The following is a 113,099-nucleotide window of genomic DNA, read 5'->3' as shown; positions in this document are numbered from 1 at the left end:
ACCCGGTGCTGGTCGACCGGTTCCTCGACGACGCCATCGAGATCGACGTGGACGCGCTCTGCGACGCCACCGGCGAGGTCTACCTGGGCGGCGTGATGGAGCACATCGAGGAGGCCGGCATCCACTCCGGCGACTCGGCCTGCTCGCTGCCGCCGATCACCCTGGCCGCCTCGAACCTCACCGAGGTCCGCCGCTACACCGAGGCCCTCGCCCGGGGCATCGGCGTGCGCGGCCTGATGAACGTGCAGTACGCGCTCAAGGACGAGGCCCTCTACGTCCTGGAGGCGAACCCGCGGGCCTCGCGGACCGTCCCGTTCGTCTCGAAGGCGACCGCGGTGCCGCTGGCCAAGGCGGCCGCCCGGATCATGCTGGGCGCCACCATCGCCGAGCTGCGCGCCGAGGGCATGCTGCTGCCCGAGGGCGACGGCGGCACCACGCCGGCCGACGCGCCGATCGCGATCAAGGAAGCGGTGCTGCCGTTTAAGCGGTTCCGTACCCTGTCCGGCAAGAACGTGGACAGCCTGCTCAGCCCGGAGATGAAGTCGACCGGCGAGGTGATGGGCATCGACGCCGGCTTCGGGCAGGCGTTCGCCAAGTCGCAGGCCGCGGCGTACGGCTCGCTGCCGACCAGCGGCAAGGTCTTCGTCTCGGTGGCGAACCGGGACAAGCGCTCGATGATCTTCCCGGTCAAGCGGCTCGCCGACCTGGGCTTCACCATCGTCACGACCGCGGGCACCGGCGAGATCCTGCGCCGGTACGGCATCGACTGCGAGATCGTCCCGAAGCACTACGAGGACCCGAGCAAGAAGAACGCGGTCGAGCTGATCCTGGCCGGCGAGATCTCGCTGATCATCAACACCCCGCAGGGTTCCGGCGCCAGCGCCCGTCGCGACGGGTACGAGATCCGCAGTGCCGCCGTCACCGCGGACGTCCCGAGCATCACCACGGTTCCCGGCGCGGCCGCCGCCGTGATGGGCATCGAGGCGCTGATGCGCGGCGACATGTCCGTCCGCCCGTTGCAGGAGCTCCACGCCGTCCTGCGGCCGGAGCTAGCCAAGTGAACCTGTTCGCGAACGTCGCCCGGCCGGCCCTGTTCCGGCTGGGCGGCGGGGACGCCGAGCACGCCCACGAGTGGACGCTGAAGCGCCTCGCCGCGCTCCCGGCGCCCGCCCTCGCCGCGCTGCGCAGCCGGTACGCGTTCTCCGCCCCGGTCGACGTGTTCGGCGTCCGGTTCCCGAACCGGGTCGGTCTGGCCGCCGGGATGGACAAGAACGGGATCGCGCTGCCCGCCTGGCCCGCCCTCGGGTTCGGGTTCGTCGAGGTGGGCACGGTCACCGCGAAGCCGCAGCCGGGCAACGACCGGCCACGGCTGTTCCGCCTCAAGGAGAGCGGCGCGATCATCAACCGGATGGGCTTCAACAATCTCGGCGCCGCGGCCCTTGCCGAGCGGCTGGCGGCCCTGGGCCCTATCGGGGTGCCGCTCGGCGTCTCGCTCGGCAAGTCCAAGGTGACCCCGCTCGAGGAGGCCGTCGACGACTACCTGACCTCGTACCGGCTGCTGCACCCGTACGCCGACTACATCGCGGTCAACGTCTCCTCGCCGAACACCCCGGGCCTGCGCACCCTGCAGGACAAGGACTCGATGGCGGCCCTGCTGAAGGCGCTGAACGGCCCGGTGCCGGTGCTGGTGAAGATCGCCCCGGACCTGACCGAACCGGCCATCGCCGAGCTCCTGGAGGTCTGCCTGGAGCAGGGCGCGGCCGGCCTCATCGCGACCAACACCACCCTGGCCCGGGACGGGCTCGCCGAGTCCGACCAGCAGCTGGCCGGTGAGGCCGGTGGCCTGTCCGGGAAGCCGCTCACCGAGCGCTCCCGGGCGGTGGTCAAGTTCGTGCACGACGAGACCGGCGGCAAGCTGCCGATCATCGGCGTCGGCGGGATCATGTCGGTCGACGACGCGGCCCGGCTGCTCGACGCCGGCGCCTCGCTGGTGCAGCTCTACAGCGGTTTCATCTACCAGGGGCCGGACCTGGTCCGGGCGGTGGCCCGCGGCGCCCGCCCGATCCGATCACACCGGGCGCGATGAACGAGCGCGAGCTGCTCGCGCTCGACCGTGCACACGTCTGGCACCCGTACGGTCCGATGCCCGGCCGCAGCGACCCCTACCTGGTGGAGAGCGCCGAGGGGGTGCGGCTGCGCCTGGCCGACGGCCGGGAGCTGGTGGACGGCATGTCGTCGTGGTGGGCGGCGATCCACGGCTACCGGCACCCGGTGCTGGACGCCGCCCTCGCCGAGCAGGCCGGCCGGATGAGCCACGTGATGTTCGGCGGGCTCACCCACGAACCGGCGGTCCAGCTCGCCGCCACCCTGGTCGAGCTGACACCGCCGGGCCTGGAACACGTCTTCCTCTGCGACTCCGGCTCGGTCGGCGTCGAGGTGGCGGTCAAGATGGCGCTGCAGGCACAGCGGGCCCTGGGCCGACCGGAACGGCGTCGGCTGGCGACGTGGCGCGGCGGGTACCACGGCGACACGTTCCACCCGATGAGCGTCTGTGACCCGGTCGGCGGGATGCACTCGCTGTGGACCGGGGTGCTGCCCGTGCAGGTCTTCGCGGGGTCGCCGCCGGCCGAGTACGACCCGGCGTACGCGGATTCGCTGCGGGAGCTGATCGAGCGGCACGCCGGCGAGGTGGCCGCGGTCATTGTCGAGCCGATCGTGCAGGGTGCGGGCGGGATGCGGTTCCACCATCCGGAGTACCTGCGGGTGCTGCGGGAGGCGACGGCCGAGCACGGGATCTTCCTGATCTTCGACGAGATCGCCACCGGGTTCGGCCGGACCGGGCGGTTCTTCGGCGCTGATCACGCCGGGGTCAGCCCGGACATCATGTGCCTGGGCAAGGCGCTGACCGGGGGATACCTCACGCTGGCGGCGACCCTGTGCACGGCTGAGGTGGCTGCGGCGATCTCGGCGGGGGAGGGCGGTGGGCTGGCGCACGGGCCGACCTTCATGGGGAACCCGCTCGCCTGTGCCGTGGCCGGGGCGTCACTCGACCTCTTGCGCGACGGTTTGTGGGCGAAACGCGTACAAAAAATCGAAAGCCGGCTGAAAAGCGGCCTGGAACCGCTCCGCAATGCCCGCGGTGTCGCCGACGTGCGCGTGCTAGGGGCGATCGGCGTGGTCCAGCTGGACCACGAGGTGGACGTGCCGAAGGCGACCGCGGCAGCGGTGGCCGAGGGTGTGTGGCTGCGGCCGTTCCGGGATCTGATCTACACCATGCCGCCGTACGTGGCGGATGGCGCCGACGTCGCCCGCATTACCGCGGGAATCACCGCCGCGGTGGCGGCTACCTGACACGGGAGAGGGAATTTGGCCATGGAGACCTTCGGCGAACGGTTGCATGCGGCAGTGGCGGAGCGCGGTCCGCTCTGCGTCGGCATCGATCCCCATGCTTCGCTTCTGGCGCGCTGGGGCCTCTCCGACGACATCGCCGGCCTCGAACGCTTCAGCCGTACGGTGGTCGACGCGGTGGCCGATCGGGTGGCTGTTCTGAAGCCGCAGTCCGCGTTTTTTGAGAGATTTGGGTCACGTGGTGTCGCGATTCTTGAGTCAACTATCCGACAGTCCCGCGAGGCCGGCGCGCTTGTCCTTCTCGATGTGAAACGTGGCGACATCGGCTCGACGATGGCCGCGTACGCGTCCGCCTATCTGGATCCGGCGAGTTCTCTGCGTGCTGACGCGATTACTGTGAGTCCCTATTTGGGAGTCGGCTCATTGCAGCCGGCGTTCGACCTCGCGGCCGCTCACGGCGGCGGAGTCTTCGTCCTCGCGCTGACCTCGAACCCCGAGGGCCCGACCGTCCAGCACGCCGTCACGGCTTCCGGCAAGACCGTCGCGCAGACCGTCATCGACGAGATTTCGCAGGTCAACGAGGGTGCGCGGCCGCTCGGAAGCCTCGGCCTGGTGGTCGGCGCGACGATCGGCGAGACCGGCCACGACCTCTCCGAGATCAACGGTCCGCTGCTCGCGCCGGGCCTCGGAGCACAGGGCGCCACCCCCGCCGACCTGCGCGCGGTCTTCGGCGAGAGCCTGCGGAACGTGTTGCCGTCGTACTCACGCGAGGTTCTCTCCGCGGGCCCGGAAATCGCCGATCTTCGGGCCGCCACGGCACGTGTTCTTGACGACTGTCGCGCCGCCCTCGGGTGAAAGAGCCTGCTTAGCGGCACCGGACCCGGGGTACCCCCACGTTGCCGAAAGCGCCGTTGACCGCTAGTTTTCCGGGCGCCGGGAACCACATGCCCCTTTGGTTCCCTGGCACACCACGTTTCACAGAAGCGCCGGTATTGAACCACCGCCGCGTAAGGGACCTGAGGAGAACTGGTGCCGCTCCCGTCACTGAGCCCCGAACAGCGCCAAGCTGCGCTGGAGAAGGCTGCGGAAGTCCGCAAGGCTCGGGCTGAGCTCAAGGAACAGCTCAAGTCCGGCAAGACCACCCTCGCCGCCGTGCTCGACCGCGCGGAGGCTGACGAGGTCGTCGGCAAGCTGAAGGTCTCGGCCGTGCTTCAGGCGCTGCCGGGCATCGGCAAGATCCGCGCGACCCAGATCATGGAGAAGCTGAAGATCGCCGAGAGCCGCCGGCTCCGGGGTCTCGGCGACCAGCAGCGCAAGGCCCTCCTGGGGGAGTTCGCTGCGAACTGACTCACCGGCTCGTGTAGGAATGAGCCGTGAGCATGGATGACGACGCGCGCCCGGCAGCCCGCCTCACCGTCCTTTCCGGCCCCTCCGGGGTCGGCAAGGACAGTGTGATCGAGCTGATCCGGGCGCGCTCGCCTTGGATCCGGTTGTCGGTGTCGGTCACGACACGCAAGAAACGCGACTACGAGACCGACGGCGAGCACTATCACTTCGTGACCCGGTCCGAGTTCCAGCGCCTGATCGACGGCGACCAGCTGCTGGAGTGGGCGGAATTCGCGGGAAACCTCTACGGCACACCCCGCGCGCAGGTCGAGGGCTGGCTCTCACAGGGCCGGCCCGTTTTGTTGAAGATCGACCTCCAGGGCGCCCGCCAGGTCCGGGCCGCGATGCCGGAGGCCCAGCTGGTCTTCCTGGCCCCACCCAGCGTCGACGAGCTGCAGCGCCGCCTGATCGGCCGGGGCACCGACGACGCCGAGACGATCAAGCGCCGCCTGGCCCATGCGGACGAGGAGCTGGCCGCCGAGGCGGAGTTCGACGTCACCGTGGTCAACGACTTCGTCGAACGTGCTGCTGACGAGCTGGTAAGCTTGCTCGGTTCGTCATATTTGACGCCTGCCCAAGCTCACGAGCATTAAGGATTTCACCACAGTGGGAACCATCGCGAACCCCGAAGGAATCACCAATCCGCCGATCGACGAGCTGCTGGACAAGACCTCGTCGAAGTACTCGCTGGTGATCTTCGCGGCCAAGCGCGCCCGCCAGGTCAACGCCTACTACAGCCAGCTGGGTGAGGGTCTGCTCGAGTACGTCGGCCCGCTCGTCGAGACCACGCCGCAGGAGAAGCCGCTCTCCATCGCGATGCGTGAGATCAACGCGGGTCTGCTGACCGCTGAGGCCACTGACAACCCGTAACCATCGCTTTGCAATCCTGATCCCGTGTCCCAGATCCTGGGCGCGGGATCAATTGTTATCTGAGGTCGTCCCGTGACGGAGGGTGTTCCGGTGGCTGAGGTCGTCCTGGGAGTCTGTGGCGGGATCGCCGCGTACAAGGCGTGCGAACTGCTGCGGCTGTTCACCGAGTCGGGCCACCAGGTCCGGGTCGTGCCGACCGCCTCCGCGCTGAAGTTCGTGGGCGAGCCGACCTGGGCGGCGCTGTCGGGCCGGCCGGTGGCCACCGAGGTCTGGGACGACGCGCACGAGGTGCCGCACGTGCGGATCGGCCGCACCGCCGAGCTGGTCGTGGTCGCCCCGGCGACGGCGGACCTGCTGGCCAAGGCGGCCCACGGAATCGCCGACGACCTGCTCACGAACACGCTGCTCACGGCGACCTGCCCGATTGTGTACGCGCCGGCCATGCACACCGAGATGTGGGAGAACCCGGCGACGCGGGCCAACGTGGCGACGCTGCGGGAGCGCGGGGCGATCGTCATCGAGCCCGCGGTGGGGCGGCTCACCGGGAAGGACACCGGGAAGGGGCGGCTGCCCGATCCGGAGGTGATTTTTGAGTACGCGTTGCGCGTACACCGCAGGGGTGTCGATCTTGATCTTGCGGGTCGTCACGTGGTGGTGACCGCGGGCGGCACCCGTGAGCCGCTCGACCCGGTCCGGTTCCTCGGCAACCGGTCGTCCGGCAAGCAGGGGTACGCGCTGGCCAAGGCTGCTGCGGCGCGCGGCGCACGGGTGACGCTCGTGGCAGCGAACGTGGCTCTGCCCGATCCCGCCGGTATCGATCTGGTTCGGGTGGGCACCACCGAGGAGCTACGCAAGGCCACCGTCGAAGCCGCCGCGTCGGCAGATGTCGTGGTGATGGCGGCCGCGCCGGCCGACTTCCGGCCGGAGACGGTCGCGGTCCAGAAGATCAAGAAGACCGACGACGGTACGCCGGCCCCGATCATCCTCACCACGAATCCGGACATCGCGGCTGAACTGGGCGCTGCCAAACGCGTTGGTCAGATACTTGTCGCATTCGCGGCCGAGACGCATGACGCCCTGGAGCACGCCCGTGCCAAGCTGGTGAAGAAACGTGCAGACCTGATCGTCGTTAACGAGGTGGGCCCGGACCTGGTGTTCGGCCAGGATCGGAACACGGTCACGCTGCTGGGCGCCGACGGTGCCACCGCAGCCCTGGGCGAACTCCCTAAAGACGATGTGGCGGATAGGATTTTCGACCATGTCGTGGACCGCCTGGATGCCCAGGTCCCCGGCACCCGGCGGAGCTGACTACACTTCCGCGTTACGTTGTATTCGACAATTCTGAGGAGCACCGTGGCACGCCGCCTGTTCACCTCCGAGTCGGTCACGGAAGGCCACCCGGACAAGATCGCTGACCAGATCAGCGACGGTATTCTCGACGCCCTGCTGGCGCAGGACCCGCGCAGCCGCGTCGCGGTGGAAACCCTGATCACCACCGGCCAGGTGCACGTCGCGGGTGAGGTCACCACGCAGGCGTACGCCGACATCCCCAAGATCGTGCGCGACACCATCCTGAACATCGGCTACGACTCGTCGAAGAAGGGCTTCGACGGCGCGTCGTGCGGCGTCAGCGTCTCCATCGGCTCCCAGTCGCCCGACATCGCCCAGGGCGTGGACAGCGCCATCGAGCTGCGCGAGGGCGACTCCGACCACGTCCTCGACTCGCAGGGCGCCGGCGACCAGGGCATGATGTTCGGCTTCGCCTGCTCGGAGACCCCCGAGCTGATGCCGCTGCCGATCGCGCTCGCCCACCGCCTGGCCCGCCGGCTCTCCGCCGCGCGCAAGGACGGCACGATCCCCTACCTGCGTCCGGACGGCAAGACCCAGGTCACCATCGAGTACGACGGGCTCCGCCCGGTCCGGCTCGACACGGTCGTCGTCTCCTCGCAGCACGCCGCGGACATCTCCCTCGAGTCGCTGCTGACGCCCGACGTGCGCGAGCACGTCATCGGCCCGGAGCTGGAGGGCCTCGGCCTGGAGACTGAGGGCTACCGGCTGCTGGTCAACCCGACCGGCCGCTTCGAGATCGGCGGCCCGATGGGCGACGCCGGCCTCACCGGCCGCAAGATCATCGTCGACACCTACGGCGGCTACGCCCGGCACGGCGGCGGCGCGTTCTCCGGCAAGGACCCGTCGAAGGTGGACCGCTCCGCGGCGTACGCGATGCGCTGGGTCGCCAAGAACGTGGTGGCCGCCGGCCTCGCCGAGCGCTGCGAGACCCAGGTCGCCTACGCGATCGGCAAGGCTCACCCGGTCTCGCTGTTCGTCGAGACCTTCGGCACCGAGAACGTGCCGGTCGAGCGGATCGAGAAGGCCATCAACCAGGTCTTCGACCTGCGCCCGGCCGCGATCATCCGCGACCTCGACCTGCTGCGCCCGATCTACCAGCAGACCGCGGCGTACGGCCACTTCGGCCGTGAACTGGCGGACCTGCGGTGGGAGAGCACCGACCGGGCTCAGGACCTGAAGAACGCCGCGTCCTGAGTTCCTTGCGGCCGGCGCCGTGATCTAGAACGCCGCGTCCTGAGGTTTCTCGTGGCCGGCGCCGTGATCTTGAACGCCGCGTCCTGAGGTTTTCTCGAGGCCGGCGCCGTGATCTTCACGGCGCCGGCCTTTCGCTTGATCCTTCTCGCTGCGGCCTACGTGTTTGTTCGCATGAGACTCAGCGGCGGTTACCCTTCGGCGATGACGGCTGTCGAGGGCGAGCGGGTGATCATCGTCCGGCACGCGATGCCGGCGGTCGACCCGGAAGTGCCGGCCGATCGCTGGCCGCTGGCATGGGACAGCCGGGTCGCGGCCCGGCTGCTGCGACTGCATGTGAGCCACCCGGCGTACTACGTCGCCAGCACCGAACCCAAAGCCGCCCAAACCATGCAGGAGATCGCCGGCGCCCAGCGCGTGGTGACCGATGCTGATCTGGCCGAGGTCCACCGGCCGCACATCTGGTTCAGCGACGAGGGCTACCACGCGGCGGCCCTCGCCTACGCCGGCGGCGTCTGCCCGGAAGGCTGGGAACCGCAGGCCGAGGTGATCACCCGCTTCGACGCGGCCGTGGTCCGCCATGCGGCAACAGCCGCGGCCCAGGGCCGCACCTTGATCATCGGTACGCATGGACTGGCGCCCACTGTGTGGATGGCCAGCCGCTACGAGCTGGACTGCGACCCGGCGCGGTTCTGGTCGGAGCTGCGCTTCCCGGACGTGGTAGAGATCGACCTGCGCAACTCCCGCGTCAACTGCCTCACCCACTAACGCCCTTTCCTGCTCCGGCTGCCTCTGCTGCGCTGCTTCCTGCTCCGGCTGCCCTCTGCCGCGCCGCTTTGTGTCCCGGCTGCCCTCTGCCGCGCCGCTTTGTGTCCCGGCTGCCCTTTGCCGCGCTGCTTCCTGGCCCGGCTGCCCTCTGCCGCGCTGCTTCCTGACCCGGCTGCCCTATGCCGCGCTGCTTCCTGGCCTGGCTGCCCCTTGCCGCGCCGCGCTTTCTGCTCCGGCCGCGCCGTCTCCCGCGCCCATGCACCTTCCTGTCCGCCGGTCCGTCCTCCGCCGGCCTTACTTCGTCCTCGTTGCCGGCCCTCGGTCTGTGCTTGCTACTGGTCTTCCGCTTGTGCCTGCTGCTGGCCTTCGTCCCCGCGTGCCGTTCCGCCTTAAGCGCTCCTTCTGTCCGCGCCTCCCGCTGGCCCTGCTCGCGCGCATCCTGCGGGTCTTCCCTTCCGCCGCTCCTAGGCTTAGCGCCTGCCTTCCCTCGGGCCTGCCTCCCCGCCCTCGTCCGCGATCTTGGGTGATTGACCACCTCATGGTGTGCCTTGCGGCCCAAGACCTGCCGGGACGCCGGTCGCCGAGCCTTCCGCCCTCGCCTTCTGCGCGATCTTGGGCCTTTGGCCACACCCCGGTGGGGAGTTGGGCTCAAGATCTCTGCTGTGGCGGCTGCCCGGCGGAAAGTGTCAGAGGGGCCGGGCAGAATGTTCGGCGATGGGGACGAAGGGTGCGCGCAGCGAGCGGGAGCCGGCCGAGCGGCTGCCCGTGGCACGGGTCTGCGTCGACATGCCGCTTGCGCATCTTGACCGGCCCTTCGACTATCTCGTCTCGACCGACGACGACGCGGCGGCGCAGCCGGGCGTGCGGGTCAAAGTGCGATTCGCCGGGCAGTTGGTGAGCGGGTTCCTGCTGGCCCGGGCCGAGCGGTCGGAGCACGAGGGCAAACTGGCCTATCTGGACAAGGTGGTCTCGGCCGAGCAGGTGCTCGACCCGGAGGTTGCCCGCCTTGCCCGGGCCGTCGCCGACCGTTATGCGGGCAACCTCGCAGATGTCCTGCGCCTGGCTGTCCCACCCCGGCACGCCCGCGTCGAGGCCCAGGCCGCCCCGCCAGCCCACCTCACCGAATCACCAGCGCCCGCCGTGCCGCCTGTCCCAACCGAGTCTGCCGCGCCGCAAGATTCAGACGAATCCGTGGCGCAGCTTGAGTCAGCGGGATCCGCGGGGCAGCTTGAGTCAGCGGGATCCGCGGGGCAGCTTGAGTCAGCGGGATCCGCGGGGCAGCTTGAGTCAGCGGGATCCGCGGGGCAGCTTGAGTCAGCGGGATCCGCGGGGCAGCTTGAGTCAGCGGGATCCGCGGCGCAGCTTGAGCCAGCGAGATCCATGGCGCCGCCTGAGCCAGCGGGATCCGCGGCGCCGTCGGAGCTGGGCGGATCTGTGGCGGCGGAGCCGGGTGGACCTGCAGAGCCGGCCATCTCGCCGCACCCTGAGGGATCGGCTGCGCCGGCTTCGGTGTCGGATTCAGCCGGGTTAGGTGCGGTCGGCGATGTCGAGGCCGGGCCGCTGGAACAGCTCACTGGTGAGCGCTCACCCGCGGACGCCGTGGCGGATATTGCGGCGCCGGCGGTGGGTGGGTGGGATTCGTACCAGGCGGGGGTCGGGTTTCTGCGGGCCCTAGAGGAAGGCCGACCAGCCCGGGCCGTCTGGTCGGCACTACCTGGGGAGGACTGGGCGCTGCGGATCGCGGAGGCGGCTGCGGCCACCGTGCGGGGTGGGCGCGGCGTGGTCATCGTGGTCGCGGATGCCCGGGATCTCGACCGGGTGGACAAGGCACTCGGCACCGTCCTGGGCGACGGGAAGCACGTCGCTCTCAATGCGGCTCTCGGGCCCGCGGAACGATATCGGCGGTTTCTCAAGGCCAGCCGGCATCAGGTCCCGGTCGTGGTCGGCACCCGGGCCGGGATGTGGGCGCCGGCGCCGAAGCTCGGGCTCGTCGTGATCTGGGACGACGGGGACGATCTGCATGCCGAGCCGCGGGCGCCCTACCCGCACGCGCGGGACGTGCTGCTGACCCGGGCACAGCTGGCCGAGTGTGCGGCGCTGGTGGGCGGGTTCGCGCGTACCGGTGAGGGGCAGTTGCTGCTGGAGACCGGCTGGGCGAAGGAGATCGTGGCGCCGCGGGCGGTGTTGCGGGAGAGGCAGCCGGCGATTTCGCCGACCGGGGACGACTCGCAGCTGGCGCGGGATCCGGGTGCGGTGAGTGCTCGGCTGCCGACGTTGGCCTGGCAGGCGGCCCGGCAGGCGTTGCAGGCCGGTACGCCGGTGCTGGTGCAGGTGCCGCGGCGGGGTTACCTGCCGGCGGTGGCGTGTGCCGAGTGCCGGACTCCGGCGCGGTGTCCGCACTGTTCCGGGCCGCTCGGGCTGGAGGGGGCCCGGGACGTGCCGGTTTGTCATTGGTGTGGGCGGGGCGCGGCGGCGTACCAATGTCCGGTTTGTGAAGGGCGGCGGTTGCGTGCGTCGGTGACCGGCGCGCGGCGCACGGCTGAGGAGCTCGGGCGGGCCTTCGCCGGGGCGGCGGTGCGGACCTCGGGGCGGGACGAGATCTTGACCACGGTGCCGGCCGAGGCCGCTGTGGTGGTGGCCACTCCGGGGGCCGAGCCGGTCGCCGAGGGTGGGTACGGCGCGGTGCTGCTGCTCGACACGTGGGCGCTGCTGAGCCGGTCCGACTTGCGGGCCGCCGAGGAGACGATGCGGCGCTGGCTGAATGCGGCGGCGCTGGCCCGGTCCGGGCCGGACGGTGGGCGGGTGATCGTGGTGGCCGATCAGTCGCTGGCGCCGGTGCAGGCCCTGCTGCGCTGGGACCCGGGTTGGTTCGCCGCCCGTGAGCTGGCCGAACGGCGCGAGTTGGGCTTTCCTCCGGCGGCCCGGATGGCCAGTGTGACGGGGACGGCCGCGGCGGTGAACGAGTTGCTGTCGCTGGCCCGGCTGCCGGACGACGTGGAGGTGCTCGGCCCGGTGCCGGCCGGCGACGACCAGGAGCGGATGCTGTTGCGGGTGTCCCGGTCCCGGGCGGCGGGGCTGGCGCATGCGCTGCACGAGGCGGCGGCGGTGCGCAGCGCGAAGAAGGCGGCGCTGACCGTGCGTGTTCAGGTGGATCCGGCCGACCTGTTCTGAACACCGGCACTCCGTAGACTGGGCGGGTGCTGTTCACCAGAGTCAGGAGTATCGCCGCGTGACCGTCCAGCCCATCCGTCTCTTCGGCGATCCGGTGCTGCGTACGCCGGCCGATCCCGTCGTCGACTTCGACAAGGAACTGCGCAATCTGGTCAAGGACCTGATCGAGACCATGCAGGACGAGGGCGGCGCCGGACTGGCCGCGCCGCAGCTCGGTGTCGGTCTGCGGGTGTTCACGTTCGACGTGGATGACGTGGTCGGGCACATCGTCAACCCGGTGCTCTCCTTCCCGGACGAGGAGGAGCAGGACGGTCCGGAGGGCTGCCTGTCCATCCCGGGGATCTACATCGACACCAAGCGCCGGCAGAACGTCATCGCCGCGGGCTTCAACGAGCACGGTGACCCGATCCAGCTGGTCGGCACCGGCCTGATGGCCCGCTGCGTGCAGCACGAGACCGACCACCTGGACGGGGTGCTGTTCCTGGACCGGCTGGACGCCGCCTCCCGCAAGGACGCGATGAAGCAGATCCGCTCCGCGGAGTGGTACGACGCGGCGAAGCCCCCCACCGTCAAGGAGAGCCCGCACGGCCGGGGCATCTTCGGGCTGGGACGGTGACCCGATGCGCCTGATCTTCGCCGGCACCCCCGAGGTGGCCGTGCCGAGTCTGGACGCGATCGCCGCTTCCGGGCACGAGCTGATCGCCGTGCTCACCCGCCCCGACGCGCCGGCCGGTCGGGGCCGCCGCCTGGTCCGCTCGCCCGCCGGGGCCTGGGCCGACGAGCGGGGCATCGAGGTGCTCACCCCGGAGAAGCCGCGCGACCCCGAGTTCCAGGAGCGGCTCCGCGAGCTGGCGCCCGACTGTGTGCCCGTGGTGGCGTACGGCGCGCTCGTCCCACCGAGCGCCCTGGAGATCCCGAAACACGGCTGGGTGAATCTGCACTTCTCGCTGCTGCCTGCCTGGCGCGGCGCGGCCCCGGTGCAGCACGCCGTCCTGCACGGCGACGAGGTGACCGGCGCGAGCGTCTTCGAGCTGGAGGCGGGGCTGGACACCGGCCCGGTCTACGGCACCCTGACCGACCAGATCCGGTTCAACGACACCTCCGGCATGCTGTTGGAGCGGCTCGCCGTCGAGGGCGCCGGTCTGCTGGTCGCGGTGCTCGACGCGATCGAGGCGGGCACCGCCCGGGCGCATCCGCAGCCTGCCGACGGGGTCAGCTTCGCGCCGAAACTCACCGCCGAGGACGCTCGGGTCCGCTGGGACGATCCGGCGTTCGCGGTGGACCGGCGGATCCGGGCGTGCACCCCGGCGCCGGGCGCGTGGACCACGTTGCGTGACGAGCGGTTGAAGCTGGGCCCGGTCCGGCCGGTCGCGAACGCGCCGCATCTGCAGCCGGGTGAGCTGCTCGTGGAACGCAAGCAGGTGCTGGCCGGCACCGCGACCACCCCGGTGATCCTGGGCGAGGTCCGGGCCGCCGGGAAGAAACCGATGTCCGCCACCGACTGGGCGCGCGGAATGCGGATCGAAGCTGGGGAGAAGCTTTCTTGACTGAGCACAGGGCTTCACGGCCGCATGGTGGACGGCCGAGCCGGCCGTCCGGGCCGGGTCACCCCCGGGACGGGCGCAGTGGGCGGGCTCCGCGGGCCGGTCGCCCGCCGTCCGATCCGGCACGACAGGCGGCGTACGAGGCGATTGCGGCCGTTCATCGCGATGACGCGTACGCGAACCTGGTGCTCGCCGAGATCCTCGGCGGGATGGGCCTGACCGGCCGGGACGCGGCGTTCGCGACCGAGCTGACGTACGGGACGCTGCGCGCTCTCGGCACCCTCGACCTGATCATCGCGGAGGCGGCCGGCCGGGATGTCGCCCGAATCGACCCGCCGGCCCGCGACGCGCTGCGGCTCGGCGCCTATCAGCTGCTCTACACCCGGGTGCCGTCGCACGCCGCCGTGAACCAGACCGTCGACCTGGTCCGCTCGGTGGCGCCCGGGGCGGCCGGGTTCGCCAACGCGGTGATGCGCACGATCTCCGAGACGACGCTGGACGCGTGGCTGGAGCGGGTCGCGCCGGATTACGAGAGCGACCCGATCGCGAATCTCTCGGTGATGCACCACCACCCGCAGTGGATCATCCGGGCGTTCGCCGAGGCGCTCGGCGGTGACCTGGAGGACACCGCCCGGCTGCTGATCGAGGACAACCAGCCGCCGGCCGTGCACCTCTGCGCGCGGCCCGGCCGGGCGGATGCGATCGAGCTCGCCGACGAGGTGGACGGTGTGCCGGGGGCCTTCTCGCCGTACGCGGTGTATCTGAACGGCGGCGCGCCGCGCGACCTGGCCGCGATCCGCCAGGGCCGCGCCCACGTGCAGGACGAGGGCTCCCAGCTGGTGGCCGCGGCGCTGCTGGCCGCCCCGATCGAGGGACAGGACACCCGCTGGCTGGACCTGTGCGCCGGGCCGGGTGGCAAGACCGGCCTGATCGGGGCGATCGCGGCCGGCCGGGGCGCCGAGGTGACCGCGGTCGAGGTGGCCGAGCACCGGGCCCGGCTGGTGGATCAGGCCACCGAGGGCATGCCGGTGACCGTGCTGCCGATGGACGGCCGTTCGGTGGGCCGTGACCCGGACCTGGGCGAGGAGTCGTTCGACCGGGTGCTGGTGGATGCGCCGTGCACCGGCCTCGGCTCGTTGCGCCGGCGGCCCGAGTCGCGGTGGCGCCGGCAGCCGGCCGACCTGCCGCCGCTGACCCGGCTGCAGCGGGAGTTGCTGGTGGCGGCGTTGCGGGCGGTTCGTCCGGGCGGTGTGGTGGCCTATGTGACGTGCTCGCCGCACATGGTGGAAACGCAGGTCACGGTCAGCGAGGGGGCTCGGCGCAGCGGCGTCGAGGTCGACTTCGTGGACGCGCGGCCGCTGCTGCCGCCGGGCATGCCGGGGCTGGGCCCGGGGCCGACGGTCCAGCTGTGGCCGCACAAGCACGGCACCGACGCGATGTTCCTGGCCGTCCTGCGCCGCACCAGCTGAGAGAGCGCCGCATCAGCTGAGAGCGGGGAGCAGCCCGGCCGGGTGACAAAGGCCGGGCCGGGGCCGAGCGAGAGAGCAACGAGCGAGGGAGGCCGGATCGGCCTCCCTCGCGGGTCATAGACTCGCAGCGTGACCCGATCGCCGATCATCGCGCCGAGCATCCTCGCCTCCGACTTCTCCCGGCTGGGGGAGGAGGTTCGCGCCATCGAGGGCGCCGCCGACTGGGTGCACGTGGACGTCATGGACAACCACTTCGTGCCGAACCTGACGCTGGGCCTGCCGATCGTGCAGAGCCTGCGCAAGGCGACCACGATCCCGTTCGACGTGCATCTGATGATCACCGACCCGGAGCGCTGGGCGCCGGGTTACGCGGAGGCGGGCGCCTACAACGTCACGTTCCACGCCGAGGCCTGTGAGGATCCGGTGGCGCTGGCCAAGACGCTGCGGGCGGCCGGCTCGAAGGCGGGCCTGGCGATCGACCGGGACACCCCCGTCGAGCCGTACCTGGAGTTGCTGCCCTACCTGGACACCATCCTGATCATGACGATCAAGGCCGGTTTCGGCGGGCAGGCGTTCATGCCGGAGCTGCTCGGCAAGGTCCGTGACGTGCGCCGCCGCATCGAGGTGAACGATCTGGAGATCCGGGTCGAGGTGGACGGCGGTATCGCGTCCGACACCATCGAGCAGGCGGCCGAGGCGGGCGCCGACGCGTTCGTGGCGGGCACCGCGGTGTACGGCGCCGCCGACCCGGCCGAGGCGGTCCGGAAGCTGCGGGCGCTGGCCGCCGCGAAAATGGGGGTGGCGTGAGCGGCCGTTCCCGGCCCATCATCGAGGTTCATTTCCCCGGCGTGCGCAGGAAGGTGCGATGAGCACGGCTGAGTCGCGACCCGAGATCGACCCCGAGCTCGAGGCGGAGGAGGGCCCCGACCTCATCCTGGTGGTCGACGACGACCAGGACATCGCCAGCTTCGTCGAGTTCAACCTCAAGGTGCAGGGTTTCGAGGTGATCCGGGCCAGGGACGGTCAGGAGGCCCTCGACCTGATGGAGACGCACCGGCCCGACCTGGCGATCGTCGACTGGATGATGCCGCGGATGGACGGGGTCGAGCTGATCCGCCGGCTGCGCGCCGAGCCGCTCACCTCCGCCCTCCCGGTGATCATGCTGACCGCGAAGAGCATGACCGTGGACAAGGTCGTCGGTCTCACCGCGGGCGCCGACGACTACCTGGTCAAGCCGTTCGACAACGCGGAGCTGATCGCCCGGGTCAGCACCACGCTGCGCCGGCACAAGGACGCCCGCGAGGTGTCCCCGCTGACCGGCCTGCCCGGCAACGCCCGGGTCCGCCGGGAGATCTCCGAGCGGATGCGCCTCGGCGGGGAGTACTCGGTGGGTTACATCGACATCGACCGGTTCAAGAGCGTCAACGACGTCTACGGCTTCGACCGGGGTGACGAGTTCATCATCGCGCTGGCCCGGAGTCTGCAGCGGGCCAGCGCGCACACCGGCAAACCGTCGATCTTCCTGGGCCACATCGGCGGCGACGACTTCGTCTTCATCTGCGCGCCGGATCAGGTGCTGCCGCTGACCAAGCGGACCGTCACCGACTTCGAGAAGGTGGCCGACGAGCTCTACGACCAGCCGGACGCGCGCCGCGGGTTCATCGAGGTGCCGGACCGGCGTGGCAACAAGCAGAAGGCGGCCCTGGTGACGCTCTCCATCGGGGTGGCGCAGGCGACCGCCGACGGCCGCCGGTTCGCCGACCCGCGGGTGGTGATCGCGGTGGCCTCGGAGATGAAGAAGGTCGCCAAGTCGCAGCCGGGTTCTTACGTGGCTATCGACCGCCGGCGGAACGACTCGGAGTAGGGGCGTAGGCCGGGACGTACTCCTGGCCGGTGAGCGACTGGATCCGGGCGAGAAGCTCGTCGGTGGTCGCGCGTACCTCGCCGGGGGCGTTGCCCGGCGCGGGCAGGGCGGGGCCGAACGCGACGGAGACCACGCGGCGGCCGGTGTGCCGCGGCTCGGTGCCGCGGATGCCGATCGGTACGAGCGGAACGTCGGCCTGGGCCGCGAGACGTGCCGCCCCGGTGCGCCCCCGGTAGAGCCGCCCGTCCGGCGACCGGGTGCCCTCCGGGAAGACCGCGACCAGGCCACCCGCGCGCAGGATCGGCACCGCCGCGTCGAAGGCGGCCAGCACGGCCCGGCCACCGCCCCGGTCGACCGGGATCGCGCCCATGCCGGCGACCACCCGGCGGGTGAGGGCGCCGCGCAATCCCTTGGCCCGGAAGTACTCCGCCTTGGCCCAGAACGTGACGTGCCGGGGCGCGGTGAGCCCGAGGAAGAGCTGGTCGCCGATCGAGAGGTGGTTGGCGCAGAGGATCGCGCCGGTGTCGGCGGGTACGTGCTCCAGACCGGTCACGGTGGGTCGCCAGACGGCGCGGACCAGGGTGCCGAGGGTGCGGTCGGTCAGGGCATACAACAGCGGGGTACGGGTCACGCGTTCTCTCCCAGGTGGGCGGTGAGGATGGCGTCCAGGAAGGGGGCCGGGTCGGAGGCGCCGGTGGCGAGCTGCATGCTGCCCCAGTTGCGCAGCTCGGCCATGCCGTGCAGGGCCGCCCACAGCGCACCCGCGGCGACCTCGGCTCGCGGCGCCTCCGGCCGGCATTCCGCGACCAGGCCGACCAGGAGGCGGAACAGCGGCAGGCCGGCCTCCCGCAGGCCCAGGTATCCGCTCTGCAGCAGGTCGTGCCGGAACATCAGCTCGAACATCCCGCGTTCGGCCGCGGCGAAGTCGATGTAGACGCGGGCCAGGGCGGCCACCCGGGCGCGTGGTTGCGGCGGCGCCGCGGCGAGCGCGGTGTCGATCCGCCCGGCGAGGTCGGCGAAGCCTTCGCGGGCGATGGCGGAGAGCAACGACAGGTGGGTGGGGAACCAGCGGCGCGGCGCGCCGTGCGAGACCCCGGCCCGGCGGGCGGTCTCGCGCAGTGAGAGGGCAGCGGTGCCCTGCTCACGCAGCAACTCGACACCGGCCCGGACGAGGCGACCGCGCAGTCCCTGGTCAAGGTCCATAGACACTGTCTACCATCGACACGTAGACACTGTCTACGTCTGCGCGTGGCGTGCGAGCGTGGGCAACGTGCGGCAGGGTGGCAGGCATGGACGTTGCCGCGCTCAGGGCGATCACACCGGGTTGCAAGCGCCGGATCCATCTCAACAATGCGGGCGCGGCGCTGATGACTCAGCCGACGCTCGATGCGATGACCGCACACCTGCGGGCAGAGGCCGAGCTGGGCGGATACGAGGCCGCCGATGCGGCGTCCGATCAGATCGCTGAGGCGTACGCCGGACTGGCCGAACTGCTCAACGGCCGCCCCGACGAGATCGCCATGTTCGACAACTCGACCCACGCGTGGCAGGCCGCGTTCTACTCCCTCCCGCTCAGGGCAGGTGACCGGATCCTCACCGGCCGGGCGGAGTACGGCTCCAACGTCTTCGCCTACCTCCAGGTGGCCGAGCGGACCGGCGCCGAGATCGTGGTCGTCCCGAACGACGAGCACGGGCAGCTCGACACCGCCGCGCTGGCCGACCTGATCGACGACCGGACCCGGCTGATCGGGCTCACCCACGTGCCGACCTCCGGTGGCCTGGTGAACCCGGCCGCCGAGGTGGGCCGGATCGCGCGGGCCGCCGGCGTGCCGTACCTGTTGGACGCCACCCAGTCGGTCGGGCAGTTCCCGGTCGACGTCGAGGCGATCGGCTGCGACTTCCTGTGCGGCACCGGCCGCAAGTTCCTGCGCGGCCCGCGTGGCACCGGCTTCCTCTGGGTACGCGAGTCGGCCCTGGACAAGCTCGACCCGCACGTCGCCGAGATCCGGTCGGCGGTGTGGGACGGGGCGCACGGCTTCACCTGGGTGCCGGGCGCCCGGCGGCTGGAGACCTGGGAGAACAGCTACGTCAACATCGCCGGTCTGGGCGCGGCCGTCCGGCAGGCGCTCGACCTGGACATCGAGGTGATCGGCCGGCGGGCGCTGGAGCTCGGCGCCCGGATGCGCGCCCTGCTCGACGACCTCCCGGGCGTGGCCACCCACGACCTCGGCGAGGTGCGCTGCGCCATCGTGACCGCGAAGGTCGACGGGGTACCCGCCGGCGAGGTGGTGTCCCGGCTGGCGGCCTCGGGGGTGAACGTCACGGCGACCGAGGCGGACGACAACCAGTACGACACCCTGGACCGCGGCGTGCACCCGCTGGTCCGGTTCTCGCCGCACTACTACAACACCACGGACGAGCTGGAGCACGTGGCTGCCCTGGTAGGAGCCATGATCGTTAAGGGGATGTGAAGTACCTCGCCCACTGGGTGGCAAATTCGTCTTCCCGTGCAAGACTCGGGGGTAACCCACCACGCGCTGGCGGGACTCGGTGAAATTCCGAACCGGCGGTGATCCGATGCGCCCGCATCGGTAAGCCCGCGACCCGGACGTTCGCACCTGAACGGACGGTGGACCTGGTGAGATTCCGGGGCCGACGGTTGAGCGAGCGGCATGCCGTTCGTTCAGACAGTCCGGATGGGAGACAGCGCGCGGAATCGGATGGGGCGTGCCTTCGACGGCTCGTTCCCGGACGGGGTGCGCGAAGCGTACCCATCTGTCCGATTCCCGGCGTTATCTCCCGACTTTCCTCAGCGCGTGACCGTGCCGCGTGAGAGGAACGTTCATGGTGACCGAGGACGAGGCGATGCGCCGCGCTGTCGCGCTGGCCGCCCGTGGCCTCGGCACGACCAGCCCGAACCCGGTCGTCGGCTGCCTGCTGCTCGGTCCGGACGGCGAGGTCGTCGGGGAGGGTTTCCACGCGTACGCCGGTGGGCCGCACGCGGAGATCGTCGCCCTGGCACAGGCCGGCGAACGGGCCCGCGGCGGCACCTGCGTGGTCACCCTGGAGCCGTGCAACCACACCGGGCGGACCGGCCCGTGCTCGGAAGCGCTGATCGCCGCCGGGGTGCGCCGGGTGGTCATCGCGGTCGACGACCCGACACCGGTCGCGGCCGGTGGGGCGGCCACCCTGCGGGCCGCCGGCATCCAGGTCGCCACCGGGCTGCGCCGTGCCGAGGCGGAGCTGGGCAACGTCGCCTGGCTGACCGCGGTGCGCCGGGGCAGGCCGTACGTGACCTGGAAGTTCGCCGCCACGCTGGACGGCCGCTCGGCCGCCGCCGACGGCACCAGCCAGTGGATCTCCTCGGCCGAGTCCCGCTCCGACGTGCACGTGCTGCGCAGCACGGTGGACGCGATCGTGGTCGGCGTCGGGACGGTGCTGGCCGACGACCCGCAGCTCACCGTCCGGGACCTGCGCGACGGCACGCTGGCGATCAAGCAGCCTCTGCGGGTCGTCGTCGACTCGTTCGGGCGTACCCCGGAAAATGCCCGTGTGCGTGACGCGGCCGCACCCACCTGGATCGTCACCGCGGCTGCCGCCGGCGCCGGGCCGGAGGGCCGCGTCGACCTGAACGCCCTGCTCACCGGGCTGTACGCGCGTGGCGTCCGGAACGTGCTGCTGGAGGGCGGTCCGACGCTGGCCGGAGCTTTCCTGGCGGCCGGGCTGGTCGATCGGGTGATCGGGTACATCGCGCCGAAACTGCTCGGCGACGGGCGCACCGCCCTGGTGGACGCGGGGGTCGGCACCATCGCCGACGCCCTGGAACTGGATTTCCTGGATATCGCGCAGATCGGTGGCGACCTGCGGTTCACCGCGACGTTGCGCCAAAAGCCTTCCGACCGCCCCGCCCACCACCCTGGATCGGAATGAAGCCCTCCAACCGCCCCGCCCACCGCCCTGAATCGGAATGAGGATCTTCTGATGTTCACCGGAATCGTCGAGGAACTGGGCGAGATCGTCCGGCTCACCGAGGGCAGCAGTGACTCGGCAGTCATCGCCGTGCGCGGCCCGCTCGTCACCTCGGATGCTCGGGACGGCGACTCGATCTCGGTCAACGGGGTCTGTCTCACCGTGATCGACAACGTGGACGGCGTCTTCACCGCCGACGTGATGGGCGAGACGCTGCGGCGCTCCTCGCTCGGCGCGCTGCAAGTGGGCAGCAACGTGAACCTGGAGCGGGCCGCCGCGCTCGGCAGCCGCCTCGGCGGTCACCTGGTGCAGGGCCACGTGGACGGCGTCGCGAAGATCATCGCGCGGGAGCCGGCCGACCAGTGGGAGGTCGTGCGCTTCTCGCTGCCGGCCGGCCTGGCGAGATACGTGGTCGAGAAGGGCTCGATCACGGTCGACGGGGTGTCCCTGACGGTCATGAAGGTCACCGACGACACCTTCGAGGTCGGGATGATCCCGGCCACCTCCAAGCACACCGTGCTGGGCAGCAAGGCCATCGGCGATCCGGTCAACCTCGAGGTCGACGTGATCGCGAAGTACGTCGAGAAGATGCTGGGGAGCCGCAATGTTTGAGAGCATCGAGCGCGCGATCAAGGACATCGCCGCCGGCAAGCCGGTGATCGTGGTGGACGACGAGGACCGCGAGAACGAGGGTGACCTCATCTTCGCGGCCGAGCACGCCACGCCGGAGCTGGTCGCGTTCATGGTCCGCTACACGTCCGGCTACATCTGCGTGCCGCTGCCCGAGGACGAGGCCGACCGCCTCGAGCTGCCGCCGATGTACCACACCAACCAGGACGCCCGCGGCACCGCGTACGCGGTGACCGTCGACGCCCGGACCGGCGTCAGCACCGGCATCTCGGCCGCCGACCGCGCGCGGACCATCCGGCTGCTCGCCTCCGCCGAGACCCAGCCGACCGACCTGTCCCGCCCCGGTCACATCGTGCCGCTGCGCGCCAAGTCCGGCGGCGTGCTGCGCCGGCCCGGCCACACCGAGGCCTCGATCGACCTGGCGGAGCTGGCCGGCTGCCGTCCGGCCGGTGTGCTCTGCGAGATGGTCAACGACGACGGCACCATGCAGCGCCGCCCCGACCTGGAGAAGTTCGCCGTCGAGCACGACCTGGCGCTGATCACGATCGCCGACCTGGTGGCCTACCTGCGGGAGCGTCAGGAGCGCACCCAGGTCGAGCGGGTGGTGGAGACCCTGCTGCCGACCGAGCAAGGCGTCTTCACCGCGGTCGGCTACCGCACCGAGGCGGACCACGGCGAGCACGTGGCGCTGGTCTTCGGTGACCTGGGCGACGGCGAGGACGTGCTGGTCCGGGTGCATTCCGAGTGCCTCACCGGCGACGTCTTCAACTCCAAGCGCTGCGACTGCGGCCCGCAGCTGGACGCGGCCCTGGAACGGGTCGCCGAGGCCGGCCGCGGCGTGGTGCTCTACATGCGCGGCCACGAGGGGCGTGGCATCGGCCTGCTGCACAAGCTGCAGGCGTACCAGCTGCAGGACCGCGGTTTCGACACGGTCGACGCGAACCTCGAGCTCGGCCTGCCGGCCGACGCCCGCGACTACGGCACCGGCGCGCAGATCCTGGCCGATCTGGGCGTGCGCTCGATGCGGCTGCTCACCAACAATCCGGCCAAGCGGGCCGGGCTGGAGGGGTACGGGCTGCGCGTCACCGGCCGGGAGTCGCTGCCGGTGCGGCTGCACCCGGAGAACGTGCGGTACCTGCGGACCAAGCGGGACCGGATGGGGCACCTGTTCGAGGCATTGGGCTGATCAGCCCCCGTACCGCGGTAAAGAATGACGAAAAAGGGGGACTTACATGGCCGGCTTCGGTGATCCGCACATGCAGACCGTCGACGCTGCCGGGCTCCGGCTCGGCATCGTCGGCTCCCGCTGGCACAACGACCTGGTCCAGCACATGATCGAGCGGGCGAAGGCCGCCGCCGAGGCGTGCGGTGTGCAGGAGGTCTTCGTCACCCGGGTGGCGGGTTCGGTCGAACTGCCCGTGGTCGCCCAGGCGATGGCCCGCAAGTACGACGCGGTGGTGGCCCTCGGCGTCGTGATCAAGGGCGAGACGCAGCACTTCGAGTACGTGTGCGACGCGGTCACCACCGGCCTCACCCGTGTCGCGCTGGACGAGGGCACTCCGGTGGCGCACGGCGTGCTCACCGTGCAGAGCCTCGGGCAGGCCCGCGACCGGGCCGGCCTGGAGGACTCGATCGAGGACAAGGGCTGGCAGAGCACCGTCGCCGTTCTCGACGCCGCGCTCGCCATCCGCGAGGTCGAGAAGGCCTAGAGCCGTCCGGCTTCGATGATGCGGGCCAGGAACTGACGGGTACGCGCTTCGACGGGGTCGCCGAGCACCTGTGACGGCGGCCCCTGCTCGAGGACGCGGCCGCCGTCCAGGAAGGCCACCCGGTCGGCGACCTGCTTGGCGAAACCCATCTCGTGGGTGGCCAGCACCATGGTCATACCGTCGTCCTTGAGATCGCGGATCATGGTGAGCACCTCGCCGACCAGCTCCGGGTCGAGCGCCGAGGTGACCTCGTCGAGCAGCAGCAGGCGCGGGCTGTTGACCAGCGCCCGGACGATGGCGACGCGCTGCTGCTGGCCACCGGAGAGCCGGTCCGGGTAGGCGCCGGCCTTGCCGGCCAGACCCACCCGCTCCAGCCACTGCATCGCTTGCGCTTTCGCCTCGGTTGGAGACTTCTTGTGTACGCGTACCGGCGCGAGCGTGATGTTGTCCAGCACCGTCATGTGCGGGAACAGGTTGAACGACTGGAAGACCAGCCCGATCCGCTGGCGTACCCGATCGGGGTCTGCTCGTGGGTCGGTGATCTCCTCGTCGTCGAGGTGGATCGTCCCGTCGTCGATCTGTTCGAGCAGGTTGACGCAGCGCAGCAGGGTCGACTTGCCGGATCCGGAGGCGCCGATCAGCGCGACCACCTCGTGCTCGGCCACCTCCAGGCTGAGGTCGTCGAGGATCACGTGGTCGCCGAAGGTCTTGCGGACGTCGCGGCAGGAGAGCACCAAGGTCAGGTCCCCGCGTTCTGACGGCGGGCCGCGCGCAGGGTCACCCAGTCGGTGACCGCGATCAGCGGCAGGGCGAGCAGCATGAACAGGACACCGGCCACCACGTACGGGGTGAAGTTGGCCTCCTGGGCGACCCCGATCTGGGCGGCCCGGATGGCGTCGATCGGCCCGGCCAGCGAGATCAGGCCGACGTCCTTCTGCAGCGCCACGGTGTCGTTGAGCAGCGGCGGGGCGACCCGGCGGACCGCCTGCGGCAGGACCACGTGCCGCATCGCCTGCCGGTAGCTCAACCCGAGCGAGCGGGCCGCCGCGATCTGGCTGGGATGCACCGACTCGATGCCGGCCCGGAACACCTCGGCCAGGTACGCGCCGTACGTGATGATGATCGCCGCGGCGCCCAGGACCAGCACGGACGGGGTGCCCTGCAGCCGCAGTCCGGGGATGCCGAACGCGAACAGGTAGATCACGATGATCAGCGGCAGGCCGCGGAACGAGTACGTGTAGCCGGTGGCGATCGCTCGCACCGGAAACGCGACCGGGCCGCGCAGCGTGCGCAGAACCGCGATCAGCAGGCCCAGGGCCATCGCGACGGTGGCGCAGACCACCAGCAGGCGCAGGTTCAGCCAGAGCCCGTCGAGGATCTCCGGCAGGTACTCGCGGGCCACGTCCCAGTCGAAGAACGACGCCTTGACCCGGTCCCACCCGGGCGCCCCGGTGATCGCGACGGTGAGCAGGGTGCCGACCACGGCGGTGGAGAGCGCGGCGAGAAGCACGGACCGGATCGCTTGCCGGCGACGGTAGGCGATCCGGTCCTGTTGCCGGACGGATGGTGCGTAGGTCACGAGAGCTCGGGTGCCCCGGCGGTGTCGGCCAGCCAGGTCTTCTCCAGCACGGCGAGGGTGCCGTCCTGGCGGAGCTGGTCGACGGCCTTGGTCACGCAGCCGGTCAGCGGCGAGCCCTTGTCCAGCACGATGCCGAACTGCTCGGGCACACCGACCTGCGGCAGCTGTCCGACGATCACGCCGTTGTCCAGCTCGGCCGCGGTCATGTAGAACGCGGTCGGCAGGTCGACCACGATGCCGTCGACGGTGCCGTTCTCCAGAGCCGCCTTGGCGTCGTCGTTGTTGTTGTAGACCGACGGCTTGGCCGCCGGCTTGATCAGCTCAGTGATCGCCTGGTAGCTCGTGGTGCCGACCTGGGCGCCGAGCTTGGCGTTCTTCAGGTCGGCCAGCGACTTGGCGCCGGCGATCTTCGAGCCCTCGGTGCTGATCACCGTCTGCCGCACCAGGTAGTACGGGGACGAGAAGTCCACCGCCGCCTTGCGTTCCTCGGTGATCGAGAACTGGTTGATGTCGATGTCGAACGCCTTCGGGCCGGGCGCGATCGCGTTGTTGAACGTGACCTGGGTCCACACGACGTTGGCGGTCTGGAAGCCGAGCCGGTCGGCCACCTCGTAGGCGACCGCGGCTTCGTACCCCTTGCCGTTGGACGGCTTGTTCTCGCTGAACCACGGCTCGTAGGCCGGGTTGTCGGTGCCGATGGTGAGCTTGCCGGGAGTCTTGGTGGTGAGGCTGCTCGGCGTGCACGCGTCCGCGGCGGCGGACGGCGAACTGCCGGCGGCGGTGGTGTTCTCCTCGACCGGAGAACAGGCGGTGACGGCTGCGAACAGAAGCAGGACACCGCCGAGGGCCACGGGGGAGTGTCGGCTGACCATGCCGGGCAGCTTAGAAGACGTCCCAACCGCTGGGGGCGTTCGTCGTCAAGACGTGATGAGCTGCCACAATCGTTGCTCGTGAAGACGTTCGAAGAACTGTTTGCCGAGTTGCAACGCAAGGCGGCGGAACAGACCCCCGGTTCGGGCACCGTCGAGGCGCTCGAACGCGGAGTCCACTTCATCGGCAAGAAGGTCGTCGAGGAGGCGGCCGAGTCCTGGATGGCTGCCGAGCACGAGGGGCCGGAACGGGCCTCCGAGGAGATCTCGCAGCTGCTCTACCAGGCACAAGTCCTGATGATCGCGACCGGTCTCGAGCTCAAGGACGTGTACCGACATCTGTGACGTGTGTCCGCTGACCCGTCCATAGATCGAAGGAGCACGTCATGCTGCGCATCGCCATCCCGAACAAGGGCACCCTCTCCGGTCCGGCATCACAGATGTTGCGGGACGCCGGTTACCGCCAGCGCACCGATCCCAAAGACCTGATCTGCCGTGACGAAGCCAACAACGTCGAGTTCTTCTACCTGCGGCCGCGTGACATCGCCACGTACGTCGGATCCGGCGACCTCGACCTCGGCATCACCGGCCGGGACCTGCTGGTCGACTCCGGTGTTCCGGCGACCGAACTGCTCGACCTGAACTTCGGCGGCGCCACCTTCCGCTGGGCTGCCCCGGCCGGCTCGCTGACCAGCGCCGACGAGATCGGCGGCCGGCGCATCGCCACCGCCTACCCGGGTGTGGTCAGCCGCTACCTGGCCGAGAACGAGCTCAAGGCGGACGTCGTACGCCTGGACGGCGCGGTGGAGAACGCGGTCCGGCTCGGCGTGGCCGACCTGATCGCCGACGTGGTCGAGACCGGCGCGACGCTGCGCCAGGCCGGACTGGTCACCCTCGGCGAGCCGATCATGCGGTCCTCGGCGATCCTGATCGGCCGCGACGCCGAGACGCCGAACGGCGCCGCCCAGCTGCTGCGGCGCCTGCAGGGTGTCCTGGTCGCCCGCAACTTCGTCATGCTCGCCTACGACGTACGCGCCGACCTGCTGGAACAGGCCACCAGCCTGACCCCCGGCATCGAGTCCCCGACCGTCTCCCCGCTGCACCGCGAGGGCTGGGTCGCCGTGGAGGCGATGGTGCAGCGCAGCAGCGTGCACCGGATCATGGACGAGCTGTACGAGCTGGGTGCCCGTGCCATCCTGGTAACCGACATCGCCAACTGCAGGCTGTGATGACCGCTGTGACGTTCCGACCCAAGAAGATCCGCGTCGTCGCCGTCCCGGGCGCGATCGCCGTCGCCGCCCTGTTCACCGCGATGAGCTTCGGGCTGAGCGGCAATGCCGGCTTCCAGGACTCGCGGATGACCTTCCAGCGCGGCGACCAGATCGCCCTGATCGGGCTGGGCATCCTGCTCGGCCTGGGCATCCTGGCGTTCTGCCGCCCGCGGATCGTCGCCGACGACGAGGGCGTGCACGTGCGCAACCTGGTGGGCGGCTACGACCTGCCGTGGAGTGTGGTCCGCGCGGTCCGGTTCGACCGGAACTCGGCGTGGGCGCATCTGGAGCTGCACGACGACGAGCAGGTGCCGATCCACGCGCTTCAGGCGGTCGACAAGGACTACGCGGTGGACGGAGTTCGTACGCTCCGGGCCTTGCATTCTGCTGCTTCAGCAGCCTGATAGACTTGCCGGCAGTCGACCACGCCTGCGCCTCGCTTTTGATCTTCGGAAAGCGCAGCGCGGGCGCGAAAGAGGAGCCCGCAGGTTCCCACCCGAGTCACTTGATGTGGCTGGGTCCGGTCTCCCCAGCCTCGTGCTGGGCGTGCGTCCTTCAGGACGCCGATGACCGGTCGAGCGGGCCCCGGCATGCGCTGGGGCCTTCTGCTTTCCCGGCGTCCCGCCTCCAGCGGGACACTCGGGGCCGACCGCCATTGGCATCATCTGCAGCGCAAAAGCGTTGTGGGTGAGAGAACAACGTTCTGAGGAGGCCCCATCAGCGTCGAACCACGCGTGAACGAACAGATCCGGGCTCGTGAGGTCCGCCTGGTCGGTCCGGAGGGTGAGCAGGTCGGCATCGTGCCGCTCGAGCGCGCTCTCCAACTGGCTGCGGACGTCGACCTGGACCTGGTCGAGGTTGCTCCGATGGCGCGGCCGCCGGTGTGCAAGCTCATGGACTTCGGCAAGTTCAAGTACGAGAGCGCACTCAAGGCCCGCGAAGCACGGCGCAACCAGCAGCAGACCGTCATCAAGGAAATGAAGCTCCGTCCGAAGATCGACCCGCACGACTACGAGACCAAGAAGGGTCACGTCGTTCGGTTCCTCAAGGCGGGCGACAAGGTCAAGGTGACGATCATGTTCCGTGGTCGTGAGCAGAGCCGCCCCGAGCTGGGTTTCCGGCTCCTGCGCCGGCTCAGCGAGGAGATCTCGGAACTCGGCTTCGTCGAGGCCAGTCCCAAGCAGGACGGCCGGAACATGATCATGGTGCTTGCTCCGCATCGGGCCACGAAGGCCGCGGCGGCAGCGACCATCGCCGCGAACGCGCGCCCGCCGCGGGAACCGCGTGAAGGCGACGTCGCCGAGGCCGCACCGGCTGCTCCGGCCGACACCACAGCCACAGCAGAGTAGACAGTATTTTCCCGTGCCCCCCGGTCACGGGGAAAGATCAGAAAGAGGCGTCAAGTGCCGAAGATGAAGAGCCACACCGGCATGGGTAAGCGGGTGAAGGTCACCGGCAAGGGCAAGATCGTGCGCGAGCAGGCCGGCAAGCGTCACCTGCTGGAGCACAAGAGCTCCCACGTCACCCGTCGGATGACCGGCACGGTCGTTGTGGCCAAGGCCGACACCAAGCGAGTGAAGAAGCTTCTGGGCCGCTGACGCGCGCCTGACCAGTTCCCCTAAGGAGTACTTGAAATGGCACGCGTCAAGCGGGCGGTAAACGCCCAGAAGAAGCGCCGCACTCTGCTCGAGACCGCGAGCGGCTACCGCGGCCAGCGCTCGCGGCTGTACCGCAAGGCCAAGGAGCAGGTGCTGCACTCGATGCAGTACTCGTACCGCGACCGCCGTGACCGCAAGGGCGACTTCCGCCAGCTGTGGATCCAGCGGATCAACGCGGCGTCCCGGGCCAACGGCCTGACCTACAACCGCCTGATCCAGGGTCTCAAGCTGGCGGGCGTCGAGGTCGACCGGAAGATCCTCGCGGACCTCGCGGTCCACGACGAGGCGGCGTTCGCGGCCATCGTCGAGATCGCTCGCGCGGCCGTCGCGGCCGAGGGCACCGGCGGCGCTGCCGCTCAGGCTGCCTGATTTCGCGTAGCACGTTTCGAGACGCCCTCCGGCCCCTGGTCGGGGGGCGTTTCGCTGTCCGCAGCTTCGCTTCAGCTCTTCGCTTCAGCTCTTCGCTTTCAGGTCGGAGCAGATGTACACACCGCGTACTCCCCGCATTGTTGCGGCCCGGCGCCTGCAGCGCCGTAAGGATCGTGACCAGAGTGGCCGGTTCCTGGCCGAAGGGCCGCAGGCGGTCCGCGAGGCGCTCGCCGCCGGCGTCGTGCTGGAGTTGTTCGGGACCGGGTCCGCACTGGACCGGTATCCCGAGCTCGTGGCGCAGGCGCCGGAGGTGTCGCCGGTCACCGACGACGCACTGAACGCGCTCGCCGAGACCGTCCACCCGCAGGGGCTGGTCGCGGTCTGCGAGCAGGTCGACGTACCGATCGGCAAAGCCCTGGTGAAGCAGCCGCGGCTGGTCGCGGTGGTCGCGGAGATCCGCGACCCCGGCAATGCCGGGACCGTCCTGCGCACGGCCGACGCCGCGGGCGCCGATGCGGTGATCTTCGCCGGCGACGCGGTCGACCCTTACAACGGCAAATGTGTACGCGCCTCAGCCGGCTCGCTGTTCCATGTGGACGTCGTCCGCAGCCCGCTGACCATCATCGACCTGCTGCAGGACTCCGGTCTGCAGGTGCTCGCCACCAGCGGCGCCGGGGAGGACGACGTGGACTCGCTGCTCGACGGCGGCCTGCTGGACCGGCCGACCGCGTGGCTGTTCGGGTCGGAGGCGCACGGGCTGCCGGAGGCGATGCTCGCCGCGGCCGACCGCCGGGTGCGCGTACCGATCTATGGCGCCGCGGAGAGTCTGAACCTGGCCGCGGCCGCCGCGGTCTGCCTATATGCGTCGGCCCGCGCGCAGCGCTGAGGGTATGCTGGGCCGCATGTCAGGTCACCTGTTTATGCGGCCCGCTGGTTGCGGGCGCCAGGCCTGACACTCTCCTGCGCGAACTCCGCTGACCGGCGGGCTGCGGCCCAGCCGTGCCTCCGTAGACTGCCCGATGGCTCATCAGGTGTGAGGGAGTTCGCCCGACCATGTCCTACCGCAACGATCCGTACGATCCGAAGCAGGCTGTCCTGCTGGCGCCTGAGTCGCTCGAGGGCGCGGTCGCGGACGCTGAGAAAGCGTTCGCGTCGGCTGTCGACCTCGATGCGCTTCTTTCTTTGAAGCCGGCGCACCTGGGTGACCGTTCCCCGGTGTCGCTGGCCCGCCGGGAGATCGGCTCGCTGCCGCCGGCCGCGAAATCCGACGCCGGCAAGCGCGTCAACGTCGCCCGGCAGGCCGTGCAGGCCGCCTACGACGCCCGGCAGGCCGAGCTGGAGGCCGACCGAGCCGCCCGCGTGCTGGTCGAGGAGCGCGTCGACGTCACCCTGCCGTGGAGCCGCCGCCCGCGCGGCGCCCGGCACCCGCTGACCACGCTCATGGAACACATGGGCGACGTGTTCATCGGGATGGGCTACGACATCGTCGACGGTCCCCAGCTGGAGCTGGAGTGGGCCAACTTCGACGCGCTCAACATCGGCCCGGACAACCCGGTCCGCGGCTCCTCGGACACGTTCTTCGTGGACCTGCCCGGCCTGGTGATGCGTACCCACACATCGCCCGGCCAGGTGCGCACCATGCTGGACCGGCAGCCGCCGATCTACATCGTGAGCCCGGGCCGCGCGTACCGGACCGACGAGCTGGACGCCACGCACAGCCCGGTCTTCCACCAGATCGAGGGCCTGGTCATCGACGAGGGCATCACGATGGCCCACCTGCGCGGCACCCTGGACTACTTCGCCAAGGCGATGTTCGGCCCCGACGCGAAGACCCGCTGGCGGCCGCACTACTTCCCGTTCACCGAGCCGTCCGCCGAGTTCGACGTCTGGTTCGCCCAGCACCGCGACGGCCCGCGCTGGGTCGAATGGGGTGGCTGCGGCATGGTCAACCCGCGGGTGCTCACCGCCTGCGGCATCGACCCCACGCGGTACTCGGGTTTCGCGTTCGGCATGGGTGTCGAGCGGACCCTGATGTTCCGCAACGGCGTCAGCGACATGCGCGACATGGTCGAGGGCGACGTGCGGTTCACCACGAACTTCGGAATGGAGTCCTGAAGCGATGAAGACGTCACTGTCGTGGCTGCGCGAGTACGTCGAGCTGCCCGCGGGGATCACCGCTTCCGAGCTCGACGCCGCGCTGACCAACCTCGGCATGGAGGTCGAGGGGATCGTCGACCAGGCCGCCACGGTCACCGGTGACCTGGTCGTCGGCCGGGTGCTGACGATCGAGGAGCTGACCGGTTTCAAGAAGCCGATCCGGTTCTGCACGGTCGATGTCGGCCGTGACGCGCCGCAGGAGATCGTCTGCGGTGCGCGGAACTTCGCCGAGGGCGACCTGGTGGTGGTCATCCTGCCCGGTGGCGAACTGCCGGGTGGGTTCAAGATCGGTGCGCGGAAGACGTACGGGCGCAACTCCAACGGCATGATCTGCTCGGCGGCGGAGCTGGGCCTGTCCGGCGACCACTCCGGCATCATCGTGCTGCCGCCCGCCGACGGCCTGGTGCCGGGTATCGACGCGCGGCCGGTCGTCGGCCTCGACGAGGTGCTGATCGAGGTCGAGATCACCCCGGACCGGGGATACGAGATGAGCGTCCGCGGCATCGCGCGGGAGCTGGCCGGGTACCTGTCCGTGCCGTTCACCGACCCGGCGTCGGGTTCGGCGCCGGGCGCTACCGCCGATGCCCCGTGGCCCGTCGTCGTCGAGGACACCATCGGCTGTGACCGGTTCGCCGCCCGCGTCGTCCGCGGCATCGACCCGGACGCGCAGTCGCCGGAGTGGATGCAGCGGCGCCTCGTCGCGGCCGGCATCCGGGCCATCTCGCTGCCCGTCGACATCACCAACTACCTGATGCTCGAGTACGGCCAGCCGATGCACGTCTTCGACCTGGACCGGCTCCGCGGCGGGCTGCTGGTGCGCCGCGCCCACCCCGGCGAGAAGCTGACCACCCTGGACGGTGTCGCGCGCGTGCTCGACGCCGAGGACATGGTGATCTGCGACGAGACCGGGCCGATCTCGCTGGCCGCGGTGATGGGTGGCGAGACCAGTGAATGGCAGGAGGGCACGGTCAACGTGCTCCTCGAAGCCGCCCACTGGGACCCGGTGATGGTCGGGCGGACCGCCCGGCGGCACAAGCTGTTCAGCGAGGCGGCCAAGCGGTGGGAGCGGGGCGTCGACCCGCAGCTGCCGCTCGCCGCGCTGCAGCGGGCCGTGGAGATCCTCACCGAGCACGCCGGGGGAACCGTCGACGAGCGGATCCTCGACATCGACCACGTGGTCGCGCCGTCGCCGATCACCCTGCCGGCTTCCCTGCCGACGCAGCTGATCGGCCTGCCCTACTCCGCCTCCCGCGTCGCCGAACTGCTCACCGAGGTCGGCTGCCAGGTCAGCGGCGACGAGCAGCTGACGGTCGTGCCGCCGACCTGGCGTCCCGACCTGCTCGCGCCGATCGACCTGGTCGAGGAGGTGGCGCGGCTCGGCGGGTACAACGACATCCCGAGCGTGCTGCCGCCGGCCGGCAGCAGCAACGGCCTCACCTCGGCGCAGCGGCAGCGGCGTTCGATCGGGCGGGCGCTCGCCGAGAACGGGTACGTCGAAGTGCTGTCCTACCCGTTCGTCGCGCCCGGCACGGCCGACGCGCTCGGACTGGCGGCGGACGATCCCCGGCGCAGTGCGGTGCGGCTCACCAACCCCCTGTCGGAGGAGGAGCCGTTCCTGCGTACGTCACTGTTGGCTCCTCTGCTGGGCACGCTCAAGCGGAACCTGGGCCGCGGACGCCGGGACGTGGCGCTCTTCGAGACCGGCACGGTCTTCCTGCCGCACCTGGCGGCGTCCGCGCCGCCCGTGCTCGGCGTCGACCGGCGTCCCACCGAGGAGGAGTGGACGGCCGCCAACGCGATCGTGCCCGCGCAGCCGTGGCACCTCGCGGTCGTGCTCACCGGCGACCTGGACCCGGCCGGCTGGTGGGGCGAGGGTCGCGCGGCCGGGTGGGCCGACGCCATCGAGGCGGCGCGCGTCGCGGTCTCCGCGGCGGGAATTCCCGCTTCGCGGTTGGCGGTACGCGCAGCCGAGCGCGCCCCGTGGCACCCCGGCCGGTGCGCCGAGATCCTGGTCGACGGCGCGGTGATCGGCTACGCGGGTGAGCTCCACCCGTCCGTGGTCGCCGCCTTCGAGCTGCCGAAGCGCACCTCGGCGGCGGAGATCAACCTGGACGTGCTCCCGGCCGCCCCGGTGATCGACGCCCCGCGGATCTCCACGTTCCCGGCGGCGCTGATCGACGTGGCGCTGGTCCTGGACCGCACCGTCCCGGCCGCCGACGTCCAGGCCGCCCTGGCCGAAGGCGCCGGCACCCTGCTCGAGTCGGTGGCGCTGTTCGACGTCTACGAGTCCTCGCAGCTCGGCGAGGGGAAGCGGTCGCTGGCCTACAAGCTGACGTTCCGCGCCCCGGACCGCACCCTCACCTCCGACGAAACAATCGCCGCCCGCGACGCCGCCGTCGCGCTGACCGCGTCCCGCTTCGGCGCCACCTTGCGCGGCGCCTGACACCCCACGTGGGCGGCCACCCTCCAGTGGCCGCCCACCCCCTCCCCGCAGCGCCCGACCTGCGGATCCCGACCTGGGCGCCCTGACCTGCGCGCCTCGACCTGCGCGCCTCGACCTGCGCGCCTCGACCTGCGCGCCTCGACCTGCGCGCCTCGACCTGCGCGCCTCGACCTGCGCGCCTCGACCTGCGCGCCTCGACCCGCGCGCCTCGATTCTGCGCATCGCTCCCGCCCCGCGAGGCAGCCACTCAACCGAGCTGACCCTGGGCTTCGCTCCCCGCCCTGCGTAACAGCCCTGCTCGTCAGCCGCTGAGGCGGGGCTGACCGTGGGTGTCGTTTCGTTCGCCGGGATGCAGCACTGCAGGTCAGCCGCCACGCCCAGCTGACCGTGAGTGTCGCTTCGTTCGCCGGGATACAGCACTGCAGGTCAGCCGCCGTGCTCGGCTGACCGCTCGTGCTGTTTCGCGCGGCCGGAGGCAGCGCTGCGGGTCAGCCGGATACTGAGCGCGTGGATATCGTCGGTGAAGTCATCGCTGCGGTGGAACGCGACGACCAGGTGGCGCTCGTTCAGCTTCTGCATCCCTATCTGCATTGGACCGAGGGTGGGCGGACCATCCGCAGGCGCAACAAGGTCTTTGCCCGCCTGGCCGATGGGCCGCCGCCGGCTCGGGCGAGTGAGCACGAACTGCGGGACGGCCAGATCTACCGCTGGGTGGCTTCGGCGATTTCGGGCGGCTCGGAAGGATCTTGAGGGCCGCCGCCGGTGACCGACGGGGCGGCGGGGGTCTGGGTTGCGCTGGCCCGTTTCGCCGGTGTGCTGGAGGCGGGCATGCTGGGGAGGGAAGGGTCTCACTCGTCCTGGAGGTGGTCGCGCCGGCGCCAGACCCAGATCAGGTAAGCGGCGCAGACCGCCAGCATGATCACTGCGCAGGCTGTCCAGGACCAGCGGGCGTATGGTTCGTCGGCGCGGGCGGCCTGGAGGAAGCCCAGGAGCGCGAGGATCAGCGGGCCGCCGCCGAAGGTCAAGTCGGACAGGGTCAGGTCGCGGAGGATTCGGCTTAGCATGTCAGTCCCACCAGAAGGTCCAGATCGGCTGGTCCACCAGGTCCTTCGCGTAGTCCGCCAAGGAGCCGGCGCCCTGCCAGATGTTGTCGGGGCAGAAGGCGAAGTGCTCGGCCGCCACCCGCAGCGCGTGCTCGACGTCGGTCGGTGGCGCGGCCACGCTCAGGTAGACGGTGTCGAAACCGAGGCCGATCAAACGAGTGCCGAATCGGTCCTCCCAGCTGCGTAGCAACGCTGAGATCTTTGCGGTGTCCTGCTCGTGGTTGAGCGGGCCGGTCCAGCCGATGTCGGTCGGGGTGTCCGCGCCGCGGGCACCGGGCACCAGGCCGAGCCGGGGCGCGGTCAGCCAGCCGGCGCCGAGCAGGAAGTCAGCGACCTCGGCCGCTCGCTCGGCCGGGGAGACGGCGGCGGGGGAGGCCTGCGGCGCGCTGGGCGAGGTTGGGCTGGGTGGGGCCAGGCCTGGTGAGGCTGGGCTGGGTGGGGCCAGGCCGGGCCAGTCCGCGCTGAATGAGGCTGGGCTGGGTGGGGCCAGGCCGGGCCAGCCTGCGCCGAACGGGGCGGTGATGGCGATGCGGTCGGTGCGGTCCGAGTCGGACTCGTCGTCCTCCTCCTCGGGGACGCAGGATGCCCACGACGCGGCCAGGAGCGCTGCCGGGTCGTGGTCGGCGGGCGCGGAGAGTTTCCGCCATTTCGGAGAGAGCTCGCCGCTCAGCCACGGGCGGTCGGGCTCGCGGTTGGACAGGCCGGACAGCAGCAGCGGCCACAACCCGCTGGAAGGGTGCTGCGCCTGCAGCGCGGCCCACGCACCGGGCCGGGGTGGCGCTGCGCTGATCCAGAGCAGGTCCTGGGCCGGTGTCCAGCCGCCGCCGGTCGGGTCGGGGTTGAGGGCGGGCGCCCCGCTGAGCCGCTTCCGTCGGAACATGAGCACGACGGTAGCGACCCCCTACGACACTTCAGTCGACGATCTCGATCGGCGTTCCGGCGCGCGGGTTGCCGAACAGTTCGGCCGCGTTGCCGCCGCGGGAGAGCAGTTCGTACCAGATGTGGGCGTTCCAGCCGGAGCTGCCGGGCGCGAACGACATCGTGCCGGCGGGGACCTCGAAGACGCCGTCGCTGACTGTGGCTTCGGCTTCGATCTCGCCGATGCGTACCCGTACGGTCGACCCGACCTGCGCCGGCGCCTGGTCCCAGGTGGTCTTGATGTTGCCGTAGCCGTCGATGTAGGCGACCGCGTGCTCGGGCGGCGGCGCGACCGGCAGTTCCGCGCCGAGCAGGCTGTCGTCTCCCTCGGCCAGGGCGGCGAGCGCGGCCGGGAACACGTCGCGGGAGCGGAACTGGGAACCGTCGTCGGCGATCTGGACGGCCCGGACGGCCACGCCCTCGGCGGCCAGGAAGGACAGGCTGGCGCCGGAGGCGACTCCGACGACGAGCACACCGGAGTCGAGCCGGGCTGCGGCCAGCCGTTCGCCGGCGTTGGCGGCGCGTGGCTCGTCCCGGTCCTGGCGGGGCGCGACATTCGCGTACACGATGCGGTCTGATGGTCCCTCGCCGAAGGCGAGCTGAGCCACGCAGAAGCCGGCGGCCACCGTGTCGAAGGCCGGGACGGGCACGGCCGTGACCTCGGCGGACGGGAGCAGCTGGACGATCCGTTGCCGGACCTCGGCGAAGGCGAGGTCCCCGGTTCCGTAGTCGGCGACGACAGTGACGAGCATGCCCGCAGAATATGTCCCGCGGAGCGCTGCTTCAGCGGTTTCGGAGCAGACGTCGGGCGTGTGGTCGTTCGTCCTGGTCGACGCGGGCGCAGCGGGAGGACTCCAACACCCGGTCACCGCTGGTGAGGGACCTCGTCGACCCGGTCCGGCGAAGGGGCCGTCGTGATCGCCGTGCCGGGACCGGGAACAGTGGGCGTAGACCTGCCGCATCGCCGAACGGTAGCCGGGCTGGAAGGATTGCTGCCATGAAGGACGGTTACGACGGGACCGGTCCCGGCGAGTTCACCCCGGACGGTTGCGCAGTCGACCTGTACGCCCGGCTGCCGGTGCGGGACGAGCCGGAGATCATCGCCGCGGCGCAGCCGCCGCCGGCGACGCTTCTCGAGCTGGGCGCCGGCGCGGGCCGGGTGACCAGGGCGTTGACCACCTGGGGGTACGAGGTGACCGCCGTCGACGAGTCCCCCGAGATGCTGGAACACATCACCGACGTTCGGACGGTCTGCTCGAGCATCGAGGACCTCGACCTGCCCGACCGGTACGACGTGGTCCTGCTCTCCTCCTTCCTGGTGCACGCCCCCGACCCCGCGGTCCGCGCCGCCCTGCTCGACACCTGCCGCCGCCATGTGAATCCCGGCGGCGTGGTCCTGATCCAGCGGGAGGGCAGGGACTGGCACGAGCGCGTCCCCCGCGACTCCAAGGCCGGCGACGGCATCGCCCGCGCGCTCTCCTCCGACGACCTGGGCGACGGCACCCGCAGCATCCGGTTCGAGTACGTGTTCCCCGACGCCACCTGGACCCAGGTCTTCCGTTCCCGCCCGCTCACGCCGGAGCAGTTCGAGGAGGCGTTGTCCGGGGCGGGCCTGGTCCTGGACCGTTACCTCACCCCGGACGGCATCTGGGCGTGCTGCCGGGTCGCCGGCTAGTCGATCGTGTGGCCGCCGTTCACGGTGATCCGCTCGCCGGTGACGAACCGCGCCGCGTCGGAGGCCACGAACGCCACCACGTCGGCGATGTCCGCCGGGGTGCCGATCCGGCCGAGCGGCACGTCCGCCACGTAGTCGGCGGGATCAGCATCGCCGTGGCGTTCGACCGGGATCCATCCGGGCGCCACGACGTTGACCGTGATGCCGTAACGGCCCAGTTCCCGCGCCCAGGTCCGGGCCAGCCCGATCTGCGCGCCCTTGGCCGCGTTGTACGCCGAAGCCCCCGGCAGAGCCCGCTCGAACGAGTCCGACCCGATGTGGATGAACCGGCCCCAGCCCAGCTCGCGCATCCCGGGCAGAGCGGCCTGGAGCAGCAGCGTCGGGCTCTTCACGAAGAACACCAGCTGGTCGAGGTGGTCCTGCCAGCTCACCTCCTCGGCCGGGCCGGTCGGCTGCGGGCCGGTGGCGTTGGCGACCACGACCTGCACCGGGCCGAGCTGTTCGGTGGCGGCGGCGACGAGTTCGCGTACCTCCGCCTCGTCGGTCACGTCGGCCCGCAGGGCCGCCGCCTGCCCGCCGGCGGCGATGATCTCGGCGGCGACCTTCTCGGCGCCCGCCGCGTCGGAGCGGTAGTTGATCGCGACCGGCCGTCCGTCGGCGGCGAGCCGGCGCGCGATGTGCGCGCCGAGCCCGCGGGAGGCGCCGGTCACCAGAGCTGTTCCAAGATTTTTCACGACGGTAGAAGTAGCACGTCCGCGATCACTGCGCCGTCGTCGGTCAGGCGGGCGGCCGCCGGGCTGTCGTAGACGATCAGCACCCGGTCGTCGCCGAGCAGGCTCAGGCCCTCGGCGTGGTCGTCGCCCTCGCCGTAGGTGAGCTCGAGTTCGCGGCTGATCAGGTCGTCGCGGACGATCGAGGGCTGGTCCACCCGGCAGGCGCCGTGCCAGCGGTAGATGCGCACCGGGCCGTCCAGGTCCATCGTCGGGCCGGCCAGGATGAGCAGGTCGTCGCCGTGCGGGCAGAGGTCACGCACGCCGAGGCCTTGCAGGTCGAGCACGTGCTTGCGGTACACCCGGCCGTCCTCGAACGGCCGCAGCCGCAGCCGGGTGGGATCGTTCTCGGACACGTACGGCCGCAACTCGAGCACGAAGGCCCAGCCGCGCAGCACCGGCCCGCGCAGCCCGAGGTAGACCCGGTCGCCGCTGACCGCGATGCCCTCGATGTCCAGGCCGTTGTCCTTGCCGGGGATCGGCAGGAACGCCGCCAGGTGCTCGTCGTCGCGCAGCAGCCGGCGCAGGTCGTCGCGGGGGCTGTTGACGGCCGCGCGGTGGGTCACGCCGTCGACCTCGAGTTCGGTGACGGGAGTGGGCACGCCGTCCACCTCGGTGATCGGCAGCCGGACCAGGACCTGGCGGTTGGCCTGGCCCTCCACCCGGGCCAGGCGGCGCAGCGCCTTCTGCCCGGCGTGCCGGTCCTTGATCTGCTTGCGGCGCAGGCTGTGCGAACCGACCGCCCACAGGAAGTTGCCGGTCCGCGCCAGCCCTTCGACGTCGGCCTCCTCGTCGGCGTCGATGCCGGGCAGGTTGACGAAATCGGCCAGCCGGAAGCTCGCCTCCGCGCCGAACTCGGCCGGCCGCTGCGGATCGTCGGCGAGCAGCCGCTCGATGGTGGCCGTCTCGTCGCCGGCGATCCAGAGGGCCCGCCGATCCAGCCGTACCGCGGAGAGGTTGGTGTGCGTGGACGCGGCCTGGGACTTGTCCGAGAACCGCAGCCGCACCGTGTAGTCGACCGTCATGAAGGCCATCGTCGCACCGTGCGGCCACGGTCCCACCGAAGATCAGACGTAGGGCCAGGTGATGCTGGCCGTTCTGGTCAGTCCCGGGAGATGTACAGGCGGCGTCCGGCGGGACGGAAGCCGACCCGCTCGTACACCCGCCAGGAGTCGTCACCGCCGGCTTCCAGCCAGGCGATCTCGACACCCCGGCCGAACATCCGCCGGGCGATCTCAGCGGTGATCGCCCCGCCGAGCCCGCGTCGTCGGAATCGGTCAGCCACGCCGATGCCGCCGATCTCGCTCACGCCGTCCTGCGGCGGCATCGCCTGCCCTCCGCCGACACATCCACCTGCGGCGAGAGCCGCGAGCGCGAGACCGCCGCGGTCCTGGTCACGGCGCAACCGGGCGATGTCCGTCTCGGTCGCCTGCGGCGCCTCGCCGAAGGCCTCATTGAGCGTCACAATCAGGGCGGCCCGGTCCCGGTCGCTGTCCGGTTCCACGAGCAAGATCCCTTCCGGTACGCGCGAAGCACTCGAAGACTGCGGCGTGCAGACCAGATATTCGTGCCGTGCCTCGACGGCGAACCCGGCGTCGAGAAGCAGGTTCTCCAACTCGGGAGAGCTGCTGGTCACGTACTCCAGGCGCGGCTTACGGCCGGCCCCGGCGAACGCCTCGACCAGACCACGGACGTCGGCGGCGGTGACGGCGGCGCCGGGCAGCGGCGTCGCGTAGTTGATGAACGGGCTATCGGTGTCCGGGTCGAAACCGGCCACGAACGGGCCGATCTCCAGAACCTTCGGACGGGTGCGGAGGTAGGACACGACGGAGCGCTGGATGCGCAGATCCATGGTGAGGTTCGAGCTTTCTCGAGAAGAGTGACAGGACGTCTGTGGGCAGGCGGCAGCCAGGGGTCAGCGGCCGCCACGGCGCGCGGGGTTCACAGGCGTCACTCTTTCGAGCAGAGGAGGTGTGGTGCTTTCCCGGGAGATTTTCACGGCCCCCGGGCGAGCGCAAGCGGTTATCCGGGCAGCGGTGCGGCGGCCGGGCTGCGCAGACCGGTACGCCCGACCGCGCGCACGCCGAACAGGACGTTGTCCTTGGAGATGTCGACGGTGACTGTGACGACGTTGCCGACCGGAATGACGTGCTCCCAGTCAGGCGCCGTGGTCTCCCGCCACACCACCTCGTAGCCGGCCAGGTCGGGTTCGGTGCCGGCCTGCCAGCGCAGGGTGGTCTCGTTGGTGAGCTGTGTGGTGTCGATGACGACGCCCTTCGGCGTGCCGGGCGCCTGCGCCAGGGACCACAGCGTGGCGGCGTTCACCCGGGCGACCCGCGCGATGTACCCGAAGTCGCAGAACTCGACGAGGTCGCCGTACTGGACGCCGTTCTCGACGCGGACGTCCTGGTGCTCGTGGGCGAAGTTCTCCCGGGGCTCGGTGAACCGGGCCGCCGGGTAGCCGCGCAGCAGGAACGAGATGTGGTCGCTGCCGCGCAGGTAGCGGTCCCGGCGCCAGATGACCCGGACGTTCATGCCGGTCTGCGGGTTCTCCGCGACCTCCTCGGCGAAGCGGCCGAGCTGCCGCGACGGCCCGTCGTTCTCCCCGCCGGTGCTGCGCCGCACGTTGGCCTGGGCCGCGGTCTCGGAGGTGGGCACACCCTCGACGAAGAGCCGGACGGTGCGCGGGTCGGGTCGCGTGCCGTCGCCCGGGTTGCCCGTCCCGACGATGTCGTTGCTGAACATGGCCTGGATGTCGGCGTTGGCGTCCTTGAACCGCTGGGCCATGTGGTCGGAGCCGTACAGCCCCTGCTCCTCGCCGGCGACGGCGGCGAAGACGATCGTGGCGGCCGGTTTCCGGGTGGCCAGCACCCGGGCCAGCTCCATGATCACGGCGACGCCGGAAGCGTCGTCGTCGGCGCCGGGAGCGTCGCTGGTGGCGTCGAGCACGTCCGAGGCGCGCGAGTCGTAGTGGCCGGTGACCACGTAGATCCGCTCCGGTGTGACGCTGCCGCGCAGGGTGGCGATGACGTTGGTGATCGTGGTCGGCACCGGGATGCGCGGCGAGACGGGCTGGACGAACGACTGGAGTTCGACGGTCAGCCGGCCCTCGGAAGCCTGCGCATAGGACTGGAGTTCCCGGTTGATCCAGTCGCGGGCGGCGCCGATTCCGCGTACCGGATCGGTTTGCGAACTGAGGGTGTGCCGGGTGCCGAAGGCAGCCAGCCTGCGCACGGTCGCCTCGATCCGGTCCGCATCGATCTCCCGGAGGATCGCCCGCAGGTCAGCGCCGGGTGGGCGCTTGCGCGGGCCGGCCGCCTGCGCGGCCGGCGCGGGCGCGGCCAGGGGTGCTGCGGCCGCGGCGGCAGCGGTCACGGACAGGAAGGTACGCCTTCTCGCCATGGATGACACTCTCGTCCAACCGCGACGAGATGTCCATGCTTGTCGATATCAGGCGGCCTCGGTCAGATAGCGCTGGATCGTCGGGCCGAGCCAGGTGACGGCCGCCTCCCGGTCCAGAGCGACCACCGGTGGCAGGCGCAACACGAACCGGGTGACTGCGAAGCCGATCATCTGGGTGGCGACCAGGCCGGCACGTGCGGGCGCCTCGGCCGGATCGGGCGCGACCCGGGCGGCGAGCGGACCGACCTGGCTGGCGAAGACGCTGCGCATCCGCTCGGCGGCGGCCTCGTGGGAGACCGCGGCGCGCAGCAGGGCGACCAGCGTCTCGTCCTCCTCCCAGCGGTTGACGAAGTGGCCGACCAGGGTGGCGCCCAGCTGGTCGCGCGGCGTGCTGGTCAGGTCGGGCAGCCGCAGGTCGAACTCGGCCGCCGCGGCGAAGAGCCGCTCCTTGTTGCCGTAGTAGCGCATCACCATCGACGGGTCGATCTGCGCGTCGGCGGCGATCGCCCGGATGGTGGCCCGCTCGAACCCGTCGGCGGCGAAGCGCTCGCGCGCGGCGGTCAGGATCGCGGCCCTGGTGCGGTCGGAGCGGCGTGGTGCGGTCATGCCGCCAATCTATGCCAACAAGTGTTTGCCAACAAGTGTTGACTCGATCTCGCAGCGATGCCTATCGTTGCCAACAAGCGTTGGCATTCACTTGAAGGAGCACGTCATGCACACCACCGTTGCGATCATCGGAGCCGGCCCGACCGGTCTGCTGCTGGCCGGCGACCTGGCGCAGTCCGGCGTCGAGGTCACCCTCTACGAGCGCCGGTCCGGCACCTCCAACCTCACCCGCGCCTTCGGCGTGCACGCCCGCACGCTGGAGCTTCTCGACGCCCGCGGGCTGGCCGACGAGATCACGGCGAGCGGCGCCCGGGTCGAGCGGCTGCGCCTGTTCGACCGGATCCGGCTCGACCTGACCCGGCTGCCCTCCCGCTTCCCGTACCTTTTGATCACCCCGCAGTACCGGATCGAGCAGGCCCTCGAGGAGCGGGCGGTGAAGGCCGGCGCCAAGATCGTGCGGGGCGCCCGCCTGGCCGGCCTGACCCAGGACGCCGACCGGGTGACGCTGGACTTCGGCGACGAGACAGCCACCGCGGATTACGTGGTCGGCACCGACGGCGTGCACAGCTCCGTCCGGGCCGCGCTCGGGCTGCCCTTCCCGGGCCACGCCGTGCTCACCTCGATCATGCTGGCCGACGTGCGACTGAACGATCCGCCGGAGGACGTGCTGGCGGTCAACACGGTCGGCGACGCGTTCGCCATGGTCGCCCCGTTCGGCGACGGGTGGTACCGGGTCTTCGCCTGGGACCGCCGCCGCCAGGTCACCGACGACACCCCGGTGACGCTCGACGAGATCCGTGAGGTCACCCGGCGCGTGCACGGCACCGACTTCGGGCTGGCCGAGGCACGCTGGCTCTCCCGGTTCCACAGCGACGAGCGGCAGGCGCCGGCCTACCGGGTGGGCCGGGTCTTCCTGGCCGGTGACGCGGCGCACGTGCACTCCCCGGCCGGCGGCCAGGGGATGAACACCGGCCTGCAGGACGCGGCGAACCTGTCCTGGAAGCTCGCCGCCACCGTCGACGGCTGGGCGCCGGCCGGGCTGCTCGACACCTACCAGCAGGAGCGGCACCCGGTCGGCAAACTCGTCCTGCGCAGCAGCGGCATGCTGATCCGGATGGCGATGCTGCGTTCCCGGGCGGCCCGGTGGGCGCGCAACACGGTGGGCTCGGTGCTGCTGGGGCTACCGTCGGTGGCCCGGCGGGCAACCGGCGTGATCTCCGGCGTCGGCATCGGCTACCCGGGCGCCCCGCGCGCCGAGGATGTCACGCTGCGCGGCGGCGAGCGCCTCTACGAGGCACTGCGTGAGGGCAGGCACGTGTTGGTCACGACCGGTTCCTTCCCGGGGTACGCGGACCGCCTGCGAATCGCCGCGCCGGTCACGGACACGGGCGAGTCGCTGCTGATCCGCCCGGACGGCTACGTGGCCTGGCACGGCCCCACCGCCGATGCGGCGAAGGCGCTGCCCCGATTCCTGTCGTAGCGGCTCGCAGCGGCTCATAGCGGCTCGTAACGGCCCGTTGTAGCGGCCGGGATCCGTCTCGGCGGCCGGCGTCAGCTGTCGGCGACGGCGGCGTCCACGCCGGTCTCGCGGCGGCCCAGGAACACCGGATCGCGTCCGGAGAGCACGTCGACCGCGGCCTTCAGCGAGGCGCCGTGTTCGCGGACCTCGCCGCGCAGCCAGTGCGGGCGGTAGATGCGCACCGTCTCGTCACCGACCCCGCTGGCCTCGATGCCGAGCGACCGGCAGAGGGCGACCGCCCGCGGCAGATGGAAGGTCTGGGTCACCACGATCGCCCGGTTCACGCCGAAGATCCGGTGCGCGCGGGCACACGAGTCGTAGGTGTCGAAGCCGGCATGGTCGAGCACCACCTGACTGACCGGCACCCCGCGGGCGACCAGCCAGACCATCATCGCGCCAGGCTCGTCGTAATGCCATTCGGCGTGATCGCCGGAGACCAGCACCGCCTTCACCTTGCCGCTCCGGTACAGCTGGCGGGCGATCTCCAGCCGGGCGGCGAGGAAGGCGGACGGCTGGCCACCCGGATCGACCTGTGCGCCGAGGACCAGGGCCACCGGGGCCCCGGGCACGGACGACACGTCATAGATGTGATCGGATGCGGTCACGCGTACCCAATGATCTGCTCCTGCCACGGCACCGACCGCGAGGGTCGCGCTCAGCGCGGCCACGGTCATCAGCCGGTTGATCACGACGCGCAGGGAGGGAAGCTTCGGCACCGGCCCGAGGATGGCAGATCAGGTCAATGAGGCAGCATGGCCGGATGATCGAACGTGATCCGCTGATTCGCTGGGCGGCGGCTGCCCGGGACGCGAAGGTGTGGAGCAGGCCGGATGCGGTGGCCGTGGCCTGCCCGGATTTGTCGCACTGGGACCGGATTGTGATGGCCGGTGACGCTGATGCGCTGGCCGGGTTGCTGCGCGAGGTGCTGCCGGAGGTGGGCGGGAACTTCCGGCCGTTCGGTCCCGAGGAGCTGGTCATCGCGGTGGCCGAGCGGATGCCCGAACTGGAGGTCAGCGCCCGGTTCGCCTGGATGGAGACCACCGAACCGGTCGGATTCCGGGCCCCCGGCAACCCGGAACCGCACCGGCCGGCGGAGGCGCCACACTGGCTGGCGGTGGACGAACGGCCCGAGGTGACCGCGCTCATCGAGGAATCGTTTCCGGACTCCTACGCGAAGCCGGGCGATGTCGACGTGCGGCGCTGGGCGGGCATCCGGGACGCCGGCGGGCGGCTGATCGCGGTCGCGGCGGAGGCGTGGTCCACCGATGAGATCGGCTTCCTGGCGGGCGTGACCACCCGCCCGGAAGCGCGGGGCCGCGGGCTTGCGGCATGGCTGTGCGGGTTCGCCACCGACGAGCAGCTGGCCGGGCGGGAGCGGGTAGCGCTGCTCGCCGACTACTGGAACACCGCGGCGATCGCCACCTACCGCAAGCTCGGCTTCACCCTCCGCCCGGTGGCCGCCGCCCGCCAGCTCTGACAGCGGGCCACTCCGCGGTCGGCCGCCGCCCGCCGGCTTTGACCGTGCGCCACCCCGCGGTCGGCCGCGCGCCGGCTTTGACAGCGCCACGTCCCCGTCGGCCGCGCGCCGGCTTTGACAGCGCCACGTCCCCGTCGGCCGCCGCCCGGCGTCCCCGGTCAGCCTGCCCGCCGGGCCGTGTAGATCAGGTACTCCCAATCCATCGCCCCGCCACCGACGTCGAACCGCTGTGCCAGCGCGGCCAGCTCAGCATCCAGCGCGGCCGCCCGCTGCGAATCATCGCCGATGTTCTTGTAGACCGCGATCGTCGGCCCGTACCGGCTCTTGAAGTACTCCCGGAACGCCGCGCCGTCCCGGAAGGCCGACACCCGCAACTTCCGCCGTTCCACGGTCACGCCGTCCACTCCCGAGCCGAAGAGCGCGGCCAGGTGCGCCGGGTCACCCCATCGCGGCGGCGGCTGAGCCCCGGGCGGCGGCGGCGCGGCATACGGCTTCATCGTCGCGAACATCTGCCCGATGAACCCTTCCGGAGTCCAGTTGATCAGCCCGATCGTCCCGCCCGGCCGGCAGACCCGCAGCAGCTCCCCGGCCGCGGCCTCGTGATGCGGCGCGAACATGACGCCGATACACGAGATCACCGTGTCGAACTCGCCGGTGCTGAACGGCAGCGCCTCCGCGTCCGCCTCCCGCCAGCTGAGCTTGGCGTCGGTGTACTTCTCGCCCACCGCCAGCAGCTCGGGCGTCAGATCACTCGCGGTCACGGTGGCGCCGGTGAGGGCCGCCGGGATCGCGGCGTTGCCGGTGCCGGCCCCGACGTCGAGGACGGTCTGCCCGGGCCCGATGCCGGCCGCTTCGACCAGGACCGGCCCGAGCGGGGCGACGAGCTCGCTCGCGACCGCCGAGTAGTCTCCCGACGCCCACATGGCGCGGTGCTTTTCCTTCAAGGTGTTCGTCATGCCATCGACGCTAGGAATCCGCACCGGCGCGGCCTAGTACACGATGTGTATCGCGACTGTCCGCAATCGGACCTCGCCCGCCGGCCCGGTGCCGGATTATCGTCGCTGCATGGGCGCGTCCTACGGGCAGTTCTGCCCGGTTGCCAAAGCGATGGAGTTGCTCGACGAGCGGTGGACCATGCTGCTGATCCGGGAGCTGATCGCCGGCAGCCGGCGTTTCAACGACCTGCGCCGTGGCCTGCCGCGCATGTCACCGACGCTGCTCTCCCGCCGCCTGCAGCAGTTGACCGCGGCCGGCCTGATCGAGCGGCAGCAGTTCGGGGCCGAGGTGGAGTACACACTGACCCCCGCCGGCAAGGAACTCGAGCCGATCGTGCGGGCGCTCGGCGTCTGGGGCACCCGCTGGATCCCCGAGCTCGGCGACCGCGACCTCGACCCGAAACTGCTGCTTTGGGACATGCACCGCGAAGTCGATCACGAAGCGGTCCCGCAACGGCGCACGGTGCTCCAGTTCAGCTTCCCGGCCGCACCGCCGCGCGTCCGCGACTGGTGGCTGGTGATCACCCCCGACGACGTCGACATCTGCGATTTCGACCCCGGTCACGACATCGACGTACAGGTCACCGCCGACCTCCGCTGCCTCACCGACGTCTGGCGCGGCGAGCGCACCTGGGCCTCCGCGCTGCGCTCCGGCGAACTCGAACTCGCCGGCCCGGAACCCCTCCGCCGCGCCCTGCCCGGCTGGTTCAAGAAGTCGGCCTTCGCCGCCATCCCACGGCCCTGAAACAGCTTTGAGGTACGAGTTTTCGAACAGTTCCTCGCTACGAAGCGATCACCAGCCCACTCCAGGCCCCAGCGCCCCCGCCGGGCTGATGCGGTGGTCCAGCTGACCCGCAGCGCTGCTTCGCAGCGCGGAAGGGACGATGGCGGTCAGCCGGGGCGGTCGGGCTGACGCTCAGCGCTGCTTCGCAGCGCGGGAAGGGACGCTCGTGGTCAGCCGGGTGGTCTGGCTGACGCTCAGCGCTGCTTCGCAGCGCGGGAAGGGACGTTGGTGGTCAGCTGGGGTGGTCGGGCTGACGCTCAGCGCTGCTTCGCAGCGCGCGAAGCAGCGCTCGTGGTCAGCCGGGTGGTCGGGCTGACGCTCAGCGCTGCTTCGCAGCGCGCGAAGCGGCGCTGGCGGTCAGCTGGGGTGGGGTGGCTGGCTCGCAGGGCTGTTTCGGGGTTTGGGAAACAGCCCTGCGAGCCGGCTGGGGGTTCAGCTGATGCGGAACTTGGCGGACTGGAGGGCGGAGGGGCGGGAGTTCGGGCCGACCAGCAGTTCGAAGTCGCCGGCCTCGACCACGCGGCGGCCGTCGGCGTCGACCAGCGTGCAGACGGCGGCGGGCACCTCGAGCTCGATCGTCACGCTCTCGCCGGGCGGCACGCTGACCTGCCGGTAGGCCTTCAGCTCCCGGGAGGCCCAGGTGAAGCTGGTGACCAGGTCGCTCACGTACACCTGGACGGTTTCCAGCGCGGGCCGCGTACCCGTGTTGGTGAGCCGGACCGTGGCCCGGACCACGCCGTCGGCCGGAACCTCGGGTTCGCCGATGGTCAGGCCGTCGTAGACGACCGTCGTGTAGCTGAGGCCCTCGCCGAAGGCGAACAGCGGGTCCTGGGTGAGGTCGGCGTACCGGGCGCCGTGCTGGCCGCGCAGCTGGTTGTAGTAGATCGGCTGCTGACCGGCGTGCCGGGCCGCGGAGATCGGCATCCGGCCGGTCGGCTCGATCCGGCCGAGGAGCAGCTCGGCGATCGCCTGGCCGCCGCGCATGCCCGGGTTGAAGGCCTGGATGATCGCCTCGGCCGACAGCGCCGACGGCGGCAGCACGTGCGGTTTCGAGTCGATCAGCACGACGATCATCGGGGTGCCGGTGGCCGCGATCGCGTCGAGCAGGGCGATCTGGCCGCCGAGCAGTTCCAGCGTGGCGGTGGACTTGCCCTCGCCGGTCAGTTCGACGGTGTCGCCGACCACGACGATCGCGTAGTCGGCCTGCTCGGCCGCGGCGGTGGCCGCGGTGAGGCGGACCGCGTCGGCCGGGACCGACTGCGCTACCGGCGGTCGAGGCTGCCCGTCCGGGAAGGTCTCGCCGTCCGGGTCCGGCACCAGCCGGACGATCTCCGCACCCGGCTCGTGGACGATCTCCCAGTCCGCCGGGACCGCGGCCAGCAGCCCGTCCAGCACGGTCGAGGTCAGCTCGCGCGGGTGGCCGTCGGGCATCCAGTCGACCTGGCCGGAGTTGCCCGCCCAGTCGCCGAGCTGTGCCGAGACGTCGTGGGCGTTCGGGCCGAGCACGGCGATCCGCTTCGGCTTGCCGGCCGGCAGCGGCAGCACGCCGTCGTTGCGCAGCAGGACCAGGGACCGGCGGGCCACCTCGAGGTTGAGCTCGGTGTGCCCGGGGGCGCCGATGACCGCGCGCTGGCGTTCGGCGTCGGGGGTGCGCGGGTTCTCGAACAGGCCGATCTCGAACTTCAGGCGCAGGATCCGGCGTACCGCTGCATCGATGTCGTTTTCGGTCAGCAGCCCGCGCCGGATCGCCTCCTGGGCGCCTTCGAAGAAGGCGGGGGTGACCATGATGACGTCGTTGCCCGCCTTGACCGCGGTCGCGGCGGCCTCGGCGTAGTCGGGGGAGACCTTCTGTTCCCAGACCATCCGGCCGACGTTGTCCCAGTCGGTGACGAGCGTGCCGGTGAAGCCCCACTCCTCCTTGAGCACGTCGTTGAGCAGCCACTTGTTGGCGGTGATCGGCACCCCGTCCATCGACTGGTAGCCGAGCATGAAGACCTGGCAGCCCTGCTGGGCGGCCCGCTCGAACGGCGGCAGGAACCAGGACCGCAGCTTGCGCCGGCTGATGTCGGCCTCGCTGGCGTCCCGCCCGCCCTGGGTCTCCGAGTAGCCGGCGAAGTGCTTGGCGGTCGCCAGGACGGCCGTCGGGTCGGTGAGGCCACCGCCCTGGTAGCCGCGGATCATCGCGGCGCCGAGCTCACCGATCAGGTACGGATCCTCGCCGAAAGTTTCGTCGACCCGGCCCCAGCGCAGGTCCCGCGCGATGCACAGGACCGGCGAGAAGGTCCAGTGGATGCCGGTGGCCGACGCCTCGATCGCGGTGACCCGGGCGACCCGCTCGATCAGGTCCGGATCCCAGGTGGCGGCCATGGCCAGCTGGGTCGGGAAGACGGTGGCGCCGGGCCAGAAGCCGTGGCCGTGGATGCAGTCCTCCGCGGTGATCAGCGGGATCCGCAACCGGGTACGTGCGACCAGCTCAGCGGCCTCGACGAGCTTCGCCGGTGAGGTGTGCAGGATGGATCCGGCCAGCTTCTCCAGAACGATCTCGCCGATGTCCTGCCGGGCGTCGAGCTGCAGCATCTGCCCGATCTTCTCCGGCAGGGTCATGCGGCCCAGCAGATCCTCCACCCGCTCCGAAACGGGGAGCGAAGAGTCCTGGTAGGGGAAGTCTGTGGGCATGCGGTGCCTCCGGGTTGCTGAACACGAACGGTTGGGAGTCTTCCAGTCCGGAACCGGTTCCGGCACCCCGCCCCGGTTCCGGAACTTTTTGATCTGTCGTCACCTGTTCGGGGAAGCGGATTTCCCCGGATGCCGGTATGGTCCTCACTGGACCGCACGCATCGAGGTTAAGCAATCACCTTGAGTAACCGTGAGGGGGAACATGGGTTCGGCCGACCGGGTCCTGCGACGGACCAGCGAAGCGATCGAACACATCTCCGGAATCTGTTTCAAAACCGGCCCGCCGCAGCGGATCGGCGCCGAACTCGAGTGGACCACGCACCCCGCCGGCGACCCGTCGGCATACCTGCAGGCCGATCAGCTGGCCACCGCGCTGGGTGAGCACGCACCCTGCTCCCTCGGTAATCCCGATCCCGTGCCGCTGCCGTCCGGTGGCACGGTCACCGTCGAACCGGGCGGTCAGGTCGAGATCTCCTCGGCCCCGGCGGATTCCCTGTCCGCCCTGCACACCGCTGTCTCCGCCGATCACGCCACCCTCACCGAGTTGCTGGCCCGTTCCGGGATCGTCCTCGGCGAGCGGGGCCTCGACCCTTATCGGGCGCCTCGGCGAATCCTCGACACCCCACGCTATGCCGCGATGGAGCGCGCCTTCGACGGCGCCGGACGCACGATGATGGGCGCCACCGCCGGGCTCCAGGTCTGTCTGGACAACGGTACGCCGTACCGATGGGCGGTCCTGCACGAATGGGGCCCGGCCCTGATCGCCCTGTTCGCCAACTCCCGTCGCCGGGCCGGCCGGGATTCCGGCTGGGCCTCCGCCCGGATGGCCGCGTGGTTCGGCATCGACCCGCGGCGCACCGACCCGGTGCCGTTCAGCGCCGACCCGGCCGAAGCGTGGGCGGAGTACGCGCTGGACGCCCCGCTGCTCTGCGTGCGGCGCGACGGCGACCGGTGGGACGCTCCGCCCGGCGTCACCTTCGCCGACTGGATCACGGCGGGCGGCCTCGAGCTACCGGAGGCGGCCCGGCTCAGCCCACGCCGGCTCGGGTCCCGTCTGCGCGGATCACAACGAGAAGGCCCACCGACCGTGGCCGACCTCGACTACCACCTGAACACGCTCTTCCCGCCGGTCCGGCCCCGCGGCTATCTCGAGGTCCGCTACCTGGACACCCAGCCGGGCGGCGAGTGGATCGCCCCGGTCGCGGTGCTCAGCGCGCTGCTCGCCGACGACGCCGTCACCGACCGGGCCCGCGGTCTGGCCGCCGGCTCGGTGGACCGGTGGCGCCCGGCCGCCCGGTACGGACTGGCCGACCCCGCCGTGCGGTCCGCCGCGATCGGTCTGGCGGATCTCGCCTGCCGGAACCTGCCCCGCACCGGCCTGCCGGAACGCGTCCGCGACACCGTCGCCGACGTCGTCTCCCGCCGCCTGCACGCCGCTGTCTCCGGACGGCTCATGAAGACCGCCTGACGAAGGGACCCAGCAATGACCCAGGATTTGCGGCTCACCATCGCCGCTGAACTGGAGCGCACCCGGGCCCGCACGGCGCTGCTCACCGACGCCGTCGACGACTCCGACCTGATCCGCCAGCACTCGCCGCTGATGTCGCCGCTGGTCTGGGACCTGGCGCACGTCGGCAATCAGGAGGAGCTCTGGCTGGTCCGGGACGTCGGTGGCCGCGACCCGGTCCGCCAGGACATCGACGAGCTGTACGACGCGTTCAAACACGCCCGCCGGGACCGCCCGGCCCTGCCGCTGCTCGATCCGGCCCAGGCCAGGGCCTACGTCGCGCAGGTCCGCGACAAGGTCTTCGACGTGCTGGACCGGGTGCGTTTCGACGAGGACCGGCGGCTGGTCGACAGCGGGTTCGCGTTCGGGATGATCGTGCAGCACGAGCAGCAACACGACGAGACGATGCTGGCTACACACCAGTTGCGGACCGGCGCGCCGGTGCTCACCGCCCCGCCACCGCCGTCCTCGGCCGCCGCGGTCAACGGCGAAGTCCGCATCTCTGAGGGCCCGTTCGTCATGGGCACCGACACCGACCCGTGGGCGCTGGACAACGAGCGGCCCGCACACACCGTCGACGTCCCGGCCTTCTACATCGACGCCGCACCGGTCACCAACGGGCAGTACCTGGCGTTCCTCGACGCCGGCGGCTACGACGATCCGCGCTGGTGGAGTTCGTCCGGTTGGGATCACCGGCAGCGGGCGGGGCTGACCGCTCCGCTGCACTGGATCCGCGACCGCGACGGGTGGCTGCGCAACAGTTTCGGCCGGGTCGAGCCGGTCCGGGCCGACGAGCCGGTGGTGCATGTCTGCTGGTTCGAGGCGGAGGCGTACGCGGCGTGGGCCGGAAAACGGCTGCCCACCGAGGCCGAGTGGGAGAAGGCGGCCCGCTGGGATCCGGTGACCGGACGGTCCCGCCGTTTCCCGTGGGGTGACGAGTCGCCGGAGGCCGAGCACGCCAACCTGGGTCAGCGGCATCTGGCGCCGGCCCCGGTGGGCGCCTATCCGCAGGGCGCATCCCCGCTCGGCGTGCACCAGCTGATCGGCGACGTGTGGGAGTGGGTGTCGTCCGGGTTCGAGGCCTACCCGGGGTTCGCCGCGTTCCCGTACCGGGAGTACTCCGAGGTGTTCTTCGGCGGCGACTACCGGGTGCTGCGCGGCGGGTCGTTCGGCACCGACCGGGCCGCCTGCCGGGGCACCTTCCGCAACTGGGATCATCCGATCCGGCGGCAGATCTTCAGTGGCTTCCGCTGTGCGCGGGACGCCTGAATGTGCCGCCACCTCGGTTACCTCGGGTCACCCGTACCCCTCAAGAATTTGATCTTGGATCCGTCGCATGCGCTGGTGAAGCAGGCCTGGGCGCCGCGCGACATGCGCGGCGGCGGCACCATCAACGCCGACGGCTTCGGCGTCGGCTGGTATCCGGCCGGCGCCGAGACGCCGGTGCGGTACCGCAGCGCCATGCCGATCTGGACCGACGCCTCGCTGCCCGCGCTCGCGGCCTCCACCTCGGCGGGCGCGGTGCTCGCGGCGGTGCGTTCGGCGACGGTCGGCCTGCCGGTGGTGGAGACCGCGGCGGCGCCGTTCAGCGACGGACGGTGGCTTTTCAGCCACAACGGCGTGGTGCGCGGCTGGCCTTCGGCCCTCGCCGGCCTGGCGGCCGAGATCCCGGTGGAAGATCTGCTCACCCTGGATGCGCCCACCGATTCCGCGGCCTTATGGGCATTGGTACGCGCAAAGCTGCGCTCCGGCGAACCGGCCGCCAAAGCCGTCGCCACCGTGGTCAGTGAGGTGGCTGCCGCCGCCCCCGGCTCCCGGCTGAACCTGCTGCTCACCGACGGCACCCAGCTGATCGCCACCACGGTCGGGCACGCGCTGTCGGTCCGTGCCCGCCCCGGCTCCGTGCTGATCGCCTCCGAACCGCTCGACGCGCATCCCGCCTGGCGCCCGGTTCCGGACGGCCACCTGGTCGTCGCCACCACTTCTTCGCTTCTCATCGAGGAGATTTCGTGATCAAGCTCATCGACGACCGGGATCTGGCCCGGTCGCTCCGCTCCGACGTGCGCACCGGCCTGACCAGCGCACCGAAGCAACTGCCGCCGAAGTGGTTCTACGACTCGCGGGGCAGTGAACTCTTCGAGGAGATCACCCGCCTGCCGGAGTACTACCCGACCCGTACCGAACGGGCGATCCTGACCCTGCGGGCGCCCGAGATCGCCCGGATCACCGAGGCGAAGACGCTGGTCGAGCTGGGTTCCGGCTCCTCGGAGAAGACCCGGCTGCTGCTCGACGCGATGCTCACGCACGGCACGCTCGGCTCGTTCGTGCCGCTCGACGTCTCCGAGGCGGCCCTGGAGTCGGCGGTCGACGCGCTGAACCTCGCCTATCCGGGATTGAGCGTCAGCGGGGTGATCGGTGACTTCGTCCGGCACCTGGGCCACCTGCCCGACGGTGACAACCGGGTGGTGGCGTTCCTCGGCGGCACCATCGGCAACCTGGAACCGGCCGAGCGGGCGAGCTTCCTGACCGGGCTCCGCGCGGTGCTGCACGAGGGGGAGTGGCTGCTGCTCGGCGCCGACCTGGTCAAGGACCCGGCGGTGCTGGTCCCGGCGTACGACGACGCGGCCGGGGTGACCGCCGACTTCAACCGCAACGTGCTCCGGGTGATCAACCGCGAGCTGGCCGCCGACTTCGACCCGGCGGCGTTCGAACACGTCGCCCTCTGGGACTCGGACCGCGAGTGGATCGAAATGCGGCTGCGCTCGAGGGCCGGCCAGCGGGTGCACATCCGGGAACTCGATCTCATCGTGGACTTCGAGGAGGGCGAGGAGCTGCGGACCGAGGTCTCGGCGAAGTTCCGCCGCGACGGCCTGGCCACCGAGCTGGCCAGGGCCGGCTTCGAGCTGCGCCACTGGTGGACCGACCCGCACAACTGGTTCGGCGTCGCCCTCGCCCGAGTCGCCGGTTAGTGGATACCTGGTTGCCGCCGCGGTCTGGGAGTTGATACGGTCTTCTGCATAGTCATGCGGAGGTAAGTATGGGAATCCGGGTCGCGGTAGCAGGGGCAAGTGGGTATGCGGGCGGCGAACTGCTCCGCCTGCTCGCCGGGCATCCCGAGTTCGACCTCGTCGCGGCGACGGCGCACAGTCAGGCCGGTTCGCACGTCAGTGCCGTACATCCGCAGTTGACCGGTCTTGATCTGGTGCTCGGCGCCACCGATGCGGAGACCTTGCGCGGCGCTGACCTGGTCTTTCTTGCGCTGCCGCACGGGCAGTCGGCGGCCGTGGCCGGCCAGCTGGACGCCGGTGTGAAGGTCGTCGATCTGGGTGCCGACTTCCGGCTGGAGAGTGCTGAGCAGTGGACCCGCTACTACGGTGGCGGCCACGCCGGCACCTGGACCTACGGCCTGCCTGAGCTGCCCGGCGCCCGCGAGGCCATCGCCGCTTCCGACCGGGTGGCGAACACCGGCTGCTATGCGGCCACGATCACGCTGGCTCTCGCGCCGCTGATCGCGGCCGGCGTCGCCGACCCGGAGGACGTCGTGGTGGTCGCCTCGTCCGGCACGTCCGGGGCCGGGCGCAACGCCAAGGTGCACCTGCTGGCCAGCGAGATCATGGGTGACCTGTCGCCCTACAAGGTCGGCGCCCACCAGCACGTCGCCGAGATCAAGCAGGCCACCGGCGCGAGCTCGCTGTCGATGACGCCGATCCTGGCGCCGATGCCGCGCGGCATCCTGGCCACCGTGACCGCCCGCCGGCTCAACGGCGGCGACCCGCGCGAGGCGCTGCAGGCGGCGTACGCGGATGACCCGTTCGTGCACGTGCTGCCGGAGGGCAGCTGGCCGCACACCGCCGCGACCGCCGGGTCCAACTCGTGCCACCTGCAGGCCACCGTCGACATCGACTCGGGCCGGATCATCGTGGTGAGCGCGCTGGACAACCTCGGCAAGGGTGCGGCCGGTCAGGCCGTGCAGAACGCCAACATCATGTTCGGTCTGCCCGAGACCACGGGCCTGTCGGTGTTCGGGGTCGCGCCGTGATCGCGCACCTCGACCGGCCGCCGGCCGGCGGCTTCATGTGCCCGAGCCAGGAGGAACTGTGACCGTCACCCATCCGAAGGGCTTCCGGGCCTCGGGCGTCGCTGCCGGGCTCAAGGCCAGCGGCAACCCGGACGTGGCCCTGGTCGTCAACGACGGCCCGGACTACACCGCGGCCGGTGTCTTCACCGGCAACCGGGTCAAGGCCGCGCCGGTCCTCTGGAGCGAGCAGGTGCTCAAGGGCGGTGTGATCCGCGCCGTCGTGCTGAATTCGGGCGGCGCCAACGCCTGCACCGGCACGCAGGGCTTCCGGGACACGCACACCACCGCCGAGCACACCGCCGCGGTCCTGCGCGGCACGACGAAAGCGGGCGCCCTGCCGATGATGATCGGCGCCGGCGACGTGGCGGTCTGCTCGACCGGCCTGATCGGCGAGCTGCTGCCGATGGACAAGCTGCTGCCCGGGGTGAAGGCGGCCGCGAAAGCGCTGGCTGCCGACGGCGGCCCGCAGGCGGCCGAGGCGATCATGACCACCGACACCGTGTCGAAGAACGCGGTGGCCCAGCGCGAGGGCTGGTCGGTCGGCGGGATCGCCAAGGGCGCGGGGATGCTGGCCCCGGCGCTGGCCACCATGCTCGTGGTGATCACCACGGACGCCTCGGCGGACAACGAGACGCTGGACGCGGCACTGCGCGCGGCCACCCGGGTCACCTTCGACCGGATCGACGCGGACGGCTGCATGTCGACCAACGACACCGTGCTGCTGCTGGCCAGCGGCGCCTCGGACAAGCAGCCGACCCTCGAGGAGCTGACCGCCGCGGTCACCGAGGTCTGCCACGACCTGGCCCAGCAGTTGATCGCCGACGCCGAGGGCGCCACCAAGCACATCGCCATCGAGGTGGCCGGCGCGGCCAGCGAGGCGGATGCGGTGCAGGTGGGCCGGACGATCGCGGGCAACAACCTGGTGAAGACGGCGTTCTTCGGCAACGACCCGAACTGGGGGCGGATCCTGGCCGCGGTCGGCACCACCAGCGCGGCCTTCGAGCCGGACCGGATCGACGTGGCCATCAACGGCGTGTGGATCTGCAAGAACGGCGCGGCCGCCGAGGACCGCAGCAAGGTCGACCTCACCGGCCGGGATGTGAAGGTGACGGTGAACCTGCACGAGGGCGAGATGAGCGCGACGATCTGGACGACCGATCTCTCTCATGGGTACGTCCACGAGAACTCGGCGTACTCGTCGTGAAGGCTTGGTGTTCTTCCTCATGAAAGCGCAGAAGAAGGCCGAGATCCTGATCGAGGCGCTGCCCTGGCTGGAGCGTTTCCACGGCAGCACGATCGTGATCAAGTACGGCGGCAACGCCATGATCGACCCGGCGCTGCAGGAGGCGTTCGCGGCCGACATGGTCTTCCTGCGCCTGGTCGGCATCAAGCCGGTCGTGGTGCACGGCGGCGGCCCGCAGATCAGCCGGATGCTGGGCAAGCTCGGCATCGAGAGCGAGTTCCGCGGCGGCCTGCGGGTCACCACCCCGGAGGCCATGGACGTGGTCCGCATGGTGCTGGTCGGCCAGGTCGGCCGCGAGCTGGTCGGTTTGATCAACCAGCACGGTCCGTACGCGGTGGGCCTCTCCGGTGAGGACGCGGGCCTGTTCACCGCGATCCGCCGGCAGGCGGTGATCGACGGTGAGCCGGTCGACATCGGTCAGGTCGGCGACGTCGACCAGGTGAACACCTCGGCGGTGGACGACCTGATCGCCGCCGGCCGGATCCCGGTGATCGCCACCGTGGCGCCGGACGCCGACGGGGTGCTGCACAACGTCAACGCCGACACCGCGGCCTCGGCGCTCGCCGTCGCGCTCGGCGCCCGCAAGCTGGTCGTCCTCACCGACGTGCCCGGCCTCTACACGAACTGGCCGGACCGCGACTCGCTGACCAGCGAGATCGACGCCGACGCCCTGGAGAAGCTGCTCCCGCGGCTGGAGTCCGGGATGGCGCCGAAGATGGAGGCCTGCCTGCGCGCGGTCCGCGGCGGGGTGCCCGGCGCGCACGTCGTCGACGGCCGGGTCGCCCACTCGACTCTGCTCGAAGTCTTCACGGAAGAAGGATTCGGAACCATGGTGGTCCCCTCATGAGCCTGGTCGAACGCTGGCAGCAGTCCATGATGAACAACTACGGCACCCCGTCGATCGGCCTGGTCAAGGGCGACGGCGCGGTGCTGACTGCCGAGGACGGCAAGGAGTACGTCGACTTCCTCGGCGGCATCGCGGTGAACGCGCTGGGTCACGCCCACCCGGCCGTGGTCGCCGCGGTCACCCAGCAGATCCAGCAGCTGGGGCACGTCTCCAACCTCTACATCTCCGAGCCGCCGGTGGCGCTGGCCGATCTGCTGCTGGCCCTGGCCGGCCGGTCCGGGCGGGTGCTGTTCTGCAACTCCGGTGCGGAGGCGAACGAGGCCGCCTTCAAGATCTCGCGGCTCACCGGGCGCACCCATGTCGTCGCGACCGATGGCGCCTTCCACGGCCGCACCATGGGTGCTCTCGCGCTCACCGGCCAGCCGTCGAAAGCGGATCCGTTCCGGCCGCTGCCGGGCGACGTCACCCACGTTCCGTTCGGCGACGTCGAAGCTCTCGAAGCCGCGGTGACGACCGAGACCGCGATGGTGATCCTGGAGCCCATCCAGGGTGAGAACGGCGTGGTCGTTCCGCCACCCGGATATCTGACGGCAGCTCGCTCCATCTGCGACCGCTTCAAAACGTTGCTCGTCCTCGACGAGGTGCAGACCGGCATCGGGCGTACCGGTCACTGGTTCCACCACCAGGGCGAGGGCGTCGAGCCCGACATCGTCACCCTGGCCAAGGGCCTCGGCGGCGGCCTGCCGCTGGGCGCCTGCATCGCCTTCGGCCCGGCCGCCGACCTGCTGACCCCGGGCTCGCACGGCACCACGTTCGGCGGCAACCCGGTCTCCTGCGCGGCCGGGCTCGCGGTGATCCGCACGATCGCGAACGAGGGCCTGCTCGATCACGTGAAGCGGGTCGGTGAGCAGCTGCGCCGCGGGATCGAGGGCCTGAACCACCCGCTGGTCAGCCACGTCCGTGGCGCCGGCCTGCTGCTCGGCGTCGTGCTCACCCAGCCGGTCTCCAAGGAGATCGCGGCGCAGTTGCTCGACGCCGGATTCCTGGTCAACGCCCCCCAGCCGGACATCATCCGGCTCGCACCGCCCCTGATCATCTCCTCCGATCAGGCCGACGCCCTGATCGCTGCCCTGGACGGTATCCGGTGACCCTGCGCCACTTCCTCCACGACGACGACCTGAGCCCCCAGGAGCAGTCGGACGTGCTCGACCTGGCCGCCGAGATGAAGGCCAACCGGTTCGGCTACACGCCGCTGGCCGGCCCGCGTTCGGTCGCGGTCTTCTTCGACAAGGCCAGCCTGCGGACCCGGCTGTCGTTCGAGGCCGGCATCGCCGAGCTCGGCGGGCAGCCGATCATCGTGGACACCCAGAACACCCACTTCGGGCGCGGTGAGAGCCTGGCCGACGCCGGCCGGGTGGTCTCCCGGTACGTGGCCGCGATGGTCTACCGCACCCACGGTGACGAACGGCTGGCCGAGCTGGCGTCCGGCGTGGACGTGCCGGTGATCAACGCGCTCAGCGACGGCTATCACCCCTGTCAGCTGCTGGCCGACCTGCTGACCGTCCGCGAGCGGTTCGGGGGAACGGCCGGGCGGACCCTGGCGTACGTGGGGGACGCCGCCAACAACATGGCCCACTCGTACCTGATCGCCGGTGCGACCGCCGGCATGCACGTCCGCGTCGCCGGCCCGTCCGGTTTCGACCCGGCGCCGGCGGTGGTCGCCCGGGCCGCGGAGATCGCGGCGTGGACCGGCGGCTCGGTCGAGGTGGTGCGCGACCCGAGGGAGGCCGTCGACGGCGCGCACGTCGTGGCCACCGACACCTGGACCTCGATGGGCCAGGAGGACGACGGCAAGGACCGGCTCACCCCGTTCTGGCCGTACCAGGTGAACAAGGAGCTGCTCGCCGCCGCCGCGCCGGACGCGATCGTGCTGCACTGCCTGCCCGCGCACCGCAACGAGGAGATCACCGACGAGGTGATCGACGGGCCGCAGAGCGCCGTCTTCGACCAGGCGGAGAACCGCCTGCACGCGCAGAAGGCCCTGCTCTCCTGGCTCCTGGCGAAGAACGCACAGTGAGTGCTCCGGTGACCCGCGCGGGGCGGCATGCTCGGATCGTGGAGCTGATCCGCAGCCGTACGGTGCGCTCGCAGACCGAACTGGCCGACCTGCTCGCCCACGAGGGTGTGCAGGTCACCCAGGCCACCTTGTCGCGGGACCTGGAGGAGCTGAACGCGGTCAAGGTGAGCGGGGCGTACCTGATCCCGGAGGACGGCAAGCGCCCGCTGCGGGAGACCCAGCAGGGACCGGCGCGGCTGATCCGGCTGCTGAAGGAGCTGCTCACCGGGGTGGATTCGAGCGGCAACATCGCGGTGCTGCGTACCCCGCCGGGGGCCGCGCAGTTCCTGGCCAGCGCGCTGGACCGGTCCGGTCTGTCGGACGTGGTCGGCACCATCGCCGGCGACGACACCATCTTCGTCGTGGCCCGTGACGGCGGGCCCACCTCCGGGGCCGAGCTCGCTGAGAAACTCGGTAAGTGGAGCCGGGCGGATTCCGAGGAGAACCACTCATGATGTTCACGCCCGCGGTGGAGGCGCGCTTCCCCGATTTCGCCGATCACACCGACAAGCTGGTCGGGCACGGCGTGGAGTTCTTCCTCGCCTCCAACGACACGTTGCGCCCGCACCTCAACGAGAACCCGTACGGGCACAAGCTCACCTGGCTGGACTTCACCGACACGACGGAGAAGGACTGGTCGATCCGGGACTTCCTGAACTACTTCAACGTGATCAACGGCATCGCGTTCGGCGACCGGGGCATCCCGATGCCGCAGTGGGTGATGGTCGACCTGATCCTGATGCCGGCCGCCGCGCTGATCGCCGGCCTGCCGCAGGACGAGTTCGCCGCGATGGTGGAGCGGTCCACGTTCCGCTTCGACACCGACGTGAAGCTGCTGCTGCGCAAGGTGCAGCAGGAGATGCGCGACAGCGGCTACCGTGGCCCGGTCCCGGTCGGCGGGTACTGCGCCGCGCCGAGCGCCGAGCACGGCCGCTGGGTCGGCTGGTCGCTGTGGTCGCTGATGCCCGCGGTCGGTCTCGGCAAGGCCGCGAAGGCGCTCGCCCTCTCCGCGTACCGCGCTCAGAAGCTCGACGGCGTCACCCAGTACGACAACAGCGCGCTCAAGGTGCACACCGAGTTCGGCGCGCTGCGGGTGCTGGTCGCCACCGTCCCGTTCCACACCTCGCCGGGGTCGTTCGTCTACCAGAGCGATCTCACCCTGCCCGCCGGGGGAGAGCTGCCCGAGCCGACCTTCCTGCTCGATCCGTTCGACTACGATCGCCAGCGGGCGATGCAGAAGGACATCGAGGCAGGCCGCTGCGTGTTCCATGTCCTGCCGCCCGGCCACGTTCGCCGCGACGGCAAGACGTATGTGCCGATTCTCGAAGGAAAGCCGCAATGACCACCAAGCGCAAGATCGTTCTCGCCTTCTCGGGCGGCCTGGACACCTCGTACGCCCTCGTCGCCTTCCGGGAGGCGGGCTGGGAGGTGGTGACGGCCAACATCGACACCGGCGGCCTGCACAGCGGCGAGGGTGAGGCCGTCAAGGCCCGGGCCGAGGAGCTGGGCGCGGTCGAGCACCACATCGTGGACGCCCGGTCGGAGCTTTATGACCGCGTCATCACGTACGCGATCAAGGCCAACTACCTGCGTAACGGCGCCTACCCGTCGTGCGTCGGCGCGGAGCGGCTGATCCAGGCAGAGAAGGTCGTCGAGGTGGCCCTGAAGGTCGGCGCGGACGCGGTGGCGCACGGCTCGACCGGCGCCGGCGCCGACCACGTCCGCTACGACGCGGTGATCCGCGCCCTGGCGCCGCAGCTGGAGATCGTCACCCCGATCCGCGACGAGCGGCTCACCCGCGAGGAGGAGACCGACTTCCTGCGTGGCCGTGGCTACGAGGTGAGCGAGAAGGTCAAGAAGTACTCGATCAACGAGGGCCTGATCGGCACCTCGATCGGCGGCGAGGAGACGTACGGCTCCTGGGAGTACCTGCCCGAGGACGCCTGGACGTACACGAAGTCGATCGACGCCGCCCCGTCCGAGGGCGTCGAGCTGCAGCTCACCTTCGAGAAGGGCCAGGTCGTCGCGGCGACCACGGCGGACGGCAAGCCGCTGACCGGGGATACCGAGAACTTCGCGATCCTGCAGGCGCTCAACGTGCTCGGCGGCGAGCACGGCATCGGCCGCGGCATCCACATGGGCTCGACCATGGTCGGCAACCTGGCCCGGGTCGGTTTCGAGGCGCCCGGCATGCTGATCCTGATCGCCGCGCACCGCGAGCTGGAGAAGCTGGTTCTCTCCAACCGGCAGCAGGCCACCAAGGCGACGCTCGGCAACACGTACGGCGACATGCTGCACGAGGCGATGTACTTCGACCCGATCATGGACGATTTCCGGGCCTTCCTGGACTCCAGCCAGACCAGGGTCACCGGCACTGTACGGGTGCGGCTGCACAAGGGCAGCATCGTGCTGCTCGGCAGTAAGAGCCCGCACAGCCTGCTCGACGCCGCCACCCGCTCCGGCGTGGTCTACGGCCACGGCTCGTCGCTGTGGACCGGAGAGCAGGCCCGCGCGTTCGCCCACATGTATTCGGTACCGGGTGCGATCGCGCGGGCCGCGGCGGAGCCGGCCGAATAGTCAGCTCAACCAGGTGGTGAGCACGTGCAGGGCCTGGCGGATCTCCGGGACCGGCACGTGCTCGCCGTCGGTGTGGGCCAGCAGCGGATCGCCGGGCCCGTAGTTCACCGCCGGGATGCCCAGCCCGGCGAAGCGGGAGACGTCCGTCCAGCCCAGCTTGGCCTGCGGCTCGCGGCCGACCAGGTCGACGAACTGCTTGGCGGCCGGCCGGTCCAGACCGGGACGGGCGCCCGGAGCGCGGTCGGTCACCTCGAGCTCGAAGCCGGCGAAGACCTCGCGCAGGTGCGCCTCGGCGGCGTCGGGATCCCGGTCCGGGGCGAAGCGGTAGTTCACGAAGACCGTGCACAGGTCGGGGATCACGTTGCCGGCGATACCGCCCTCGATCTTCACCGCGTTCAGCCCCTCGCGGTACTGCAGGCCGTCGACGACCGGGCGGCGCGGCTCGTAGGCGCGCAGCACGTCGAGCACGGCGCCGGCACTGTGGATCGCGTTGCTGCCGCGCCACGACCGGGCGGCGTGCGCGGCCACGCCCGGCACGGTGATCTTCACGCGCATGGTGCCCTGGCAGCCGCCCTCGACCGTGCCGTCGGACGGCTCGCCGAGGACCGCGAAGTCGCCGGCCAGCCACTCGGGGTGGTTGCGCACCAGGCGGCCCAGCCCGTTGAGGCGAGCCGCGACCTCCTCGTGGTCGTAGAACACGTAGGTGACGTCGTGGCGCGGGTTGTCGAGCAGGGCGGCGAGCTGCAGGAAGACGGCGACGCCGGCCTTCATGTCGACGGTGCCGCGGCCGTGCAGGATCTCGCCGTCGAGGACGGTGGGCAGATTGTTCGCGATCGGCACGGTGTCCAGGTGGCCGGCGAGCACGACCCGGGTGTCCCGGCCGAGATTCGTCCGCGCGACCACGGCGTCGGCGTCGCGGAGAACCTCCAGGTGGGGGTAGGCGCGCAGGGCGGTCTCGACAGCGTCGGCGAGAGCTTTCTCGTCGCCGCTGACGCTGGGGATGTCGCAGATGGTCCGGGTGAGATCGACGATGTCGCCGGTGAGATCGAGGCTGGCCATGGCGCAATATTATCATCTTGGTAGTATTTTTATGCAGTGAGGCCTGGCGTCCTGCGTGACGCCCACGGCGATAGGGTCAGGAAGTACTTTCCTGCGAGATTGATCAAGGAGAAGGTGTGCCGGAGAGCGAAGAGCCCACGCGGCTCTGGGGTGCCCGGTTCGCGGGCGGCCCGGCGGAGGCGCTGGCCCGGCTGAGCGTCAGCGTCCAGTTCGACTGGCGTCTCGCGCCGTACGATCTGCTCGCCTCCCGCGCGCACGCCCGGGTGCTGGCGAACGCGGGCCTGCTCGACGCGGACGAGCTCGGCCGGATGCTGGCCGCCCTGGACGACCTGGAGTCGGCGTGCGCGGCCGGTGACTTCCGGCCCACGATCGAGGACGAGGACGTGCACACCGCCCTGGAGCGGGGCCTGCTGGAGCGGCTCGGCACCCTCGGCGGCAAGCTGCGCGCCGGCCGGTCCCGCAACGACCAGGTCGCCACCGACCTGCGGCTGTACCTGCGCGATCACGCCCGTGGGGTGGCCGTCGCGCTGATCGAGCTGGCCGACGCGCTGACCGAGCAGGCGGCTCGCAACGTGGACACCCCGGCGCCCGGCATGACCCATGTGCAGCACGCGCAGCCGGTGAGTTTCGGGCACTGGCTGCTGGCGCACGTGCAGCCGCTGCTGCGCGACCTGGAGCGGCTGCGGGACTGGGACGTGCGGACCGCGATCAGCCCGCTGGGCAGCGGCGCGCTGGCCGGTTCGTCGCTCCCGCTGGACCCGGCCGCGGTCGCCAAGGAGCTGGGCTTCACCGCCCCCGCGCCGAACTCGATGGACGCCGTCGCCGACCGTGACTTCGTCGCCGAGTTCCTCTTCGTCACCGCGCTGATCGGCGTGCACCTGTCCCGCCTCGGCGAGGAGGTGGTGCTCTGGACGTCGACCGAGTTCGGCTGGGTCGAGCTGGACGACGCGTTCGCCACCGGTTCGTCGATCATGCCGCAGAAGAAGAACGCGGACATCGCCGAGCTGGCCCGGGGCAAGAGCGGTCGGCTGGTCGGCGGTCTCGTCGCGGTGCTGACCATGCTCAAGGGGCTGCCGCTGACGTACGACCGGGACATGCAGGAGGACAAAGAGCCCGCGTTCGATGCGGTGGACACTCTGGAACTGCTGCTGCCGGCTCTGGCCGGCATGATCTCCACGATGACCGTACGCGTGGACCGGCTGGCCGCCTCGGCACCGGTGGGCTTCTCGCTCGCCACCGAGGTCGCCGACTGGCTGGTCCGCAAGGGAGTGCCGTTCCGCGACGCCCACGAGATCACCGGCAAGCTGGTGGCGCTCTGCTCGGCCCGCGAGTGCGAGCTCGAGGACGTCACCGACGACGATCTGAAGACGATCAGCGAGCACCTCGACCCGTCGGTGCGCGAGGTCCTGTCGGTCTCCTCGGCGCTGGCCGCCCGGACTACTCCGGGCTCGACCGGCCCCGGCCCGGTCCGCGAGCAGCTGGTCACGGTCCAGCACAAGCTGGACACCTGGCGTCAGTGGGCGGTGGAGAAGGTCGTACCGCGCTGATCTGACACCCGGCGCCCTCTCGAGGCGGTGACAGGCATGGCCTGTCACCGCCTTTTTACTTTGCCCGGCCTGGCCTGCTCCGAACCAGTCAGGACTTTCGGTGCATCGTGAAAGAAGTTGCAGAGCTGTGTTCTCCAGCAGGGTGACGGCGGACACTCGTGCTGGCAAACTATGCAACTGCTTCCATGACGGTTGCGTTGCAGTACGGGGTCGCCCCGTAACGGAAGCGCAGCTAGAAGGCCGAATGCCGCCCGCTTAGTCCGGATCGTGGGCCTTCCACTGAGTCCAGTGTTGCCAGTTGGTTCGCAAGGGGTTTCAAAGCAAGAAACTTCTTGCTACGGTCCGTCCGAACCCAGCAGGTAATCAAGGAGCGCAACATGCGTCGCATAACCAAGGGAATCGCCGCCCTGGCCTCCGTGACTCTCGCCTTCTCCATCGCCGCCTGTGGTGGCGACAAGGAAGAGACGTCGGCCGCGCCCGCCAAGGTCGACCCGGCCTCCCTCTCGGCCGAGCTCACGTGGTGGGACACCTCGGACGCCAAGAACGAGGGTCCGGCGTTCAAGGAACTGATCACGAAGTTCAACCAGACCTATCCGAACGTCAAGATCAACTACCAGTCGGTCCCGTTCGGGGACGCGCAGAACAAGTTCAAGACCGCCGCGGCGGCCAAGACCGGTGCGCCGGACATCCTGCGCGCCGAGGTCGCCTGGGTGCCGGAGTTCGCGTCCCTCGGTTACCTGTACGCGCTGGACGGTTCCGAGCTGCTCGCCGACGAGGCGGACTACCTCGAGGCCCCGCTCGCGTCCAACAAGTTCGACGGCAAGACCTACGGCGTCCCGCAGGTCACCGACAGTCTGGCGCTGCTCTACAACAAGGAGCTGGTCGAGAAGGCCGGCGTGCAGGTGCCGAAGACCTGGGCCGAGCTGAAGACCGCCGCGCAGGACATCAAGAAGAAGACCGGTGTCGACGGCCTGTACGTCAACGCCGCCGGCTACTTCACCCTGCCGTTCATGTACGGCGAGGGCGGTGACGTCGTCGACACGGCGAACAAGAAGATCACCGTCAACTCCGAGCAGAACGTCGCCGGTCTGAAGATCGCCAAGGACCTGATCGACAGCGGCGCGTCGGTCAAGCCGTCGGCCACCGACTCGTACGGCACGATGATGACCCTCTTCAAGGAGAAGAAGGTCGCGTTCATCATCAACGGCCCGTGGGAGGTCAACAACATCAAGACCGCCCCGAGCTTCGGTGGCGTCGAGAACCTCGGCATCGCCGCGGTCCCGGCCGGTTCCGCCAAGGCCGCGGCCCCGATCGGTGGCCACAACTACGTGATCTGGTCCGGTGTCCCGCAGGAGAAGGCCCCGGCTGCCGTCGCCTTCGTGAACTACCTGAACTCGGCCGAGTCGCAGGCGTTCCTCGCCGACAAGCTGGGCGTGCTGCCGACCCGCAAGTCCGCCTACGAGATCGACACGGTCAAGAACAACGCCGTGATCTCCGCGTTCAAGCCGGTCGCCGAGGCCGCCGCGAGCCGCCCGTGGATCCCGGAGGGTGGCCAGTTCTTCGGCCCGCTCGACCAGATGGCGACCGAGGTTCTGATCCAGAACAAGGACCCGAAGGCGTCGCTCGACACCGTTGCTGAGAAGTACAAGGCAGAGGTCGTCCCGGCGTACTCCGCTTCCTGATGCGTCTGCGGGCGCCGGCTCGAGGCCGGCGCCCGCTCCCTTCCCCTGGAGCCCCTCAGATGACCACTGTCACCGCCCCGGCGCCGAGCGGCGCTGGTCTGTCGTCCCGGCTGCGCCGCAGCTGGGACAAGCACTGGTCCGCCTGGGCGATGGTCGTGCCCGTCGTCATTGTGATGGCGGTCCTGATCTTCTACCCCTTGATCAACGGCCTCTGGCTCTCGTTCACCGACCAGACCGAGGCCAACCAGCTCGCCGAGATCTGCACCAAGTCGATCACCGGCGGCGAGGTCTGCAAGGAGAACCCGAACGCCTGGTCGTTCGTCGGCGTCGACAACTACGTCAACGTGCTCACCGGCAAGGTCGGCGAGTTCTGGATGTGGGCCGGCAACACCCTGATCTGGACCGTGACCGGGGTCGCCTTCCACTACGGTCTGGGTCTCGGCCTGGCCGTGATGCTGCACCGCCAGATCCGGTTCCGTGGCCTCTACCGGGTGCTGCTGGTGCTGCCCTGGGCGGTGCCCGCGTTCATCAGCGCCTTCGCCTGGAAGTTCCTCTTCAACGAGCGGCTCGGCCTGGTCAACTCGATGCTCAACGCGATCGGCCTGGACTCGGTCGCCTGGTTCTCGGACCGCTGGTCGGCGCTGTTCGTCGCGATCCTCACGAACATCTGGCTGGGCGTGCCGTTCATGATGGTGGCCATCCTCGGCGGTCTGCAGAGCATCCCGGAGGAGCTCTACGAGTCGGCGGAGATCGACGGCGCCTCGCCGTGGCAGCGGTTCCGCTCGATCACCCTGCCCGGGCTGCGGCCGGTCAGCATGACGGTGATCCTGCTCGGCACCATCTGGACCTTCAACATGTTCCCGATCATCTTCCTGGTGACCGAGGGGCAGCCGGCCGGACAGACCGAGATCCTGGTGACCGGCGCCTTCCGGGCCGCCTTCGAGGGCATCCGGAACTACTCGCTCGCCTCCACGTACGGCGTACTGATCCTGTCGATCCTGCTCATCTTCTCGGTCTTCTACCGGCGGGTGCTGCGCAAGCAAGGCGAGGTGTGGTGACGTGACCCAGATTGCCACGACGCCGGCGGCGGCTCCGGCGGCCGGCGCGGTGCCGGTGACCCCGCCGCCGCTGAACAAGCCGCGCCGCGGGCGGCGCTCGACCGGCATGTCGATCCTGCTGCACGGCACGCTGATCGTCGCCTCGCTGATCGCCGTCGGGCCGATCCTGTGGGTGGTGCTCTCCTCGTTCAAGCCCGGCTACGCCGTGCAGAGCACCGAGATCACCCTGGTCAAGGACCCCACCCTGGCCAATTACGAGTACGTGCTGTTCGAGACTAGCTTCCCGCAGTGGTTCCTGAACTCGGTGATCGTCGCCGCGCTGACCATGCTGATCGGCATCTTCTGCTCGGCCACCACGGGGTACGCGCTGTCCCGCTTCAACTTCCCGGGGCGCCGGCCGCTGATGATGGTCTTCCTGGTCACCCAGATGTTCCCGGTGGCCATCCTGATCGTGCCGATCTACTCGATCATGGCCAACCTCGGGTTGATCAACACGCTGCCGGCGCTGGTGATCGCGTACCTGACCATCGCGGTGCCGTTCTGCGCCTGGATGCTGAAGGGTTACTTCGACTCGATCCCGACCTCGCTGGACGAGGCGGCGTCGCTGGACGGCTGCGGACCGTTCCGCACCTTCTACCGGGTGGTCCTGCCGCTGGCCCGGCCGGCCATCGCGGTGACCGGGTTCTACACCTTCCTCACCGCGTGGGGCGAGGTCGCGTACGCGTCGGCGTTCATGCAGACCGACGACAAATTCACGCTGGCGTACGGTCTGCAGCAGTTCGTGCCGCAGTTCAATCCGCAGTGGGAATACCTGACCGCGGCCGCGGTGCTCGTCACCATCCCGGCCGGAATCGTATTCCTCTTCGCTCAGAAACATCTCGTCTCCGGGCTGACCGCGGGCGGCACCAAGGGCTGATTTCAAGAATTGCTCCGGAATCCGTTCCACAACGGATTCCGGAGCTTTTTCATGCCCTGTTCTCGTGCACAGAGAACGCTCTCACGATGAGCGGCCCGGACTCAGGCCGCCATCGCGAGAGCGTTTCAGGCAGCGGGTGTGGCGACCGGCACGCCGGCGCGTGCCGGGGCGATCGCCGTCGAATTGCGCACCACGAGCTCGGGGTGGAAGAGGTATTCCGAGTGCGGGGCGCCGTGCCCGTTGATCTCGTCGACCAGCGACCGCACCGCGGCCACCGCCATCGAGGTCACCGGCTGGCGCAGCGTGGTCAGCGGCGGGTCGGTGAACGGGATGAGCGCCGAGTCGTCGAAACCGATCACCGAGACGTCCTCGGGAACCCGCAGGCCACGGCGCCGCGCCGCACGGATCGCGCCGAGCGCCATCATGTCGGAGGCGCAGATCAGGCCGGTGGCGCCGCGGGCGAGCAGCCGCTCGGCGGCGACCTCGCCACCCTCCACGCCGAACAGCGTGAGCGAGACCAGCTCGTCCAGCTCGGCCTCGCTCAGGCCCAGCTCGCGGCGCATGGCGGCGCGGTAGCCCTCCAGCTTGCGCTGGGTGTTGATGAACCGGTTGGGGCCGGAGATCAGGCCGATCCGGCGGTGCCCGAGGGCGACCAGGTGGGTGACGGCCAGGTCGCCCGCGAGCCGGTCGTCGCAGGAGACGAAGGGCGCCTCGAGGCCGGCCGCGTAGCCGTTGACCAGCACGATCGGCAACGGCCGGTCGAGCAGCCGCTGATAGCGGGAGCGGTCGGAGGTGGTGTCGGCGGACAGCGAGGAGATGAAGACGATGCCGGAGACCTGACGGTCGAGGAGCATCTCCACGTACTCATCCTCGGTGACGCCGCCGGGTGACTGGGTGCAGAGCACCGGCGTGTAGCCGTGCTGGGCCAGGGTCGACTCGATGACCTGGGCGAAGGCCGGGAAGATCGGGTTGTCCAGCTCCGGGACGACCAGGCCGACGAGGCCGGCGCTGCGCTTGCGCAGCCGCTCGGGCCGCTCGTAGCCGAGAACGTCGAGTGCGGTGAGAACCGCCTGGCGGGTTTCCGCTGAGACGCCGGGGCGGTCATTGATGACACGCGACACCGTCGCCTCACTGACTTGAGCCTGTTTGGCGATGTCGGCCATTCGCGCACGCATGGTTCTCACTCTAGTTGGTCGGTTGTCTGGTCGGCATGGTACTGAAAGGTCTTCCATTCCATGCAAGTACTTGCTAACGTCCCGGCAACAGACACGATACAGCCGATCTTCGATGGGGTGGCCCTCGCTCGGCTTTTATTTCCGGTGTCTTCAAGCCGTAGACATACACCACAATCGATACGCACCGATACCACTGAATCGGAAGGGTGCACCGCTGTGGCACCAGACAGATCGTTACACCGTCGAGGCCGGCTGGGCGCCGCACTGCTCAGCCTTTTCCTGCCCCTGATCGCCGTCCCGGCCGCGTCCGCCCCCGCCGCCGCGGCGCCGGCCGAGCCCAGCGCGGCAGTCATCGCCAAGTGGGGCTCCGACGAGCCCGCCAAGAACGAGCAGTTCTACTTCGTCCTGCCGGACCGGTTCGCCAACGGCGACACCAAGAACGACAAGGGTGGCCTTGCCGGCGACCGGCTGTCCACCGGGTACGACCCCGCTGACAAGGGCTTCTACCACGGTGGCGACCTCAAGGGCGTGATCGACCGGCTGGACTACATCCAGGGGCTCGGCACCACCGCCATCTGGCTCGCCCCGGTCTTCAAGAACCGTCCCGTGCAGGGCACCGGCAGCGACGTCTCGGCCGGGTACCACGGGTACTGGATCACCGACTTCACCCAGGTCGACCCGCACTTCGGCACCAACGCCGACCTGAAGAAGCTGGTCAAGCTCGCGCACCAGCGGGGCCTGAAGATCTACCTCGACATCATCGTCAACCACACCGCGGACGTGATCAAGTACGCGGAGAACGAGTACACCTACGTCGACAAGGCCGACTCGCCGTACACGGACGTCGACGGGCAGCCGTTCGAGGACCGCAACTACGCGACCGGCTTTCCGAAGGTCGATTCGACGTCGTACCCGTACACCCCGGTTTTCGGCAGCAAGGCCGATGCCAGGGTGAAGGTGCCCTCCTGGCTGAACGACGTGAACATGTACCACAACCGCGGTGACTCCACCTTCGCCGGTGAGAACAGCGAGTACGGCGACTTCTACGGCCTCGACGACCTGTGGACCGAGCGTCCCGAGGTGGTCCGGGGCATGACGAAGATCTACGCCGACTGGGTGAAGGACACCGGCATCGACGGGTACCGGCTGGACACCGTCAAACACTCCAACCTGGAGTTCTGGCAGCAGTGGGCACCGGCGATCCAGAAGGCCGGCGGCAAGGACTTCTTCATGTTCGGCGAGGTCTACAGCGCCGACCAGGAGATCCAGTCGACCTACGTACGCGAGGGCAACCTCCCCGCCACCCTGGACTTCTCGTTCCAGGAGGCGGCCCGCGGCTTCGTGACCGGCAACAGCGGCGCGACCGCCCTCGCCGACCTGTACGCCAAGGACGACCTCTACACCGCCCGGGACACCGGCGCCGACCGGCTGCCGACCTTCCTCGGCAACCACGACATGGGCCGGATCGGCTCGTTCATCGCCGCCGCGGCCACCGCCGACACCCAGCTCAAGCGCGACCAGCTCGCCCACGAGCTGATGTTCCTGACCCGTGGCCAGCCGGTCGTCTACTCCGGTGACGAGCAGGGCTTCACCGGGCCGGGCGGCGACAAGGACGCCCGCCAGGACCTGTTCGCCAGCAAGAGTGCGGACTACCTGGACGACGACCTGATCGGCACCGACAGCACGCACGCGGTGGACAACTACAACACGAGCCACCCGCTCTACCGGACCATCGCCGACCTCGCGAAGCTCCGCAAGGCGCACCCGGCGCTGGTCAACGGCGTGCAGACCACCCGGTACTCCGCCGAGGGTCAGGGCGTCTTCGCGGCGTCGCGGGTCGACGTCCGCTCCCGCAAGGAGTACGTCGTCGCGGTCAACAACGCCACCACGGCGCAGACCGTCACGTTCCCGGTCTCGTCGGCCGCTGCCTTCACCGGCATCTACGGCGCCACCGGGGCGGTCACCCCCGAGGGCGGCAAGATCACGATTACCGTTCCGGCGCTGTCGTCCGCGGTCTACCAGGGCGGAGTCGTCCCGGCCGGCGCGGCGGCCCCGACCGTCACGATCAAGGCGCCGGAGAAGCCGGCCACTCGCACCGAGCTGACCGCCGAGGTCACCGGTGACCCGCTGTCCACGGTCACCTTCGCCGCGCAGGTCGAGGGGGGCGAGTGGAAGCTGCTCGGCACCGCCGACAAGGCGCCCTACCGGGTCTACCACGACCTGACCGGGCTGGCCGGCAACGCCGAGGTGCGGTACAAGGCAGTGGTGCGCGACAGCAAGGGACGGCTCGGCTCGTCCACCACGAAGATCAGCGTCGGTACGCCGGAGGCCACCTCCAGCGCCGGCTACGCGGTCGTGCACTACCAGCGGCCCGAGGGCGGCTACGAGGACCAGAACCTCTACGTCTGGGGCGACGTCGACCCGTCGATGACGACCACCTGGCCCGCCGGGCAGCCGTTCGTGGGCGAGGACTCGTACGGGCGGTTTGCGTACGTGAAGCTCAAGCCGGGCGCCAAGAGTGTCGGGTTCATCGTGGTCGACAAGGACGGCAACAAGGACACCGACGCCGACCGGTCGATCAACGTGACCGAGAACCCGGAGATCTGGATCAAGCAGGGCGACGCCAAGGTGTACCCGAGCCGGCAGGCCGCCACCGGTCAGCCCGACCCGGCGCAGGACCCGGACAAGGCGCTCATCCACTGGCGCAAGGCCGACGGGAACTACGACGGCTGGGGACTGCACGTCTGGAACGGCGCGGCGAACCCGACCGACTGGGCCGCCCCGCTGGCGCCGGCCCGGATCGACTCGTACGGCGCGGTGTTCGAGGTGCCGCTCGCCGAGGGCGCGACCTCGCTGAGCTACATCATCCACAGCGGCGACACCAAGGACCTGCCGACCGACCAGTCGCTGGACTTCGGCAAGGCCGGCCGTGAGGTCTGGCTGCTGGCCGGCCAGGAGACCCGCCTGCTGCCGCTGGTGAAGACCGCCGACGGGGCCGGCGAGATCGACGTGGCCAAGTCGCGGGCGGTCTGGATCGACCGTGGCACGGTGGCCTGGAAGACCGGCACCGGCAACTCCCTGGAACCGGTCGGCGCGGGCACCGACGGCAAGGTCTACGACCTGGTGTACGCGCCGAACGGCGGCATCGCTGTCGCGGACGGTGAGCTGACCGGCGCGTACCAGAGCATTCGACTCGATGCCCAGCGCAACGGCCTCACCGAGGCCCAGCGGGAGAAGTTCCCGCACCTGTGGCAGTACGGCGCCTTCAAGCTGTCCGCCAAGAACGTCGGCGACATCCTGCGCGGGCAGGTCGTGGTGACCGAGCGCGACGCCGCCGGCAAGCTGCTCTCCGCGACGGGTGTGCAGACCGCCGGTGTGCTCGACGACGTCTACGAGAAGGCCACCGACGCGACGCTCGGCCCGGTCAAGGGCGGCGTGGCTGTCTGGGCGCCGACCGCGCAGAAGGTCGAGCTGGAGGTTTACGACACCGCCACGTCGGCCACACCGGCGGTCAAAGCCATGAGCCGGGACGACCGGACCGGCGTCTGGTCGGCTCGCGGCGACTGGAAGGGCAAGTTCTACAAGTTCCGGGTCACCGCGTGGCAGCCGGCCACGCAGAAGGTGGTCACGGCGTCGGTCACCGACCCGTACTCGGTGGCGCTGGCCGCCGACTCCACCCGCAGCCAGTTCGTCAGCCTGGAGGACGCGGCGCTCGCGCCGGCCGGCTGGGACAAGCTGCGCAAGCCGGCCGCAACCGCTCCCGCGAAGATCCAGATCTCGGAGCTGTCGGTCCGGGACTTCTCGATCGCCGACGAGTCCGTCCCGGCGGCCGAGCGGGGCACGTTCACCGCCTTCACCCGCCCGAACACGGAAGGCATGCAGCACCTGAAGGAGCTGGCCGGCGCCGGAGTCACCCACCTGCACCTGCTGCCGGCGTTCGACTTCGCCACCATCCCGGAGAAGCGCGCCGACCAGCAGCAACCGCCGTGTGACCTGGCGTCGTTCCCGGCCGACTCGGAGGAGCAGCAGGCCTGCATCGAGAAGGTCGCGGCGACCGACGGCTACAACTGGGGCTACGACCCGCTGCACTACACGGTTCCCGAGGGCGGCTACGCGGTCGACCCGGCGAACCGCACCAAAGAGTTCCGTTCCATGGTCACCGGGGTCAACAACGCCGGGCTGCGCGTGGTGATGGACGTCGTCTACAACCACACGTCGGCTGCCGGCACGGACGCGAAGTCGGTGCTCGACCAGATCGTGCCCGGGTACTACCACCGGCTGCTCGAGGACGGCTCGGTCGCCAACTCGACCTGCTGCGCCAACACCGCGCCGGAGAGCGCGATGATGGGCAAGCTCGTCGTCGACTCGATCGTGACCTGGGCGAAGGCGTACAAGGTCGACGGGTTCCGGTTCGACCTGATGGGCCACCACCCGAAGGAGAACATCCTGGCGGTGCGCGCGGCCCTGGACAGGCTCACGCTTTCCCGGGACGGGGTCGACGGCAAGAACATCTATGTGTACGGCGAGGGCTGGAACTTCGGTGAGGTGGCGAACAACGCCCGCTTCGTCCAGGCGTCCCAGACCGAGCTGGCCGGCACCGGGATCGGCACGTTCAACGACCGGCTCCGGGACGCGGTCCGCGGTGGCGGGCCGTTCGACGAGAACCCGCGGATCCAGGGCTTCGCGTCCGGTCTGGCCGGGGCTCCGAACGGCGACGCGGTGAACGGGACCGCGGCGGAGCAGAAGGCGCGCCTGCTGCACTACCAGGACCTGATCAAAGTCGGTCTGACCGGCAACCTCGCCTCCTACTCCTTCACCGACTCCGCCGGGAACGTCGTGACCGGCTCGGATGTCGACTACAACGGCTCGCCGGCCGGCTACAACGCGGCGCCGGGTGAGGCGATCACGTACGTCGACGCGCACGACAACGAGATCCTGTACGACTCGCTGGCGTTCAAGCTGCCGCAGGCCACCACGGCTGCGGACCGCTCCCGGGCGCAGTCGGTGGCGCTGGCGACGACGGTGCTCGGCCAGGGCATCGGGTTCGTCACCACGGGCAGCGAGCGGCTGCGGTCGAAGTCGCTGGACCGCAACTCGTACAACTCGGGGGACTGGTTCAACGAGATCATCTGGGACTGCGCCGCCGGTAACGGCTTCGGTAGGGGGCTGCCGCCCAAGGCGGACAACGAGCCGAAGTATCCGTACGCCAAGCCGCTCCTCGCCGACAAGGCGCTGGTGCCGGACTGCGCGGCGATCGACGCCTCGAACCAGCGGTACCAGGAGTTCCTCAAGATCCGGAAGTCGTCGCCGGTGTTCGGCCTGGCCACCGCGGCCCAGGTGCAGCAGCGTCTGTCGTTCCCACTCTCCGGGGCGAACGAGACCGGCGGCGTGATCACCATGACGATCGACGGCCGGGGGATCGACCCGAAGTGGAAGTCGGTGACGGTGGTCTTCAACGCCACCCCGGCGGCGGCCACCCAGACGGTGCCCGCGCTCGCCGGCAAGAAGGTCGCGCTGCACCCGATCCAGCAGTCCTCGGCCGACCCGGTCACCCGGACCGCGTCGTTCGCCTCGGCGACCGGCACGCTGACCGTCCCCGCCCGTACCGTCTCGGTGTTCGTCCAGAGCTGAGACCTTGACTGCGGCCACCGCTCACCCGATCAGCCCGGGTGGGCGGTGGCCGCCACCATCTGTCCGGCTGGCAAACCCAGGCTGTCACCCAGTGCTGCTTCCCGGCCCGGGAAGCAGCACTGTCCGTCAGCCGGCGGGTCTGGTGCGGCGCCGGCGGCGGGAGGCCACGGCCGCCGGGTCGACGTCCGGCAGCGACCACTGCTCGGCCTGCCGGATGCTCGTCTCACGGCCGCTGGCCACGTGCTCGTGGGCCAGTTCGGCGGCGCGGGAGGCCTGGCCCGCCGAGATCGCCGCGTACAGCTCCTCGTGCTCCGCGCACTGCTGGGCGGCATCGCGCTGCGCGGTCAGCCGGAACAGCCAGTGCGTCCGCGCCGCCAACGGCCGCATCATGGCGCTGAGCAGCGGATTCGCCGCCATCTCGACCAGGTCGGCGTGGAAGCCCGCGTTGGCGGCGGCGACCCCGTCCTCGTCCCCGGCCGCGGCCGCCGCACGGGCCGCGGCAAGCCGGCCTTTCAAGCGCGCCAGCCCGGCGTCGTCCCGGCGCTCGGCGGTGAGCCGGGCCGCGAGCGCTTCCAGGGACTCGCGGACGTCGAAGAGATCCCGTACGTCCGCCGGCGTGAAGGGCGAGACCAGCGCACCCTTGTGCGGCACCAGCACGACCAGCCCGTCGGCCTCGAGCAGGCGCAGCGCCTCGCGCAGCGGGATCCGGGAGACCTCCAGTTCGGCGGCCAGGTCACGCTCGACCAGCCGCTGTCCGGGGGCCAATTCGGTGCTGACGATCCGGCGGCGCAGTTCCTGGTACGCGCGATCGCGCAGTGATGCCACCGGACCACCTTAGGCAATGTCGTGATCGCCAACGATCGGTAACCGCGGTGAAACAGATCGCCCCGAACTGTCCGCCGTAACGGTATGCCACTAACTCCCGGAGATGTTCCGCCGTGGTTACCACCGTTCCGCTCGCCGGACCGCTGGCGGGGTGCTCGGCATCGCCGACTCGGAGGCCGCCGCGTGACCGCTGACCAGCCTGCCAAGCGTTTGCTTGGTACCGTTCGGCACCCCGATCGTGGCCGCCTGCGCGGGACTGCTGCCCGCCACGGTCCCGGCGGGCCCACGCGAGGTCACCCTGGCCGCGAACGTGCTCTGCACCCTCACCCCGTCGAAGGCGCTGCTGGTGCGGGGTGCCTGGCTCCTGCCCGGCCTACACGTCAACGCGGTCGATCAGCGAGGAAGCGCCCCAGCCGCCGGTCAGGCGTGTTTGCGGGCTTGTGAAGCATGCTTGCTGGGCGGCTGGTGGGCGCGGGCCGCCGGTCAGGCGTGTTTGCGGGCGTGCGAAGCGTGCGTGGTGGGCGGCTGGTGGGCGCGGGCCGCCGGTCAGGCGTGTTCGCGGGCCTGCGAAACGCGCGTGGTGGGCGGCTGGTGGGCGCGGGCCGCCGGTCAGGCATGTCTGCGGCCCTGTGAAGCATGCCTGCTGGGCGGCTGGTGGGCGCGGGCCGCCGGTCAGGCATGTCTGCGGCCCTGTGAAGCATGCCTGCTGGGCGGCTGGTGAGCGCGGGCCGCCGGTCAGGCGTGTCTGCGGCCCTGTGAAGCATGCCTGCTGGGCGGCTGGTGTGCGCGGGCCGCCGGTCGGGCACGTTTGACGGGCGCTGGCAACACTGAGCGCCAGCCCGGCAAGCTCAGCCGGCGCCCAGTGTTGCGGAACGGCCGCGTAAGCAGCGCTCAGCGTCAGCCCGAAGTTCAGGCCTCGACCGTAGGGCGGGTGTCAGCCGCGTCGAGGCGTTCGTAGAGCGTGCCCACCGGCTCAGGCCGGCCCAGGTGGTAGCCCTGGGCGAACTTGCAGCCCATGACCGTGAGCAGCGCCAACTGCTCGGCGTCCTCGACGCCCTCGGCGACCACCCGCAGGCCCAGCGTGTGGCCGAGCTGCATGACCGCGCTGACCAGTTCCTGCTGGCGGCCGTTGCCGACCAGGCCGGTGATGAACGAGCGGTCGATCTTGAGGACGTCGACGGGGATGTCGCGCAGGTAGCCGAGCGAGGAGTACCCCGTGCCGAAGTCGTCGATGGCGATCTTGACACCGAGTTCGCGCAGCTCCTGGAGCCGGGCGGAAGTGACCGCCACGTCGCGCATGAGGATCGTCTCGGTGAGTTCCAGGACCAGGCAGTGCGGCGGCAGTCCGGTGGCGGCCAGGGCGTACGCGACCTGGTCGGTGAGGTCGGACAGTTCCAGGCCGGCGGCGGAGAGGTTGACGCTGACCCAGGCGGGTGCGGTCCGCGGGTTGTAGTCCTGCCACTGCTTGACGGTGTGGCAGGCCTCGCGCAGGATCCACCGGTCGATCTCGATGATCATGCCGGTCTCCTCGGCGAGCGGAATGAACGACCCTGGTTGTTGCAGGCCGCGCGACGGGTCCTGCCAGCGGACCAGGGCCTCGACCCCGTGCATCCGGCCGTCCGCGATGCCGACCACCGGCTGCAGGTGCACCCGCAGCTCACCGCGGTGCACCGCGTCGCGCAGCCGGGCCTCCTGGTCGAGGCGGTTGAGCAGCTGCTCGTGCATCCGGTTCTCGAAGATCATGTAGCGGTTCTTGCCGAGGTCCTTGGCGGCGTACATGGCGACGTCGGCGTTGCGGACCACCTCGTCGGCGTCGGTGTAACGCGCCGAGTCCGGCACCACACCGATGCTCACCGTGACCAGCGCCTCGCGGCCGTGCAGCACGAACGGCCGGGCCAGGGTCACCAGGCACGCCCGGGAGAGCGCCTCGACGACCGGCGGGGAGGCGCCTTCGAGCAGGACGGCGAACTCGTCGCCGCCGAGCCGGGCCACCGTGTCGTGCGGGCGCAGTTCGGCGGTGAGCCGTTCCGCGGCGGTCCGCAGCAGCAGGTCGCCGGCGTTGTGCCCGAGGCTGTCGTTGACCCGCTTGAAGCCGTCCAGGTCGAGATAGAGCAGGGCGATCTGCTCGCCGGAGGCCCGCGAGCGGGTGAGCGCGTGCTCGAGGCGGTCCAGCAGCAGTTTGCGGTTGGGCAGGCCGGTGAGGCCGTCGTGCAGGGCCTGGTGGCGCAGGTCGTACTCGAGGGCGCGCTGGCGGCTGACGTCGCGCAGCACGATCACCGCGCCCTTCTTGTCGATCAGGCTGACCGTGTATTCGACCCGGACCGCGCTGCCGTCCGGCCGTTGCAGCAGCTCCTCGGTGGTGCCGGCGGTGAGTGACCCGAGCAGCAGCGCGGCCTCGCGCCGCAGCAGCCCGTCGACGCCGAGGCCGGTGATCCGGCCGGCGGCCTCGTTCGCGAACTCGATCCGGCCGAAGGCGTCGACGCCGCAGATGCCCTCGCCGGCGTTGGCCAGGATGCTGTCGGTGTACTCCTTGGCCAGGATCTCCCGGGCCGAGCTCTCCAGCTGCTCGGCCATCGCGTTGAAGGCCCGGGCCAGGTTGCCGATCTCGTCGCGTCCGGCCGGCGGGACCCGGTGCGAGTAGTCGCCGGCGCGGATCACCCGGACCGCGGTGGTCAGCGAGGTGATCCGCCGGGTGACCGAGCCGGCCAGCACGAAGCCGAGCACCAACACGATCACCATGGCGATGCTGGCGCTGGTGAGGATGACGGTCTGGGCCTGCCGGGCGCCGGCCATCATCTGGTCGTAGAGCGGCGTGTACTCGAGGATGACCGCGCCGATGGTCACGCCGCCGGTGCTGCGCATCGGCACCACGACCTGCTTGATGCCCTCCGGGTAGTCGACGCTCGTCTCGACGAACACCCGGGCCACGCCGTCGGCGATGGTCTGCGCGACCTCGTCACCGGTGTCGTGGTCGAAGGTCGAGCCGACGTTCTCGTCGATCACGTCGCCGAGGATGTACTTTCCCTGGTCGACCACGACGACGTCGCGGTGCTGGGTGGTGTGCATCCGCCGCAGGTACTCGGCGAGACCCGTCTGGCTGTAGTACAGCGGGGTGACCACCTCGTCACGGGTCGCGGCGGGCAGGCCGTACGCGATGTCCTCGGCGACCCCGCGGGCCAGCTGTTCGGCCTGGGTGGCGGCCGACTGCTCGGCGGAGGTGTTGTCGGCCCGCCAGGCGACCAGCGCGGTGGCCGCCACCATCAGCGCCACCAGCAGGTACCCGCCCAGCAGCTTCTGCCGTACGTTCATCCGACCCTTTCCCGCGTCCCGACCGACATCACATCGGCGGGCCGGGGTCAGGCTTGAGCAGCTACCTCCTCCGGTTCCCTGGCCTCGTCGGCCGGCCGCCGGCGAAACCGGCCGGCCACGCCGATGCCGACCGCGACCAGGGTCGCGACGCCGGCGACCACACCGACCACCAGGGTGGAGAGGTCGAACAGTTTGAGGGCGCTGGCCAGCAGCACGATCACCAGGGCGGCGCGGACCAGCCCGCCGGGGGCACGCGAGGAGATCCGGGAGCCGATCAGTACGCCCGGGATGGAGCCGAGGACCACCGCGCCGGCGATGTCGAGGTGCAGGTCGCCGAAGAAGGCGTGCCCGAGCGCGGCCGCGGTGACCAGCGGGACGGCCTGGATCAGGTCGGTGCCGACCAGGTCGTTGGCGCGCAGCTTCGGATAGAGGGCGAGCAGCGCGACGATGATCAGCGACCCGGAACCGACCGAGGTGAGGCCGACCACGACGCCGCCCATCACGCCGATGAGCACGGTCGGCAGCGGCCGGACGGTGATCGCGGCGGGCGGCCCGTCGCCGTTGCGGCGGCTGGTCCAGGCCTTGAGGAGCATGCCGCCCGCGGCCAGCAGCAGCGCCGCGCCGAGGGCGATCTTGACGGCGTGCTGCACGCTCTCGTCGCTGCCGAACAACCGCAGCAACAGAACCCCGAGGAAGGCGCTGGGCACGCTGCCGGCGCAGAGCCAGAGGACCAGCTTCCAGTTCACCGTGCCCTGCCGGGCGTGCACGTAGCCGCCGAACGGCTTCATGATCGCGCTGGCCGCGAGGTCGCTGGAGATGGCCGCGACCGGGTGTACGCCGAACAGGAGGACCAGGATGGGCGTCATCAGCGCGCCGCCACCCATGCCGGTGAGCCCGACGATGATGCCGACGCCCAGACCGGCAAGCGCCATAATCGGGTCCATGGTCGGGAATTCTGACTAAGTCAGTTGACTTTGTCGAGTTTCCCGCATCGTGAGCAGCAGTTCGACGTCGGAGACCGGCAGCGGGCGGGCGAAGTGATAGCCCTGCGCGAACCGGTAACCCGCCTGGTGCAGCCGTTCGGCCTGCTCGGCGGTTTCCACGCCCTCGGCGACGGCCTGCATCCGCAGACCGTGGGTGATCCCGATCAGGCTGTCCACGATCACCGCCTGCGGGCTCTCCGTGGTCACCCCGTCGACGAACGACTTGTCCACCTTCAGCCACGTCACCGGGCAGTCCACGAGCAGGCTGAGCGACGACTGGCCGGTGCCGAAGTCGTCCAGCGCGATGCTCAGGCCCATGTCGTGCAGCCGGCGGACCACGTCCAGGGCGACCCCGGTGCCGAGCACCGCGGTCTCGGTCATCTCGACCACCAGGTGGGCCGGGTCCAGGCCGGCCGCGGAGAGCAGCGCCGCCATCTCAGCCGGGAAGCCCGGCTCGTTGAGCTGGCGTGCTGAGACGTTCACGCTGACCTTGGCGGGCGCGTCCGGGCCGTACTCGCGCTGCCAGCGCGCGGCCTGCTGGATCACCTGCTCGAGCACCCACCGGCCGAGTTCCACGATCTGGCCGTTGCGTTCGGCGAGTGGGATGAACACCGCCGGGGAGACCATGCCGTGCTCCGGGTGACGCCAGCGGACCAGCGCCTCCACTCCGGTGAGCCGGCCGTGCGGGAGCTCGACGATCGGCTGGTAGACCAGGAACAGCTCGTCGCGGGTGATCGCCTGGCGCAGGTCGTTGCCGAGCCGGGCGTCGCTGTCGGCGAGCTGGTCCATGATCGGGTCGAACCAGGTCCACCGGCCGCCGCCGTCCTTCTTGGCGGCGTACATCGCGACGTCGGCGCGGCGCAGCAGCTCGCCGGCGGTGTCGCCGGGCCCGCTGGCGGTGACGCCGACGCTGATCCGCGGCACCATCTCGTGCCCGTCGACCAGCACCGGGCACTGCACCTCGGCGAGCAGGGCGCGCAGCAGCTCCTCGGTGTCGTGCTCGCCCAGGCCGGGCAGCAGCAGGGTGAACTCGTCGCCGCCGAGGCGGGCCACGGTGTCCTGCGGGCGCAGCCGCTCCCGCAGGCGCCGGCTGATCGTCTGGAGCAGGGTGTCGCCGGTGTTGTGCCCGTACCGGTCGTTGATCACCTTGAAGTCGTCGAGGTCGAGCAGGGCCACCACGAACGGTTCGCCGCCGGCCAGCCGGGCGGAGATCTCGTCGGCGTACGCGGACCGGTTGCCGATCCCGGTGAGCGCGTCGTGCGTCACCTGGTGGTCGAGTTGCGCCTGGTACTCGCGCAGCTGGGCCAGGTTGGCGTCGACGGTGTCCAGCAGCCGGGCGTTGTCCCGCAGCGTGGTGAGCTGGCGCAGCACGACCAGCACGGTCAGCCCGGTGACCGACAGCGCCATCAGCGACTCCTCGCCCCCGCGCGGCAGCTCGACCTCGAGCAGCACCGCGTAGAGGACGGCGATCGCCAGGTACGGGGCCACGCTGAACCGCCGCCCGGACCGTTCCGGCGACTGCGGAGTGCCGCTGCCCAGCCGCTGCCGGCGGGCCGCGAACATCGCGCTCATCTGGGACATCGGGAACGCCAGCATGCTCGTCGACAGGTACGGCTTGTCGACGATGAGCGGTGCCACCACCGCGGTGGAGGCGGCCAGGGCGACGCCGGTCGAGAGCATGTGCAGGGCGCGGCGGTCGAGCCCGCCGGCTCCCGCGAACGCCACCTTGACGAAGGTGATCAGCGAGATGGTGGACACCGTCAGGATCACCACGAAGTGGCGGGGGCTGGCGTTCGGCGCGTTCGAGAAGTCGATCCGGCTGACCCAGAAGTGCCAGGCCAGCACCCCGACGGTGAGCAGGATGATGCCGGTGTCCAGGCCGAACCGCAGCCAGTCGCCGCGGGTGCGCTGCCAGGTCGGCAGCCGCAGCAGCGCCCAGAGCACCACGACCAGCGAGACCCCGAAGATCATTTGGGTACGTACGGTGAGCTGCTGGCTGAGGACCGGCCCGCCGAACGCGTCGTACATGGCGCTCAGCGTGCTCGGGAGCAGGATCGCGCAGGCCACTGCCAGGCTGCGCCAGAAACTGCGGGTGGCCGGGTCGAGATGGGTGCTGCGGGCGGTCCGCGCACACTCGTAGACGGTGAGCACCGACAGCATCGGCAGCGGCAACCAGCCAATCACCGGGTACTGCCAGACGTGGAACAGACCTACGCCGAACCAGACGAGCAGGAACGCGAACAGGCTGAGAGCCAGGACGACCGGTACGTCGAGCCGGCGCCGGGACCGGTCGAGGCTCAGCAGAGGCATGGTCCGCTGATCGGCGGCCGGCCGGCCCCGCTGAGGAATTGAGCGGGTAGTCACCCCGGCTCCGGGGTAAGGGCCGTGGCATGGAGCATCTGGAGTGGCTCGCGGTCGTCCGGCACGGATTGAGCACCGGCAACGTCACGGCTGAACAGGCCGAGACCGGTGGGGCCGAGGCGATCGACATCCCGGAACGGGACGCGGACGTGCCGTTGACCGATCTCGGCCGGGAACAGGCCGAGGCCGTGGGCCGTCTGCTGGCCAAGCACGAGCCCCGTCTGGCGGTGGTCTCGCCGTACCTGCGGACCCGGCAGACCGCGGAGACCGCCCTGAAGGGCTCCGGGATCGAGATGATCGTCGACGAGCGGCTGCGCGACCGGGAGCTCGGCATCCTCGACCTGCTCACCGGGCGCGGTGTGCAGGCCCGGCTGCCGGACGAGGCGCGGCGGCGGGCCCGGCTGGGCAAGTTCTACTACCGGCCGCCGGGCGGCGAGTCCTGGGCCGACGTGCTGCTGCGGCTGCGGGCGCTGCTGCGCGAGATCCGTGCCGACTACCCGGGTGAGCGGGTGGTGCTGTTCGCGCACGAGGCGACCGTGCTGATGGTGCGCTATCTGGCCGAGGGGCTGAGCGAGCCGGAGCTGATGGCGCTCGCCAAGCAGACCACCATCGCGAACTGCTCGGTCAGCAGCTGGCGGCGCTCCGGCGACCGGATGGAGCCGGAGCTGTTCAACTCGGTCGAGCACCTGCACCGCGAGGACACCCCGCCGACCAAGCAGGAGGACGTCAATGCCGAGCCGGTCTGAGGAACGGGTGGTCACCCCGGCGCTGCTGCGCGAGTGGGCCCTGCCGGATCCGCAGGGCAGCAAGGAGGCACGCGGCACCGTGCTGGTGGTCGGCGGCGCCCGGTGCACGCCCGGCGCGGTCCTGCTGGCCGGGGTTGCCGCGTTGCGGGCCGGGGCGGGCCGGCTGCAGCTGGCGGTCGCTGCGGAGTCGGCGGTGCCGCTGAGCATCGCGGTTCCGGAGGCGAAGGTGGTCGGCCTGACCTCGGACGGCGACACCCCGGACGAGGTGCTGCGGCTGGCCGAGGACGCGGACGTGATCGCGCTCGGGCCGGGTCTGGACGACATCGACCACACCACCAGGTTGATGAAAGCGGTGCTCGGCGCGGCCGGCCCGGAGACGGCGGTGGTGCTGGACGCGTACGCCCTCGGTGCGCTCAGCAAGGATCCCGGCCTGCTCCGGCAGCCCCGTGCCGTGCTGACCCCCAATCTGGCCGAGGCCGGGCATCTGCTCGGCCGTGCTCCCGGCGACGATCTCGCGGCCGCCGCCCGGGAGCTGGCGGAGCGGCACCGGGCAGTGGTCTCCCTGTACGGCCACATCGCCGACCCCGGTGGCGGCGCCTGGCGGGAGGAGAGCGGAGACGCCGGTCTCGGCACGTCCGGCAGCGGCGATGTGCGGGCCGGCATAGTCGCCGGTCTGCTGGGCCGCGGCGCCGATCCGGCACAGGCCGCCTGCTGGGCCGCCTACGTGCATGCGATGAGCGGACGCCGGCTGGCCCCGGGATACGGGCGGACCGGGTTCCTGGCCCGCGAACTCGTCGACGAGGTGGCCGCGACGATTGCAACGGTCTGACGCGGGTACGTCCAGTGACGACACTGTGACATCTATGGAAGGGAGTCACCCCTCATGACGACCGCCCGCGAGATCATGAGCCGGGACGTCACCTGCGTCGGCGAGAAGGAGTCCCTCGCGGAGGCCGCCCGGAAGATGTCCGAGCTCAACGTGGGCTCGCTGCCCATCTGTGGTGAGGACAACCGGTTGCACGGCATGCTGACCGACCGGGACATCGTGGTGAAGGCCCTGGCGAAGGGCCGCAACCCGGCCGACGTGCCCGCCTCGGAGCTGGCCTCCGGCAAGCCGATCACCATCGGCGCCGACGACGACGCCGCCGAGATCCTGCGCACGATGAGCCAGTACAAGGTTCGCCGCCTGCCGGTCATCGACGGTCACCAGCTGGTCGGCATCGTCGCGGTCGCCGATGTGGCCCGCGCGTTGCCGGACCGTCCGGTCGGCGATCTGATCGACGCGATCAGCGAGTAATCCCCCGATGTGCTGATGCCGGGTGCGTTCGCATCCGGCATCAACCCGCTCCGCGGGCCGAGGTCAGGATCCGCACGTCGCCCTGTTCGTCGACGTGCCCGACCCGGCCCTTGCCGGCGGCTTTCGCGGCGTACATCGCGGAGTCCGCGTCGTGCAGCAACGCGTCGATGTCGGCGTGCTCACGCCACACCGCGACGCCGACACTGGCCGCCGGCGCCAGGTCGATGCCGCTGAGCGTGAGCGGCTCCTGGATCGAGGCGAGCAGCCGCTCGGCGACCAGCACCGCGTCCCTCGGCGAGTCCATGCCGTCGAGCAGGACGGCGAACTCGTCGCCGCCGAGCCGGGCCGCGGTGTCCGCGCCACGGACCGCGTCGCGCAGCCGCTGCGCCACGGCGACCAGCAGCTGGTCACCGGTCGCATGGCCGTACGTGTCGTTGACCTTCTTGAATCCGTCCAGGTCGATCAGCAGGACCGCGACCGGGCTGCCCCGCCGGGCGCGGGCCAGCGCCTGGGTCAGGTGGTCGCGCAGCAGCGGGCGGTTCGCCAGGCCGGTGAGGCTGTCGTGGAACGCCTGGTGCCGCAGGTCCTCGGCGCGCTCGGCGTTGCACAGGCCGAGGACGGTCTGCGCGGCCAGGGCGTCCAGCGAGGGGCGGACGTCGGCCGGGATCGGCACGTCGGCGCCGATCAGCAGGCTGCCATAGCAGAACTTCTCGCTCTGCAGGGCGAGCTGCGCGCGTACGCCCAACGGCTGCGAACCCGGCGCCGAACCGATCAGGTCCGGCGGAACCGGCCCGGCGCCGACGCCGACGCGTTCCCCTTGCGGGGTCTTCAGGGCGATCGCGGCCCATCCGCCCGGCAGCCCGCCGAGCAGCTCCCGCGCCGCCTCGACCGAGTGCCGGCAGATGGTGTCCCGGTGGGACGTGGTCACCAGCGTCGAGCCGAGCCGGGCGAAGACCCGCTCCCGGGCGGCGGCCTGCTCCTGCCGGCGGGTGCTCTCGGCGACCGCCGCGGTGAACAGCGCCAGCGGAACGACCCCGGCGGTCTGCTGCAGGAACGTGCCGATCAGGTGGGGTTGGGTGAGCGCGATCGCGGCGGACGACCCGGCGAACAGCGAGACGGTCAGCACCAGCGCGTGCTTCCAGGAGCCGTAGAGACCGCGGAACGACACGGTGACGAAGAGCAGGCCGAGAGTGATCAGCCAGTCGTGCGAGCCGTACCCGATCACGCCGAGGGCTACGCCTTCGAGCGGGGCAGCCGCGACCGGGAAGCCACCGCGCCGATAGCCGCGCAGGAACCAGCAGCCGAGCACGGCCACCGCGGCCACCGCGGCGATCCGCCAGGTCAGCGGCGCGAGGTCGCTGCCGAGCGCCCGCGGGACGGTGATGATCAGGTTGAACAGGATCAGGATGAGGAACAGCCAGCGGATCCGGGCGCCGAGTTGCCGCGGCGGCGCCATGCTGCGAAGCCAGGTCGGTGCCCACGTCATGCCCCTAGATCGGTCGCCGGCCATGGCCGCATGATGCTTTTCAGCCGTCGAAGCGCTCCCAGTCCAGGCCCAGCTTGCGGAACCGGCGCAGCAGCGAGCGGTGCCGGGCGCCGATGTACACCTCGTACCAGTCGGTGTTGTCGGCGCCGACGAGCACCACGATGCCCGGGCCGGCGTAGAACCGGGACCGCGCGCACGGCCAGCGCATCGGCCGCAGCGGGACCCGCCGCAGCGGGGCGATGATCCGCTTGGCCTGGGGGCGGTCGACGAAGGCCATGCCGCCGGGCGAGGCATCCATCGCGGCGCCGGCCAGGGCAACCATCATCAGGTACGCGCTGAGCCGCTCGCGTTCGCGCAGCGGCTGGTCACTGAGCCCCTGGTAGTAGACCGGCGGATCGTCCTGCGAGCTGCGCCCGGTGGAGAGTGTGAAGACGCCGTCGCCATCACGCCCGAAGCCGGTGGGCGCCGGTTCCGGGAAGATGTGCAGGGCGGTGCCGTACACCTCGGGGCGGCCGGCGGCGAGCCGGTGGAAGGCCCGCAGCGGTCCGGGTTGCCCGGCGGGCGGTTCCGGTGTGCCGAGCACGGGTGGGACGTCGGCGTACCAGCCGGTGATGAACTGTTCCAGCGCGGTGGCCGGGTCGGCCGGCAGCAGGTCGAGCCAGTCCAGGTCCGGCTGGTCCGGGGGTGGGCCGGTGGGGCGTACCCGGTCCAGCAGGTCGTAGGGGAGCGGCGCGTCCAGGACCAGCCCGAGGTCCTGCAGGGCGCCGCGGCGGCGGCCGAGGCGCACCGCGCGGGCGGCGCCCAGCGCGAGACAGCCTTCGGCGAGGCGGGCGAAGGCGAGCAGGGTGGGCGGTTTGGCGCCGGCCAGCAGGCCGGCGATCCGGGCCGGGAAGGGCCCGGCCAAAGCAAGATCCTCAGCGGTACGCACCGCGCCCTCGGCCACCACGACGAGGGTGTCCGGCCCGACTGCCAGCACGACGTCCGGCCCGTGGTGCAGCTCCGCCCCGGGGCCGGCCGCCGCGAGGGCCTCGGGCTCGGCGACGACCGACCAGAGCCGGATCTCAGCCGAGGGCACGGGCGGCTTCCTCGATCAGGGTCCGGGAGGCGGCCGGCCGCAGGGCCCGCGCGCTGATCGCGTCGAAGAACTCGGCGTACCGGGCGACGTCCTGCTCGTTCTCGATGAACGCGTCGCCGGCGCTGCTCTCCAGGTAGACGACCGGCCGGTCGAACGGCGTCGCGAAATCCATCAGCACGAAGTTGCCGATCATGGCCGGGTACTCCCCGGTGCTGAACGGCATGACCTGCACGGTGATGCCCGGCTCCCGGGAGGCCGTCGCCAGGTGCTCCAGCTGGGCCCGCATCACCGCCGGCCCACCGACCACCCGCCGGATCGCGGCCTCGTCGAGGACCGCGCGGAACCGCATCGGCGCGGACCGGTGCAGGACGTCCTGGCGGTGCAGGCGGACCTGCACGCGGCGCTCGATCTCCTCGGGCGGCCAGCCGCTCACCGACCGGGTGATCGCCCGCGCGTACTCCTCGGTCTGCAGCAGGCCGGGCACCAGCATCGACTCGTAGACCCGCAGGCTCTCGGCCTCGGCCTCGAGCTTGACGAAGAGCATCATCACGTCCGGCAGGTACACCTCGTAGCGGTGGAACCAGAGCGGTTGACCGTCTCCCGGCTCCTTCAGCCAGTCCAGCAGGGTGGCCCGCCGGTCGGGGTCGGTCACCCCGTAGAGGTCCAGCAGCGTGAGGACCGTACGCCGCTGGGGTTTGTTCATCGCCCTTTCGATCCGGTAGATCGAGGAGGCGTCCAGCCCGGTGCGCTCGGCGACGTGCTCCTGTTTCAGGTGCGCGGCGACCCGGAGCCGCTTGAGCTCCCCGGCCAGGCGCCGTTGCCGGATGCTCGGTGCCTTGCGTGGTGCCAACGCGCGTCCTCCCCCCGTCGGATCTCGGTCAGTCTGCCCGCGGGAAGTGCCGAACACCAGGGCTTCGCCGGGCTTTGCGGGATGTGAATTTGCAAGCCTTGCATTCTGGACGCAAGGCCACTCACGCTGGGGTAATGCTCCAGTTGCGTACCGAACACCGTTACGCCCGGCCGTCGTGGGACTGCCGGCGGTGCGGGCGGCCGTGGCCGTGCGCACGGGCCCGGGCCGACCTTGTCGAGCAGTTCGACCCGGCGGAGATCGCCCTCACCGCCTACCTCAGCGCCGTGCTGTTCGAGGCGCTCAACGACCACGTCGTGCGCTCCGTCCCGGTGCCGTCCGATCTGCACGACCGGATCCTCGGCTGGATCCGGCAGGTCCAGCCGTGACAACTTCGATGAACGTCGGTCGAATATCCGTCTGACCGAGGCCGGGACCGGTGGGTGCGCTGATACATAGAGACGCATGACTCTCCTCGATCGCCGTACCGTTCTGCTGGCCGGGCTGACCGCCGGGGCCGGCGCAGTCGCGACGACCGCCCTTCCCGGGGCCGCCACCGCGGCTGAGGGCGTCTTCCGGCACGGTGTCGCCTCGGGTGACCCCCTGCCCGGCGGCATCCTGCTGTGGACCCGGGTCACCCCGACGCCCGAGTCGTTGCCCGGCTCCGGTGTGGGCCCGCAGGTCAGCGTCGACTGGCAGATCGCCACCGACGCCGGGTTCACCGCCGTGGCCGCCGCGGGCACGTTCGCCACCGGCCCGGAGCGCGACCACACCGTCAAGATCGACGTCGACGGGCTGGCGCCGGCCACCACGTACTGGTACCGCTTCGGCTACGCCGGGACCTGGTCGCCGACCGGCCGCACGATGACCGCCCCGGCCGCCGCCGACGCCGTCGCCCGGCTCCGCGCCGGCGTGGTGAGCTGCGCCAACTGGGAGGCCGGGCACTTCGCGGCCTACCGGCACCTGGCCGAGCGCGGCGATCTCAACCTGGTCGTGCACCTCGGCGACTACCTCTACGAGTACGGCACCGGCGCCTTCACCGCGGGCGGCAGCGTGGTCCGGCGTACCGAGCCGGCGCACGAGACGCTGAGCCTGGCCGACTACCGGATCCGGCACGCGCAGTACAAGACCGACCCGGACCTGCGGGCCCTGCACGCCTCGGTGCCGTGGATCATCACGTGGGACGATCACGAGGTCGCCAACGACATGTGGAGCGACGGCGCGGAGAACCACACCCCGGGCAGCGAGGGCGACTTCCGCGCCCGGGTGGCGGCCTCCCGGCAGGCGTACGCGGAGTGGATGCCGGTCCGGCTCGCCGGTGCCGGTCACATCTACCGGCGTCTGCGCTACGGCGATCTGTTCGAGCTGTCGATGCTGGACCTGCGGACGTACCGTTCGGAGCAGGAGGGCGGCACCGCGGCCGACGACCCGGACCGGACGATCGCCGGAGCGGCCCAGATGTCCTGGCTCACCGAGGGCCTGACCTCCTCGACCGCGATCTGGAAGCTGGTCGGCAACCCGGTGATGATCTCCCGGCTCGACGTCGGCACGCTGCCGGCCTGGCTGGTGCCGCCGCTGGCCAAGCTGATCGGCGTCCCGCAGAACGGGGTGGTGCTCAACGTCGACCAGTGGGACGGCTACAACGCCGACCGCGAGCGCCTGGTCGACACGTTGCGCGCCCACGGCACCCAGGACGTCGTCTTCCTGACCGGCGACATCCACACGTCGTGGGCGAACGAGCTGACCACGAAGGACACCGGCCCGTCCCGGCCGGCCGCCGCGGAGTTCGTGGTGCCGTCGGTGACCAGCGACAACCTCAACGACTTCCTGAAGACCCGGGCCGGCGGGCCGCTGAGCGTGCTGGCCGGCTCGCTGATCCGGGCGACCAACCCGCACGTGCGCTGGGTGGAGACCGACGGGCACGGCTTCGGGGTGCTCGAGGTGACCCGGTCGCGCTGCCGGATGGACTGGTACCACCTGGCCGACCGCACCAAGCGGGACTCCACGGCCCGCTGGGCGCAGGGCTGGTCGGTCGGCCGCGGCTCGGCCAAGCTGCGCCGGGAGACCTCGGACCCGCTCAGCTGACCGCGGCCCGGCCTCACTCCGCTCAGCTGACCGCGGCCCGGCCTCACTCCGGTCAGCTCGCCGCGGCCCGAATCCACTCCGGTCAGCTCGCCGCGGCCCGGAACGCGGCGAGCGTACGCTCGATGTCCTCCCCGCTGGTGCGCCAGTTGCTCACCGAGAGCCGGATGGCGCGCCGCCCGCCCACCGCGGTGCCGCTGAGCCAGGCCTCGCCGCTGTCCACCACCGCGCGCAGCACCCGCGTGGTGGTCTCGTCGTCGGCGAAGCGGAACAGCACCTGATTGACCACCACCTCGCCGACGACCTGGCTGCCCGGCACCGTGGCCAGGCCGTCGGCGAACCGGCGAGCGAGCGCGCAACAGCGGTCCACCAGGTCCGCGACGCCCTGGCGGCCGAGCGAGCGCAGCGCCGCGTAGACCGGGAAGCCGCAGGCCCGGCGGGAGAACCCGGGAGTCCAGTCGATGGCGTCGCGCGGGGAGCCGTCGCCGCCCTGCACCAGGTAGTCGGCGGTGGTGCTGAGCGCCGCCCGGTGCGGTTCCGGGTGGGCGCAGAAGGCGATGCCGCTGTCGTACGGCACGTTGAGCCACTTGTGCGCGTCGAACGCCCACGAGTCGGCCCGGTGCGCCCCGGCCGCCAGGTGCCGCAGCGCCGGGCTGGCCAGCACCCACAGCCCGAACGCGCCGTCCACGTGCAGCCAGGCCCCGGCCGGCGCGCAGGCGTCGGCGATCGCGTCCAGGTCGTCGAAGGCGCCGGTGTTCACCTCGCCGGCCTGCGCGCAGACGATGGTCGGCTGCGGGGGACCGGCGAGCACGGCCCGCAGCGCGGCGACGTCCATCCGGCCGGCGTCGTCGGCGGGCACCACGGTCAGCCCGGCGGTGCCGAAGCCGAGCAGGCGCAGCGCCCGGTCGATGGTGATGTGCCGCCGGGTGCTCGCCACGATCCGGACCGCCGGAGCGCCGTTCAGCCCGCCCTCCTCGACGTTCCAGCCGGCCTGCCGCAGCACGTGGTGGCGGGCCGCGGCGAGGCAGGTGAGGTGGGCGGTCTGGCAGCCGGGGACGAACGCGTACGACGAGCCGGCCGGCAACCCGAACAGCTCACGCAGCCACTCGCCGGCCACCTCCTCGACGACCGCGGCGGCCGGGCCACAGGCGTACAGCCCGGCGTTCTGGTCCCAGACGGTGGTGAGCCAGTCGGCGGCGACCGCGGCCGGCAGTCCCGCGCCGATCACGAACCCGAAGTAGCGCCCGGACGGGATCGCCACCAGCCCCGGTTCGGTCGCGGCCGCCAATTCCTGCACGACCTGCACCGGCGGCATCGGCCCGGCGGGCAGCGGACCGCCGAGCCGCTCGCGCAGCTCGTCCAGGGTCGCGGTCTCGCCGACCGGGCGCTGTTCCAGAGTGCTCAGCCAGTCGGTGGCGATCCGGGCGGTACGGGCCAGCACCTCGTCGAAGTCCTTCTCCACCGCCTCACGGTAGGCCGGTTCGCCCGCGCCTGTCACTCCTCGTGATCGGTGGCTCGCGCGGCGCAGAGGAAACAGCCGCCGACGGCGAAGGCGCCCAGCACGGCGAGCGAGACCTGCTGTTCGTGGTCGAGTTGCCGCTCGTAGGTCGCCCGGCTCACCTCGACGACCCGGTCGTGGTCCTGCAGGACGTACCGGCCGTCCTCGATCGACGGGCTGCCGTCGAGAGCGGCGAAGGCGAGCACGATCGTCAGCCAGAAGCCGAAGAAGACGACCGCGGCGACCACTGCCGCCCAGTGCGGCACGTGCGGCGGCACCCAGGAGGCGAGACTCCACAGCCGGCGGGGCGCCCGGGTGCGGTAGCCGCGGCGGTTGTTGAGGATGCCGGCGGCGAAGCCGGGCACGGTGAGCAGGGCGGCGACGCCGACGGCGACCGCGGAGTGGACGGGTCGCGCGCCCAGAGTGAGGGCCACGATGAGCCCGGCCGACCACAGCACGGCGACCCCGCAGAGCAGGCTGAGCCCCAGAAGTCCACGGTTCGAGATCATCAGGGGGAACGCTAGTGTTCCGCCCGCTGCCGCGTGGCGATTTCGGGTGCTATCGTAGGCAGTTGCGCCTGTCTGATTTCGAAAAAAGCCTGCACACCCACTATCAGATTAAGCCCTGGGAGGGGTCTTGTCAAGTCTGTCAAGTGTTCCGGCGGCAGATTTCACCGAGGAGCAGCACCACCTCACCGACCTGTACCGCCACCTGGACGAACTCCGCGACCGCACCGAGCGGCGGCTCGCCCAGGCCCGGCTCGAGGGCGGCGGCACCCCGCACGCCCGGTCACACCGCGATGCGGTCACCGCCCAGTACGCCGAACGCCTCGCCCAGCTCGCCGCGGTCGAGGACGGGCTCTGCTTCGGCCGCCTGGACCGGCACGACGACGAACCACTGCGGATCGGCCGGATCGGGCTCACCGACACCGACCGTCAGCTGCTGGTCGACTGGCGGGCGCCGGCCGCCCGCCCGTTCTACGTCGCCACCGCCGTCACCCCGCACGGCGTGACCCGTCGCCGGCACATCCGTACCCGGGCCCGGTCCGTGATCGCGCTCGACGACGAGATCCTCGACGCCGGCCGGGCCACCGACACGACCCCGCTGACCGGCGAGGCCGCGCTGCTCGCCGCCCTCACCGCCAACCGCACCGGGCGGATGCGCGACATCGTCGAGACCATCCAGGCCGAACAGGACCGGGTGATCCGCTCCGACCTCGGCGGCGTGCTGGTCGTCCAGGGTGGGCCGGGCACCGGCAAGACGGCGGTCGCGCTGCACCGGGCCGCGTATCTGCTGTACACCTACCGTGAGCAGCTCAGCGCGCGCGGCGTACTGATCGTCGGCCCGAACGCCACCTTCCTGCGCTACATCTCGCACGTGCTGCCGTCGCTGGCCGAGACCGGCGTGCTGCTGGCCACGCAGGGTGACCTCTTCCCGGGCGTGACGGCCCGGCGGCCGGAGCCGCCGGCCACCGCCGAGCTGAAGGGTCGCGCCGCCATGGTGGAGATCCTGCAAGCGGCGGTACGCGTCAGACAGCGCGTTCCCGACGAGACGATCGAGGTCGTGGCCGACCGGCACGTGCTGCGCCTCGACCCGCCGACCGTGGACGCGGCCCGGGAGCGGGCCCGCCGGTCCGGACGGCTGCACAACCTGGCCCGGCCCCTCTTCGACCGCGCGGTCCTCGACGAGCTGGCCGCCCAGGTCGCCGACAAGATCGGCTACGACCCGTTCTGGAACGATCCGCTCGGCGAGGACGACGCGCTGACCTCGTCGAACGTGCTGGAGGAGGCGGACCTGGCGGATATCCGCGCTGACCTGGCCGGCGATCCCGCAGTCCAGGCGGTGCTCGACGAGCTGTGGCCGGTGCTCACCCCGGAGCAGCTGCTCACCGGCCTGTACGCCGACCCGGCCGCGGTCCCGCAACTCAGCGCGGACGAGTGCGAGCTGCTGCGGCGCGAACCGGACGGCGGGTGGACACCGGCCGACGTGCCGCTGCTCGACGAGGCCGCCGAACTGCTCGGCGAGGACGACCGGGCCGCCCGGGAGCGGGCCGTCCGGCAGTGGCGGCGGGAGCTGGCGTACGCGCAGGGCGTCCTCGACGTCACGGCCGGCTCGAAGTCGTACGAGCTGGAGGACGACTTCGAAGCGGCGATCCCGAACGCGGCCGACGTGATGCAGGCCGACATGCTGGCCGAACGGTACGAGCACCGGGAGTGGCGCTCGGCGGCGGAACGGGCTGCGGCGGACCGGAAGTGGGCGTACGGGCACGTGATCGTCGACGAGGCGCAGGAGCTGTCCCCGATGGCCTGGCGGCTGCTGATGCGGCGCTGCCCGAGCCGGTCGATGACGATCGTCGGCGACCTCGCCCAAGCCGGCACGATGGGCGCCCCGGGTGGCTGGGGTGAGGTGCTCCACCCGTACGTCGCAGATCGCTGGCGTCTCGCCGAACTCACCGTGAGTTACCGCACCCCGGCCGAAATTCTGGCCTACACCCGGCGGGTGCTGGCCGCGGCCGGCGCGCCGATCGAACCGCCGCGCCCGGTCCGGCACTCCGGCATCGAACCCTGGGAGGAGACCGGCCCGCTCAGCCGGCTCGCCGAGCTGGTGGGCCGCGAGCGCGAGGGCCGGCTCGCGGTGCTCACCCCGGCCGGCCGGCGCGACGAACTGGCAGCTCTGCTGCCGGTCGGCACCGACCTGGAGGAGGATGCCGTGCTGCTGACCGTGACCGAGGCGAAGGGCCTGGAGTTCGACGAGGTGGTGGTGGTCGACCCGGCCGGCATCCTGGCCGAGTCGCCGCGCGGCGCCAACGACCTCTACGTGGCGCTGACCCGGCCCACCCGCAGCCTCGGCGTCTTCACGCCAGCGTGAGCGTCTCCCCGCGGCCGATCGCCTGGACGCCGGTCAGCGAGCGGCCCTGACACTCGGTGAGGTAGTCGCTGAGCGGCGACTTCATCACCTTGTAGTCGTCGTAGTGGATCGGCAGGGTCAGCCGGGGCCGGATCAGCCCGGTCAGCTCGGCGCCCTGCCGGCCGTCCATGGTCAGGGTGAGGCCCAGCAGTTTCGTGCCGCCCAGATGGATCAGCATCACGTCCGGTTCGCCGCAGCGGTCCCGGATCTCGCCGAGGAACGGCCGGTACAGCGTGTCACCGGTGATGTAGAGCCGCAGCCGCCGCTCGCCGTCCACCTCCCAGTCGATCAGCGAGCCCATCACGTCCGGCAGCAGATGGTCGACCAGGCCCGGACCGTGCCGGCCGGGCAGCGCGGTCACCCGCAACGTCTGCCCGTCGCGGCGCCACTCCTCGGCCTCCCAGGTGGGCAGACCCTGTACGGCCGAGTAGTGCCGTTTGCGCAACCGCCGCTGTGCCTGCGTAGTGGTGACGATCGGCAGATCGCGGGGCAGCAGCCGCCGGGCGGTGCGGTCGAAGTGATCGCCGTGCAGGTGTGACAACAGGACGGCATCGGGGGTCGGCAGCTCCTCGTACGTCTTCGCCGGATCCCGAAGCCTGCGCGTCCACGCGCCGTAGCCGAGGTAGACCCGGCTGCCGGCCGGGCTGAAGGCCGGATCGGTGAGCAGCGTGAAGGTGCCCAGCCGCAGCAGCGTCGTGGCGTTACCGACGAAGGTCACACTGGCGTTCGGGGTCATCCGGCGCGGCTACCCGCCGGGTCGCTGTCGAAACCATGCCAGGATGGCGGCCATGTCAACGCGTACCACCCCGGCCCCGGTCGACACCGCCGCCGCCGCGCAGTTCTGGGCGTCGTACGCGGCCGCCCGCCCCGACGCGGTCCGCGTCGCCCCGGACTACACAGTCGAGCGGTTCGGCGACTCCGCCGAGCTCGCCGACGAGTTGCTGGAGCTGGTGGCCGCCGGCGCCAAGCGGGCCACGTCCTCGCTGATGGCCGACTTCGACACGGAGTCCAACCCGCTGCCGCGAATCGGCTGCCACTGGATCGTCTGCGACAGCACCGGCGCGCCCCGGCTCGTGCTGCGCACCACCGAACTGCGGATCGGCGCCTTCCACAGCGTCGAGGAGTCCTTCGCCCACGCCGAAGGGGAGGACGACCGCACGCGCGAAAGCTGGATGGCCAACCACCGCCACTACTGGCAACGGCGCTGCGCCACTCTCGGCCGCCCGTGGGACGAGCACTCCGAGGAGATCCTCTTCGAACGCTTCACCGTCGTCTTCCCCCTGAACTTGGCCGACTAGCCCCGTCCACCGGCTGACCCTCACCGTCGTCCCCGCTCCCGGAACCAGCCGCGAGCGCCAGCCGCCCCGCTCAGCTGGCGCTCACTGTCGTTTCGCGCTTGCGGAAGCAGCCGTGAGGGCCAGCCGGCCCTGCTTGGCTGGCGCCCAGTGTTGTTTCGCGCTTGCGGAAGCAGCCGTGAGGGCCAGCCGGCCCTGCTTGGCTGGCGCTCAGTGTCGTTTCCCGCTTCCGGAAGCAGCCGTGAGCGCCAGCCGCCCCGCTTGGCTGGCGCTCAGTGTTGTTTCGCGCTTGCGGAAACAGCCGTGAGAGCCAGCCGCTTGGCGCGACGTTTCGACCGGGTGTGGATCATCAGGACAGCCGTAACTCCCAGCCGGGTGATCCACAAGGCCGGTTCCCGGGAGCCGGCTGGGAGCTGTTGCTGCCTCCGCCGGCAGGAAGGGTGCGCAGTTCCCAGCCGGATGATCAAAAAGTCCGAAATATTGGGCCCGGCTGTGCCTTACGGCTGTCGCCCCACCCGAGACCCTCTTCGCCGCGCCGCTCAACCAGCAAGCCAGCCGCAGCCCCGCCGCAGCTCGAGCCAGCGAGGCGGCCAGACGGCGGTGGCGGGGAGGTGAGGCGGCGAGTTTGGGTTTAACCGTTGGAGGGGCGGCGCCGGGCCCGGGGCGTGTGCCGGCGGTAGACGCTGACTGTCGGGTCGCCGGCGATCCAGAAGCGCCACGGCACGTCGTGGGCCGAGGTCACCCCGACCCGTGGCCCGGCCGCGATGGTGCCGACCGGCCCGGTGGGTGGGGTGAGCGTCGCCGGACCGCTGCCGTCGAGCACTGATGTGTCGTTGGCGCCCTTGTCCAGCGCCAGCACCTGCATCAGCTTCGCCGGCCCGGCCGCCAGGTCACTGTCGCGCCGTGCGGCCGGCCGCCGCTGCCGGGCGAGCGCCAGCCCGTCCACCACTTCACCGGCCCGCAGCAGCACCGCCGCCGCTTTCCCGGACTCGCCGCAGACGATGTTGGCGCAGAAGTGCATGCCGTAGATCTGGTAGACGTAGAGCCGCCCGGCCGGGCCGAACATCACCGCGTTGCGGTTGGTGACCCCGCGATGCGCGTGGCTGGCCGGGTCGGCGCCCAGCCCGCTGTAAGCCTCGACCTCGGTCAGCCGCACGCTCACCCCGTTGGCGGTGAGCCGCCAGCCGAGCAGCAGCCGGGCCGCCTCGTCCACCGCCTCCGCGGGCAGGTCCTGCCAGCTCGTCGTCACGGGTACCACCCAATCACGGCAACGTCTGGAACGACCGCTTGGAGAACCCGATCATGTATCCCTCGATCATGGTGCGCACCGGACGGTCGGGCCGGTCGGCGGCGCCCAGCGTGACGAACAGTGGCGTGAAGTGGTCCGGCGTCGGGTGCGCGAACGGCATCCCCGGCGCCCGGTGCTGGTAGGCCGCGAGCTCGTCCACGTCACCACGGCCCAGCGCTTCGGCCGCCCACGCGTCGAACTCCGACGACCACGCCGGGACCGCGCCGCTCAGCATGTCGCGGGTGAGGAACGGCAAGCCGTGCACCATGAAGCCGGACCCGATCACCAGCACACCCTCGGCACGCAGCTCCCGCAGCCGCTCGCCGATGGCGAGCAGCCGGGCCGGGTCCTGCGTCGGCATGCTGAGCTGCAGCACCGGCACGTCGGCCAGCGGGTACATGGCCATCAGCGGCACCCAGGCCCCGTGGTCGAGGCCGCGGCTGGCGTGCTGATGAACCGGTTCGCCCATCATCCCGGCGATCCGGCGGGCGAGCGCCGAGGCGTCCGGAGTCGCGTACCGCATCGCGTAGTAGCGCGGGTGGAAGCCGCCGAAGTCGTAGACGAGCGGGGTGTGCGCGGCCGGCGCGGAGAGCGCCAGCGGCGCGGTCTCCCAGTGCGCCGAGACGATCAGGATGCCCGCCGGTTTCGGCATGGACTGCGCCCAGTCGAAGAGTTCCCGCAGCCAGGGGCCGTCGTCGAAGAGCGGCGGCGCGCCGTGGCTGAGATAGAGGGCGGGCAGCGGCCCGTCCGCGGCGTTCCAGGCCCGCTGCGCGCGGGCACGGGGCAGGGCTTCGATCAGGAAGCGATCGTACGCACCCGCGGGCACCACCGGATCAAGGATCGGGCTCATCGGTTCTCCGTGGTCGCAGGGTGGACGGTTCCGCAGGTGTCGTCGGGGTCGACCGCGTGCATGATGCGCCGGCAGATCTCCCGCAACTGGCCGACCTGTGCCTTGGTGAGCGGGTCGAAGACCAGCGTGCGGGCGGCCTCGACGTGCCCGGGCGCGGTGGCGACGACCTTGTCCCACCCGTCGTCGGTGAGCTCGGCGAGGGTGTAGCGCCCGTCGGCCGGGTCGGGGCGGCGGCGCACCCAGCCACGTTTCTCGAGCCGGCTGACGGCCTGCGAGAGGCGGGCCAGCGATCCCTCGGCGAACCGCGCGAGCGTGCTCATCCGCAGCGTGCGGTCGGGGGACTCGGACAGGCCGGCGAGGATCCCGTACTCGAAGTGGCTGATTCCGGCGTCGCGCTGCAACTGGGTGTCGAGCGCGGCGGGCAGGCGCATGAAGACGCTGGTGAGTGCCATCCAGGCGGTGCGTTCGTCGCTGGTCAGCCAGCGTGGCTCTGCTGGGTCCATGTGCCCCATGCTAGCCGATCACTTGCCTGCTTAAGTCATCGCGACTAACTTTCACTCAACTGTTGAAGTCACTGAGTCAGGTGGAAAATCATGGTCGTCGTTCTGTGGGTGGTCACCATCCTGCTCGCTGCCGCATTCCTCGGCGCCGGGCTGATGAAGCTGACCCAGCCGAAGGAGAAGCTGGCCGAGTCGGGTCTGACCTGGGTCGAGGACTTCAGCGCGGGTGCGGTCAAGGCGATCGGCGCGGCGGAGTTGCTGGCCGCGATCGGCCTGATCCTGCCCGCGGTGCTGGACATCGCGACGGTTCTGGTCCCGCTGGCGGCGCTCGGCCTGGTGCTGATGATGGCCGGCGCGGTGATCGTGCACCTGCGCCGCAAGGAGGCGCCGAAGGCGGTCCCGGCCGTGGTGCTGCTGATCCTGGCGGCCTTCGTGGCCTGGGGACGTTTCGGACCGTACGCGTTCTGACGACCGACGGTACACAGCAGCGCTCGTCGTCGATATAGTTCGTCGCGACCTGGAGGCTGGGAGCGACGGATGCAGCAGGTGGACGAGGCGGGCGCTGCTGGGCGTACGTCCCGAAGGCGCACCCTGGTCTGGACCTCGGCGCTCGCGCTGCTGCTGGTGGGCTGTCTCGGCGCCGCGGCCTATTTCTTCGTGCAGCTGATCAACCTGCCGCCGTCGGCGGCGAAGCCGGCCGGGCCGCCGCCGTCGTTCCCGGTGGAGGGCGCCCTGGCCGGCCCGCGCGCGGCCACCGAGCCGGCGCGCACCACCGACGACCTGGAGTTGGTCTGCCAGGACTGGTTCTACCCGGATGCGCCGAAGTACCGGGGTGCGGCGCCGCACCCGATCCTGATCAGCGTCCGTGACCAGATGGACGTCACCTACCGCTCGACGCGGACCCTGAACGAGACGGCGTACGCGGGCACGGCCGCCGAACGCAAGGCCTGGGCCCCGAAACCGGGGCAGGTCCAGCTGGTGGCCTGTCTGGATCTGATCGGCGCCGGGCCGAAGCTGCGGGACTGCAAGGTGGAGGATCCGGATCCGCAGACCATGCCGTTGCGGCAGGGCCGTTACCGGTTGACGGTGTACGAGGTGGCCACTCACAAGAAGGTCGGCGAGGTGAACCTGACCGGTAAGGACAAGTCCTGCCCGTGGGTGCCGATGGCCGGCCCGGACCGCACGCTGTACAGCGCGGTGCAGGACGACCAGCTCTACCGCGCGCTGCGCAAGCGGGTGGAGGACTGAGCCGGCGTCAGGCCCAGCCGAGGAACCGTTCGTAGAGGTCGGCCGGTGGTCCGCCGGCCCCGGCCGCCCAGTCGTCGATCGCCTCGACCAGGCATGAGCCGAGGTAGACGGAGAGCCCGTGCGGGAACTTCTGGTACTGCTCGACGAGCTCGACCTTCGCGGTGGCACACGGCCACGGCAGGCCGCAGACCCGGCAGTCCCACGACGGACGGTCCCCGACGTGTTCGGTCCGCGGCACCAGCATTCCCGGCCTCACTTTGAGCGATTCGGCGGCTACACATCGAAGACTTCCGTGGCCTACCCTGCACCTCAAGGCGGTTTGGCGAGAATCCCAGAAATGGATTCTCGCTGTCTCGCCCGGGGCGATGCGATCGTCTCGTTCGATACACCGGCGGATGGTGGGGAGCGAAAGCGGATGACCGAGACGGGCTCGACCGTGCCGCGGCGGCAGGTGGGACGGCTCCTGCGGCAGCTGCGGGAGCAGGCCGGCATCTCGCTGATGGCGGCGGCACAGGAGCTGGAGTTCTCCCGCGCCCGGATGTATCGGATCGAGAACGGTGAGGTGCCGGTCCGCAAGCACGACGTGATCGCGATGTGCTCGGTCTACACGGCGCCCGGCCACATGACCGAGGTGCTGATCGGGCTGGCCCAGGAGTCGAAGGCGAAGGGCTGGTGGCATGCGTACGGCGATGTCGTCCCGGCCTGGTTCGAGCTCTATGTCGGCATGGAGCAGGCGGCGAGCCGGCTGCGCTCGTTCGCCCCGAGCGTGATCCCCGGCCTGCTGCAGAGCCGGGAGTACGCGGAATGCGTCTTCCGCCGCTGGCACGGTGACGACGAGGCCGCGGTGGAGAACGCGGTGGCGGTCCGGCTCGAGCGGCAGTCGCTGCTGAGCCGTCGCCGCCCGCAGGCCCCACAGCTCGACGTGATCATCGACGAGGGGGTGCTGCACCGCGCGATCCCGGACACACTGGGCATGCAGAAGCAGTTGGCGCACCTGGTGAACGTGTCGACCCGGCCCAACGTCAGCGTCCGGGTGATCCCGTTCGGGGCCGGCCCGCACGCCGCGGCCAGTTCCGGCCAGTTCACTGTGCTGGAGTTCCCGGCGGTCGGGACGGCGTCGCCGGAGCCCACGACGATCTACTGCGAGAATCTCACCGGCGCGCTCTACCTGGATAAGCTCAAGGAGGTGGAGACGTACGAGTCGATCTGGGCAGAGCTGGAGGCGACCGCGCTCAGCCAGGCCGATTCCGACGATCTCATCGCCGCGATCATCGAACGCAGCGACGGCGCTTGAGGAGAGAGCGATGGCTGACCTGACCGGTGCCGTCTGGCACAAGAGCACTCGCAGCGGCGGCAACGGGGGCGACTGCGTCGAGGTGGCGATCAACCTTCCCGGCATCGTGGCGGTCCGCGACACCAAGGACCCGGACGGCGCGGCGCTGGTCTTCACCCACTCGGAGTGGGTCGCTTTCCTCGCCGGCGTCCGGGACGGCGAGTTCGACCTCGGTTAATCCGGGCTGTCCTTCGGCGTACCCCGATCTTGGAGCAACGGTGTGGCGCGGCTCCACCGCGGCCCGTCGCCGTCCTTGCGCCGCCGGGCCATCCCGGAGAGCGCTTCGAGGACCACCCGATTGCCCAGCATCGCGGTGATGTCGGCGTGGTCGAACGGCGGCGACACCTCGACGATGTCCATGCCGACCACCGGCAGCTCGTGGCAGATCCGCGAGACGCTGTCCAGCAGTTGCCGGGCGGAGAACCCGCCGGGCTCGGGGGTGCCGGTGCCGGGCGCGTGCCCGGGATCGCAGACGTCGATGTCGACCGACAGGAAGACGCCGTCGCAGCCGTCCAGGGCGATCTCGAAGGCGCTGTCCAGGACCGCGTCCAGCCCGCGCTCGACGATCTCGCTCATGTGGAACGAGTTCATCCGCTGGTCGGCCATCCAGTCCAGCACGTCCGGCCCGGGCCAGTACCCGCGCAGGCCGAGCTGCAGGAACCGGTCGCCGCGGACCGCGCCCGACTCGATCAGCCGGCGCATCGGCTGGCCGTGGCCGTAGAGCGAGCCGAACTCGATGTCCCCGGTGTCGGCATGCGCGTCGAAGTGGATGACCGCGACTCTGCCCTTGCCGTGGGTTCGCGACACCCCGGTGCAGTCCGGCCAGGTGATGGTGTGGTCGCCGCCGAGGATCAACGGGATCGCGCCGTGGCCGGAGACGAACGCCACCGCGTCCTCGATGGTCCGGCAGCTGCGCTCGATCTCGCCGCTGAACACCTCCAGGTCGCCGGCGTCCAGCACGGTCAGATCGTCGGTGAGCGCGTTGACCCGCATCGCCATGTGCGGGCGCGAGCCGTCGTGCGCGAGGTAGTCGGTGCCGCGGATCACCTGCGGGCCGAACCGGGCGCCGGGGCGGTGCGAGGTGCCGCCGTCGAACGGGGCGCCGAGGATCACGACGTCGGCGTCGGCGTAGGTGCGCGGCTCCTGCCAGTCACAGGCCGGCACACCGAGGAAGGTGTAGTCCGGTCCGAACATCGGTCCGTATCGGGTCATGCTGGTCATCCTTCCCCGCCGAGGCGGGGCGTGCAGCGGAACCGGCTGTAGGGTGCGGCGGTGCTCGAAATCTTGAAGACGTTCTTCCGGCGCCTGGCGGGCGCGCCGGACCGGCAGCCGGTGTACGAGCAGGACGTCGAGGTCCCGCGCGAAACCGTGCCGGCACAACCCGCGACTCCGGCGCGACCGCCCCGGCAGGTGCCCCGGCCGCGGGCGGGACGGCATCTGGCGTATGCGCCCGATCTGGACGGTGACGCCGATCCCGGGGAGATCGTCTGGACCTGGGTGCCGTACGAGGACGATCCGGCTCAGGGCAAGGATCGTCCGGTGCTGGTGGTCGGGCGCGACGGGCGTACGCTGCTCGGCCTGATGCTCTCCAGCCAGAGCGACCGCGACGGCCAGCGGCACTGGCTCGCGCTCGGCCCCGGCGACTGGGACCGGACCGCGCGGCCGAGCTGGGTCCGGCTCGACCGGGTGCTGGAGGTGGAGGAGGACGGCATCCGCCGCGAGGGCGCGGTGCTGGACCGGACCCGCTTCGACCGGGTCGCGGCGATCCTGCGCCGCAACTACGGATGGCCGTGACGCGCGTCTCCCGCGCGCCCGGCGAATGGGCGTAACCGGACAGTATCGGGCGTACGCCGGATAGCGTTGCGGACATGGATACCGACGTCATGACCGGATTCGGCGGCAAGCAGGCCTGGCTCGCCGTCGCCGGTGGCGAGCCGGGCGCCGTCCTGGCGGCCCTCGGCCTGCGCGACCTCGGCCCGGTGTCCTGGCGGGACGGCCTCGATCTGGCCCATCTCACCGACGACCGGGTGGCGGTCACCCCGTTGCTGCCCGGCGCCCGGGACACCCGCTGGGTGCTCGCCGTCGGCCGCCGTCTCATGCAGACCCCGCCGGACGTGGTCGCGCTCTCCGCGGAGCTCGGCGCCGAGGTGCAATACTTCGCCACACATCGAGTCACCGAGCTGCATCGATGGCAGCGGGCGGCGCACGGTGATCTGATCCGCGCTTTCGGGTATGTGGGGCAGACCGGCGAGGTCACGTCGTGGTTCGGCGAGCCGGACCCGGCGGAACGCGACGCCGGGCTGCCCGGCGACTTCGACCCGGAGGAGACCACGGTGCTGGTCGCCGAGCGCGACGTGTTCCAGGTGGCCGGCGCGTGGAGCATCGACCCGACCACGTTGACCGGACTGCCGCCCGGCCCGTTGCGGATCGGCGCGGCCGACCAGCCGTAGGAGGCCACATGCGCAAGTACGTGATCATGGGCGTGCAGGGCAGCGGCAAGGGCACCCAGAGCAAGATCCTGGCCCAGGAGTTCGACCTGGTGCACATCAGCGTGGGTGACGTCTTCCGCTGGCACGTGCGCAACCACACGAAGATCGGCGCCCAGGTCAAGCGGCTGATGGCCGCCGGTGAGCTGGTCGGCGACGACCTCGTCGAGGACGTGGTGCGCCGCCGCATGGGCATCCATGACTGGAACTACGGCTTCATCATCGACGGCTTCCCGCGTAACGGCCGGCAGGCCGAGTTCTTCATGGAGAGCTACGACATCGACGCCGTGATCCACCTCGAGCTGTCCGACGAGGAGGTGCGGCGCCGGGTGCTCAGCCGCCGGCTCTGCCCGAATTGCGGCATGGACTACAACCTGATCGCCGACCGGCCCGAGCAGGAGGGCCGCTGCGACATCTGCGGCCACGAGCTGGTCACCCGCGCCGACGACACTCCCGAGGCGCTCGAGGCCCGGCTGCGCGACTACCACGAGAAGACCCGGCCGGTGCTGGAGCTGTTCCGGCGCAAGGAGGTCGTGCACGACGTGGACGGCCGCCCGCCGCTCGACGAGGTGCAGCAGGCCATCCGTAAGACGCTCGGCCTGCCGCCGTACAGCGCTGCCGGTGCGACTCGCCGCTAAACCCACATAAACGGGCAACTTCCGAATACTTCCGTTTTGGCTGGACATGGGGTTCCGGATCTTCGCGTAAGGAGATCGAAATCTCTTTGACATATTGCGTTCGGGCAGAAGCGGGCGTAAACAAAGACAAAGCCAAAACGAAGTCGGGCGGTGAGCCACAGATGTACGCCGAGGAACGCCAGCAGGAGATAGTGCGGCGCGCCCGCGCCGAAGGCCGGGTGGACGTGGTCGCGCTGGCGGACAGCTTCGCCGTGACGGCCGAGACGATCCGCCGCGACCTGACCGTGCTGGAGCGGGCCGGCGTGCTTCGCCGGGTGCACGGTGGCGCCATCCCGGTGGAGCGGCTCGGCTTCGAGCCGGCCCTCGCCACCCGGGACGCCGTCCTGATCAGCGAGAAGGAGCGGATCGCCAAGGCGGCGCTCGCCGAGGTGCCGGAGGACGGGGCGATCATCCTGGACGCCGGGACCACCACCGCCCGTCTCGCCCACCTGCTGCCGGCCGATCGCGAACTCACCGTGGTGGTGAACTCGCCGGTGCTGGCCGCGGCCCTCGGCGTCAAGCCCAACCTCACCGTCCTGTTGCTCGGCGGCCGGGTCCGGGGCAAGACCCTGGCCACCGTGGACGACTGGGCGTTGCGGCCGCTGGCCGAGATGTACGTCGACGTCGCGTTCATGGGCACCAACGGCTGCACCGTCGAACGCGGCATGACCACACCGGACCCGGCCGAGGCAGCGGTCAAGCGGGCGATGATCGCCGCGTCCCGCCGGGTCGTCCTGCTCGCCGACCACACCAAGATCGGCAACGACTACCTGGCCCGGTTCGGCGGTCTCGCCGAGCTGGACCTGCTGATCACCGACAACGGGCTCGACGAGGAGCTCGCCGGTGACGTCGAGGCGGCCGGCGTCCGGCTGGTCCGGGCATGATCCTCACCGTCACCCTCAACCCCAGCGTCGACCGGGCCCTCGAGGTCGACGCGCTGGTCCGCGGCGAGGTGCTGCGGGCCGGTGACTCGCACATCGATCCCGGCGGCAAGGGCGTCAACGTCTCGCGGGCGCTGCTGGCCAACGGGATCCGCTCCACCGCGGTGGTGCCGACCGGCGGGGCGGAGGGGGATCAGCTGGTCGACCTGCTCAAGGGCGAGGGGGTCGACATGCTGGCGGTCCCGATCGCCGGACGGACCCGTTCCAACATCACCCTGGCCGAGCCGGACGGCACGGTCACGAAGATCAACGAGGTCGGCCCGGTGCTTTCCGGGGCCGAGTTCGCACAGGTGAGCGAGGCGGTCCTGAACGCTGCGGGGGCCGCCGACTGGGTGGTCATCTGCGGGAGCCTGCCGCCCGGGCCGAGCACCGCGGCCTTCACCGATCTGTGCGAGCGGCTGGTCACGGGCGGCACCCGGCTGGCGGTGGACAGCAGCGGTCCGGCGCTGCTGGCCGGCGTCGCGGCGGGCGCGGCCCTGGTCAAGCCGAACCGTGAGGAGCTGGCCGAGGCGGTCGGCGCCGAACTGTGCACACTCGGCGACGTGGTCGAGGCCTGCCAGCGGCTGCGCAAGGCCGGCGCCGGCTCGGTGCTGGCCAGCCTCGGCGCGGGCGGCGCGGTGCTGGTCGACGAGGCCGGCGTGCTGACCGGCGTCTCCCCGGTGAGCGTCCCGCGCAGCACGGTCGGCGCGGGCGACGCCCTGCTGGCCGGGTTCCTCTCGGCCGGCGCGCGCGGCGAGGCCGCACTGATCGAGGGCCTGGCGTGGGGCGCGGCCGCGGTGAGCCTGCCGGGCAGCCGGATGCCCGGGCCGGCCGACCTGGACCGTACGCGTATCGCGCTCGACCCCGCCCCTGACCTGAACCGACCGTTACGCAGCGACTGAGCGCCCCGCCCAGTCGCCCAGTCCTTCCCCCGCCCCCCGGAGCAGAACCGTTCCGGCTCGGGAGCAGCCATCCGAATACCGCGCCACCTCGTCCCGTCGTGCACCACCCCGCAACGCCGCGGTGCGTCCGGACGAGCGATCCACCGCACCCTGAGAAAGCACGAAATAGCGCGACTTACCCGTACAGATCGGGAATTGCGGCCGCAAGCCGCTGCGGACCCGAGCCCATGAAATGGAGATCCCCTGATGGCTTCTTCATATACCCCCACGGTCACCGGAACCGGCTTCAAGGCGCGGGTCCAGAAGATCGGCGGCTACCTGGCCGGCATGGTGATGCCCAACATCGGCGCGCTGATCGCCTGGGGCCTGATCACCGCCCTGTTCATCCCGGTCGGCTGGACCCCGAACGAGAATCTGGCCCAGCTCGTCGACCCGATGATCAAGTACCTGCTGCCGGTCCTGATCGGTTACACCGGCGGCCGGATGGTGCACGGCCAGCGCGGCGCCGTCGTCGGCGCGGTCGCCACCTTCGGCGTGATCGTCGGCGCCGAGGTGCCGATGTTCCTGGGCGCGATGATCATCGGCCCGCTCGCCGCCTATGTCATCAAGCTGTTCGACAACGCGATCGAGGGCAAGGTCCGGCCCGGCTTCGAGATGCTGATCGACAACTTCTCGGCCGGCATCGTCGGCGGCGCCTTCGCGATTCTCGGCAAGCTGGCCATCGGCCCGATCGTCGAGGGGCTGACCAGGGCGGCCGGCAACGGTGTCGACTGGCTGCTCGACCACAACCTGATGCCGCTGGTGTCGGTGCTGGTGGAGCCGGCGAAGGTGCTGTTCATGAACAACGCCATCAACCACGGCGTGTTCAGCCCGCTCGGTGTGCAGCAGGTGCAGGAGCAGGGCAAGTCGATCCTGTTCATGATCGAGTCGAACCCCGGCCCGGGTCTGGGGCTGCTCGCGGCGTACCTCTTCTTCGGCCCGAAGTCGCTGCGCCCCTCCGCCCCGGCCTCGATGATCATCCACTTCTTCGGCGGCATCCACGAGATCTACTTCCCGTACGTGCTGATGAAGCCGCGCCTGATCCTCGCGATGATCGCGGGCGGCATGGCCGGCGTCGCCACCTTCATGATCACCGGTACCGGCACCGTCGCGTCCCCCGCCCCGGGCAGCATCTTCGCCTTCGCCGCCGTCACCGCGAAGGGCGGCTACTTCGGCATGATCCTCGGCGTCGTCATCGCCGCCCTGGTCACCTTCGGTGTCGCCGCCCTGCTGCTCGGCTTCGGCAAGCTGAAGTCCGACCAGGAGCTGGACCCGGCCGAGGAGGAGGTGGCCACCGAGGCGGAGATCCCGCACCAGCGGGCCGCCACCACCTCCTCGGCGGACGACAGCGAGACCACCACCGACAGCCGCAAGGAAAACGCCTAGATCAGGAGAGCGTCATGGCAACCCTCAACGGCAAGGACATCCAGAAGCTCGTCGTCGCCTGCGACGCCGGCATGGGCAGCAGCGTGATGCTCGCCAGCACCCTGCGCAAGCAGCTCAGCAAGAGCGGTGTCACGGTCGAGCACACCCCGGTGAACTCGATCCCCGCCGACGCCGACGTGGTGGTCTGCCACAACGGGCTGGCCGCGCGGGCCCGCTCGGTCGCGCCGGACAAGCCGATCGTGCCGTTCCAGGTCTTCCTCGGCGACCCCGCGGTCGCCAAGGTGGTCAAGGCCATCCAGCAGGGCACCGACTTCAATGTCTGAGCTGCTGGACCGCCGGGCGATCCGGCTGGACGAGAAGGCCGCGGACCGGGACGAGGCGGTACGCCGCTGCGGCGAGGTGCTGGTCGAGATCGGCGCCGTGGAACCGGGCTACGTGGACACCATGCTGGCCCGGGAACGGTCCATCTCGACCTACGTCGGTGAGGGTGTCGCCATTCCGCACGGCACCCTCGGCGGCAAGGAGCTGGTGAAGCGGGACGCCCTCGCGGTGCTGCGCTTCCCCGAGGGTGTCGACTGGGGTGGCGAGCCGGTGGCGCTCTGCGTCGGCATCGCCGCCGCCGGCGACGGGCACGTCGAACTGCTCGCCGCCCTCGCCGAGATCCTGCTCGACGAGGACCAGGCTCGTGAACTGCGCGAGGCCACCGATCCCGGCACCGTGATCCGGCTGCTCGGGAAGATCCAGGAGGACAGTGAATGAAGGTCGTACGTTTCCACGCTCCCGGCGACGTCCGGTTCGAGGACATGCCGGAGCCGTCCGCCGGCCCGGGTGAGGTGAAGATCCGGGTCCGGAACTGCTCCACCTGCGGCACCGACGTCAAGATCTCCAAGTTCGGTCACCACCACATCCACCCGCCACGGGTGATGGGGCACGAGATCGCCGGTGAGATCGTCGAGGTGGGCGAGGGCGTCGAGGGCTGGGGGACCGGCGACCGGGTTCAGGTGATCGCGGCCATCCCGTGCGGGGTGTGCGCCGAGTGCCGGCGCGGCCGGATGACGGTCTGCCCGAACCAGGTGTCGATGGGCTACCACTTCGAGGGCGGCTTCGCCCAGTACATGGTGGTTCCCAAGGAGGTCCTGAAGGTGAACGGCCTCAACCGGATCCCGGAGGGCGTCTCGTTCGCCGAGGCGTCGGTGGCCGAGCCGCTGGCCTGTGCGCTCAACGCGCAGAACCTGGCGCGGGTCGGCGAGGGCGACGACGTCGTGGTGATCGGTTCCGGTCCGATCGGGTGTCTGCACGTACGTCTGGCCCGGTCCCGCGGCGCCGCCCGGGTCTTCCTGGTCGAGCTCAGCCGGCAGCGTCTCGACATGGCCGCCGAGCTGGTCAAGCCGGACGCCGCCATCTGCGCGGCCGAGGTCGACCCGATCGAGGCGGTCCGCGAGCTCACCGGCGGCCGCGGCGCGGACGTCATCATCACCGCGGCCGCCTCCGGCAAGGCGCAGGAGCAGGCCATCGAGATGGCCGCCCGGCAGGGCCGGATCAGCTTCTTCGGCGGCCTGCCCAAGGACAACCCGACGATCACCTGCGACTCGAACCTGGTGCACTACCGGGAGCTGATGATCGTGGGCGCCAACGGGTCCAGCCCGGCGCACAACGCCGAGGCGCTCAACCTGGTCGCCACCGGCGCGGTGCCGGTCGCCGACCTGATCACCCACCGCCTGCCGCTGGACCAGGCCATCGAGGCCTTCGGGATCGTCGCCCGTGGCGAGGCCATCAAGGTCACCATCGAGCCCTAGGGGGTCTCTCATGCCCACGCGCACAGTTGCTGTCGGCTCCGCCAGCGGCCTGCACGCCCGGCCGGCCAAGCTCTTCGTGGAGGCCGCCGCGGCGGCGCCGGTCAAGGTCACCATCCGGGTCGGCGAGCGTAAGCCGGTGCCGGCCAAGAGCATGCTGTCGGTGCTGGCGCTCGGCGCCAAGCAGGGCACCGAGGTGGTCCTCGAGGCCGACGGCGACGGCGCCGACGAGGCCCTGGACGGCCTCGCCGCGCTGCTGGCCCGCGACCTCGACGCCGAAGAGCCCAGCGATGCCTGAGTCGTTCACCGGCATCGGCGTCTGCGCCGGGATCGCCGCCGGCCCGCTGTTGCGGATCGCGGCGGTCCCGGCCCTGCCGCCGCCCATCCCGGTCGAGGACGCCGCCGCCGAGATCGAGCGGGCCAACGCCGCCCTCGCCGAGGTGGTCGCCGACCTGGAACGCCGGGCCGACCGCGCCTCGGACGCCACGGTCGAGGAGGTGCTGCGGGCCGAGGCGATGATGGCCGACGACGAGATGCTGCGCGAGGGCGTCCGCGAGCACGTCGAGGCCGGTCAGGACGCGCCGCACGCGATCGACGCCGCGTTCGGCGCGTTCCGGGAGGCGTTCGAGGCGGCCGGCGGTTATCTCGCGGAACGCGTCGCCGACCTGGACGATCTCCGGGATCGGGCGGTCGCGGTCCTGCTCGGGCTGCCGATGCCGGGCGTGCCGCAGCCGGGTCACCCCTACGTGCTGGCGGCCCGCGACCTGGCGCCGGCGGACACCGCCGACCTCGATCCTGAGCAGGTGGTCGCGCTGGTCACCGAGGTGGGCGGCCCGACCAGCCACACCGCGATCCTGGCCCGGGCTCTCGGTCTGCCCGCCGTGGTCGCCTGCCCGGGGGTGCTGGGCATCGCGGAGGGCACGCTGGTGCTGGTCGACGGCGCCGCGGGGCGCGTCGACGCCGGGATCGACGAGGGCGCGGCAGAGGCCGCGAGGCAGGGTGCGGCACAGGCGGCGGCCGCGGTGTCCGGTCTGACCGGTCCGGGCAGGACCGCTGATGGGTACGGGGTGAAGCTCCTCGCCAACGTCGGATCGGTGAAGAATGTGGCCGCCGCCGACGAGGTCCACGCCGAGGGGGTGGGACTGTTCCGTACCGAACTGCTCTTCCTCGACCGGGCCCAGGAGCCGACGCTGGCCGAGCAGGTCACCGCGTACCGGGAGGTGTTCACCGCGATGGCCGGCCGGCGGGTGGTGATCCGGACGCTGGACGCCGGCGCCGACAAGCCGCTGCCGTTCCTGAACCAGGAGGGCGAGCCGAACCCGGCGCTGGGCGTACGCGGTCTACGTGTTGCCCGCCAGCGCCCGGAGGTGCTGGCCACCCAACTGGCCGCGATCGCCGAGGCCCGGTCCGGCACCGATGCGGACGTCTGGGTGATGGCGCCGATGGTGTCCACCCTCGCGGAGGCCACCGCGTTCGCCGACGCGGTCCGCGAGGCCGGCCTGCCGAAGGCGGGCGTGATGATCGAGGTGCCGGCCGCCGCGCTGCGTGCCGCCGACCTGCTGCGGGTGGTCGACTTCCTGAGCATCGGCACGAACGATCTGAGCCAGTACACGTTCGCCGCCGACCGGATGTGCGGTGACCTGGCCGACCTGCTGGATGCGTGGCAGCCGGCCCTGCTGCAGCTGATCGGGGTGTGCGGGCAGGCGGGCCGGGAGGCGGGCAAGCCGGTCGGCGTGTGCGGGGAGGCGGCGGCCGACCCGGCGCTGGCGCCGATCCTGGTCGGTCTCGGAGTGACCAGCCTGTCGATGTCGCCGCGGGCCGTGCCGGCGGTACGGGCGTCGCTGACCGGCTACACCGAGGCCGAGTGCCGGCGGCTGGCCGAGCTCGCAGTGGCGGCGACGGACCCGGTGCAGGCGCGCAAACTGACCCTGTGAGCGGTGGGTTCGGGCGCGGACGGCGCCCGAACCCTCACACCTCGGTCGGCCCCGGGTGATCGGCGGCGTGCAGGTCGAAACCGCGCTTGGTCAGCTTGGTCTCCAGCACATGGCAGACGTGCTCCACCACGGCGAACCGCGCGTACTGCTTGTCGTCGCCGGCGATCACGTGCCAGCGCGCCCGCGGCCGGTCGGTCTTCTCGATCATCTCCTCGATCGCGGCCTCGTAGTCCGCCCGCTTTCCCCGGTTGCGCCAGTCCTCGTCGGTGAGCTTCCACGAGCGCAGCGGGTCGTTCCTGCGGCTCTCGAAGCGGCGCAACTGCTCCTCGTCGGAGACGTGCATCCAGAACTTGATCAGGATCATGCCCTCGGCGGTCAGGGTGCGCTCGAACTCCGCGATCTCGTCGTACGCCCGTTTCCACTGCTCCTTGGTCGCGAACCCCTCGACCCGTTCCACCAGCACCCGCCCGTACCAGGACCGGTCCAGCACCGCCATCCCGCCGAAGCCGGGCAGCACGCTCCAGAACCGCTGCAGGAAGTGGTGCCGCTTCTCGTCGTAGGTGGGCGCGGCGAACTGCGCCACCCGGACGTGCCGCGGGTCCAGCGGCGAGACCAGCCGCTTGATGGCGCCGCCCTTGCCGGACGCGTCCCAGCCCTCGAAGACCACGCACAGCGGCGGGCCGAGCTCGTGCTGCCCGATCTGCCCACCCAGCAACAGGCGCAGCCGGAGCAGGCGTTCCTGTGCCGCCTCCAGCCTCGCCTCGGCCTTCTTCTTGGAGATCTCGAACGGTGGTTCCGCGCTACCCAGGTGACCCATTCGCCTAGCATCCCGAAACCCGCTGTGATCCGCATCAGCGCGTGCGGGACAATCCGTGCGTGACTCTCGTAGACGACCTGTTGTGGCGTGGACTGATCCAGGACTCGACCGACCCCGCCGAGCTGCGCAAAGCACTCGACGGCGGCTCGATCACGTTCTATGTCGGCTTCGACCCCACTGCCGCCTCGCTGCATGTCGGTCACCTCATGCAGGTCTGCACCGCTCGCCGGCTCCAGCAGGGCGGGCACAAGCCGCTGCTGCTCGTCGGCGGCGCCACCGGCCAGATCGGTGACCCGCGCGAGTCGAGCGAGCGCAGCCTCAACCCGCCCGAGGTGGTCGAGGGCTGGGTGCAGCGGATCCGTGAGCAGCTCTCCCCGTTCGTCACCTACGACGGAGAGAACGCCGCCACCCTGGTGAACAACCTGGACTGGACCGGCCCGACCTCGGTGATCGACTTCCTGCGCGACGTCGGCAAGCACTTCCCGGTCAACAAGATGCTGGCCCGCGACGTGGTCCGCAACCGCCTCGAGTCCGGGATCAGCTTCACCGAGTTCAGCTACCAGCTGCTGCAGTCCAACGACTTCTACCAGCTGCACGTCCGCAACGGATGTCAGCTCCAGTTCGGCGGCTCCGACCAGTGGGGCAACATCACCGCCGGCGTCGACTTCGTGCGGCGCCGTGGTGCCGGCCCGGTGCACGCCTTCGTCACCCCGCTGGTCCTCAAGGCCGACGGCACCAAGTTCGGCAAGACCGAGGGCGGCGCCGTCTGGCTCGACCCGACCATGACCACGCCGTACTCCTTCTACCAGTTCTGGATCAACAGCGACGACCGCGACGTGGTCCAGTACCTGAAGTACTTCAGCTTCAAGTCCCGCGAGGAGCTGGAGGAGCTGGAGAAGGCGACCGCGGAGCGGCCGCAGGCCCGGCTCGCGCAGCGAGCCCTCGCCGAGGAGATCACCGCGCTCGTGCACGGCCCCGAGGAGGCACGGCAGGCCATCGCCGCCAGCCAGGCACTCTTCGGGCGAGGTTCGCTGGAGGAGCTCTCCGCGGACACGTTGCGCGCCGCATTGGGCGAGGCCGGCCTCTTGGAGGTACGCGGTGAGCTGCCGACCGTCGGCAAGCTGCTCCAGGAGTCGGGTCTGGTGGCCAGCGCCAACGAGGGCCGCCGCACCATCAACGAGGGCGGGGCGTACCTGAACAACGAGCGCATCACGGACGGCGAAGCCGTCGTCCCGGAGT

At 70.8% G+C, this 113,099-nt stretch carries 109 protein-coding genes and 1 riboswitch (2 of these 110 running past the window's edge); of the genes, 75 read left to right on the top strand and 34 right to left on the bottom strand.

What is annotated here, in order from left to right:
- The 16 genes from carB to OHA21_RS28530 all read left to right on the top strand — a co-directional run.
- Positions 1-1,061: the final stretch of a carbamoyl-phosphate synthase large subunit gene (gene carB / locus OHA21_RS28610; RefSeq protein ID WP_328459998.1), read on the top strand. 2,263 nt of this gene lie to the left of the window's left edge; 1,061 of the gene's 3,324 nt are visible here — the last part of the coding sequence; its start codon lies beyond the left edge, outside the window; it ends in the stop codon at positions 1,059-1,061.
- A complete protein-coding gene (locus OHA21_RS28605; RefSeq protein WP_328459996.1) occupies positions 1,058-2,086 on the top strand; it encodes a quinone-dependent dihydroorotate dehydrogenase in 1,029 nt (342 codons plus the stop codon). Before carB ends, OHA21_RS28605 begins: the two co-directional genes overlap by 4 nt.
- Positions 2,083-3,351, top strand: coding sequence for an adenosylmethionine--8-amino-7-oxononanoate transaminase (locus tag OHA21_RS28600; RefSeq protein ID WP_328459994.1), 1,269 nt, complete (start codon positions 2,083-2,085; stop codon positions 3,349-3,351). The genes OHA21_RS28605 and OHA21_RS28600 overlap by 4 nt, the downstream gene beginning before the upstream one ends.
- 21 nt (positions 3,352-3,372) lie before the next feature.
- On the top strand, positions 3,373-4,203 hold the full coding sequence (pyrF, locus tag OHA21_RS28595) for an orotidine-5'-phosphate decarboxylase (protein WP_328459992.1): 831 nt from the start codon (positions 3,373-3,375) through the stop codon (positions 4,201-4,203).
- 174 nt (positions 4,204-4,377) lie between these two features.
- On the top strand, positions 4,378-4,695 hold the full coding sequence (gene mihF, locus OHA21_RS28590; protein WP_014446317.1) for an integration host factor, actinobacterial type: 318 nt from the start codon (positions 4,378-4,380) through the stop codon (positions 4,693-4,695).
- A gap of 32 nt (positions 4,696-4,727) precedes the next feature.
- The gene (gene gmk, locus OHA21_RS28585) at positions 4,728-5,327 is read left to right on the top strand and encodes a guanylate kinase (protein WP_328459987.1); all 600 of its coding nucleotides are present in this window, start codon (positions 4,728-4,730) and stop codon (positions 5,325-5,327) included.
- Positions 5,328-5,340: 13 nt separating this feature from the next.
- Positions 5,341-5,604 (top strand): DNA-directed RNA polymerase subunit omega, encoded by a 264-nt coding sequence (gene rpoZ, locus OHA21_RS28580; RefSeq protein ID WP_015623990.1) that lies wholly within the window; start codon positions 5,341-5,343, stop codon positions 5,602-5,604.
- A 90-nt stretch (positions 5,605-5,694) separates the two neighbouring features.
- Positions 5,695-6,912, top strand: a complete 1,218-nt coding sequence (gene coaBC, locus OHA21_RS28575; RefSeq protein WP_328459985.1) for a bifunctional phosphopantothenoylcysteine decarboxylase/phosphopantothenate--cysteine ligase CoaBC — start codon at positions 5,695-5,697, stop codon at positions 6,910-6,912.
- Positions 6,913-6,957: 45 nt separating this feature from the next.
- On the top strand, positions 6,958-8,148 hold the full coding sequence (gene metK, locus OHA21_RS28570) for a methionine adenosyltransferase (RefSeq protein WP_328459983.1): 1,191 nt from the start codon (positions 6,958-6,960) through the stop codon (positions 8,146-8,148).
- Positions 8,149-8,349: 201 nt separating this feature from the next.
- Positions 8,350-8,913, top strand: a complete 564-nt coding sequence (locus OHA21_RS28565; protein ID WP_328459981.1) for a histidine phosphatase family protein — start codon at positions 8,350-8,352, stop codon at positions 8,911-8,913.
- A gap of 786 nt (positions 8,914-9,699) precedes the next feature.
- On the top strand, positions 9,700-12,084 hold the full coding sequence (locus OHA21_RS52810; RefSeq protein WP_442875180.1) for a primosomal protein N': 2,385 nt from the start codon (positions 9,700-9,702) through the stop codon (positions 12,082-12,084).
- 58 nt (positions 12,085-12,142) lie between these two features.
- Positions 12,143-12,700, top strand: coding sequence for a peptide deformylase (gene def / locus OHA21_RS28550; RefSeq protein WP_328459979.1), 558 nt, complete (start codon positions 12,143-12,145; stop codon positions 12,698-12,700).
- A gap of 4 nt (positions 12,701-12,704) precedes the next feature.
- Positions 12,705-13,631, top strand: a complete 927-nt coding sequence (gene fmt / locus OHA21_RS28545; protein WP_328459977.1) for a methionyl-tRNA formyltransferase — start codon at positions 12,705-12,707, stop codon at positions 13,629-13,631.
- Entirely contained in the window at positions 13,628-15,097 is a 1,470-nt protein-coding gene (locus OHA21_RS28540) for an RsmB/NOP family class I SAM-dependent RNA methyltransferase (protein WP_328459975.1), read from the top strand. Before fmt ends, OHA21_RS28540 begins: the two co-directional genes overlap by 4 nt.
- A 129-nt stretch (positions 15,098-15,226) precedes the next feature.
- Positions 15,227-15,904, top strand: a complete 678-nt coding sequence (gene rpe, locus OHA21_RS28535; RefSeq protein WP_328459973.1) for a ribulose-phosphate 3-epimerase — start codon at positions 15,227-15,229, stop codon at positions 15,902-15,904.
- A 58-nt stretch (positions 15,905-15,962) separates the two neighbouring features.
- A complete protein-coding gene (locus tag OHA21_RS28530) occupies positions 15,963-16,961 on the top strand; it encodes a GGDEF domain-containing response regulator (protein WP_328459971.1) in 999 nt (332 codons plus the stop codon).
- On the opposite strand, the gene OHA21_RS28525 is transcribed toward OHA21_RS28530, so the two are convergent.
- Both OHA21_RS28525 and OHA21_RS28520 read right to left on the bottom strand, forming a co-directional pair.
- A complete protein-coding gene (locus OHA21_RS28525) occupies positions 16,930-17,592 on the bottom strand; it encodes a lysophospholipid acyltransferase family protein (RefSeq protein WP_328459969.1) in 663 nt (220 codons plus the stop codon). The genes OHA21_RS28530 and OHA21_RS28525 overlap by 32 nt on opposite strands.
- The gene (locus OHA21_RS28520) at positions 17,589-18,164 is read right to left on the bottom strand and encodes a TetR/AcrR family transcriptional regulator (RefSeq protein ID WP_328459967.1); all 576 of its coding nucleotides are present in this window, start codon (positions 18,162-18,164) and stop codon (positions 17,589-17,591) included. Before OHA21_RS28520 ends, OHA21_RS28525 begins: the two co-directional genes overlap by 4 nt.
- An 86-nt stretch (positions 18,165-18,250) precedes the next feature.
- Between OHA21_RS28520 and OHA21_RS28515 the strand changes: the two genes are divergently transcribed.
- The 5 genes from OHA21_RS28515 to ribH all read left to right on the top strand — a co-directional run bounded on the left by OHA21_RS28515 (position 18,251) and on the right by ribH (position 23,269).
- The gene (locus OHA21_RS28515; RefSeq protein ID WP_328459965.1) at positions 18,251-19,432 is read left to right on the top strand and encodes an aminotransferase class V-fold PLP-dependent enzyme; all 1,182 of its coding nucleotides are present in this window, start codon (positions 18,251-18,253) and stop codon (positions 19,430-19,432) included.
- 61 nt (positions 19,433-19,493) lie between these two features.
- Positions 19,494-19,673, top strand: a riboswitch (FMN riboswitch).
- 132 nt (positions 19,674-19,805) lie between these two features.
- On the top strand, positions 19,806-20,891 hold the full coding sequence (ribD, locus tag OHA21_RS28510; RefSeq protein WP_328459963.1) for a bifunctional diaminohydroxyphosphoribosylaminopyrimidine deaminase/5-amino-6-(5-phosphoribosylamino)uracil reductase RibD: 1,086 nt from the start codon (positions 19,806-19,808) through the stop codon (positions 20,889-20,891).
- Positions 20,892-20,942: 51 nt separating this feature from the next.
- Positions 20,943-21,542: a riboflavin synthase gene (locus OHA21_RS28505; RefSeq protein WP_328459961.1), complete on the top strand. Its 600-nt coding sequence runs from the start codon at positions 20,943-20,945 to the stop codon at positions 21,540-21,542.
- On the top strand, positions 21,535-22,746 hold the full coding sequence (locus OHA21_RS28500; protein ID WP_328459959.1) for a bifunctional 3,4-dihydroxy-2-butanone-4-phosphate synthase/GTP cyclohydrolase II: 1,212 nt from the start codon (positions 21,535-21,537) through the stop codon (positions 22,744-22,746). The genes OHA21_RS28505 and OHA21_RS28500 overlap by 8 nt, the downstream gene beginning before the upstream one ends.
- Positions 22,747-22,792: 46 nt before the next feature.
- Positions 22,793-23,269, top strand: a complete 477-nt coding sequence (gene ribH / locus OHA21_RS28495) for a 6,7-dimethyl-8-ribityllumazine synthase (protein WP_328459957.1) — start codon at positions 22,793-22,795, stop codon at positions 23,267-23,269.
- Here the strand turns inward: ribH and OHA21_RS28490 are convergent.
- From OHA21_RS28490 to OHA21_RS28480, 3 genes are read right to left on the bottom strand one after another with little or no spacing between them, the layout of a single operon-like run.
- Positions 23,266-24,006 carry an amino acid ABC transporter ATP-binding protein gene (locus tag OHA21_RS28490; RefSeq protein WP_328459955.1) on the bottom strand — a complete coding sequence of 247 codons (741 nt, stop codon included), beginning with the start codon at positions 24,004-24,006 and terminating at the stop codon, positions 23,266-23,268. The two genes, ribH and OHA21_RS28490, sit on opposite strands and share 4 nt — an antisense overlap.
- Positions 24,007-24,008: 2 nt before the next feature.
- Positions 24,009-24,848, bottom strand: a complete 840-nt coding sequence (locus tag OHA21_RS28485) for an amino acid ABC transporter permease (RefSeq protein WP_328459952.1) — start codon at positions 24,846-24,848, stop codon at positions 24,009-24,011.
- Complete coding sequence (locus tag OHA21_RS28480) at positions 24,845-25,720, bottom strand: ABC transporter substrate-binding protein (RefSeq protein ID WP_328459950.1); 876 nt, start codon at positions 25,718-25,720, stop codon at positions 24,845-24,847. Before OHA21_RS28480 ends, OHA21_RS28485 begins: the two co-directional genes overlap by 4 nt.
- A gap of 78 nt (positions 25,721-25,798) precedes the next feature.
- Here OHA21_RS28480 and OHA21_RS28475 point away from each other — a divergent pair, with 78 nt between their 5' ends.
- From OHA21_RS28475 to OHA21_RS28430, 10 genes are all read left to right on the top strand, one after another.
- Positions 25,799-26,062, top strand: a complete 264-nt coding sequence (locus OHA21_RS28475; protein ID WP_442874910.1) for a phosphoribosyl-ATP diphosphatase — start codon at positions 25,799-25,801, stop codon at positions 26,060-26,062.
- 41 nt (positions 26,063-26,103) lie between these two features.
- Positions 26,104-26,946, top strand: a complete 843-nt coding sequence (gene hisG, locus OHA21_RS28470; protein ID WP_328459946.1) for an ATP phosphoribosyltransferase — start codon at positions 26,104-26,106, stop codon at positions 26,944-26,946.
- Positions 26,946-27,392: a PH domain-containing protein gene (locus tag OHA21_RS28465; protein ID WP_328459945.1), complete on the top strand. Its 447-nt coding sequence runs from the start codon at positions 26,946-26,948 to the stop codon at positions 27,390-27,392. Before hisG ends, OHA21_RS28465 begins: the two co-directional genes overlap by 1 nt.
- A 330-nt stretch (positions 27,393-27,722) precedes the next feature.
- Complete coding sequence (gene infC, locus OHA21_RS28460) at positions 27,723-28,337, top strand: translation initiation factor IF-3 (protein WP_328459943.1); 615 nt, start codon at positions 27,723-27,725, stop codon at positions 28,335-28,337.
- 54 nt (positions 28,338-28,391) lie between these two features.
- On the top strand, positions 28,392-28,586 hold the full coding sequence (gene rpmI, locus OHA21_RS28455) for a 50S ribosomal protein L35 (RefSeq protein WP_196418025.1): 195 nt from the start codon (positions 28,392-28,394) through the stop codon (positions 28,584-28,586).
- 36 nt (positions 28,587-28,622) lie between these two features.
- A complete protein-coding gene (gene rplT / locus OHA21_RS28450) occupies positions 28,623-29,015 on the top strand; it encodes a 50S ribosomal protein L20 (protein WP_196418026.1) in 393 nt (130 codons plus the stop codon).
- Between the two features lie 112 nt (positions 29,016-29,127).
- Positions 29,128-29,901, top strand: a complete 774-nt coding sequence (locus OHA21_RS28445; RefSeq protein WP_328459937.1) for a TrmH family RNA methyltransferase — start codon at positions 29,128-29,130, stop codon at positions 29,899-29,901.
- A 167-nt stretch (positions 29,902-30,068) separates the two neighbouring features.
- Entirely contained in the window at positions 30,069-31,130 is a 1,062-nt protein-coding gene (gene pheS / locus OHA21_RS28440) for a phenylalanine--tRNA ligase subunit alpha (RefSeq protein WP_328459935.1), read from the top strand.
- Positions 31,131-31,134: 4 nt separating this feature from the next.
- Entirely contained in the window at positions 31,135-33,615 is a 2,481-nt protein-coding gene (pheT, locus tag OHA21_RS28435; protein ID WP_328459934.1) for a phenylalanine--tRNA ligase subunit beta, read from the top strand.
- Positions 33,616-34,122: 507 nt separating this feature from the next.
- On the top strand, positions 34,123-34,365 hold the full coding sequence (locus OHA21_RS28430; protein WP_328459932.1) for a nuclear transport factor 2 family protein: 243 nt from the start codon (positions 34,123-34,125) through the stop codon (positions 34,363-34,365).
- Between the two features lie 98 nt (positions 34,366-34,463).
- Here the strand turns inward: OHA21_RS28430 and OHA21_RS28425 are convergent, their stop codons facing one another.
- Genes OHA21_RS28425 through OHA21_RS28415 form a run of 3 tightly spaced genes read right to left on the bottom strand, consistent with a single transcriptional unit; the run spans position 34,464 to position 36,388 of the window.
- On the bottom strand, positions 34,464-34,679 hold the full coding sequence (locus OHA21_RS28425; protein WP_328459930.1) for a hypothetical protein: 216 nt from the start codon (positions 34,677-34,679) through the stop codon (positions 34,464-34,466).
- 1 nt (position 34,680) lies between these two features.
- Entirely contained in the window at positions 34,681-35,598 is a 918-nt protein-coding gene (locus OHA21_RS28420) for a DUF4253 domain-containing protein (RefSeq protein WP_328459928.1), read from the bottom strand.
- A gap of 31 nt (positions 35,599-35,629) precedes the next feature.
- Positions 35,630-36,388: an SAM hydrolase/SAM-dependent halogenase family protein gene (locus tag OHA21_RS28415; protein ID WP_328459926.1), complete on the bottom strand. Its 759-nt coding sequence runs from the start codon at positions 36,386-36,388 to the stop codon at positions 35,630-35,632.
- Positions 36,389-36,633: 245 nt separating this feature from the next.
- Between OHA21_RS28415 and OHA21_RS28410 the strand changes: the two genes are divergently transcribed.
- Positions 36,634-37,311: a class I SAM-dependent methyltransferase gene (locus OHA21_RS28410; protein WP_328459924.1), complete on the top strand. Its 678-nt coding sequence runs from the start codon at positions 36,634-36,636 to the stop codon at positions 37,309-37,311.
- Here the strand turns inward: OHA21_RS28410 and OHA21_RS28405 are convergent.
- From OHA21_RS28405 to OHA21_RS28385, 5 genes are all read right to left on the bottom strand, one after another.
- Positions 37,308-38,045: an SDR family oxidoreductase gene (locus OHA21_RS28405; protein WP_328459922.1), complete on the bottom strand. Its 738-nt coding sequence runs from the start codon at positions 38,043-38,045 to the stop codon at positions 37,308-37,310. The genes OHA21_RS28410 and OHA21_RS28405 overlap by 4 nt on opposite strands.
- Positions 38,042-39,115 carry a DUF3616 domain-containing protein gene (locus OHA21_RS28400; RefSeq protein ID WP_328459920.1) on the bottom strand — a complete coding sequence of 358 codons (1,074 nt, stop codon included), beginning with the start codon at positions 39,113-39,115 and terminating at the stop codon, positions 38,042-38,044. Before OHA21_RS28400 ends, OHA21_RS28405 begins: the two co-directional genes overlap by 4 nt.
- Before the next feature lie 68 nt (positions 39,116-39,183).
- Positions 39,184-39,933 carry a GNAT family N-acetyltransferase gene (locus tag OHA21_RS28395; RefSeq protein WP_328459918.1) on the bottom strand — a complete coding sequence of 250 codons (750 nt, stop codon included), beginning with the start codon at positions 39,931-39,933 and terminating at the stop codon, positions 39,184-39,186.
- Between the two features lie 170 nt (positions 39,934-40,103).
- Positions 40,104-41,483, bottom strand: a complete 1,380-nt coding sequence (locus OHA21_RS28390) for a M20/M25/M40 family metallo-hydrolase (RefSeq protein WP_328459916.1) — start codon at positions 41,481-41,483, stop codon at positions 40,104-40,106.
- Positions 41,484-41,531: 48 nt separating this feature from the next.
- On the bottom strand, positions 41,532-42,089 hold the full coding sequence (locus OHA21_RS28385; protein WP_328459914.1) for a TetR/AcrR family transcriptional regulator: 558 nt from the start codon (positions 42,087-42,089) through the stop codon (positions 41,532-41,534).
- A gap of 106 nt (positions 42,090-42,195) precedes the next feature.
- Between OHA21_RS28385 and OHA21_RS28380 the strand changes: the two genes are divergently transcribed.
- Positions 42,196-43,569 carry an FAD-dependent monooxygenase gene (locus tag OHA21_RS28380; RefSeq protein ID WP_328459912.1) on the top strand — a complete coding sequence of 458 codons (1,374 nt, stop codon included), beginning with the start codon at positions 42,196-42,198 and terminating at the stop codon, positions 43,567-43,569.
- A gap of 71 nt (positions 43,570-43,640) precedes the next feature.
- Here OHA21_RS28380 and OHA21_RS28375 read toward each other — a convergent pair whose 3' ends face one another.
- A complete protein-coding gene (locus tag OHA21_RS28375) occupies positions 43,641-44,282 on the bottom strand; it encodes a SanA/YdcF family protein (protein ID WP_328478583.1) in 642 nt (213 codons plus the stop codon).
- Between the two features lie 86 nt (positions 44,283-44,368).
- On the opposite strand from OHA21_RS28375, the gene OHA21_RS28370 reads away from it, so the two are divergent.
- Entirely contained in the window at positions 44,369-45,085 is a 717-nt protein-coding gene (locus OHA21_RS28370; protein WP_328459910.1) for a GNAT family N-acetyltransferase, read from the top strand.
- A 158-nt stretch (positions 45,086-45,243) separates the two neighbouring features.
- Here the strand turns inward: OHA21_RS28370 and OHA21_RS28365 are convergent, their stop codons facing one another.
- Positions 45,244-46,041 carry a class I SAM-dependent methyltransferase gene (locus OHA21_RS28365; RefSeq protein WP_328459908.1) on the bottom strand — a complete coding sequence of 266 codons (798 nt, stop codon included), beginning with the start codon at positions 46,039-46,041 and terminating at the stop codon, positions 45,244-45,246.
- Positions 46,042-46,150: 109 nt separating this feature from the next.
- Here OHA21_RS28365 and OHA21_RS28360 point away from each other — a divergent pair, with 109 nt between their 5' ends.
- Entirely contained in the window at positions 46,151-46,825 is a 675-nt protein-coding gene (locus tag OHA21_RS28360; RefSeq protein WP_328459906.1) for a winged helix-turn-helix transcriptional regulator, read from the top strand.
- A gap of 471 nt (positions 46,826-47,296) precedes the next feature.
- Here the strand turns inward: OHA21_RS28360 and OHA21_RS28355 are convergent, their stop codons facing one another.
- On the bottom strand, positions 47,297-49,540 hold the full coding sequence (locus OHA21_RS28355; RefSeq protein ID WP_328459904.1) for a glycoside hydrolase family 3 N-terminal domain-containing protein: 2,244 nt from the start codon (positions 49,538-49,540) through the stop codon (positions 47,297-47,299).
- Between the two features lie 202 nt (positions 49,541-49,742).
- On the opposite strand from OHA21_RS28355, the gene OHA21_RS28350 reads away from it, so the two are divergent.
- The 12 genes from OHA21_RS28350 (at position 49,743) to argG (ending at position 61,908) form a co-directional block, all read left to right on the top strand.
- Positions 49,743-51,008: a glutamate-cysteine ligase family protein gene (locus tag OHA21_RS28350; protein ID WP_442875179.1), complete on the top strand. Its 1,266-nt coding sequence runs from the start codon at positions 49,743-49,745 to the stop codon at positions 51,006-51,008.
- A gap of 15 nt (positions 51,009-51,023) precedes the next feature.
- Positions 51,024-52,316 carry an ergothioneine biosynthesis protein EgtB gene (gene egtB / locus OHA21_RS28345; protein ID WP_328459900.1) on the top strand — a complete coding sequence of 431 codons (1,293 nt, stop codon included), beginning with the start codon at positions 51,024-51,026 and terminating at the stop codon, positions 52,314-52,316.
- Entirely contained in the window at positions 52,317-53,060 is a 744-nt protein-coding gene (egtC, locus tag OHA21_RS28340) for an ergothioneine biosynthesis protein EgtC (protein ID WP_328459898.1), read from the top strand. It abuts the gene before it with no gap.
- Complete coding sequence (gene egtD, locus OHA21_RS28335) at positions 53,057-54,016, top strand: L-histidine N(alpha)-methyltransferase (protein WP_328459897.1); 960 nt, start codon at positions 53,057-53,059, stop codon at positions 54,014-54,016. Before egtC ends, egtD begins: the two co-directional genes overlap by 4 nt.
- A 68-nt stretch (positions 54,017-54,084) precedes the next feature.
- On the top strand, positions 54,085-55,086 hold the full coding sequence (gene argC / locus OHA21_RS28330) for an N-acetyl-gamma-glutamyl-phosphate reductase (RefSeq protein ID WP_328459895.1): 1,002 nt from the start codon (positions 54,085-54,087) through the stop codon (positions 55,084-55,086).
- A gap of 58 nt (positions 55,087-55,144) precedes the next feature.
- The gene (gene argJ, locus OHA21_RS28325; RefSeq protein ID WP_328459893.1) at positions 55,145-56,329 is read left to right on the top strand and encodes a bifunctional glutamate N-acetyltransferase/amino-acid acetyltransferase ArgJ; all 1,185 of its coding nucleotides are present in this window, start codon (positions 55,145-55,147) and stop codon (positions 56,327-56,329) included.
- A gap of 19 nt (positions 56,330-56,348) precedes the next feature.
- On the top strand, positions 56,349-57,215 hold the full coding sequence (argB, locus tag OHA21_RS28320) for an acetylglutamate kinase (protein ID WP_328478581.1): 867 nt from the start codon (positions 56,349-56,351) through the stop codon (positions 57,213-57,215).
- Positions 57,212-58,363, top strand: coding sequence for an acetylornithine transaminase (locus OHA21_RS28315; protein WP_328459891.1), 1,152 nt, complete (start codon positions 57,212-57,214; stop codon positions 58,361-58,363). Before argB ends, OHA21_RS28315 begins: the two co-directional genes overlap by 4 nt.
- Complete coding sequence (argF, locus tag OHA21_RS28310) at positions 58,360-59,292, top strand: ornithine carbamoyltransferase (RefSeq protein ID WP_328459889.1); 933 nt, start codon at positions 58,360-58,362, stop codon at positions 59,290-59,292. Before OHA21_RS28315 ends, argF begins: the two co-directional genes overlap by 4 nt.
- Positions 59,289-59,786, top strand: a complete 498-nt coding sequence (locus tag OHA21_RS28305) for an arginine repressor (RefSeq protein WP_328459887.1) — start codon at positions 59,289-59,291, stop codon at positions 59,784-59,786. The genes argF and OHA21_RS28305 overlap by 4 nt, the downstream gene beginning before the upstream one ends.
- Positions 59,783-60,673, top strand: a complete 891-nt coding sequence (locus OHA21_RS28300; RefSeq protein WP_328459885.1) for a hypothetical protein — start codon at positions 59,783-59,785, stop codon at positions 60,671-60,673. The genes OHA21_RS28305 and OHA21_RS28300 overlap by 4 nt, the downstream gene beginning before the upstream one ends.
- Positions 60,670-61,908 carry an argininosuccinate synthase gene (gene argG, locus OHA21_RS28295; protein WP_328459883.1) on the top strand — a complete coding sequence of 413 codons (1,239 nt, stop codon included), beginning with the start codon at positions 60,670-60,672 and terminating at the stop codon, positions 61,906-61,908. Before OHA21_RS28300 ends, argG begins: the two co-directional genes overlap by 4 nt.
- Here argG and dapE read toward each other — a convergent pair whose 3' ends face one another.
- A complete protein-coding gene (gene dapE, locus OHA21_RS28290) occupies positions 61,909-62,967 on the bottom strand; it encodes a succinyl-diaminopimelate desuccinylase (protein ID WP_328459881.1) in 1,059 nt (352 codons plus the stop codon).
- A gap of 116 nt (positions 62,968-63,083) precedes the next feature.
- On the opposite strand from dapE, the gene argH reads away from it, so the two are divergent.
- From argH to OHA21_RS28270, 4 genes are all read left to right on the top strand, one after another.
- Positions 63,084-64,514, top strand: a complete 1,431-nt coding sequence (gene argH / locus OHA21_RS28285) for an argininosuccinate lyase (protein WP_328459879.1) — start codon at positions 63,084-63,086, stop codon at positions 64,512-64,514.
- Between the two features lie 377 nt (positions 64,515-64,891).
- Positions 64,892-66,196: an extracellular solute-binding protein gene (locus OHA21_RS28280; protein WP_328459877.1), complete on the top strand. Its 1,305-nt coding sequence runs from the start codon at positions 64,892-64,894 to the stop codon at positions 66,194-66,196.
- Positions 66,197-66,255: 59 nt separating this feature from the next.
- Positions 66,256-67,254 (top strand): carbohydrate ABC transporter permease, encoded by a 999-nt coding sequence (locus OHA21_RS28275; RefSeq protein ID WP_328459875.1) that lies wholly within the window; start codon positions 66,256-66,258, stop codon positions 67,252-67,254.
- A gap of 106 nt (positions 67,255-67,360) precedes the next feature.
- The gene (locus OHA21_RS28270; RefSeq protein WP_328478579.1) at positions 67,361-68,170 is read left to right on the top strand and encodes a sugar ABC transporter permease; all 810 of its coding nucleotides are present in this window, start codon (positions 67,361-67,363) and stop codon (positions 68,168-68,170) included.
- Between the two features lie 125 nt (positions 68,171-68,295).
- On the opposite strand, the gene OHA21_RS28265 is transcribed toward OHA21_RS28270, so the two are convergent.
- Positions 68,296-69,345, bottom strand: coding sequence for a LacI family DNA-binding transcriptional regulator (locus tag OHA21_RS28265; RefSeq protein ID WP_328459873.1), 1,050 nt, complete (start codon positions 69,343-69,345; stop codon positions 68,296-68,298).
- Positions 69,346-69,561: 216 nt separating this feature from the next.
- On the opposite strand from OHA21_RS28265, the gene pulA reads away from it, so the two are divergent.
- Positions 69,562-74,976, top strand: a complete 5,415-nt coding sequence (pulA, locus tag OHA21_RS28260) for a pullulanase-type alpha-1,6-glucosidase (RefSeq protein ID WP_328459872.1) — start codon at positions 69,562-69,564, stop codon at positions 74,974-74,976.
- 126 nt (positions 74,977-75,102) lie between these two features.
- On the opposite strand, the gene OHA21_RS28255 is transcribed toward pulA, so the two are convergent.
- From OHA21_RS28255 to OHA21_RS28240, 4 genes are all read right to left on the bottom strand, one after another.
- Positions 75,103-75,801, bottom strand: a complete 699-nt coding sequence (locus tag OHA21_RS28255) for a GntR family transcriptional regulator (RefSeq protein WP_328459870.1) — start codon at positions 75,799-75,801, stop codon at positions 75,103-75,105.
- Positions 75,802-76,710: 909 nt separating this feature from the next.
- Positions 76,711-79,110 (bottom strand): putative bifunctional diguanylate cyclase/phosphodiesterase, encoded by a 2,400-nt coding sequence (locus OHA21_RS28250; protein ID WP_328459868.1) that lies wholly within the window; start codon positions 79,108-79,110, stop codon positions 76,711-76,713.
- 47 nt (positions 79,111-79,157) lie between these two features.
- A complete protein-coding gene (locus tag OHA21_RS28245) occupies positions 79,158-80,054 on the bottom strand; it encodes a sulfite exporter TauE/SafE family protein (protein ID WP_328459866.1) in 897 nt (298 codons plus the stop codon).
- Between the two features lie 15 nt (positions 80,055-80,069).
- On the bottom strand, positions 80,070-82,403 hold the full coding sequence (locus OHA21_RS28240; protein WP_328459864.1) for a putative bifunctional diguanylate cyclase/phosphodiesterase: 2,334 nt from the start codon (positions 82,401-82,403) through the stop codon (positions 80,070-80,072).
- Positions 82,404-82,483: 80 nt separating this feature from the next.
- On the opposite strand from OHA21_RS28240, the gene OHA21_RS28235 reads away from it, so the two are divergent.
- The 3 genes from OHA21_RS28235 to OHA21_RS28225 are packed head-to-tail and all read left to right on the top strand — an operon-like array spanning position 82,484 to position 84,497.
- On the top strand, positions 82,484-83,200 hold the full coding sequence (locus OHA21_RS28235; RefSeq protein ID WP_328459862.1) for a histidine phosphatase family protein: 717 nt from the start codon (positions 82,484-82,486) through the stop codon (positions 83,198-83,200).
- Entirely contained in the window at positions 83,184-84,029 is an 846-nt protein-coding gene (locus tag OHA21_RS28230; RefSeq protein ID WP_328459860.1) for an NAD(P)H-hydrate dehydratase, read from the top strand. Before OHA21_RS28235 ends, OHA21_RS28230 begins: the two co-directional genes overlap by 17 nt.
- A 54-nt stretch (positions 84,030-84,083) precedes the next feature.
- Positions 84,084-84,497, top strand: coding sequence for a CBS domain-containing protein (locus OHA21_RS28225; protein WP_328459858.1), 414 nt, complete (start codon positions 84,084-84,086; stop codon positions 84,495-84,497).
- A gap of 40 nt (positions 84,498-84,537) precedes the next feature.
- On the opposite strand, the gene OHA21_RS28220 is transcribed toward OHA21_RS28225, so the two are convergent.
- The 3 genes from OHA21_RS28220 to OHA21_RS28210 are packed head-to-tail and all read right to left on the bottom strand — an operon-like array spanning position 84,538 to position 87,908.
- Positions 84,538-85,983 (bottom strand): GGDEF domain-containing protein, encoded by a 1,446-nt coding sequence (locus OHA21_RS28220; protein WP_328459856.1) that lies wholly within the window; start codon positions 85,981-85,983, stop codon positions 84,538-84,540.
- Between the two features lie 40 nt (positions 85,984-86,023).
- The gene (locus tag OHA21_RS28215) at positions 86,024-87,058 is read right to left on the bottom strand and encodes a hypothetical protein (protein WP_328459854.1); all 1,035 of its coding nucleotides are present in this window, start codon (positions 87,056-87,058) and stop codon (positions 86,024-86,026) included.
- Positions 87,045-87,908 carry a helix-turn-helix domain-containing protein gene (locus OHA21_RS28210; RefSeq protein WP_328459852.1) on the bottom strand — a complete coding sequence of 288 codons (864 nt, stop codon included), beginning with the start codon at positions 87,906-87,908 and terminating at the stop codon, positions 87,045-87,047. The genes OHA21_RS28215 and OHA21_RS28210 overlap by 14 nt, the downstream gene beginning before the upstream one ends.
- A 134-nt stretch (positions 87,909-88,042) precedes the next feature.
- Here OHA21_RS28210 and OHA21_RS28205 point away from each other — a divergent pair, with 134 nt between their 5' ends.
- Complete coding sequence (locus OHA21_RS28205; protein ID WP_328459850.1) at positions 88,043-88,294, top strand: hypothetical protein; 252 nt, start codon at positions 88,043-88,045, stop codon at positions 88,292-88,294.
- A 76-nt stretch (positions 88,295-88,370) separates the two neighbouring features.
- Positions 88,371-89,990 (top strand): alkaline phosphatase D family protein, encoded by a 1,620-nt coding sequence (locus tag OHA21_RS28200; RefSeq protein WP_328459848.1) that lies wholly within the window; start codon positions 88,371-88,373, stop codon positions 89,988-89,990.
- A gap of 82 nt (positions 89,991-90,072) precedes the next feature.
- Here the strand turns inward: OHA21_RS28200 and OHA21_RS28195 are convergent, their stop codons facing one another.
- A complete protein-coding gene (locus OHA21_RS28195; protein ID WP_328459846.1) occupies positions 90,073-91,449 on the bottom strand; it encodes a pyridoxal phosphate-dependent decarboxylase family protein in 1,377 nt (458 codons plus the stop codon).
- A 32-nt stretch (positions 91,450-91,481) separates the two neighbouring features.
- Positions 91,482-91,994, bottom strand: a complete 513-nt coding sequence (locus tag OHA21_RS28190) for a hypothetical protein (protein WP_328459844.1) — start codon at positions 91,992-91,994, stop codon at positions 91,482-91,484.
- Positions 91,995-92,121: 127 nt separating this feature from the next.
- Here OHA21_RS28190 and OHA21_RS28185 point away from each other — a divergent pair, with 127 nt between their 5' ends.
- A complete protein-coding gene (locus OHA21_RS28185; protein ID WP_328459842.1) occupies positions 92,122-94,353 on the top strand; it encodes a HelD family protein in 2,232 nt (743 codons plus the stop codon).
- Here OHA21_RS28185 and OHA21_RS28180 read toward each other — a convergent pair.
- Positions 94,340-95,128, bottom strand: coding sequence for an MBL fold metallo-hydrolase (locus tag OHA21_RS28180; protein ID WP_328459840.1), 789 nt, complete (start codon positions 95,126-95,128; stop codon positions 94,340-94,342). The two genes, OHA21_RS28185 and OHA21_RS28180, sit on opposite strands and share 14 nt — an antisense overlap.
- 52 nt (positions 95,129-95,180) lie before the next feature.
- On the opposite strand from OHA21_RS28180, the gene OHA21_RS28175 reads away from it, so the two are divergent.
- Positions 95,181-95,690, top strand: a complete 510-nt coding sequence (locus OHA21_RS28175) for an ASCH domain-containing protein (RefSeq protein ID WP_328459838.1) — start codon at positions 95,181-95,183, stop codon at positions 95,688-95,690.
- 628 nt (positions 95,691-96,318) lie between these two features.
- Here OHA21_RS28175 and OHA21_RS28170 read toward each other — a convergent pair.
- Genes OHA21_RS28170 through OHA21_RS28160 form a run of 3 tightly spaced genes read right to left on the bottom strand, consistent with a single transcriptional unit; the run spans position 96,319 to position 98,328 of the window.
- Complete coding sequence (locus OHA21_RS28170; protein WP_328459836.1) at positions 96,319-96,936, bottom strand: DNA-3-methyladenine glycosylase; 618 nt, start codon at positions 96,934-96,936, stop codon at positions 96,319-96,321.
- A 13-nt stretch (positions 96,937-96,949) separates the two neighbouring features.
- Positions 96,950-97,825: a dioxygenase family protein gene (locus OHA21_RS28165; RefSeq protein WP_328459834.1), complete on the bottom strand. Its 876-nt coding sequence runs from the start codon at positions 97,823-97,825 to the stop codon at positions 96,950-96,952.
- Positions 97,822-98,328 carry a MarR family winged helix-turn-helix transcriptional regulator gene (locus OHA21_RS28160; RefSeq protein ID WP_328459832.1) on the bottom strand — a complete coding sequence of 169 codons (507 nt, stop codon included), beginning with the start codon at positions 98,326-98,328 and terminating at the stop codon, positions 97,822-97,824. Before OHA21_RS28160 ends, OHA21_RS28165 begins: the two co-directional genes overlap by 4 nt.
- A gap of 90 nt (positions 98,329-98,418) precedes the next feature.
- Between OHA21_RS28160 and OHA21_RS28155 the strand changes: the two genes are divergently transcribed.
- Positions 98,419-98,793: a DoxX family protein gene (locus OHA21_RS28155; RefSeq protein WP_328459830.1), complete on the top strand. Its 375-nt coding sequence runs from the start codon at positions 98,419-98,421 to the stop codon at positions 98,791-98,793.
- 69 nt (positions 98,794-98,862) lie between these two features.
- The gene (locus OHA21_RS28150) at positions 98,863-99,573 is read left to right on the top strand and encodes a hypothetical protein (protein ID WP_328459828.1); all 711 of its coding nucleotides are present in this window, start codon (positions 98,863-98,865) and stop codon (positions 99,571-99,573) included.
- 7 nt (positions 99,574-99,580) lie between these two features.
- On the opposite strand, the gene OHA21_RS28145 is transcribed toward OHA21_RS28150, so the two are convergent.
- Positions 99,581-99,817 (bottom strand): hypothetical protein, encoded by a 237-nt coding sequence (locus tag OHA21_RS28145; protein WP_328459826.1) that lies wholly within the window; start codon positions 99,815-99,817, stop codon positions 99,581-99,583.
- 171 nt (positions 99,818-99,988) lie between these two features.
- Here OHA21_RS28145 and OHA21_RS28140 point away from each other — a divergent pair, with 171 nt between their 5' ends.
- Both OHA21_RS28140 and OHA21_RS28135 read left to right on the top strand, forming a co-directional pair.
- Positions 99,989-100,867: a helix-turn-helix domain-containing protein gene (locus OHA21_RS28140; protein WP_328459824.1), complete on the top strand. Its 879-nt coding sequence runs from the start codon at positions 99,989-99,991 to the stop codon at positions 100,865-100,867.
- Positions 100,868-100,877: 10 nt separating this feature from the next.
- Positions 100,878-101,084, top strand: a complete 207-nt coding sequence (locus tag OHA21_RS28135; RefSeq protein ID WP_328459822.1) for a DUF397 domain-containing protein — start codon at positions 100,878-100,880, stop codon at positions 101,082-101,084.
- Here the strand turns inward: OHA21_RS28135 and speB are convergent.
- Entirely contained in the window at positions 101,081-102,118 is a 1,038-nt protein-coding gene (gene speB, locus OHA21_RS28130) for an agmatinase (protein ID WP_328459820.1), read from the bottom strand. The two genes, OHA21_RS28135 and speB, sit on opposite strands and share 4 nt — an antisense overlap.
- 156 nt (positions 102,119-102,274) lie before the next feature.
- Between speB and OHA21_RS28125 the strand changes: the two genes are divergently transcribed.
- From OHA21_RS28125 to ptsP, 11 genes are all read left to right on the top strand, one after another.
- Positions 102,275-102,700 carry a type II toxin-antitoxin system PemK/MazF family toxin gene (locus tag OHA21_RS28125; protein ID WP_442875178.1) on the top strand — a complete coding sequence of 142 codons (426 nt, stop codon included), beginning with the start codon at positions 102,275-102,277 and terminating at the stop codon, positions 102,698-102,700.
- A 74-nt stretch (positions 102,701-102,774) separates the two neighbouring features.
- Positions 102,775-103,356 carry a hypothetical protein gene (locus tag OHA21_RS28120; protein WP_328459816.1) on the top strand — a complete coding sequence of 194 codons (582 nt, stop codon included), beginning with the start codon at positions 102,775-102,777 and terminating at the stop codon, positions 103,354-103,356.
- Positions 103,357-103,364: 8 nt separating this feature from the next.
- On the top strand, positions 103,365-104,030 hold the full coding sequence (locus tag OHA21_RS28115) for an adenylate kinase family protein (RefSeq protein WP_328459814.1): 666 nt from the start codon (positions 103,365-103,367) through the stop codon (positions 104,028-104,030).
- 161 nt (positions 104,031-104,191) lie between these two features.
- Positions 104,192-104,953: a DeoR/GlpR family DNA-binding transcription regulator gene (locus OHA21_RS28110; RefSeq protein WP_328459812.1), complete on the top strand. Its 762-nt coding sequence runs from the start codon at positions 104,192-104,194 to the stop codon at positions 104,951-104,953.
- A complete protein-coding gene (locus OHA21_RS28105) occupies positions 104,950-105,891 on the top strand; it encodes a 1-phosphofructokinase family hexose kinase (RefSeq protein WP_328459810.1) in 942 nt (313 codons plus the stop codon). The genes OHA21_RS28110 and OHA21_RS28105 overlap by 4 nt, the downstream gene beginning before the upstream one ends.
- A gap of 243 nt (positions 105,892-106,134) precedes the next feature.
- Positions 106,135-107,316, top strand: a complete 1,182-nt coding sequence (locus tag OHA21_RS28100; RefSeq protein WP_328478577.1) for a PTS mannitol transporter subunit IICB — start codon at positions 106,135-106,137, stop codon at positions 107,314-107,316.
- A 14-nt stretch (positions 107,317-107,330) separates the two neighbouring features.
- Positions 107,331-107,639, top strand: a complete 309-nt coding sequence (locus OHA21_RS28095) for a PTS lactose transporter subunit IIB (protein ID WP_328459808.1) — start codon at positions 107,331-107,333, stop codon at positions 107,637-107,639.
- A complete protein-coding gene (locus OHA21_RS28090) occupies positions 107,632-108,075 on the top strand; it encodes a PTS sugar transporter subunit IIA (RefSeq protein ID WP_328459806.1) in 444 nt (147 codons plus the stop codon). The genes OHA21_RS28095 and OHA21_RS28090 overlap by 8 nt, the downstream gene beginning before the upstream one ends.
- On the top strand, positions 108,072-109,112 hold the full coding sequence (locus OHA21_RS28085; RefSeq protein ID WP_328459804.1) for a zinc-dependent dehydrogenase: 1,041 nt from the start codon (positions 108,072-108,074) through the stop codon (positions 109,110-109,112). Before OHA21_RS28090 ends, OHA21_RS28085 begins: the two co-directional genes overlap by 4 nt.
- Positions 109,113-109,122: 10 nt before the next feature.
- On the top strand, positions 109,123-109,407 hold the full coding sequence (locus tag OHA21_RS28080) for an HPr family phosphocarrier protein (RefSeq protein WP_328459802.1): 285 nt from the start codon (positions 109,123-109,125) through the stop codon (positions 109,405-109,407).
- Positions 109,400-111,043 carry a phosphoenolpyruvate--protein phosphotransferase gene (gene ptsP / locus OHA21_RS28075; RefSeq protein ID WP_328459800.1) on the top strand — a complete coding sequence of 548 codons (1,644 nt, stop codon included), beginning with the start codon at positions 109,400-109,402 and terminating at the stop codon, positions 111,041-111,043. Before OHA21_RS28080 ends, ptsP begins: the two co-directional genes overlap by 8 nt.
- Before the next feature lie 34 nt (positions 111,044-111,077).
- On the opposite strand, the gene OHA21_RS28070 is transcribed toward ptsP, so the two are convergent.
- Positions 111,078-111,860, bottom strand: coding sequence for a polyphosphate kinase 2 family protein (locus OHA21_RS28070; RefSeq protein ID WP_328459798.1), 783 nt, complete (start codon positions 111,858-111,860; stop codon positions 111,078-111,080).
- Between the two features lie 59 nt (positions 111,861-111,919).
- Between OHA21_RS28070 and tyrS the strand changes: the two genes are divergently transcribed.
- A protein-coding gene (tyrS, locus tag OHA21_RS28065; protein WP_328459796.1) for a tyrosine--tRNA ligase crosses the window boundary here: on the top strand, positions 111,920-113,099 show its 5' portion. It continues 77 nt past the right edge of the window; 1,180 of the gene's 1,257 nt are visible here — the first part of the coding sequence; its start codon is at positions 111,920-111,922; the stop codon falls past the right edge of the window.

It is taken from the genome of Actinoplanes sp. NBC_00393, from assembly GCF_036053395.1.
Taxonomy (GTDB): domain Bacteria; phylum Actinomycetota; class Actinomycetes; order Mycobacteriales; family Micromonosporaceae; genus Actinoplanes.
This window is presented reverse-complemented; position numbering and strand designations above follow the sequence as displayed.

Coding starts and splice junctions, on each gene's coding strand:
- OHA21_RS28600 (WP_328459994.1), top strand. CDS start 2,083: ATGAACGAGCGCGAGCTGCTCGCGCTCGACCGTGCACACGTCTGGCAC.
- pyrF (WP_328459992.1), top strand. CDS start 3,373: ATGGAGACCTTCGGCGAACGGTTGCATGCGGCAGTGGCGGAGCGCGGT.
- gmk (WP_328459987.1), top strand. CDS start 4,728: ATGGATGACGACGCGCGCCCGGCAGCCCGCCTCACCGTCCTTTCCGGC.
- OHA21_RS28565 (WP_328459981.1), top strand. CDS start 8,350: ATGACGGCTGTCGAGGGCGAGCGGGTGATCATCGTCCGGCACGCGATG.
- OHA21_RS52810 (WP_442875180.1), top strand. CDS start 9,700: ATGCCGCTTGCGCATCTTGACCGGCCCTTCGACTATCTCGTCTCGACC.
- fmt (WP_328459977.1), top strand. CDS start 12,705: ATGCGCCTGATCTTCGCCGGCACCCCCGAGGTGGCCGTGCCGAGTCTG.
- OHA21_RS28530 (WP_328459971.1), top strand. CDS start 15,963: ATGAGCACGGCTGAGTCGCGACCCGAGATCGACCCCGAGCTCGAGGCG.
- OHA21_RS28520 (WP_328459967.1), bottom strand. CDS start 18,164: ATGGACCTTGACCAGGGACTGCGCGGTCGCCTCGTCCGGGCCGGTGTC.
- OHA21_RS28515 (WP_328459965.1), top strand. CDS start 18,251: ATGGACGTTGCCGCGCTCAGGGCGATCACACCGGGTTGCAAGCGCCGG.
- ribD (WP_328459963.1), top strand. CDS start 19,806: ATGGTGACCGAGGACGAGGCGATGCGCCGCGCTGTCGCGCTGGCCGCC.
- OHA21_RS28505 (WP_328459961.1), top strand. CDS start 20,943: ATGTTCACCGGAATCGTCGAGGAACTGGGCGAGATCGTCCGGCTCACC.
- OHA21_RS28500 (WP_328459959.1), top strand. CDS start 21,535: ATGTTTGAGAGCATCGAGCGCGCGATCAAGGACATCGCCGCCGGCAAG.
- ribH (WP_328459957.1), top strand. CDS start 22,793: ATGGCCGGCTTCGGTGATCCGCACATGCAGACCGTCGACGCTGCCGGG.
- OHA21_RS28480 (WP_328459950.1), bottom strand. CDS start 25,720: ATGGTCAGCCGACACTCCCCCGTGGCCCTCGGCGGTGTCCTGCTTCTG.
- hisG (WP_328459946.1), top strand. CDS start 26,104: ATGCTGCGCATCGCCATCCCGAACAAGGGCACCCTCTCCGGTCCGGCA.
- OHA21_RS28465 (WP_328459945.1), top strand. CDS start 26,946: ATGACCGCTGTGACGTTCCGACCCAAGAAGATCCGCGTCGTCGCCGTC.
- rplT (WP_196418026.1), top strand. CDS start 28,623: ATGGCACGCGTCAAGCGGGCGGTAAACGCCCAGAAGAAGCGCCGCACT.
- OHA21_RS28445 (WP_328459937.1), top strand. CDS start 29,128: ATGTACACACCGCGTACTCCCCGCATTGTTGCGGCCCGGCGCCTGCAG.
- pheS (WP_328459935.1), top strand. CDS start 30,069: ATGTCCTACCGCAACGATCCGTACGATCCGAAGCAGGCTGTCCTGCTG.
- pheT (WP_328459934.1), top strand. CDS start 31,135: ATGAAGACGTCACTGTCGTGGCTGCGCGAGTACGTCGAGCTGCCCGCG.
- OHA21_RS28425 (WP_328459930.1), bottom strand. CDS start 34,679: ATGCTAAGCCGAATCCTCCGCGACCTGACCCTGTCCGACTTGACCTTC.
- OHA21_RS28420 (WP_328459928.1), bottom strand. CDS start 35,598: ATGTTCCGACGGAAGCGGCTCAGCGGGGCGCCCGCCCTCAACCCCGAC.
- OHA21_RS28415 (WP_328459926.1), bottom strand. CDS start 36,388: ATGCTCGTCACTGTCGTCGCCGACTACGGAACCGGGGACCTCGCCTTC.
- OHA21_RS28410 (WP_328459924.1), top strand. CDS start 36,634: ATGAAGGACGGTTACGACGGGACCGGTCCCGGCGAGTTCACCCCGGAC.
- OHA21_RS28400 (WP_328459920.1), bottom strand. CDS start 39,115: ATGGCCTTCATGACGGTCGACTACACGGTGCGGCTGCGGTTCTCGGAC.
- OHA21_RS28395 (WP_328459918.1), bottom strand. CDS start 39,933: ATGGATCTGCGCATCCAGCGCTCCGTCGTGTCCTACCTCCGCACCCGT.
- OHA21_RS28390 (WP_328459916.1), bottom strand. CDS start 41,483: ATGGCGAGAAGGCGTACCTTCCTGTCCGTGACCGCTGCCGCCGCGGCC.
- OHA21_RS28385 (WP_328459914.1), bottom strand. CDS start 42,089: ATGACCGCACCACGCCGCTCCGACCGCACCAGGGCCGCGATCCTGACC.
- OHA21_RS28380 (WP_328459912.1), top strand. CDS start 42,196: ATGCACACCACCGTTGCGATCATCGGAGCCGGCCCGACCGGTCTGCTG.
- OHA21_RS28375 (WP_328478583.1), bottom strand. CDS start 44,282: ATGACCGTGGCCGCGCTGAGCGCGACCCTCGCGGTCGGTGCCGTGGCA.
- OHA21_RS28370 (WP_328459910.1), top strand. CDS start 44,369: ATGATCGAACGTGATCCGCTGATTCGCTGGGCGGCGGCTGCCCGGGAC.
- OHA21_RS28365 (WP_328459908.1), bottom strand. CDS start 46,041: ATGACGAACACCTTGAAGGAAAAGCACCGCGCCATGTGGGCGTCGGGA.
- OHA21_RS28360 (WP_328459906.1), top strand. CDS start 46,151: ATGGGCGCGTCCTACGGGCAGTTCTGCCCGGTTGCCAAAGCGATGGAG.
- OHA21_RS28355 (WP_328459904.1), bottom strand. CDS start 49,540: ATGCCCACAGACTTCCCCTACCAGGACTCTTCGCTCCCCGTTTCGGAG.
- OHA21_RS28350 (WP_442875179.1), top strand. CDS start 49,743: ATGGGTTCGGCCGACCGGGTCCTGCGACGGACCAGCGAAGCGATCGAA.
- egtB (WP_328459900.1), top strand. CDS start 51,024: ATGACCCAGGATTTGCGGCTCACCATCGCCGCTGAACTGGAGCGCACC.
- egtC (WP_328459898.1), top strand. CDS start 52,317: ATGTGCCGCCACCTCGGTTACCTCGGGTCACCCGTACCCCTCAAGAAT.
- argC (WP_328459895.1), top strand. CDS start 54,085: ATGGGAATCCGGGTCGCGGTAGCAGGGGCAAGTGGGTATGCGGGCGGC.
- argB (WP_328478581.1), top strand. CDS start 56,349: ATGAAAGCGCAGAAGAAGGCCGAGATCCTGATCGAGGCGCTGCCCTGG.
- OHA21_RS28315 (WP_328459891.1), top strand. CDS start 57,212: ATGAGCCTGGTCGAACGCTGGCAGCAGTCCATGATGAACAACTACGGC.
- OHA21_RS28300 (WP_328459885.1), top strand. CDS start 59,783: ATGATGTTCACGCCCGCGGTGGAGGCGCGCTTCCCCGATTTCGCCGAT.
- argG (WP_328459883.1), top strand. CDS start 60,670: ATGACCACCAAGCGCAAGATCGTTCTCGCCTTCTCGGGCGGCCTGGAC.
- dapE (WP_328459881.1), bottom strand. CDS start 62,967: ATGGCCAGCCTCGATCTCACCGGCGACATCGTCGATCTCACCCGGACC.
- OHA21_RS28280 (WP_328459877.1), top strand. CDS start 64,892: ATGCGTCGCATAACCAAGGGAATCGCCGCCCTGGCCTCCGTGACTCTC.
- OHA21_RS28275 (WP_328459875.1), top strand. CDS start 66,256: ATGACCACTGTCACCGCCCCGGCGCCGAGCGGCGCTGGTCTGTCGTCC.
- OHA21_RS28270 (WP_328478579.1), top strand. CDS start 67,361: ATGTCGATCCTGCTGCACGGCACGCTGATCGTCGCCTCGCTGATCGCC.
- OHA21_RS28265 (WP_328459873.1), bottom strand. CDS start 69,345: ATGCGTGCGCGAATGGCCGACATCGCCAAACAGGCTCAAGTCAGTGAG.
- OHA21_RS28250 (WP_328459868.1), bottom strand. CDS start 79,110: ATGAACGTACGGCAGAAGCTGCTGGGCGGGTACCTGCTGGTGGCGCTG.
- OHA21_RS28245 (WP_328459866.1), bottom strand. CDS start 80,054: ATGGACCCGATTATGGCGCTTGCCGGTCTGGGCGTCGGCATCATCGTC.
- OHA21_RS28240 (WP_328459864.1), bottom strand. CDS start 82,403: ATGCCTCTGCTGAGCCTCGACCGGTCCCGGCGCCGGCTCGACGTACCG.
- OHA21_RS28235 (WP_328459862.1), top strand. CDS start 82,484: ATGGAGCATCTGGAGTGGCTCGCGGTCGTCCGGCACGGATTGAGCACC.
- OHA21_RS28230 (WP_328459860.1), top strand. CDS start 83,184: ATGCCGAGCCGGTCTGAGGAACGGGTGGTCACCCCGGCGCTGCTGCGC.
- OHA21_RS28225 (WP_328459858.1), top strand. CDS start 84,084: ATGACGACCGCCCGCGAGATCATGAGCCGGGACGTCACCTGCGTCGGC.
- OHA21_RS28220 (WP_328459856.1), bottom strand. CDS start 85,983: ATGACGTGGGCACCGACCTGGCTTCGCAGCATGGCGCCGCCGCGGCAA.
- OHA21_RS28205 (WP_328459850.1), top strand. CDS start 88,043: ATGCTCCAGTTGCGTACCGAACACCGTTACGCCCGGCCGTCGTGGGAC.
- OHA21_RS28200 (WP_328459848.1), top strand. CDS start 88,371: ATGACTCTCCTCGATCGCCGTACCGTTCTGCTGGCCGGGCTGACCGCC.
- OHA21_RS28190 (WP_328459844.1), bottom strand. CDS start 91,994: ATGATCTCGAACCGTGGACTTCTGGGGCTCAGCCTGCTCTGCGGGGTC.
- OHA21_RS28180 (WP_328459840.1), bottom strand. CDS start 95,128: ATGACCCCGAACGCCAGTGTGACCTTCGTCGGTAACGCCACGACGCTG.
- OHA21_RS28175 (WP_328459838.1), top strand. CDS start 95,181: ATGTCAACGCGTACCACCCCGGCCCCGGTCGACACCGCCGCCGCCGCG.
- OHA21_RS28165 (WP_328459834.1), bottom strand. CDS start 97,825: ATGAGCCCGATCCTTGATCCGGTGGTGCCCGCGGGTGCGTACGATCGC.
- OHA21_RS28160 (WP_328459832.1), bottom strand. CDS start 98,328: ATGGACCCAGCAGAGCCACGCTGGCTGACCAGCGACGAACGCACCGCC.
- OHA21_RS28155 (WP_328459830.1), top strand. CDS start 98,419: ATGGTCGTCGTTCTGTGGGTGGTCACCATCCTGCTCGCTGCCGCATTC.
- OHA21_RS28150 (WP_328459828.1), top strand. CDS start 98,863: ATGCAGCAGGTGGACGAGGCGGGCGCTGCTGGGCGTACGTCCCGAAGG.
- OHA21_RS28145 (WP_328459826.1), bottom strand. CDS start 99,817: ATGCTGGTGCCGCGGACCGAACACGTCGGGGACCGTCCGTCGTGGGAC.
- OHA21_RS28140 (WP_328459824.1), top strand. CDS start 99,989: ATGACCGAGACGGGCTCGACCGTGCCGCGGCGGCAGGTGGGACGGCTC.
- OHA21_RS28135 (WP_328459822.1), top strand. CDS start 100,878: ATGGCTGACCTGACCGGTGCCGTCTGGCACAAGAGCACTCGCAGCGGC.
- speB (WP_328459820.1), bottom strand. CDS start 102,118: ATGACCCGATACGGACCGATGTTCGGACCGGACTACACCTTCCTCGGT.
- OHA21_RS28120 (WP_328459816.1), top strand. CDS start 102,775: ATGGATACCGACGTCATGACCGGATTCGGCGGCAAGCAGGCCTGGCTC.
- OHA21_RS28115 (WP_328459814.1), top strand. CDS start 103,365: ATGCGCAAGTACGTGATCATGGGCGTGCAGGGCAGCGGCAAGGGCACC.
- OHA21_RS28110 (WP_328459812.1), top strand. CDS start 104,192: ATGTACGCCGAGGAACGCCAGCAGGAGATAGTGCGGCGCGCCCGCGCC.
- OHA21_RS28105 (WP_328459810.1), top strand. CDS start 104,950: ATGATCCTCACCGTCACCCTCAACCCCAGCGTCGACCGGGCCCTCGAG.
- OHA21_RS28095 (WP_328459808.1), top strand. CDS start 107,331: ATGGCAACCCTCAACGGCAAGGACATCCAGAAGCTCGTCGTCGCCTGC.
- OHA21_RS28090 (WP_328459806.1), top strand. CDS start 107,632: ATGTCTGAGCTGCTGGACCGCCGGGCGATCCGGCTGGACGAGAAGGCC.
- OHA21_RS28085 (WP_328459804.1), top strand. CDS start 108,072: ATGAAGGTCGTACGTTTCCACGCTCCCGGCGACGTCCGGTTCGAGGAC.
- OHA21_RS28080 (WP_328459802.1), top strand. CDS start 109,123: ATGCCCACGCGCACAGTTGCTGTCGGCTCCGCCAGCGGCCTGCACGCC.
- ptsP (WP_328459800.1), top strand. CDS start 109,400: ATGCCTGAGTCGTTCACCGGCATCGGCGTCTGCGCCGGGATCGCCGCC.
- OHA21_RS28070 (WP_328459798.1), bottom strand. CDS start 111,860: ATGGGTCACCTGGGTAGCGCGGAACCACCGTTCGAGATCTCCAAGAAG.